Genomic DNA, 115,343 nt, shown 5'->3' with positions numbered 1-115,343 from the left:
ATTCAGCGCCCATTCAGTTGTGCCGGGTTAAAAAGCAGGTGTGAATCCAAGGAATACGCACCATGCGCCAGCTCCCATACCGATTACTCGCCGCTCTCACCATCACTTTGACGCTTGGTGGCTGTGTCACCTACCCAGCGACGCCGGTGTACGTCGAGAAAACCTATGTCCGGAAGCCTGCCCCGGTTTACTCCTATTCTGTGATGACCGATCCCGGTTATCGCTACTACGACGATACCCTCGGCGTCTACGTATTCTACGACCGCAGCGACGTTTTCTATCGACAGGGGCGTTACTATCGTTGGCATCAGGACCATTGGATCAGTGCCAATCACTGGCGTGGCCCTTGGTATCCGGCCCCGAATCTGACTATCTCGGGAAACTTCAATGATCGCTGGCATTCGCGCTTGCGCCGCCATGGCCAGCGCTATGCCGGAGGACACCACCAGAGGCCGCCGCGCCGGCACGTTCATGACGACGGATATAGTCGGCGGGACAGATATGACAGCAACGCGCATCGACATGATCGCCGGGAGAAGGGGCAGGATCAACGCGAGAAGGGCCGGGATCGTCGTGAGAAGGGCTGGGATCGCCGTGAGAAGCGCCAGGATCAACACGAGAAGGGCTGGGATCGTCGTGAGAAGGGCTGGGATCGTCGTGAGAAGGGCTGGGATCGTCGGGAGAAGGGCTGGGATCGTCGTGAGAAGGGCCGGGATCATCGTGAGAAGGGCCGGGATCATCATGAGAAGGGCCGGGATCATCGTGAGAAGGGCCGGGATCGTCGTGAGGAGCGCCAGCATCGTGGCCGACGCGGTGAACATGGGTTTGCTGCCACAGCCGAGCCAAAGCGGCGGGCGTCTCAGGCGGATAACCGGAGCTGGGATCGCGGTAATGAACGCCGGAAGCCACGTCGGAATCCAGGTCGGGACGAGCGGGCAGTTAAACTCGCGGACAAGCCCACCGGCATTCGCGGCCCACGAGCTGTTCCTGCGTTAGAGCGTCCGGCAACTGATCGCCGCACGGTGCGCGACAGACCCAAGCCACAAAACCAGCGCGGCCAGCCCCAGCGCCACTACAATGCGCCAAATGATCGGCGCAATACTGCCGCAAAGCCAGCTCCGCGCCAGGAGCGCGAGCAACCCAGGAACGAGCAACCAAAGAAAAAGAAGCGGGAAAAGGAAAAGAAGTCCAAAAAGAAAACGGATAGGCGCGATCAGGTACGCCCGGTGCGTGAGCTGGATACCCGCCGGTCCAATGAAGCACGTCGTCGGATCGATTGAGCCTGTCCCGAAAAATGGGCGCCGAAGCGCCCAGGATAATTTGCCGAACTTGGAGTGTCAGAGGGAGAATTTGTACCCTACTGACAGATTGAACATCCATGGATCATATTGGAAGTCCGCGGAATAGGACTCAAAGAACGGCTCTACATCCGGGAGTGGCGGATCGTCATCCAGGATTTGTATCCGCATATCTGTCATGGAGCGTGCGTAAACCGCAGCGACATTCACCAGCCAGGCGCTATCGCGTCCGAAATTGAAATCCATACCGACTTGCCAGGTATAGCCCCAGGAGTACCCCAGATCGAAGTTGCCGCGCAGGCCAAATTCAGCCAGGTCGTCCTGCACTACACCACTAACGCTGCTCTCACCGAAGTCGGTATAGCTAATTCCACCACCTATATAGGGTTGAACCAGGCAGGTTTCATCCAGGGGGTAGAATTTCAGGCTTGCAGTACTGATATCGGCATCAAACTTCACTACATCACGATATTCGACAGCTTCGAAACCCAGAGAAAAAAAACGGTCAGCGTGACTGCTGGTATGCGGGTCGCCGTCCATATAGCCAAGCTCGATGCCCCAATGCTCTACAGGTTTCCACTCGAAGTTGAAATACCAACCCCACTCGGAACCTGGATCGACGGTAGAGCGAAACGCATCGAAATTCTGGAAGGTATCATCGGCGAAAGTAACCTCATCATCTCCTGCGGAAATATAGTATCCGCCGGCACGAACAATAAAGTCCTGTGGTCCGGTCAGTCCGAGGGGGCTCGCCGAGGCGGTACTGCCAAGGGTCAAAGCCAGTGGGGCCAGGATAGGCGCAAATGTCAACATCTTCTTCATTCAAGGCAACTCCTTGTATGCCCATTGAATAAAAAGTGTAATACAGCCGTTTTTGACGTACGGGAAAAACAGCTGATTTTAAGTGCCAAAATGGTGCGCACGGGCGATAATTCCGCATTCTTTGTGTTTGCACTGCTTCAGAAAAAGCTGGAGTCGAACCGCCAGGGTTTCGCGGAGGCAGGTAGTGCGGGTCAGGCGGCCTGGCCTCGATGTAGCCTTCACTTTTCAGCGACATTTTAGTCACATTTGCACTGCTAACCTCGCAGCGTTTCACCTAATAAACACGGAAGATTGTTGAAGGAATAGCAATATGAGCAGGCAATTGAGACAGGTATCGAGGTTGACTCTATCGGCGCTCCTGACTGGATTGCCACTCTTTACCCAAGCAGCAGAGGCGCCCGGTGCGCTGACTATCATGGTCAAAGACCAGCATACGGACCGGCCACTCTCAACCGTGGAGATCATGATCCGGGAGCGGGAGACCAATTCCACGCGATCTGTGGAAACCGATGCACAGGGTCGTATCGTCCTTGAGTCGCTCGACCCCGGGCTCTACTCGGTGAACTTAGCCAAAGACGGCTTCAGTTCGTTGTATGAGCCAAGCGTACGCGTGGTTACACGCAAAAATATCCAAGTCGAGTTCGAACTTCGAGAGCAGGCAATTGAGGAAGTGGAGGTTCGAGCACCGCAACCTGGTGCATTTGCTTCAGCCAGCAGCACCTACCTGGATAGAGAAGCCTTGCGCAGTGCTGTAGGCGGTGGCTCGGATCCGCTGCTTTCGCTGGACGGGTTGCCTGGCCTGGCATCCGCCAGTGAATTCGCAAGCTTTAGCGTACGCGGCCGTGGCCCAAGAGATAACTTGATATTCGTTGACGACTTTCCCTTTGATAAGGCGGTACACTTTGATGCGACACTGGGGGAAGAGGAAGATGTCGGTGGTGGCGGGCGTTTCTCGATTTTTGCACCGAACGTAATCAGTGGTGCAGAATTCTCACCAGGTGGATGGAGTGCGGCTTATGGCGGCCGTGCTGCATCTTTACTCAAGCTGGAAGTCGCCGATGGCAACCCAAGCCCTTCAGCAAGCCTGCGCTTCGACCTTGCGGGCTATGAAGTGGGTTACGACGGCCCTGCCGGCATCACTGACGGCTCTACATTGCTCGTGTCTGCTCGGCGACTGGATTTTGGTTCATTTTTTGAAACAATCGAAGAGCTCGACATTGGGGATCCTGTCTTAAGAGACGTCATCGTAAAGTCGGTCATGCCAATCAACCAGAACAACACCTTCGAAATCCTGCTGATCGATACACACGAAGACTATGTTCGCGACGTGACTCACGTTTTTGCTTCGACCAATTTCGAAGATGTTGCGCTTCAATATTCTGAGCAGGATAGTGATTTGTACGGCCTGACATTGCGATCATTGATCGGTGAAGAGGCTGTCTTGACCAATAAGCTCTTCTACCGAACAAGCGACAAGGTCAGTTCAGAGGGAGAATCGTTTCCTGATCTCGTACCCGAGGGATCGCCCGCGTCCAGTTTTCCGGTGCGGGAAGACATTATTACCATCGGTGAAGGTGAAACAGAGATCGGCTGGCGAAGTGACTTCGAGACAGTGAATCAATGGGGCGTATTCAGTGCCGGTATTCGGGTAACACAACTTGAACTTGACTATGGCACCAGCCTGGATGGTGATTGGATCCGGTTTGTCTACGACGACGATGATTTCAGGGCAGATCCCGGTCAGCGTTATATTGTGCTGACTCCCGAGAACATCAATTCTTCGCTAAGCCAGAAAGAAACCAGCTACGCAAGTTACGCAGAACAGGTTTTTGAACGCGGAGACTGGGATGTTCGCACAGGTGTGCGGTTGGAACGGGATGGCTTTGCCGACGAAAGCTTCGCGTCGCCCAGGTTCAGCGTCAATTGGCGGCCGGGTAGGACGTTTAGGTATTTTGCGACCGCAGGGCTCTTTCATCAGTCGCCGCGGTTTCTGGACCTTGCCGCTAACGAGTCGAACGACCTCGTGACCGAAGAGATTACGCACAGCAGTATCGGTTTTGAATACTTCCCGAACAACAGCTGGTCCGTGTTGACGGAAGCCTATTATCAAAACCTCGACAAGCTGGTGGTAGACCTTGACCGGGCAAGCGGAACCTTTGCCAATATTGGCGACGGCACATCCTACGGTGTCGATATTGTGGCCAACGGTACGATTCGAGAGGGCATTTACGCGACCGCGACATATTCTTATAACGATGCCGAAGTCGACCGGAAAGACGGTCGTGGTGCCGTAGCCGCCGAATTCAACCGCGAGCATGTCGCTACTCTCGGCCTGACCTGGGAAATCAGTGACCGCTGGAAGGTCGCCGGGCGCTACAAATATCTTTCCGGCAGGCCAGATGACATCTTTATTATTCACCAAGACGTGTTGGGAGCCGGGCAACCCCTGCGCTACTCGAAAGAGATCATTGAGCGCAATGTCGGGCGCAAAAGCGGTTCCGGTATGCTGAACGTTCGCGTTGACTATCGGCGCGCCTTTGGCCCTGTAGATGCAACCGCCTTTCTCGATGTCATCAACCTGACGGCAGCGTCATCGAGCGACGATACTGAGTTTGACTACCGCCGGGGGGGTGAAGTAGAAGACGATAGTGAAGCCGAGCCACTGATTGGCCTGCGTCTGGATTACGCCTGGTAAGCCTGATAAGCCTGACAACTCTGGTAAGGATGGTAAGAATGGTAAGTCTGGTGAGGGAGAGCAGCAGATGTTACACGCGCTTGGTGCGGTGCCGATTAGGGTGTTGATTGTCGAAGACAACCGCGATATTTGCGAGAATATTGCCGCCTACCTTGAAAAGCACAGTTATGTGTTGGATTTTGCCTATGACGGTATCAGCGCCATGCACCTGGCGTTGACGAATCCGTTCGATGTTATTGTCCTGGACCTGATGCTTCCGGGGATGGATGGCCTGAGTTTCTGCCAGAAGCTGCGAGCGGATGCCGAAGTAGAAACGCCCGTGCTGATGCTGACGGCGAGAGACACGCTCGACGACAAGCTTAAGGGATTCCAGGCGGGAGCTGATGATTATTTGGTCAAGCCGTTCGCATTACAGGAGCTACATGCGCGACTGCAGGCGCTGTACAAACGTAGTCACGGCAAAACCGCCAACCTGTTAGCGGTAGGTGATCTGACGATGAACAAGTCCACGCTGCAGGTGCATCGCGCGGGGCGGCGCATCGATCTCACCCCTGCTGGTATGAGACTACTCCAGCGATTGATGGAAGAGGCCCCGTCCGTTGTGGCCCGCGATGATCTCGAAACGTTGTTGTGGGCTGACGAGCGGCCCGACGGTGATGCGCTTCGCTCGCACATGTACAAGCTGCGTCAGGCGATCGACAGGCCGTTTGATAGTCCGCTCATTCATACGGTGCATCGCATCGGCTACCGAATTGCAGAGGATGCCCAGTAATGTACCGGTACAGTTTGCGCAAGCGTGTCGCAATTGCATTTGCGATATGTGTTGCTGTACTCAGTGTGGTCTGGGGGTTCGCTTTCTTCTCTGCAATCAAGTTGAGTGAAGACCGTGTGCTGGTGAATCAGCTACAGCGTGCTGCCGAAAGCTATCCCTTCCTGGCGATGAACCTTCGCGGATACGATGAGGTTGGAAGCTTGCCGGAATCACTCAGGGAATGGGCGCAGACAAACCCAGATGAGGGGTTGTACGAATTCGATGCCGAAGAGTTGCATGTCGCGGTAGTGCCTGCCGAGAATGGACAGCGACACGCATTTGTGGTTTTCGACGTTGCCGGGATTGAGGCTGCGTCGTCAGAGGATTGGTGGTGGCTGCTCGTTATCACCGGAGTTGTGGGTGCGCTCGGTGCTCTTGGTTTCGGGCTCGGGCTTCTTGTGATGCGCAGGGCCGTCGCCCCAGTTATGCAACTCGCCAAAGTGGTCGCAGAGATCGACCCGGAAAAGCTATCGGCGGACGATATTAAACTCATTCAGTCTAGCCGGTTCGGCGATGATGAGGTTGGTGTGCTCGCCAGGACCATCGAAAAGACCCTTGAGCGGATCAGCGCATTTGTTGAGCGGGAACGATACTTTACCGGTTCAGCCAGCCATGAGTTGCGCACGCCGATCACAGTGATCATGGGCGCGCTTGAGCTGCTGGAGCAGAGCGATCTGTCAGCGACCGATGCGAAGGTGGTGGATCGTGTGCGGCGTGCCACCTTCGAAATGAAAGCCACGATTGAAATGTTCTTGTGCCTCGCTCGCGAAGCCGACGATGGCTTGCATGACGAGCAGTTTTCAGTGATGCCGCTGGTAAGCCAGGCAATAGATCAGCATCGCCATCTGTTGAACGGCAAGTTCGTTGATGTCGAAATCGACTTGATCGACGCTGCAGTCGATGATCTTTCAAAACCCATTGCCTGTGGACATTCTCAGGCGTTTTCCATCGCGGTCAATAACCTGGTGCGCAACGCGTTCCAGCACACACATGCCGGCCAGGGACCAATCACTATTCACATCAAAGAGCACGTGCTGTTCGTCACCAACCAGGTGAGTAGTGAAGCCAATGAGCGGCACACGTCGACCGAGGCGTCGTCGCCGCAAGGGTATGGCCTGGGTCTGGGTATCGTCCAGCGGCTGTGTGAACGCAATGGCTGGTCGTTTTCATTGCATGCTGACGAGGCGCGTGTAGCCGCTCGTCTTTCCTGGTGACGGCAGCAGGCCTGTGATGCATTGCCAAACGTTGGCAACCCGTTTCGTAGGCTACACTGTCACGTTTAGATTAGCTCGTTAGATCGGCGCGTTTGCTAGTGAGGTGATACAGACCACCGATATAGTCGGCGATCTGGCCTGCTACAACGGCCAGGTCAGTACCACTTTTCAAATTGTGGTTCAATGGGTCAGCTCTGGCTTTATTGTGGCCGCATAGGTAGTCAACCGGGAGAATAGGGTGACCTTTACACACAAGCCGCAAGCGTCAGTTGCAGAGTCCGCGACTGTCGCGTCCCGAGGTAATAAGAGACAGCCACCAATAACCGTCTCGGCTCCAATGACTCCACTGATGGAAGTTGTCCATCTAAAGAATATGATAAACGCAACCTTGCTGGAGCTTCTGCCAGCTCAAGAAACACCGCCCTCGCATCTGCATCAAGCCATGCATTACGCTTCACTGGGACCAGGCAAGCGCCTGCGCCCGCTTCTTACGCTTCTGGCTGCGAACGTGGCCACTGACAGTCACACCCTTCGTATGGCCTGCGTATCTGAACTGGTGCATACCGCTTCGCTGATTCTCGACGACCTGCCCTGCATGGACGATGCGACTATGCGCCGCGATCGCCCCTGCGCGCACATACGCTTTTCCGAAAGCACAGCCATTCTTGCATCAACAAACCTCCTCAATCTCGCGTACGGGGTTATCGCCAATTGCCCCAACGTGGATGCTTCCACCAAGGTCGCCGTGAGTGCTCATCTCAGTCATGTTATTGGTTCTATGGGATTAGTTGGCGGGCAGATTGCAGATTTACAAAATCAGCCCGTGGGCAACAAGAGTGAAATTGAGCAGCTTTATCACCAGAAAACAGGTTGCCTGTTTGAGTTTTCTGTCGTCACCGGTGCACGGCTCAGGGGGATGGGCGCAGAAGTGATAGAGGCATTGACGCGCTTTGCCCGTGCCTTTGGCCTGCTGTTTCAGCTTTACGATGATATGTTGGACCACAGTGCCTTTGCGCAAGAGACAGGCAAGGATGTGCAGCAGGATACGGCGAAAACCACCTTGCTTTCTCTTTATACACCAGCAGAAGTTCGTGGCGCATTGAACGACGCACAAGCACTGGCAAGAGAGCAATTGCGCAGGGCAGGGCACGACGACTCCTTGCTCGCAGCACTCGTGGAACAACAGTTCGTTACCTTCAACGGTGCAGCGCAAAGGCTCGGGAGTTAGACCTGGCGAATGACGGCGACGGCAGCACTCACCATTGATCAACTACGGATCGTCTATGGCAGTCACAGTGCTCTGGACGACGTTTCCTTACAGGTTCGTCCAGGTGAGATACTCGGTATCCTCGGGCCTAATGGTGCAGGAAAATCGACATTGTTGCGCGCCATTACCGGCAAGTTGCGCCCCACCTCTGGGAAAATATTTATTGCGGGAAAAGCGCTTTTTCCGGGCAAGGCCTATCAGCATTCCATCGGCTTCACCCCCCAGTTCCTGGGTTTATACCGGCACCTGACGGGGCGGGAGAACCTGGAGTTTTTCGCGCGCTGCGCAGGTGTCCGTCGCCACCAGATAACCGCGCGAGTCAGTCAGGCGCTGGAAGAAATCGAGTTAACAGACAAGGCCGATGTGCGGGTAGAGCAAATGTCCGGTGGTATGCAACGGCGCTTACACCTGGCAGCCACCCTGGTCTCGCACCCGTCTCTACTTGTTCTGGACGAACCCACAGCCGGCGTCGACCTGGGTGTGCGTATGTCAATCCATGACCTTATTCGCCGCCGCGCCGAGCAAGGTGCGACCGTGGTGGTTGTTACTCATGAGTTAGATGAGGCTGAAGTGCTATCCCACCGCGTAGCCCTTCTTCATCAAGGGCAGCTGAGAGCCCTGGCCGAACCCCAGACATTAGTCCACGACATCTTCGATAACCGTCAGCTATTCGTTGTGCGTACGGTTCAGATGCCCCCTCCGGCACTCTGTGGGCGGCTGCGGGAGATCGGTTTTCGCCCTCGCAGTGACAAGAGTAGTGATGAGAGCAGAGAATGGTGGCTACAAAGTGACCTGCCGCTGGATAGGTTGATCGATCACCTGTATCGCGGCATTGGCGGAGCACGTGATGCACTTGCCGGGGTCTCGGTGCGCCGGCCCGGATTAAAAGACGTAATGCAGCACTATACCGGTGCCCGAACCGATTCTGTGGCGGAGCCAGAGTGGGAGTCGGAGTCATGAGGGCAATTTTCCGGGTGATGGCCCTGGGCTTGTGGCGTGACCGCGGTGCGTTACTCCTGGCATTTGCTTTGCCGAGCCTGGTATTCGCCATATTTGCCAGCATCTTCTCCGGCGCCGCGGAAGGCGACTTGCACTTGCGGGTAGGGCTGGTGTTGGAAACCGAAGATCCGGTATTGCAAGACTTCGCGCAGTACCTGACACAAACCGAAGGCGTGGAGATTACGGCTCTGCCCGATTCGAGCCGTGCTCAACTACTGGAAGAGGTGCGACAAGGCAATTTCGACACAGCGGTGATCATCCACGGGCAACCAGACGATAACAACGGTCCACTGTTTACCATCGTCAGCGAGCCTACCCGTGAAATTGCTGCCCTGTCTTTGCAAGGCTGGCTGCGACAAAGCCTGGCCTCCCGACAACCACAGGTTCTTGTGCAACGTCTTGCGCAAAGCACAGAAGCTTTAGTTGATGGCTTCACGCCCGGACAACAGGCGCGCCTGGACGCTGCTTTAGGAGCAATGGCCCGAGAACCGGACAGCGCAGCCGCCGAAGACGCGCTTATCGAGTTTCAGCCCGTTTATGGCCAGGCGCCAGCGTCTATATCCGGGCTTAGCGGTATTGCGTACTATGCTGGTGCCACCACTATTCTGTTCTTGTTATTGTCCGCTGTGAATGCAGGCATGGTCAGTTTGGAAGAGCGCCAAAACGGTATCTCCGAACGCCTCCTGCTGAGCAAAGCCGCACACGCTCGGTTACTGTTGGGACGGTTTCTGTTTTTGTTAACCCTGGGATTTTTGCAGGCCAGCGCCATATTCCTGGTCGCAAGGTTCGGGTTTGGGCTGGAGATAGAGGGCGCTTTGGCGCAAGTCATTGTCATGGCATTTGCCAGCGCCGCCGCCAGTGCCGGGCTGGCACTTTTACTCCTGTCGCTGTGTCGAACAACTCAACAGGCGACAACCTTTTCTTCATTTTTTGTGCTCATTATTTCCGCCGTGGGCGGATCTATGGTGCCACGTTTTATGATGCCTGACTGGTTGCAGACGGTGAGCTTGTTCACACCAAATGCCTGGGCTATCGAAGGTTTTTACGGGGCGTTGATTCGCGGCGACAGCTGGGCTCAGCTAGCTCAGCCCGGCGGCATCCTGGCTGCCGTGGGCCTGGTGTGCCTGCTTTTAGCTGCCGTCCCCTTATTCAAGACGCCGGCCTGAGAGGGTTGTAAAGCATGATGGACTGGTTCTGGACGCTCGTGCTTGTGATCGCGGCTTTCCTGGGTATGGAAGTGTTTGCCTGGTACGCCCATAAGTACATTATGCACGGCTGGGGCTGGCGCTGGCACAAATCCCATCACGAACCCACTGACGGCGTGTTCGAGAAAAACGACCTGTACGTTGTTGTGTTCTCGCTGGTGGTGATCGGTATGTTTGCTGTCGGTGACCTTTACTGGAAGCCACTCACGGCAATCGCATCAGGCATTACTCTCTACGGCATCGTGTACTCTCTGTTTCACGACGGCATGGTTCACCGACGCTGGCCGATTCGCTGGCAGCCGAAGAGCGGCTACTTGAAGCGTCTGGTCCAGGCTCATCGAATACATCATGCCGTACGTACTCGAGAGGGTGCTGTGTCCTTCGGCTTCCTTCACGCGCCAGATGTCAGGAAACTCAAGAAACGCCTGAAGCAGCAACAGGCTGCCTCTGTGTGTGAGGATTTTTCAGAATGAGATAACGCTCGGTGGTTTGAGGTCCCGGTGGTTTGAGATCTCAGCGGTTTGAGGTGCGGCATCGTTCGATATTAACCATAAAAGGCAATCCAATATATTCCCAGCGGGAGCGCGACATGACCGATGACGATTTGGTGAAACGCAAGAATGATCATCTTGACATTGTGCTGGACGCTCGTCGGGCAAACACTTCGACCCTTACGGGATTCGCCGACTATCGCTTCGCCCATTGCGCCTTGCCGCAGTTGCACCTGGACGATATCGATCTAAGCGCGCGACTTTTCCATAAACCCGTGAACGCGCCGCTGTTGATCAGTTCCATGACCGGCGGTGCCGAGCGGGCTAAAACGATCAATCATCACCTGGCAGAAGCCGCCCAACACCTGGGTATCGCCCTGGCTATCGGTTCCCAGCGAGTCGCCCTGCAGTCTGGCAGCGATCATGGCCTGACCAAGCAATTGCGACGCATCGCCCCGGATATCCCCCTGCTTGGCAATATCGGTGCAGGTCAATTACGGGAGCCCCGGGGCATCGAATGGGCGCTCCGGGCGGTGGAGATGATCGAGGCGGATGCATTGATCGTTCATCTCAATCCCCTGCAGGAGGCGGTCCAAGAGGGCGGCGACCGGGACTGGCGTGGCGTGCTTCAGGCCATCGGTGCACTGGTCAGGTCGCTCGGGGTGCCGGTGGTGGTTAAGGAAGTCGGTGCGGGCATCTCCCCCGGCGTGGCCCGGGCGCTGGTGGAAGAGGGGGTGGCGATGATCGACGTGGCCGGCGCCGGCGGCACCAGCTGGGCAGCGGTGGAGGCGGAACGCGCGACAGGCGAGACTCAGCGCCGGGTCGCCATGGCCTTCGCCGGCTGGGGGACCCCCACCGCCCAGGCCATTCGGGCGGTGCGCCAGACCCTGCCGGAGACGCCACTGATTGCTTCCGGTGGCATTCGTGATGGGGTGGAAGTCGCCAAGGCAATACGCCTGGGCGCGGACCTGGTGGGGCAGGCCGCGGCAGTGCTCAGGAGTGCCACCGAATCCAGTCAGGCGGTGATCGAGCACTTCGACGTGGTCATCCAGCAGTTGCGAATCGCCTGTTTCTGTACCGGCAGCGCGGATCTGCATGCCTTGCGTGCGGCGGTGCTGCTGGATGATCGCGGCGTCCCTCTGGAAGAGGCCCATGACTAGGTGCATCTCGCTCATCGCTTCTTTTCTGCCGCTGGCTGCGGGGTATTACCCATGAACGCGCCGGGCTATGACCTGATACTGGTGGGGGGCGGCCTGGCCAACGGCCTGATCGCCCTGCGCCTGCTACAGGCGCAGCCAGGGTTGCGTCTGCTGATGTTGGAAAGCGAAAGTCGCCCCGGTGGCCAGCACACCTGGTCGTTTCACGATGGTGATCTCACCGCAGCCCAACATGCCTGGCTGGCGCCCCTGGTGGGCCGCCGCTGGCCGCGGCACCGGGTGATATTCCCGCAACGCGAGCGCCTGTTGAACGGAGGCTATGCCAGCATTTTCTCCCGGGATTTCGCCCGCGTTCTTGAAGAAGCCCTGGGCGACAGGCTGTGGACCGACACGCGCGTGGCCCGCCTTTCCCCGGACCGTGTGGAACTCGAGGATGGCCGGGTGCTGCACGCGAACGCGGTGATCGACGGCCGGGGTCCCGCCGACAGCGTTCATCTGACCCTGGGCTATCAGGCATTTCTCGGGCGGGAGGTGCGCCTGGACAAGCCCCACGGCCTGGAAGAACCGATCCTCATGGACGCCAGCGTGCCTCAGCAGGACGGCTACCGGTTCGTCTACGTGCTGCCGTTCAGTCAAGATACCTTACTGATCGAAGATACCCACTATGTGGACCGCCCGCAGGCGGACGCGTCCCGATTACGTGAGCATATCGACGCCTATGCGCGGGATCGCGACTGGCGGATCGTCGATACCCTGCGGGAGGAGAGCGGCGTGCTGCCGATCACCCTGGCGGGCGATTTCGATGCCTTCTGGCAGGACGCCCAGGGCCAGCCGCGAAGTGGCCTGCGCGCCGGGCTGTTCCATCCCACCACCGGTTACTCTCTGCCCCAGGCCATGGGTTTGGCGGAGTGCATCGCCGAGCTTGGAAATCTCGATGCGGCGTCGCTGTTCCAGGCCATCCAAACTTTCGCCGCTCGTGAATGGCGGCGTCAGGGCTACTTTCGCCTGCTCAATCGCATGCTGTTTCTGGCTGGCCGCCCGGAGCGGCGCTGGCAGGTCATGCAGCGCTTTTACGGCCTGTCGGAACCGCTGATCGAACGTTTCTACGCCGGACACCTGACCCGGGCCGACAAGGCGCGCATATTGATAGGCAAACCGCCGGTGCCCCTTGGCGAAGCGCTCAAGGCGGTGTGGCTGAATTCACCGCAAAAGATCGCATCCACTTCCTTCGGAATACGCACATGACACGACTCCGACCTCAACGTGCCCTGGTGATCGGTGCCGGCTTCGGCGGCCTGGCCCTGGCGATTCGCCTGCAGGCGGGCGGCTACCAGACCACTCTGCTGGAAAAGCGCGACAAGCCCGGTGGCCGCGCCTATGTCTATGAGGACAAGGGGTTTACCTTTGATGCCGGTCCCACGGTGATTACCGATCCCTCCGCGCTGGAAGAGCTTTTTCGATTGGCGGACAAGGACATGGCGGATTATGTCGAACTGCTGCCGGTCACGCCCTTTTACCGTCTCTGCTGGGAAGATGCCCCGGCTTTTGACTACGTCAACGATCAGGCCACCCTGGATCGACAGATCGCCGAGCGCAATCCACGAGACGTGGAGGGTTATCGACGGTTCCTGAACTACTCCAGGGCGGTGTTCGAGGAGGGCTATCGCAAGCTCGGTGCCGTGCCGTTTCTCTCGTTTCGCGACATGCTCGCCGCCGGGCCGCAACTGGCGCGGCTTCAGGCCTGGAGCAGTGTCTACTCCATGGTCTCGAAATTCATTGAAGACCCGCACCTGCGCCAGGCCTTTTCCTTCCATTCCCTGCTGGTTGGGGGCAACCCTTTCGCCACCTCGTCGATCTATACGCTGATCCACGCGCTGGAGCGGGAGTGGGGCGTGTGGTTTCCGCGGGGCGGCACCGGCGCCCTGGTGCGGGGCCTGGCCCAGTTGTTTGAGGACCTCGGCGGCACCCTCGAACTGAACGCGGAAGTGGCTCGCATCGAGACCACGGGGGATCGGGTGAACGGCGTCACCCTGACGGATGGCCGACATGTTCCGACCGACGCACTGGCCTCCAACGCGGACGTGATGCACACCTACAGCAAGCTGTTGAGTGGGCATTCCCGAGGCGCCCGCAAAAGCAAGGTCCTGGGCCGCAAGCGCTACAGCATGTCGCTGTTCGTGATCTATTTCGGCCTGGACAGGCCACCGCAAGGCCTGGAGCACCATACGGTATGTTTCGGCCCGCGCTACAAGGAATTGATCGACGAGATCTTCAACGCGGACACCCTCGCGGAGGATTTCTCCCTCTACCTGCACTCACCCTGCGTCACCGATCCGAGCCTGGCACCGGAAGGCTGTAGCGCGCACTATGTCCTGGCGCCGGTGCCGCACCTGGGCAAGGCGAACATCGACTGGGAAACCCAGGGTCCGATATACCGCGACCGCATCCTCGACTATCTCGAGCGTCACTATATTCCAGGGCTTCGGGAGCACCTGGTCACCTGTCGGCACTTCACTCCCGTGGATTTTCGCGAGGAGCTCAACGCCCACCTGGGTTCCGCCTTCTCCCTAGAACCGACGCTCACCCAGAGCGCCTGGTTCCGGCCCCACAACCGGGATGCCAGGATCGACAACTTCTATCTGGTGGGGGCCGGCACCCATCCCGGCGCCGGGGTGCCCGGAGTGATCGGTTCCGCCAAGGCCACCGCGGGCCTGATGCTGGAGGGACTCGATGAGGGATAAACTCGGACAGCACGCCGCGCAGACGATCGCCGCGGGCTCCAGGAGTTTCGCCACCGCTGCCAGGCTGTTCGATCCGGCCACTCGGCGCAGCGTCATGATGCTTTATGCCTGGTGCCGTCACTGTGACGACGTGATCGACGACCAGCAACTGGGTTTTCGTGCTCAGGAAGCTCAGGAATCTCAGGAAACCAGGGGCGAAAGCAGCGAGAAGCGCCTGGACGAGCTGCGACACTTGACGCGTCGCGCCTATGCGGGAGAGCCCATGCAGAGCCCGGCCTTCGCCGCCTTTCAGGAAGTCGCGCTCGGCCATGGGATTCCCGAGCGTTATCCCCTGGCCCACATGGACGGCTTCGCCATGGACGTGGCACAGCGGCGCTATGTCACCCTCGACGATACCGTGGCCTACTGCTATCACGTGGCCGGCGTGGTGGGCATCATGATCGCCTGGATCATGGGCGCGAAGGATGAGGCGACCCTGGATCGGGCCTGCGACCTGGGGTTGGCCTTTCAGCTGACCAATATCGCCCGGGACATCATCGAGGATGCACAGATCGGTCGCTGCTATCTGCCGGAACAGTGGCTGGAGGAAGCCGGCATTCCACGCCAGGAGATGACCGCGCCACAGCATCGTGAGGCCCTGGCCGGCCTGGCCCGACAGCTGATCGATCTGGCGGAACCCTACTATGACTCCGCACTTTGTGGGTTGACGGCGTTGCCGCCTCGCTGTGCCTGGGCCATCGCGACCGCCCGCGGCGTCTATCGGGAAATCGGGATCAAGGTAAAAGCGCACGGCGCCCGGGCCTGGGACTCGCGCGTCTCGACCACCAAGGTGGACAAGGCGCGCTTGCTGGGTCAGGGGCTCGCTCAGGCGGTGGCATCCCGCTGGTACAGGCCGGCTCCAAGAACTAGCAGTCTCTGGCAGCGTCCAGCGTAGCGGCCTCCTTCACGGGACGTCCGTGCCTTTCGCGACCGTGAACGTGTCCTCTGCGTGAGATTCAATGGTCAGCTTCGACGATTGCTGATATCTGTGTATTTATCCAGTAGAATTGCGGCCGTCACAAACCCAGGCTCCAACCCAAGCCTCAATCAAGAACAGTCTCTTGCCTCAAGGATTCCTCCTCAGCCGCCACAGCTTTGACCAGCGCGGCAGTACCTGCATCCACTACTGGCTGGCCACGCCAGAGGGCCCGGTCAAGCTGGTCATTGAGGGCGAGCGCCCGGTTTTTATGGTGAAAGTCGCTGACCGGGCCCCGGTGACCGAGGCTCTGGCCGGCGTGCCCTGTGAGTGGCAGCAGCTAAGCTTCCAGACCTTTGGCCGCGAGGAAGCGGCCATGCTGTATTTCCCCACCATCGACGCCCACCGCCGGGCCCAGGCCCTGTTGCAGAATCGTGGCATCGAGGTGTTTGAAGCGGATTTCCGTCTCCACGACCGTTACCTGATGGAGCGGTTTGCCCGGGGTGGCCTCTACTTTGAAGGTCTGGCCCAGGCCAGAGACGGCTTTACGGAATACCGCCAGGTGCGCCTCAAGGGCGCCGAGATGCAGCCGGAATTCAAGGTGGTTTCCCTGGATGTGGAGTGCTCCGGCCAGGGTGAGCTGTATTCCATCGGTCTCTACGGTCATGGCGTGGAAGAGGTGCTGATGGTGGGCAAACCGGAGGCTGCCGACACCACCATCCACTGGGTGGACGACGAACGGGCCCTGCTCCAGGCCCTGGAGGCCAGGATCCAATGCCTGGACCCGGACATCATCATCGGCTGGGCCGTGGTGGACTTTGATTTTCGGCTGCTGCTGAAACGGGCCGGGCGCCATGGCCTGCGCCTGAAGCTGGGGCGCGGTGGCACAGAGGCCCGCTGGCGGGATGGCCGGGAAGGCAGCCAGGGCTTCGTGACGCTGCCGGGCCGGGTGGTGCTGGACGGCATCGACGGACTGAAGAACGCCACCTACAATTTTGAAAGCTTCAGCCTGGAGTTCGTGGCCCAGGCCCTGCTGGGCAGGGGCAAGGACACCGAAGACGTGGACAACCGCCTGGCGGCGATTGAACACGACTTTCGCCATAACAAACCCAAGCTGGCTGCGTACAACCTGGAAGACTGCCGCCTGGTCTGGGATATTTTCCAGCACACCCGCCTGCTGGATTACCTGCGCCTGCGGGCCCAGCTCACCGGCCTGGAGCTCGACCGCAGCGGCGGCTCGGTAGCGGCCTTTACCAACCTCTACCTGCCCAGGCTACACCGCAGCCGCTATGTGGCGCCCAACCTGCCGGCCGACGGCGGCCTGGCCAGCCCGGGCGGCTATGTGATGGACTCCCGGCCGGGCCTGTACGACAACGTGCTGGTGCTGGATTTCAAGAGCCTGTATCCCAGCATAATCCGCACCTTCAAGATCGACCCCATGGGCTTGATTGAGGGATTGGCTGAAGCGGCGGGCGAGGGTTTGGAAGAGGGAGCGGAAGAGGAATCGGAAGAGGGCGCGGCGGATGACCGGGTGGATGAAAACAGCATCCCCGGCTTTCGCGGCGCGCGCTTTTCTCGTGACAAGCATTTCCTGCCGGACATCATTACCAATCTCTGGGCCCAGCGGGACATCGCCAAGCAGGAGCAGGATGCCGCCCGCTCTCAGGCCATCAAGATCATCATGAACTCCTTCTACGGGGTACTAGGAAGTGGGGGCTGCCGTTTCTACGACACGCGCCTGGCCAGCTCCATCACCCTGCGCGGTCACGAGATCATGCAGCAGACGGCCCGCTGGATCGAGGAGCTGGGCCACCAGGTCATCTACGGCGACACCGATTCCACGTTTGTCTGGCTGAGCGGCCAGCCCAGCGTTGATGAGGCAGATGCGATCGGCAAGCGCCTGGCCAGCGAGATCAACACGCGCTGGCGGCACAAGCTCAAGGAAGAGCTGGCGCTGGAGTGTGATTTGGAGCTGGAATTTGAAACCCACTACCAGCGCTTTTTGATGCCCACCATTCGCGGCTCGGAGGCCGGCTCCAAGAAGCGCTATGCGGGCCTGGTGGTGAACGGGGGTGAGGAAAAGCTGGTATTCAAGGGCCTGGAAACCGTGCGCAGCGACTGGACGCCCCTGGCCAAGCAGTTCCAGACCCAGCTCTACGGGATGGTGTTTCACGGCGAGGACCCGTCCGACTATATCCGCGAGACGGTGGAGAAAACCCGGGCCGGAAACATGGACGAGCAGCTGGTGTACCGCAAGCGGCTCAGGCGCAAGCTGGAGCAATACGTAAAAAACGTGCCGCCCCATGTACGTGCGGCGCGCATGGCCGATGAACACCGCCGCCAGCAGGGGCTGCCACCCCGCTACCAGAAGAAGGGCTGGATCCGTTACGTGATCACCCTCAATGGCCCGGAGCCGGTGGATTACCGCCAGTCACCGATCGATTACCAGCACTATATCGACCGGCAGCTCAAGCCGGTGGCCGATGCCATATTGCCATTCATAGAACTGGATTTTGACAGCCTGGTGGATGACCAGCTGGGCCTGTTTGGCGTGACCGATTGAGCATCAGAATGTAGGGGTCAGGGAAAAATACTGGTGCTCTACGGCTTTTCTATATTGGCATCAGCTAGCGCTGGCCACACCAGCCCCGCCCGTATACTCACCAGCAGGATGACAAGCGACATTTCCAGGGCCAGAAAGATTCCAATGGGGTGGCCCGGTACGCCCCGTATAATCAGGTAAACCAGATAGGCTGTGGCGAGCAAATTTCCCACCAGTGTCGCGGTAAGCGCATAACCGCGCCCTTGCCAGAGCGGCTTGCTGAGCAGGATGTTCAGTACAGCGGTGCCAGCGAGGGTAGCGCCGGGCAGCATCAGCAGCAGGCGTCGGGGCAGGGCAGTTTCATCACTCATCATCTGCTCCCACACAGCAGCAAAATGGCCGTAGGCGCCCATGGTGAGGAGAATACCCAGGAGCACAGCGCCGACTGCGGCGAGGCTATACAGGGAATTGCGCTGCGTTTCTTGTGATGGACTAGAAACCGACATCGCGCCCTCCGGCGGTAGCCAGGCCGCACTCGTAGGCGAACACCACGGCCTGGGCCCGATCGCGCAAGCCCAGCTTGGAGAGCACGCTGGATACGTGGGTCTTGACGGTGGCCGGGCCAATAAACAGGGTTTCGGCGATCTCGGCATTGCTCTTGCCATGGGCGATCGCGGCCAGCACCTCGCGCTCCCGCGTGGTCAGGCGCTCCAGGCGTTCGGCCAGGTTGCGGCCGCTGCCCATCTTCTGCGCGAACTGGCCGATCAGGCGGCGGGTAATACCGGGCGCGAGCATGGCACCGCCATCGGCCACCGTGCGCACCGCTTCCACCAGCGATTCCGGCGGAATGTCCTTCAGCACAAACCCACTGGCGCCTGCCTGCAGAGCACGGAACACATACTCATCGGGATCGAAGGTGGTCAGGATGATTACCCGGCAGGGGGTGTCACTGGCTTCGGCTGCCTCCCCGGCTTTTAAGATCTGCGCGGTGGCTTCCAGCCCGTCCATCTCGGGCATGCGGATATCCATCAGGATGATATCCGGTTGATGCTCCCGTGCAGCAGCAATCGCCTCGACACCGGTGCCGGCCTCGGCCACTACCTCAATATCGGGCTCGTTATCCAGCACCAGGGCAAAGCCGCGCCGCACCAGCGCCTGGTCGTCCACCACCATCACTCGTATCATTAATTCCCCCTCTCCATGGTGGGCAGTTGTACGGTCACTTCAAAGCCACCGCCTTCGGCGGGGCCGGCATTGAGCCAGCCGCCGAGCAGTTCCGCGCGTTCGCGCATGCCGGCAATGCCGTGCCCACCGCCGGCTTGCTCTCCACTTTGCTCGTGAGAGCGCCGCGCGTCTGTCTCACCTGGGCCCTGGCCGTCATCGCGCACACAGATCGCGAGATGGTCCGCTTCGGCGTTCACGCTGACACGGACGCTGGCCCCGGCACCCACATGCTTGATGACGTTGGTCAGTGATTCCTGCACGATCCGGTAGGCGGCAAGGGCGACCCTGGCAGGCACATCGTCGAGCTCGCCGTGAGAGGCGTAGTCCACCCTGGCCACCACCTCCCGGACCTTGTCGATCAGGGCGGGCAGGTCCGCCAGTCCTGGCTGCGGGGCGAGGGCGGCGGCATCACTGGCCGGGCGCAGTACGCCGAGCAGGTGGCGCATCTCCGTCAGGGCCTGGCGACCAGCAGCTTCCACCGAGGCCATGGCCTCACTGGCCGCCTCCGGGTTGTTGCGGCCGATGGTCCGGGCGGCGCCGGCCTGGACCGTCATCAGGCTCACCTGGTGGGCCACCACGTCGTGCATCTCGCGGGCGATCCGGGTGCGCTCGGCCGCGACAGCCCGCTCGGACTCCGCGTTGCGCTCCCGTTCCAGGTACCGGGCTCGCTCTTCCATCAAGCGCAGGTACTCGCCGCGAAAGCGCAACCGGCGGCCGGTATACCACAGTGCCCACGCCAGCATCACCGCCACGGTGCCCCCGGCCGTGGGCCTCACCAGCACCCTCTCGTCGATCAACACAAAAGCCAGCGTCGCCAGCATCGCGATCCAGCTGGCCCGGGTGTTGGCCTCATAGCGCCCAAGGCTGTAGAGCGAAAACGCCAGGGCAACGATGCCCTCGGCCGGCAAGCCCAGCTCCAGCACCAGCGTGGCCCCGAGAATAACGGCCTGCACCTGCCAGGGGTGGGTGCGGCGCCACAGCAGGGCGAAACAGCCGATGAAGGCGCACTGGAAAGCGACGACATCCCAAATGCTTTGCAGGGCCAGCACCTGGTGTGCGTCATCCCGCGACCACATCAGCAGCGTCAGCAAAAAGGCGAACAGGACGATCAGCAGGTCGGTCAGCTGCGGCCAGCGCTCGAATGGCCCGCGGATGGGCTGCCAGACCGGAAGCTTCGGTAACTCGGGGCTAGCATCAGATGCAATCGATGCCTGGTGGGTGGGGGACGGCGATTTCATTCTTGCATGCTAAACCAGGCCCTTCGGGCTGTCATGGGCCTTGTGGGGGAGGGCACAGCAGGGCGGCCTCCCCCTTTTGGGGGAGGCCAGATTCCTGCCTGTGGCGGATGTGCAGGGGTTATAAAAGGCCGACCATGCCCGTCAGGCACATTCAGCCCAGGCCTGCGAGGACCACACGGGAGAAAAGTATGTCGTGCGTCCCGCTTTATCAATGCATGGAGAACAACGATGAACAACGCTGTACTCAGCCCCACACTGCTGCGCCAATTCGATGCCTGGCGGGCCGTCAATCTATCGGTAAAGACGTGGTTTTGCATAGCGGCGATTGGCCACGGGATATTCCTGGCCTACATCCTCGCCGTGTTCTACCCGCCCATTGCCCAGTCCGGGCTGCACGGCCTGCAGGGGCTGCACCTGCCGGCGGGTTTTCGCGAGGGGGATACATTGGGCAATATCGCTGCGGTGGCCCACGTCCTGCTGGCCGCGATAGTGATCGGCGGCGGTCCCTTGCAGCTGGTGCCTGCCGTGCGCCGGCACGCACCCACATTCCATCGTTGGCTGGGGCGCAGCTACCTGCTGGCGGCCGTCATCAGCAGTGTCGGCGGGCTGTACATGACCTGGACCCGTCACACCATTGGCGACCTGGTGTCCCAGGTCACCATCTCCATCGACGGCATACTGATCCTGGTATTTGCGTTCCTGGCAGTGCGCAACGCCATGGCCGGCCGCTTTGCCGAGCACCGGCGCTGGGCCCTGCGCCTGTTTATGGCTGCCAGCGCGGTATGGTTCTTTCGTGTGGCCCTGATGGGGTGGGCAATGCTGACCGGTGGGTGGGGAGTCGACTGGGACTCCTTCACCGGCCCCTTCCTGTACGCCCTGGGGTTTGGCCAGTACCTCCTCCCCCTGGCCATGCTGGAATGGTATTTCCACTGCCAGGAGCGCGAAGCCGGGCAGGGCGTACAGCTGGCCTTTGTCGGAGCTATGGTCCCGCTAACGGCCTTTATGGCCATTGGTATCTTTGCTGCGACCATGGGTATGTGGTTGCCGCGGATGTAGATAGTGGGCCGCACGCAAAGTTCGGTAACAGTTCGCTTCGCCAAATCGCCCAGCTCCGCGTTGAGAAAGCTTGAAATAGCGCTGCTATTCCAGCGCTTTCTCGCCTTGAGCTGAACGACTTGGCTGTGCTCCTTTGTCACCGAGCTTCACGAGCGGCCCACTGGGCACGCCAAGTTCGGTAATCATTCGTTGCGCGGAGTTGCCCGGCTCCAAGATGTGGCTTTGCAGGTGTAGAATCCCCGCCAGTATCAGCTATCAATGGAGCACAAGCGCATGAACACGACGCCCAAAGCCTATCCCATTGGCACCCCCGGCACGCCCTGGGGCGATGCGGAACGCTCCGAGTGGCTGTCACGCCAGGCCCGCCAGCGCAGCTACGAGTCTGAGGTGTTAAGCAAGATCGAGCAGCTGCGCCCGCGTTTCGAGGTGGAGGAGTACGGCCTTCTGGAATACGGCGCCGACAAGTATCCGCTGCTGGCGATCCGCAGCCGCGACTGGAACGACGACCTGCCGGTTGTCCTGGTGACGGGCGGTGTGCACGGTTACGAAACCAGTGGCGTGCACGGTGCGCTGCAGTTCCTGGACCAGCATGCGGCGGACTACGCGGGCCGCGTCAACCTGCTGGTCGCGCCCTGTGTCAGCCCCTGGGCCTACGAGCGCATTCATCGCTGGAACCTCAATGCGATCGACCCGAACCGCTCGTTCTATGAAGACAGCCCCGCCCAGGAGTCAGCAGCGCTCATGCGGCTGGTGGCGGCCATCCGCGATCGGGTGCTGATGCATATCGACCTGCACGAGACCACCGATACCGACGAAAGCGAGTTCCGCCCCGCGCTGGCCGCCCGCGATGGCAAGCCGTTCACGCCGGGCGGGATTCCCGATGGCTTCTACCTGGTGGATGACAGCGAGAGTCCGCAGCCCGAATTCCAGCAGGCGGTGATTGCGGCGGTAGAGAAGGTCACCCATATCGCCCCGGCCGATGACAATGGCGAGATCATCGGCTCGCCGGTGGTCGCGCGGGGTGTTATCCAGTACCTGCTCAAGCAGCTGGGCCTGTGTGCCAGTATCACCAGCGCCCCCTACAAGACCACCACCGAGGTCTACCCCGACAGCCCCCGCGCGACGCCCGAGCAGTGCAATGCCGCCCAGGCGGCCGCGGTGTGTGCGGCGATCGACTACGCCCTGACGCACCGGTAAGAAGGGGTGGTGCGCGTTGGCGGCGACGCGCTCTAACGGAGGGTGGTACCGGAGGTCACGAAACCGTGACCTCTGCATTCAGCGTTACCGAAGACTTGAGGGAATTTGTCACCAGGCAGCTCGCCTCAGACTTTTCCAGCAGCTTGTGCGCCTTGTTCGTATCCGTGCCTTCTGGCACCTGCAACCTGGCGTTTATCTCGAAAGCGGTGAAGCAGGGTGTGCGTTCGACCTTGTCCAGGATGCCCGTGACGCTGCATTCCAGTGATGTCCATTCAAGCTTGGAAAACTTGGCAATGGCGCGGAACGTCAAAATGAAACAGTCCGCCACGGAAGCTACCAACAGGTCTTCCGGTGACCAGCGGTCGCCGGGCCCGCCGAACTGGGCCGGTGCCGCAGAGGGGAGGGGCTCCAGCCCTTCAGCAGTCAGGGTGATTTCACTTTCACTTGCCGCACTGGCGGCCACTTTGTACTCGTGGGGAAATGCGTCCACGAAACCTCCTACAATCAAGTCATTGATTTATGCCGGGTAGTCCCGTCGTCTTTCCGCGACTATTCACGGCAGCGCATAACGCGAGGGACATTGTCACCGCGAACACCTGATGCCTCATGGCTGTTCGTTAATGAGTGGCTGAAGAGAAACGCCGCATGAACGGTACCGTCAGACAAAACGCCCGTCCTGATTAGGATCAAGTCATCCAGGAATAAACGGGACCAGGCCGCCCGCGCCGGCAAGCCGTTCACGCCGGGTGAGATTGCCGATGGCCTCTACCTGGTGGATGACAGCGAGCACCCGCAGCCCGAATTCCAGCAGGCGGTGATCGCGGCGGTGGAGAAGGTGACCCACGCCGCCCCGGCATCGGCTCGCCGGTGGCCGCGCGGGGTGTCATCCAGTACCCGCTCAAGCAGCTGGGCCTGTGTGCCAGTATCACCAGCGCCCTTACAAGACCACCACGGAGGTCTACCCGCACAGCCCCCGTCCCACGCCTGAGCAGTGCAATACTACCCAGTCCGTTGCGGTGTGTGCGGCGATCGACTACGCGCTGGCGCACCGGTAATATGACTGAGAGTTGGCGGCTGCAGGCCGAGCGCGGCCCGACCCGGCCAGCGGACCGCCTCCGCCAACGATCAGAGCAGAAGCATGAAAGTACCCAAGAGATTACAACCGCTGGTCGACGACGGCATGATCGAGGAGGTCATCGCCCAGTTGATGAGCGGTAAGGAAGCGCAGGTGTATGTGGTGCGCTGCGGCGACGGCTTGCGCTGTGCCAAGGTCTTCAAGGAGGCCAGGCAGCGCAGCTTCAAGCAGGCGGTGCAGTACCAGGAAGGCCGCAAGGGGCGCAACAGCCGCCGCGCCCGGGCGATGTCGAAGAAGACCCGCTACGGCCAGAAGGAGCAGGAACAGGCCTGGCTGAGTGCCGAGGTGGATGCCCTGTATCGGCTGGCATCGGCCGGCGTGCGCGTCCCCCGACCATACGGCTTCGTCGACGGTGTGCTGCTGATGGAGCTGGTGGCCGACGACGAGGGCTATGCCGCCCCGCGGCTGGATGACGTCACGCTGACCCCGGAGCAGGCCCGGGATTACCACGGCCAGGTGATAGCCGACGTGGTGCGCATGCTGTGTGCCGGCCTGGTGCATGGTGACCTTTCCGAGTTCAATGTGCTGCTGGACCGCGACGGCCCGGTCATCATCGATTTGCCCCAGGCGGTGGATGCCGCCGGCAACAACAACGCCGCCATGATGCTGGAGCGCGATGTCAACAATATGCGGGCCTATTTCGGCCGCTTTGCCCCGGAGCTATTGACCACCGATTACGGCAAGGAAATCTGGGCCCTTTATGAGGCGGGTGAACTGCACCCGGACAGTCCCCTTACTGGATATTTCGAGCAAGACACGACCAGCGTCGACGTCGGGGACCTGATGGACGTCATCGATGACGTGCTTGAAGAAGAGGCCGAGCGCCTCGCTCCGGCCTGGGAAGGATCGTAGGCCGCTGATGCTGATGATCTTCCTCGCGCAACATTCACAATAAGGCAAAAACTCTATGGCTACCCTGGGCACTCCGTTCTCTTCTACCGCTACCCGCGTCCTGCTCTGCGGCGCCGGGGAATTGGGCAAGGAAGTTGTGATCGAGCTGCAGCGCCTCGGCTGCGAAGTCATTGCGGTGGACCGCTATGCCAACGCCCCGGCGATGCAGGTGGCCGACCGCAGCCATGTGATCAATATGCTCGATGGTGAGGCCCTGCGCGGTGTGATTGAACAGGAGGGGCCGCACCTGGTGGTGCCGGAAATCGAGGCCATCGCCACCGACACCCTGGCCGAGCTGGAAGGGGAGGGGGTCAATATCATCCCCACCGCGCGGGCCACCCAGTTGACCATGAACCGCGAAGGCATCCGCCGGCTGGCGGCGGAAACCCTGGGGCTGCCCACCTCCCGCTATCGCTTTGCTGCCGGGGAGGCCGAATTCAAGGCCGCGATCGACGAGATCGGCATTCCCTGCCTGGTCAAACCGATCATGAGTTCGTCGGGCAAGGGCCAGAGCCTGGTGCGGGATGCCTCACAGGTTGAGGAAGCCTGGGCCTATGCACAGGAGGGTGGCCGCGCCGGCAAGGGCAAGGTGATAGTCGAGGGCTTTGTCGACTTCGATTACGAAATCACCCTGCTGACCGTTCGCCACGATGACGGCAACGGGAATATTGTCACCAGTTTCTGCGCGCCCATTGGCCACCGCCAGGCGGATGGGGATTACCAGGAGTCGTGGCAGCCGCAGGCGATGTCGGCAGCGGCATTGGGCCGCGCGCAGGAGATTGCCAAAGCGGTGACCGACAATCTCGGTGGCCGCGGCCTGTTTGGCGTGGAGCTGTTTGTCAAAGGCGATGATGTGATTTTCAGTGAAGTGTCGCCACGGCCGCACGACACCGGCCTCGTGACCCTGATCTCGCAGGATCCCTCCGAGTTTGCCCTGCATGCCCGGGCCATTCTCGGGCTGCCCATTCCCAATATCCAGCTGCACCGCGCCTCCGCTTCATCGGTGCTGTTGGTGGAGGGCGATTCCACCCAGGTGCAGTTCGGCAACCTGGGCGCCGCGCTCTCGCGTCCCGATACCCAGCTGCGCCTGTTCGGTAAACCCGAAATTGCCGGCAAGCGCCGCCTGGGTGTCGCCCTGGCGCGGGCCGACGATACCGAAACTGCGCGCAACACCGCCAATGCGGTGATTGCCGATATCGAGGTAAAGCTGTAGCGGCAGTAGCAGCCGCCAGCTTCAGTGCTCTGAACCTGCGTCTGGTCACCCATATCGCCCCGGCCGACGACAAACAACGAGGTCATCGGCTCGCCGGTGGTCGCGCGCGGCGTGATCGAATACCCGCTCAAAAAGCTGGGCCTGTGCGCCAGCATCACCAACGCCCCCTACAAGACCACCACCGAGGTCTACGCCGACAGTCCCCGCGCCACGCCCGGACAATGTAATTCCGCGCAGGCCGTCGCCGTGTGCGCGGCGATCGTGTACGTGCTGGCCCACCGGTAGGGGCGGGCACTGGGCTAAACTCCAGTAGTTTTTGCCATGGCCGCTCCCGCCAGGCCGGCCTCGTGGGGCGTACCCACCTTGCCGTTCACCCCCATGAGCATTGGGACCGGGTCAGGAATGGCGGCATTGTCGACAAAAATACTCCGGAGGAGTGAAGCCATGCCTGGAAGGAAACTGGTGTCGTCTGCTTTCGTTCTGGCAGCTGCGGTCGCCGTGGCGCAGGACAATACGCCGCTCGACGAGTTCGTCGATGGGTTCCCGCTGGATCTCGAAAAACAGACGCGCAAAGCCGATTACAACGAACTGTTCCGGGGTGGCGATCCTTCCGCCTATTTCAACATGCGCGCGTCAGAATTCATGCCGACGGCCATACTCCCCTCGCGGCCGGGTGTGATGCCCCTTGGCAGCAAGTCGATGCCGCAAGTCGGCAAAATCAAAGCCGAAATGACATCCGAAAGCGAGCTGGAAGGACCGCTGACCCTGGACGAGTTCCTGGAGCAGTCCGATACCGCCCAGGCCTTTCTTGTGGTTCATAAGGGCAATATCGTCTACGAGAAATATCCGCGGATGAGACCCGCGGATTATCACCTCTGGATGTCTTCAGCCAAACCGACTGCCAGCCTGGTTATTGACCAACTTATCAGTGAGGGCAAAATCGATGAAGACGCGCCAATCACAAAGTACCTGACCGACTTCAAGGGCACCGACTGGGACGGCGTCACCACCGGCGATGTGCTTGATATGGCCACCGGCATGGACCTTGAGGATACGTCTGAATCCCGCTTCGACCCCGACAACATTGCCCGCCGTGTATATGAAGCTGAGTTCGGTTTTCCGAACAAAACAAGGGGCGTCGAGAAACTGCGCGACGTACTGAGAAGTACACCGAAAAAAGAAAAGCCCGGCCTGGCATTCGAGTATGCCTCGGGGCTGACGCAAATGCTGGTGTTGCTGGCCGAGGAGGTGGAAGGCGAGCGCTGGCCGCAGCTCTTCGATCGTCGTGTCTGGTCGAAGGTTGGCGCCGAGGGCGTGTTGCAAATCCACCTGACGCCGGACGGCATTGCAGCGGCGCACGGGCTGGTGTCGAGCAACCTGAGGGACTTTGCCCGCTTCGGCATGCTCTACACGCCGAGCTGGGACAAGGTTGCCGTCGAGCAGGTCGTTTCGGACGAGATCCTCAATCGTATTCGCAACGAGGTACGCACGCATGAGTTTGTCATGGCGGGGTTTGACGGCGCGGTGTTCGCCGATTACCTCGGCTCGGATGACTTTATCGCTAACAGCCGCCAGTGGGATGTAATCTGGCCCGACGGGGATATGTGGAAAGGCGGCCTGATGACCCAGGGCCTTTACGTATCGCCATCGCGGGATCTGGTGATCGTCTATTTCAATGTCAGCAATGACGACCACTCGGGCCACCGCTTTGCGCGCCCGATTGCGACCTCGGGCCTGTTCGACGATAAGTAAACCCGACAGGCATCACCAGGTGCCGACTGGGTTTCACGGGGCGCAGTGGTTGGAAAAGTTACCGTTGACAAGCCAGTTGCTATCCAGGAAGCCTGGCCCGGATGCGCGTAAAGTGAGGGCTGGTCTAAGGGGCACCAGGCATCCCTTAGAGCCATTTTCTGACAGTTGGCCAACACCATTAAAACCCTGCCACGCTAAACCATCTTCTGCGATGGTGGCGCCTTTTAGCGAATACGCCTGACTATACTTTCCGATCATTCAGGAAGGTAGGGTCTGGAGGAAGCGGGCGATGAGCGAGGAGGACAAACCCCGGAGTGTCGGGCTCCATGCGCTGTATGGTGATGATCCCGAGCGGGCGGACGAAGCGGTGTTTGGCCGTAAACCGAATCCCGACCGGCGTGGCTTTCTCAGGGGCCTGGGGCTCGGGACCATGGCGGCTGCCCTGGGGGTAAGCGCGATTCCGTTTCACCGCAATATGCCCTCGGGCCTGATCCCCGCCGCACTGGCAGATGAAACCAGGCCATTCACGCTGAAAGGCAAGGATGGGCTGATCGTGTTGAACGACAGGCCGGTCAATGCCGAAACCCCAGCGCATCTGCTCGACGACGAGGTGACCCCGAAGAACCGCCACTTCATCAGGAATAACGGCACACCACCCACTGACGTGGACGCCGCCAGCTGGGAGCTGACCATTGACGGCCTTGTCGACAAGCCGCTGAAACTGACCATCGCCGACCTGAAGAAAGAGTTCGAAGTGGTCACGCAAAACCTGGCCATTGAATGTGGCGGCAACGGGCGGGCCTTTTTCAAGCCACCGGCCAAGGGGAACCAGTGGACCTATGGCGCCGTCGCCTGTTCGGCCTGGACCGGCGTGCGCCTGGCGGATGTGCTCAAGGCGGCGGGCATTAAACCCGGTGCAGTCTATACGGCACATTATGGCGCCGACACCCACCTGTCCGGTATCCCCGGCAAGCTGCCGCTCTCTCGTGGTGTGCCTATCAAGAAGGCCATGGGGGAGGAGAACCTGATCGCCTTTGCCATGAACGGCGAGGATATCCACCTGATGAACGGCGCCCCGCTGCGCCTGGTGATCCCGGGCTGGCCCGGCTCCTGTTCGCAAAAATGGCTGACACGTATCCAGATACGCGACCAGGTACACGATGGCCCCAAGATGACCGGCACCGCCTATCGCATACCCAAATATCCCGTGGCACCGGGCCAAAAAGTGGACGAAAAGGATTTCGTGATCATCGAGCGCATGCCGGTGAAGTCCCTGATCACCGCGCCTGAGACCGGCACAAAACTCAACAATCGCGAGCTGGAAGTGCGCGGGCACGCCTGGGCCGGCGATCGCGAGGTGTCCGAGGTACACCTGTCCATCGACTTCGGCGCAACCTGGATGAAGGCAGACCTGTCTCCACCCGCAAACAAGGCTGCCTGGCAGCGCTTTCGCGCGAAGGTGAAATTCCCGGAGCAGGGGTATTATGAGGTCTGGGCCAGGGCCGTCGACAGCGATGGCGTCAGCCAGCCCTTCGGCATTGCCTGGAACCCCAAAGGTTACCTTAACAACTCCTATCACCGCGTGGCGGTTACGGTGGTTTAACGGTGGCCCGGAAAAAGCGAATGGACAGGCGAGGCCGAATGGCGCGCAGCTGCGCTGGACTGCTCCTGGCGCTCGCGGTGGGGCTGCCCGGCACAACCCTGGCCCAGGACACCGCCCCCGCTGCGCAGGAGTTCGGCGGTCTCCCGCCCGGTGAAGGCCGGGAGGAAGTGTACGGGCTCTGTTCCGCCTGCCATTCGCTGATGATCGTCAAACAACAGCGGCTCAGCAAGGCGGCCTGGCAGGACACCCTGAAATGGATGACCGAAACCCAGGGGATGCCGCAACTCCCCCCGGAAACACTCGAACGCATCACGAATTACCTGGCAGAGCACTACGGTACCGATGGTGACTGACCGCGCCAGCATTCTATTCCCGCACCTCTTTCGCTGTCATCTCCGCCGTCATCCGTTATAGGAAATGAGGCATGCGTGGACAGCCCTGACCGACGTGATCGATGACCGTGCTTAAAAACACCCCACAGCGTTACGGCACCGTCGCCATCGCACTCCACTGGCTGATGGCCGTGTTGCTCATTGGCCTGGTCGTCCTCGGCCTGTATATGAGCGGCCTGCCGGATGTCGGGTTCGACAAGAGGAAAATCGGGCTGGTCCTGTTGCACAAGGAATATGGCATGGTGGCGCTCGGACTGGCTGCGGTGCGGCTGGCATGGCGCCTCGGCAATGTGCTGCCGGCGCTGGCCACGCAGTTCCCGGACTGGCAGAAGGTGGCGGCGCGGTTTGTTCACCTCTGCTTCTACGCCTTGATGTTCGCGCTGCCGGTGACCGGCTGGTTGATGTCTTCCGCCGCGGCCATTCCGGTATACGCCTTCGGCGTCCGGCTGCCGGACCTGATTGCCCAGAATGAGTACCGGTTCCAGGTACTGATCGAGGTTCACAAATGGCTGGGCTATGCATTGATCGGCTTTATCGTGATCCATGCGGGCGCGGCGTTGAGGCACCATTTCCTTTCCCGCGACAACACCCTGAAAAAGATGCTGCCCGGAGCGGGCAGCCAGGGCTGACTCAGGGCATCTCGCCGATTACAAACCAGGCGACCTGTCGCAGGCTTTTTGCGGCGGCCTCGTTGGCGGCCACGATGCCGGCGTAGGGGGTCTGCTGCAGCAGGGGTTCGCGCAGGGAGATGGCCCGCTCGGCGATAACCCGGTTTGAGTCGCCATCCACCAGCTGCACCCGCAGGGACAGCTGCAGGGTGGCCGGCTCGGAAGTGAAGTCCTGCGTCAGCTCCAGGATCTCGGTCCGCAGCGCATAGTGGTAGGGGCCGAAGTAGGGCGGGCTGAGTACGGCATGGAAGTAGTGGGTGTTTTCCAGCGTCCGGGCCAGCAGGGGCTGCAGCATCTGCGCCGGTGTCGCGCCCCATTCGTGCCGGCTGAAGTACTCAACCTGGTGTGGCCGGAGGCGGTAGGCCATCCGTACGGTGTCGTAGACGGGGTTGATGGCCGGCGGCAGCACCATCAATGTGGCGGCATGGGGTTCCCGCCGGGGGAGTTCGGTCGGCAGCTGGTCGATCACGCCCACCTGGATATCGTCCTCTACCGGGGAGAATAGCGAACAGCCGGCAAGTACTGCCATGGACAGTGCCGCCAGCAGGATGCCGGCCCGGGCGCAGGCCCAGTGGCGCACGCAGCGGATTGCGTTCATTCGCTTTCGCCCGGGCCAAGCGGTGGCTGGGCGCTGCCGCGCAGCAGGATTGACGGGTCGCGATTGATCTTGACCGTCAGGCGCTCCATCGAATTGGTCAGCCTGCCCAGGGCGGTCATGGTCCGGTACGCCTCGGGCAGCACCTGCTGCTGGAGTGCGTTGACCGAGTCATTGCCCGAGTCCAGCAGCGGTCCCAGCCTGCCGCTGGCGGCCTCGGTGTTGGTGATAATGGTGCTGAGTCTCTCCTGGTGCCCGGCCAGCATACGGCTCACCTGCTGCAGGGCCTGGACCGTGTCGGTGCTGGAATCCAGCAGAGGCCCGAGCCGGCGGCTGGCCCGTTCGGTGTTGGCGATGAGCGAGCCGAGCTTTTCCTGGTTTTCCGCCAGCATATGGCTGACCTGCTGCAGGTCGTGCGCGGCGGAGCGGAGCGAGGCAATGGTTTTCTCGTCCAGCAGGGTATGGAGCAGGTCGGTCAGCTGCTGTACGTTCTGGTTGACCTGGCTGATGGCGGTATCCAGGCTCACAAACCGGGATGGCGCGGTGGGTATCTCCGGGTAGCGGTCGCCGGGGGCGGCGGTAAGTGGCCCCTGGCCTGTTCCGGTATTTTCCAGCAGGACGTACACGTAGCCGGTGAATCCCCGCGTAGCGAGTCCGCGGGCAGTGATAGTGGCGACGGTCGCCCGGGAAATGGGGGCGTCATTCTCCGCCTCAAACAGGATGCGAACAGAGTGGGGGCCGGTCAGCTCGACCTGTGTGACCCTCCCCACATCCACCCCGTGGAATTCCACCGGTGCACCGGTGATCAGCCCGGACACGGAATCCTCGGTGACAATCTGGTAGGTCGTAAACCGGCCCGCTGCCAGGTAGTACCAGACAGCCCAGGCCACAAGGCCCAGCAGCACCACCATCGCGAATGCCAGCCTTGCCCGGTTCGCTATGCTGATTGTCATCGGGCTTCCTCCGCTGCTGGGGGATTGGCCGGGGTCGTGGCCACACCAAGTCTAGATCAAACCGCGACAAGCTAAATGGATATGCCGACAACTGCGCAGATCGGCGAAGCTGCAGGGCGCATGCAAAGACACAAGTAGTCCAACCAATAGACGCTGGAGGGAGCCGGAAATGGCCAGCAATGTGGAGCAGAATATTCGTCCGGAGTATGACCAGGTAATCCAGGATATCGCTGACTATGTGCTGGATTACGAAATCGAGTCGGAAGAAGCCTGGGATACGGCGCGCTATTGCCTGATGGACTCGATTGGCTGTGGGCTCTTGGCGCTGGGCTTTCCCGAGTGCACCAAGCTGCTGGGGCCGGTCGTCGACGGTACCCGGGTGCCGCATGGGGCGCGGGTTCCCGGAACACGACTCAGCCTGGACCCGGTCAAGGCGGCCTGGGATATCGGCTGTATTGTCCGCTGGCTGGATTACAACGATACCTGGCTGGCGGCGGAGTGGGGCCACCCGTCGGATAACCTGGGGGCGATCCTGGCGGTAGCTGACCACCTGTCCCGGCAGACAGTCGCTCAGGGAAAGGAGCCGTTCAGGGTGCGCGATGTGCTGGATGCAATGATCCGCGCCCATGAGATCCAGGGTGTGCTGGCACTGGAAAACAGTTTCAACCGCGTGGGGCTGGACCATGTACTGCTGGTGCGGGTGGCTTCCACGGCAGTGGCCGCGCGCTTGATGGGCGGTGATCGCGAGCAGGTGATGGCGGCGGTGTCGCAGGCCTGGGTGGATGGCAGTGCGCTGCGTACCTATCGCCACGCCCCCAATGCCGGCTCGCGCAAGTCCTGGGCTGCCGGTGATGCCAGCAGTCGCGGCGTGCAGCTGGCCGATATCTGCATGCGCGGCGAGATGGGGATCCCGGGGGCGCTGACCGCGAAGCAGTGGGGCTTCTACGATGTGTCATTCAGCAAGACCAATGCGGACCAGAAGGTAAAGGCGGAGGGGGAGCGGCAATTCAGGTTCCCGCGGGACTATGGCAGCTATGTGATGGAAAACATCCTGTTCAAGATCTCGTTTCCCGCCGAGTTCCACAGCCAGACCGCCTGCGAGGCGGCCGTGACCCTGCACCCCCAGGTCGGGGGGCGACTCGATGAAGTCGACCGGGTTGTTATCACCACCCACGAGTCCGCCATCCGTATTATTTCCAAGGAAGGACCGCTGGCGAACCCGGCGGACCGAGACCATTGCCTGCAATATATGACAGCGGTACCACTGATATTCGGGGAGTTGCGGGCCGAGCACTATGAAGATGGTTTCCATAACGCACACCCGGAGATAGACCGGCTGCGCGGGAAAATGGAGGTTATCGAGGAACCGCGCTACTCAGCCGACTACCTGGATCCGGACAAGCGGTCCATTGCCAATGCGGTGCAGGTTTTTTTCAGGGATGGGAGTTCAACGGATAAAATCGAAGTGGAGTACCCGGTGGGGCATCGCCGCCGCAGGGAAGAGGGGATTCCCCTGCTTGAACAAAAATTCCGGGACAGCCTGGCGACGCGATTTCCCGCCAGGCGCTGCGGCGAAATTTTCGCGCTCTGCAGTGATCGGCAAACCCTGGGGCAGCTGCCGGTACATGAATTTATGGATTTGTTCGTGATCTGATGCCGGCAGGCGTATGCAGGGGTTTCCGTATCCACTTGATGGCCTGTGGGGTGGCCGTAGGGGCGAACCTTGTGTTCGCCCAAAATAAAAGAGGCGGCCCAGCGGCCGCCTCTTTTGTGTCTACCGAAGCCTGATATCAGAACTTCAGTTCAGTACCCACACCGAAGTAGCTGCGCTCGTAGTCGTTGGCTGCGGTCTCGTCGGTGACGAAGGCGAAGACCTTGGCAGCGCTGGACATCTTGTAGTCCAGGCCCAGGCTGTAGGTTTCCGCATCTTCCACAACGATGTCGGACTGGCCGTACTGGGCCTTCATGGTCCAGGCGTTGATCTTGTAGGCGGCGGAGGTCATCCAGCCGTCCTGGGTGCTGCCGTCGGGCTTTTCCTGCTCTTCGAACAGGGCGCCCACCTGCACCGGGCCAATGTTGTACTGGCTCACCAGGCGCTGCACGTTCCAGTCGTTGGCTTCCACGTCCTGGTCGAAGGCGTAGGCCACGTAGATGCCGTTATTGTCGTAGGCGAAAGACACGGAAGTGCCGTTATCGCGGGTGATCACGTTGCCGTTCTCGTCCAGCAGCGGTGCGCCTTCGCCGTCGGTCAGCTCCTCGTCACCGTGGCTGATGTAGGCCGCGGTAGCCTTGAAACCACCGAAGGAAGGGGTGGAGTACTGGAGGTTGTTGGCCTCGCGGTTGTCGCTCTTGGTGATGACACTCTTGATGTCACCTTCCAGGTCACCGAACAGGTCGACTTTCTTCTGCGCCTTCTTCAGCGGGGTATCGAACTTGCCGCCGATCACCTGGCCGAAACCGCCCTCGAGGCCGGCGTAGATGTTGCGCTGCTTGAAAATCTCTTCAGCCTCGCCGTCGACATCGGTCTCGTATTCCATCTTGTAGATGCCGGTCAGACCATTGTCGAAAGGCAGCTCGCCCTTGACACCCAGGCGGGAGGCGTTGCTCTTCAGGCCGGTGGTGGAGCCATCGCCCTCATCCGCGGACTGGAAAGTGACATTGGCCTTGCCGTAGAGTGTCAGGGCTTCTGATTCTGCCTGGGCATTCGCCAGGGCAGGGGCCACAGCGATCATAGCCAGGGAAATAGCGGTCTTTTTCATCGGTGGTCTCGCACAGTTTTCATTGGAATCCGGGTAGGCCGTTTATTTGTCCGAATGCCGGCCATCCCTCGAGTTGCTGCGCATTCTGCGGGCGCAATATTACAAAAAAGTTAAAGAAGTCATTTTTTTTAATGAAATGTGACTGATTGGTGCCGTCAGTGACACTAATGACAGGTGTCCGGGCTGGGTTTGCCTGATTTTTGGCCAGCCCTGGTCCTGCCGGTGCAGCCCGGCCAGGGGAGAGCCGAGCCTCGGTCACAGGAGCGTCGCAAAAGGATTTGCCATGCTGGGGAGATTGGCCGGCGGCGGCCGGCCGTGCGGGGGATTCAAGGCCCCCACGATATTAATGTTGTGGTGCTATGCCTGCGGCATTGCAGGCACCGGGTACCTGCCACAGCTTCCGGGCTGGTGGGTATGGCTGGGGGCGTGGCTTGGAGTATGGGGGCTGGCGACACTGCTGTGCCTGGTCCGCCCTGGTCTGCGACAGCTCCTGCCGCTGCTGCTGGCGGCCTGCCTGGGGTCGGGCTGGGCATTGTGGTCAAACCAGCAGGCCCTGCACGACCGCCTGCCACTGGAGCTCCATGGCTCCGACTTCCTGTTACCTGTTGAAATCAGTTCGCTGCCCGAACGCGCCGCTGGCCGCGATCCGGTGGATGGGCCGCAGGACGTCCGGTTCGTCGCCCGTGTACTGGGAGCCCCGGATATGGCCGGGATTACCCGCAATATGCCAGGGCAGGAGCTGCGCCTCACCTGGTATCGGGCATCGCCGGATTTCGCCGCGAGACTGAGAGCGGGAACGCACTGGCTGCTACCCGTGCGCCTCAAGCGCCCCAGGGGAAGTGTGAATCCCCACAGTTTCGATTACGAGGGCTGGCTGCTGCGCCAGGGGATATACGCCACTGGCTACGTTCGGCCCCGGGACGCAACACCCCGCTTCCTGGGCCGGGCACCGGGGATCCAGGTAATGCGGGAGTCGCTGCGGGACCGGCTTGCGCGCCAGGACCCGCCACGGCTGGAGCTGGTGCAGGCACTGTTGCTGGGGGACCGCAGTGGCCTGCGCCACAGGGATAAGCAGTTGCTGCGTGTTACCGGAACTGCCCACCTGGTAGCGATATCCGGCCTGCACGTGGGCATGGTGGCCGGTTTCTTCGCCCTGGCGGCGGGATTGCTGTGCCGGGTAGCAGGAGGGGCGGGTTGGCAGCTGTCACCATTGGTCATGGGTGGCGCGGCAATCCTGGCTTCCCTGGCCTATACGCTGCTGGCCGGAGCCCCGCTCTCAGCACAGCGGGCCATGGTGATGACGGCAGTGTTTATGTTGGTACTGGCCTGGGGGCGGCGGACCAGTGCCGGCCTCGCCTATGCGGTAGCGCTGGCCCTGGTGCTGACGCTGCAACCGCTGGCGGCGTTCAGTCCCGGTTTCTGGCTTTCATTTGTGGCGGTAGGGGCCCTGTTGCTGGCTTTCTGCGGCAGGAGCGGGAGTCGATCCCGCGCCGGCAACGACCTGGCAGGCGGGACGGTGGTGGAAGTTACACGCCTGTGGGCGCAAAAGCTGTGGCGGGGGACTCTGGGGCTGGCCCGTGGCCAGTGGGTGGTGACACTGTTTCTGCTGGTGCCCTCGCTTCTCCTCTTTTCCGGCGTCAGTATCGCGGGCTTTGCCGTCAACCTGGTTGCGGTTCCATGGATTGGCATTGTGATCCTGCCGCTGTTGATGCTGGGCGCCTTACTGGGTGAGAGCGGGGCGGGCGCGCTGTTGATCGGGCTGGCGGGACAGCAGCTGGACCTGTTGATGGAATTTCTGGGGCTGGTGGGTTCACTGGGCGCCTGGCAACCGCTGGGATTTGCGGGAGGCCCGGCGAGCCTGGCGCTGTGCGCGGTTTGCCTGCTGTTGCTGGCACTGCCAAACGGGATTCCCGGCCGGCATTGCGGTTGGCTGTTCGCAATACTGCTCGCCGCGCCTTTGCTCTTCCCGGAGCAGCGCGAGCCCCGGGGGTTACGGTTGACGGTATTCGATGTGGGGCAGGGCCTTGCGGTGCTGGCGGGGACGGGACAGGCGCACCTGCTTTACGACACCGGGCCCCGTTCCCGCAGCGGCTGGAACGCCGGTGCGGCAATTGTCTCGCCATACCTGCTGGGCGAGGGCATCGGGTCGCTTGATACGGTGGTGGTCAGTCACGGTGACAGCGACCACAGCGGCGGCCTGGCGGACCTGTTGGCGAGTGTGCCGGCGGGACAGGTCCGGGCGCCGGGGACGCTGGCCCCCCGGCTGGGCGAGGCCGCGGGCATGCCCGCGGCGCGCTGCCAGGCCGGTGACACCTTCCATGTAGGGGCGGCCCGGGCGGAAGTGCTCTGGCCCGGGGATCCATCGGTCAGCGGTGAGGATAACGACCACAGTTGCGTGGTCGCCCTGTACTGGCGCGACCTGCGGATCCTGCTGGCAGGGGATATCTCTGCGCGAGTCGAGTCGCGGCTGGTTGACACCTATCCATCCCTCGGGCCGTTTGACCTGCTGGTGGCTCCCCACCACGGTTCGGGCTCTTCTTCCTCCCGGCGCTTTGTCGATTGGGCCAGTCCACGGCATGTCGTATTCAGTGCTGGTTTTCGCCACCACTTCGGCCATCCTCACCCCAAAGTCGTCGCACGCTACCGCGCTTCCGGTGCGCGCGTGTACAACACTGCCTACTCCGGCGCGCTTTTTTTTTCCTGGGATGGAATTTCGCGGGAACCAAATATCACGTTCGGCCGTGTTAATGGTAAGTTCTGGCTGAACGGACCGGTTAAAAAATAGGCGGACAGGGTCGCCTGCAGGCTTCGCAGGATAGGCCTCCCTGCTTGAGTGGGACCATCGTCACACTTTTCCCGTGCAGCCTGGCAGGGAACTTTTATTGTGATGCCTGTCAAATCGGATCCGTTAATAATTGTTAATATTTGATTAAATTCCGAGCAGTGCGGTCGGTCAAAAAATAAGCAGGGCGACCGATCTCGGTGTTGACCAGTCAGGACATGCTTGCGGGCATAAAACATAAAGTAGTGGTGTGTTTGATGAAGCGTTATACGAACAGGAAATTCTTGTGCGGGGCGATTGCCGCGGTGACCGCGATGTCGGCCGGTCAGGCGATGGCCGAGCCCGAGTGGAAGTATTCCCTTGGTACGGATATCAGCAGCGGTGACTACGGTGATTCGGTCGATACCGACATCATGTCCACGCCTTTTACCGTGAGCTACAAGCCCTCCGCCAGCTGGACCTTCAAAGCCTCGCTGCCTTTCGTGCAGATCGAGGGCCCGGGTGGTGTAGTGCCCGGTGGTGACGGTGGCGTGGTTGTCGGCCGCGGCAATGGCAACACTGGAAATGGCGGTGGCTTCGGCCCTGGCAATAGTGGTGGTGCCGATACTACCGATGTTGAAACCGTCAAGGAGTCGGGGTTCGGCGACCTGTGGTTGACGGGTACCTACAGCCTCGACCCGATTGCGGAACGCTGGTTCGTGGATCTGTCAGGCAAGTACAAGGTGCCGACCGCCGATGAGGAAAAGGGGCTGGGTACCGGTGAGCCGGACTACACGCTGCAGGCGGAAGTATTTACCGTGGTCGGTGACTTTACCCCCTTCGCCACTCTTGCACGAAAGATCAAGGGTGACCTGCCGGAAACAGAGATCAACGATGTCTGGTACACCTCCGTGGGTAGCGGCTATCGCCTCGGCAATAACACCAGCGTCGGGGCTTCCCTCGATTACCAGCAGGCAACCACTGAGACCAGTGATCCTTCCACAGAACTTTTCGGTTACCTGAACCAGAAACTGAGCGAACAGTGGAGCGGCATGCTCTACGGTTACAAGGGGCTGTCGGAAGGCAGTCCCGATTTTGGATTTGGCGTCCAAATCAGTTACCGCCCGGGCCAGTAAGTGCCGGCAAAAATATAGTACTCACAGGAGAACGAGCGATGAAGATCCCATATAAGAATGCAGTACTTCCCGCTGTACTGTCGGCAATGCTCGCGGGCGCAGCATGGGCCCAGGATGAGATGCCGGACAACGATGCTACTGACACTGAAGTGGTTGAGTCAGTTTCTGATGTACCTTCCGGCAGCATCGCCGGCATGTTCGGCGATTTCCTCGGCGAGGATTCCCAGAGCTACGTCGATGGCCTGCGCAGTGGCGAGCTCACATACGTTCCGCCGGAAGACGCCGAGGGTGATGTAGAGGGTGACGCCGCGGAAGATGTGGTCGAGACCGATGATGTCGAGGAAGTTGAAGGCGAAGGCGCTACTGTCGGTATGGGTTACGGCAATGTGGTGATCACCCTGGCACTGGCTGAGCAGATGGCCATGGCCTCTGCCGCCGAGGCGCTCGAGGGTGAGACCGGCATGACTGCCGATGATGCCATCAATGAAATCCTGTTCATGCGTGTCGAAGAGGGTATGGGCTGGGGCCAGATTGCAAAGGCGATGGGTTTCAACCTGGGTGAGGTGATGAGCGGCATCCGTTCCAATCGCCCGGAAACCGCAGGTACTGCCAAGGCCGACAAGATGACCGGGCAGGACAAGCGGGCCGAGAAGGCCACCGCAATGGAAAAAGGCATGAAGCCGGAAACTGCGGGCCCGAAGGTGGATAAGGTCGACCGCATGGCCAAGGCGCAACGCCCGGCCAAGCTGGAGCGGCCCACCAAGCCCGAGCGTCCGGAAAAGCCGGAGCGCCCGGAAAAGCCGGCCAAGCCCGAGCGTCCGGGACGCTAACCTGATCCTGGTTGGCCCAGGTCACCAGGCGTCGAACCTGAACCGCCGGCACTGCCGGCGGTTTTTTTATGTCCGGGTAAAACGGGCCCGGTCCTGCGCCACGATGTAACCCATGTCACAGTCGGGGAAAAGACGCCGTTGGCAAGACTTAGCTGGCGCCAACAGCTGTGGTAAAGTGCTGCTCTACCTTTCGCAGTACGGGTAATAAGAAAAGTGTTAGAGATAATAAAGTCCGGCGGCTGGCTGATGCTGCCGATCCTGCTCTGTTCTGTCGCGGTTATTGCTATTTTTATCGAGCGTCTCTGGACACTCAATCCCCGCCGTATCGCGCCGCGAGGCCTGCTCGGGGAAGTCTGGAGCTGGCTCAAAAATAACCAGATTGACGGCGAAAAGCTCAAGGAACTTCGCGACTCCAGCCCGCTGGGCCGGATCTTTGCCGCCGGCCTGTCCAATTCCCGCCATGGGCGCGACGTGATGAAAGACAGCATTGAAGAGGCCGCGAGCCAGGTGATCCACGACCTGGAACGGTTTCTCGGCGCCCTGGGCACCATTGCGGCCGTGGCCCCGTTGATCGGCCTGCTCGGTACCGTGGTCGGTATGATCCAGGTGTTTACCGCGATCATGCTGGAAGGCACCGGTAATGCGGGTGTGCTGGCCGGGGGGATCAGCCAGGCGCTGATTACGACTGCTGCAGGCCTGACCGTGGCTATTCCCGCCCTGATGGCGCACCGCTATTTCCAGCGCCGGGTGGATACAATCGTAGTCACCATGGAGCAGGAAGCCGTCAAGCTGGTTGATGCGCTGCACAGTGATCGCCGCGTTGAAACGGCCTGAGGTATAGCTCATGCAGTTTCGCCGCCAAGCCAAAGAGCAGGACGGGGTCAACCTCACGCCACTGATTGACGTGGTATTCCTGCTGCTGATCTTTTTCATGGTCTCCACCACCTTTACCAAAGAGAGCCACCTCAAGCTGGATCTCCCCGAGGCAGCGGGCCCACAGGCGGAAAACCCGCCGCGCAGTATCGAGGTGCTGATTAACGCGGATGGGTCTTACTCCGTGGACGGGCGTGCCCTGGTCAATAAAAAGCTGACTACCCTGAAATCGGCCCTGTCGGAAGTTTCTGCGGGCGAGTACAATCGCCCCCTGATTATTACTGCCGATGCCACGGCGGAGCACCAGGCTGTGGTGCGCGCCATGGATGCTGCGGGGCAGCTGGGTTTTGTCCACCTGAGCATTACCACGCGGCAACCGGAAGAGAGTTAACCGACAGGGGTCTGGCGGGTCGCAAGATGCGCCTGCCGGATGCCTGAGGCCGGAGACCGCCGCGCCAGTACCCTCCGGGGGCTGATCGCCGCGATCCCCGTCCGCTGTACGATATGGCTATCTATGGATAATGCCCCAGGGCTCCCGCCAAGCGGGACAAAGACCTACCGCCGCCTGCTTTCCTACGCATTGCCACACTGGCCGATTTTCGCCCTGGCAGTCCTTGGTTTCCTGCTGTTCTCCACCATGAACGTGAGCCTGATCGCGGTGACCGAGCTGTTGCTGGATGCCGTGGGCTCCGGTATCCAGGTCGGGCAGGGGTTTCTGGCGAAATGGGTGGCCGGCTACTTCCCCGGCGGTGTCATGCCGCAGGAAGCTGCGCGCTGGATGGTGCCGCTGGCCATGCTGGCGATTATCGTCCTGCGGGCATCCGGTAACTTTATCGGTAGCTACGGCCTGGCCTATGTGGCGCGTGCAGTGATTCACCAGCTGCGCACCGACCTGTTCGTCAAGATCGGCCAGTTGCCCAGTGCCTATTTCGACCGGTACACCGGCGCCTACCTGATCTCCAAGGTTTCCTACAACGTGGAGCAGGTCACCAATTCGATTACCAAGGCGATGAAGGTCCTGATACGCGAGTCCTTCACCGCGCTGGGGCTGCTGACCTACCTGCTGCTGGTCAACTGGAAACTGACCCTGACGTTTTTCCTGTTTGCACCGCTGATCGCTTTTATCGTGCGCATCGTGGGCAAGCGCTTTCGCAAGCTGAGCCACCGCATCCAGAACAGTATGGGTGATGTTACCCATGTCACCCAGGAGGCGATCAACGGCTACCAGGTAGTGCGCATGTATGGCGGGCGGAAGTATGAGAATGCCCGTTTCGAATCGGCCAGTGACAACAACCGCCAACAGTTTATGAAGCTGGTGGTGGCCAATAACGGCAGCGTCTCGATAATCCAGATACTGGTGGGCCTGGCGACGGCTTCCATTGTATGGCTGGCACTGGCACCGGGCATGGTCGAGTCCATGACCGCCGGTGTATTCGCGTCTTACATCGGTGCGGCGGCATCGCTGGCCAAGCCGGTTCGGAGCCTGTCCGAGGTTTACGCCGACATCCAGAAGGGTATCGCCGCCGCCGAGAGCATTTTCGATGTACTTGACTCCCCCCGTGAACCCACTGGTGGCGCGGCATCACTGCCGTCACCGGTGAACGGTGCAGTCACTTTCGAGCACGTGGGCTTCCGCTATGACGAGGCCGCCCCGGCGGTGCTGAGCGATATCGATATCGAGGTGGCGGCCGGCCAGACGGTGGCACTTGTGGGGGCTTCCGGGTCGGGCAAGAGCACCCTGGTCAGCCTGCTGGCGCGCTTCTACGATCCTACCAGTGGACGCATCCTGCTGGATGGCGTCGATATTGCCGATGTCCCCCTCGAGCAGCTGCGGGGCCAGATCAGCATGGTTTCCCAGAACATCGTGCTGTTCAACGATACTGTCTATAACAACATTGCCTATGGTGAGCTGGCAGGCTCCCCGCCGGAGGCGGTGAAGCGAGCGGTTGAATTGGCCCATGCCACTGATTTTGTGGCGGAGCTTCCCGAGGGACTGGACACCCGGCTGGGGGACAACGCCCAGATGCTCTCCGGCGGCCAGCGCCAGCGCCTGGCGATTGCCCGGGCGCTGCTCAAGGATGCGCCGGTGCTGATCCTCGACGAGGCGACCTCGGCACTGGATAACGAGTCCGAGAGGAGCATCCAGGCAGCACTGGCAGAGGTAATGAAGAATCGTACCACTTTCGTGATCGCACACCGCCTGAGTACCATCGAGGGCGCGGACCGGATCCTGGTCATGGAGCAGGGGCGCATCATCGAAAGCGGTAACCACCAGGAACTGATAGAGCACGGCGGCCGCTATGCGGCGCTGTTGCAGCAGCAGACGGCGGGATAAGCGGGCGGATGTCGATGGAAGACTGGTTCAACAAGCACTGGTATCCGGACCGGGAGCGGCTCTCCCCGACGGCACTCCTTACCCCGTTGTCAGCCATCTACCGGGCGGTCACGGGCTTCCGCCGGCGCGCTTTTCGCGAAAGCCCCCCGGAACCGCTGCCGGTACCGGTAATCGTGGTAGGCAATATCACCGTCGGTGGTGCCGGCAAGACGCCGCTGGTGGCGGAGCTGGCGCGCTGGCTGGGGGAGCGCGGCTTCAATCCCGGTATCGTCAGCCGCGGCTATGGCGGCCGGGCGAAAGAGTACCCGTACCAGGTCACCGCGCAGTCCCATCCGCTCGAATCCGGCGATGAGCCGCTGATGCTGCACCTGATTACCGGCCTGCCGGTTATGGTCTCGCCGGATCGCAATGAGGCGGCCCGGGCACTGGTGGATTATCACCAGTGCGATGTCATTCTCTCCGATGACGGCCTCCAGCACTATGGCCTGTGGCGCAGCCTGGAGATCTGTGTGATCGACGGCCAGCGCGGGCTGGGGAACCGCCACCTGTTGCCGCGGGGCCCGTTGCGCGAGCCACCGGAGCGCCTCGAAAGCGTCGATATTGTGGTGGTGAATGGCGAGCCCGAGGAGCGGGTAGAAGAGTACTGCGGGGACCAGATTGATTTTGCCATGAACCTGCGGCCGGCCAGCTGGCACCAGTTCAACCTGGACCAGACATCCACGCTCAAGCTGGCCTCGGGTCCGGAAGTGGGGCCATGCCATGCGGTGGCGGCCATCGGCAACCCGCAGCGTTTCTTCCGCGAGCTGCGCCAGATGGGATACCAGGTAATGGAGCAGGCATTTGCCGACCACCACCAGTTCAGTCCCCAGGAGCTGCATTTCGATGGTGAAACGCCGGTGATCATGACCATGAAAGACGCGGTAAAGTGCCGCGATTTCTGGCAGGGCCACTGGTGGGCACTGGAAGTGCGCGCCATCCTGCCGGACCTTTTCTACCAGAGAATCCACCAACACCTGCAAGACTTTTCCAGCGATGAGTGAGCCCGTTCCTTTCGATGTTGTAATTCCCGCGCGCTACGGTTCCAGCCGGCTGCCGGGCAAGCCACTGGCGGACATCGCCGGCAAGTCGATGGTGCAGCGCGTCTACGAACGGGCGGCGGAAAGTGCCGCCGAACGGGTGTTTGTCGCCACCGATGATATGCGCGTGGCTGAAGCCGTGCGGGCTTTCGGTGGCGAGGTCTGCATGACCTCTGCTGACCATGTGTCGGGTACGGATCGCCTTCACGAGGTGGCCCGCAGCCTGGCGCTGCCCGGGGAGCGCATCCTGGTGAATGTGCAGGGTGATGAACCCCTGATCCCCCCGGCAGTGATTGACCAGGTGGCAGCCAACCTGGCTGGCAACCCCGCAGCCGGCGTGGCCACACTGGCGGAGCCCATCCGGGATGTGGATGACTTCCTGAACCCCAATATCGTCAAGGTTGTGACGGCGGAATCCGGCCTGGCCCGGTATTTCTCCCGTGCGCCGATTCCCTGGCCGCGGGATGCCTTTGCCGTGCAGCAGGGTGCGCTGCCTGAAGGCTTTGTCCCGCGCCGCCATATCGGTATCTATGGCTACCGGGTGGCCCTGCTGGAAAAGTTTGTCAGCTGGGAGGTGGCACCGCTGGAGCGGCTTGAATCCCTGGAGCAGCTCCGTTTCCTCTATCACGATGAGAGCATCCACGTGGCTGATGCCTGTGAAGACGTTCCCGGTGGTGTGGATACGGAGCAGGACCTGCAGCGCATGCGTACCCTGCTGGCGGAGTAACATGATCCAGGCCGATGTAGACCTGCAGCCCTATAACACCCTGGCTATTGCTGCCCGGGCAGCACACTTCGCGCAGGTGGAGAACCTTGACCAGCTGCGTGAGGCTCTGGAGTTCGCGCGCCGGAAAAAACTCCCGATCCTGCCGCTTGGTGGCGGCAGCAATATCGTGTTGACGGGCAATTTCCCCGGGCTGGTGATTCACCTGGACAATCCGGGCCTGGAAGTCCGCGAGCAGGGCGAGCGCACCCTGGTGACGGCAGGGGCCGGGGAAAACTGGCACCAGCTGGTAATGGCAACTGTGGACCGTGGTTTGGGCGGGCTGGAAAACCTGGCCCTTATTCCCGGCCGGATTGGTGCCGCGCCGATCCAGAATATTGGCGCATACGGCGTAGAGTTGCGGGATAGCTTCAGCAGCCTCGAGGCGCTGCATATCGCCACTGGCGAAATACACATTTTTTCCGCCTCAGACTGCGAGTTCGGTTACCGTGACAGTGTCTTCAAGGGCAGGGCACGAGACCAGTACATCATTACCAGCGTGAGCCTGGAGCTCCACGGTGAGTGGCATCCGCGGGTTGATTACCCGGCCCTGCAACAGTATTTCCGTGAGCAACAGATTGATAGCAGCGGCCTGACGCCGCGCGCTGTAGCAGAGGCCGTTATCGCTGTACGTAACAGCAAGCTGCCCGATCCGGCACAGATCCCCAATGCCGGCAGCTTTTTCAAGAATCCCATTATCGACGGCGACCTCTACCGCGAACTTAAAAAGGCGCATCCCGACCTGGTCGCCTACGAGGTGGGTGAACGCTGGAAGTTGGCGGCAGGGTGGCTGATTGATCGTGCCGGCTGGCGGGGTAAGAGGCAGGGTGCAGTGGGCGTGCACGAGCGACAGGCACTGGTGCTGGTGAACCCGGGCCACGGCGCAGGGGCCGAAGTGACCGGATTGGCACAGGAGATCGCCGCCGATATTCACGCAAAGTACGGTGTGGAGCTCGAGCCTGAACCCCGGTTCTATCCCTGACCGGTAGCGACTGCGGAGGCCTGGCAGATGCTGGACGAAGATGCCTTCCGGGCAACGGCCGGTAAGCTGGCCGCCAGCTGGGCGGACGCGGAGTGGGTCCACCTGGAGCCCGGCAGCGGCCTGCTGATCCCGCACTGGCTGGGTCGCGCTGAGGAGTCCGCCCTGATGCATGCCTGCCTCGGCCAGTTGCAGTGGGACCAACCCGAGATACGCATGTTCGGCCGCAGTCACCCGATTCCCCGGCGCCACGCGTTCGTCGCCGACCCGGGTATCACTTACCGCTGGTCGGGCCTGGAGCAGGTGGCGCAGGCCTGGATCGGGCCACTGGTGCGGGTTCGCACCCGGCTGAAGTCCTGCGGTTTCCATTTCAATTCGGTGCTGGCCAACCATTATCGTGGCGGATCCGACAGCATGGGCTGGCACGCTGATGACGAACGCGAGATGGGACCGCACCCGGTAATCGCCACCCTCAGCCTGGGGGCGCCCCGGCGGCTGGCATTCAAGCGGCGTGATGGAGGCGGGCGCACCAGCCTGGAGCTGGGGCAGGGGACGTTGTTGTTGACCTCCGGCGCGGTCCAGGGGCACTGGTTGCACCAGGTGGCCAAGTCCCGCAGGGCCCTGGCGCAGCGCGTCAGCCTGACCTTCCGTACCTTTCCCGGCTAAGCCTGCCGTCGTCTTTCGGGGGCGCCGACACGAAGAACGGCTCTGTGGGACGACCTTTCATGTCATTTGGTTATATTGGGACAGATTGGTTAGCAGCGGACATGACTGTCGCTCCCACTGCGTGATGTAGGTATCTTTGCACCCGGTGATTTGTCTGGTATTTTGACTGCAGGCTCTGTGGATTCGCCCGGCGGTGATGTCGGCCGGGTATAAAAATCTGTAAAAAAGAATGCAAGCCCGGACAAGGGAAGGTTCGGAACCTGCATAATCCGTAGTTGGGGCTAAATTGATCAAAGTCTTAGTGGTTGACGATCACGATCTGGTGCGCATGGGAATCTCGCGCATGCTCGGTGACGTCTCTGATATTGAAGTCGTCGGCCAGGCCAGCAGTGGCGAGGACGCACTCGCTTTTGTTCGCCAGCAGCCGGTGGATGTCATCCTGATGGATGTCAAGATGCCGGGCATGGGAGGGATGGAGGCCACCCGTAAACTGCTGCTGCGCTGCCCGGAATCCCGTGTTGTGGCAGTCAGTGCCCTGGATGACGAAATGTTCCCGGATCGGCTGATGCAGGCCGGTGCGCTGGGTTATGTCACCAAGGGCGCCGACCTGGAAGAGATGGTCAAGGCCATTCGGACAGTCCACTCCGGCAACGTCTACCTCAGCAGCTCGGTTGCCATGAAAATGGCACTGCGGAAGGTGAATGGCAATTCCAGCAAGTCCTCTCCGTTTGACGACCTTTCCGAGCGCGAGCTGCAGACTGCCACCATGATCGTGAATGGCAGCAAGGTGGCTGATATCGCGGCGACACTTGCTGTCAGCCCGAAGACAGTGAACAGCTATCGCTACCGTATTTTCGATAAGCTCGGTATCCACAGTGACGTCGAGTTGACACTGCTGGCGGTCAAGTACCAGGTCCTGGATCCCGAAGCAGTGCTCTGAATTCCCCGGGGGAATTGGCTCACTTTGTATTCCGCTCAGCAGTAATTGGCGAAATCCATGACAGATAGTGACGCTTCGAGCACTGTTCATCCCTTCGACAGCAAGCGTTTCCTGCAATCCGTTACCCGTAAGCCTGGCGTCTACCAGATGTTCGACGCGGAGGGGCGTATCCTGTACGTCGGCAAGGCCAAGAACCTCCGCAGCCGGCTGTCCAGCTATTTCCGTGCTTCGGGCCTGACGGCCAAGACCATGGCCCTGGTCCAGCGCATCAACAGCATAGAAATTACTGTCACCCGCAGCGAGACTGAGGCCCTGGTGCTGGAACAGAGCCTGATCAAGTCGCAGCATCCGCCCTACAATGTGATGCTGAAGGATGACAAGGGTTATCCCTATATCTTTCTCTCCAGTGCCGATACCTTCCCCAGGATTGCTTTCCATCGCGGCGCCAAACGGAAAAAGGGGCAGTATTTCGGTCCCTACCCGAATGCCTCATCGGTACGGGACAGCCTCAACTTCCTGCAGAAGACCTTTCGTATCCGCTCCTGCGAGGACAGTGTTTTCCGCAACCGATCGCGGCCCTGCCTGCAGTACCAGATCGCGCGCTGCACAGCCCCTTGCGTGAACTTTATCAGCGAGGAGGACTATCGAGCTGACGTGCGCCACGCGGAGATGTTCCTGGCGGGCAAGAGCGACACCATCCTGCGCGAGCTGGCCGACCAGATGGATACGGCCTCGCGCGAGCTCGAGTTTGAACGGGCTGCCCGGTTGCGCGACCAGATTGCCGACCTGCGCCGCCTCCAGGCCGACCAGGTGGCCGAGCGCTCCACTGGCAACGCCGATGTCATGGGTGTGGCCACTGAGGGTGGTGCCTGCTGTGTGCATGTGTTGTTTATCCGCCAGGGGCGTATCCTCGGCAGCCGCAGCTTCTTCCCGGCCGAACGGCTCGGTCTCGATAGCAGTGAATTGTTGTCGGCCTTTATTCCCCAGTTTTACCTCGGCAGCCAGCGGGAGGTGCCGCGCGAGATTCTCACCTCCGAGGACATGGAGGACCGGGAAGCGCTGCAGGAGGCTCTGGGCCAGCAGGCTGGTCGCGAGGTTACCATCTCCCATAAATTACGCGGCAACCGCGCTACCTGGGTCACCATGGCGCAACAGGCTGCGGCGCAGAACCTCGGCAGCCGTACCGCGGCCCAGCAGAAGCTGCAAAGCCGGTTTGAGGCGTTGCAGGAGGTGCTGGAACTGGAGCAGCTACCGGAGCGCCTGGAGTGCTTTGATATCAGTCATTCCAGTGGCGAAGCCACTGTGGCCTCGTGTGTTGTATTCGACACCGGCGGGGCGGTGAAGTCTGACTATCGCCGCTTCAATATCGACGACATCCAGGCCGGTGATGATTATGCGGCCATGGCCCAGGCACTCAAGCGGCGCTACACACGACTGTCGAGCGGGGAGGGCAAGTTCCCGAATATCCTCCTGATCGACGGCGGCAAGGGCCAGGTGCGACAGGCCGTGGATACACTGAATGCCCTGGGTGTCGTCGGCGTGCAGATTGTCGGCGTGGCCAAGGGCACCACCCGCAAGGCAGGCTTTGAAACCTTATACGTGGTTGCGGGCGGTCGCGAGCTGGTGCTTGCGGCCGATTCGCCAGCGCTGCACCTGATCCAGCAGGTACGGGATGAGGCGCATCGCTTTGCCATTACCGGGCACCGGCAGAGGCGCGACAAGAAGCGCCGCGAGTCCCCCCTTGAGGGCATTGCCGGCGTCGGCCCGGCCCGGCGGCGTGCCCTGCTGCGTCACTTTGGCGGCCTGCAGGAAATCCGGCGCGCAACCGTACAGGAAATCGCCGCGGTTGAAGGGGTGAGCCGTAAGCTGGCAGAGGATATATACTCGGCGTTGCACAGCCATTGAGGTTCCGTTTGTTGTCGGCACGTGACTGCGGGGCGCTTAAAGTTTCTTTTTCAGTGGCGACTTGGTAACGTACCCGCACCGTAAGTACAGGGAAAAGCATGACACTCGCCAATCAACTGACGCTCTTTCGAGTCGCACTGATACCAGTCCTGGTACTGGTATTCTTTCTGCCGTACAAGTGGAGCTACCTGGCCTCCGCCGTTATTTTTTCCCTCGCCGCCATCACTGACTGGCTGGATGGCTATATCGCCCGCAAGATGAACCAGAGCACGCCATTTGGGGCCTTCCTGGACCCGGTGGCGGACAAGCTCATGGTGGCGACCGCGCTGGTCCTCCTGGTGGGCCTGCACCAGAATGCCTGGTTTACTATTGCGGCAGCCGTGATTATCGGTCGCGAGATCGCGGTGTCGGCACTGCGAGAGTGGATGGCGGGGCTGGGCCTGCGCAGCAGCGTTGCGGTCTCCTTTATTGGCAAGGTAAAAACCACGGCACAGATGGCTGCAATCATCGTATTGCTGGCATTTGACGTGCGGGAATACCCGGTGATGGAGACGATCGGCTACATCCTCCTGTACACCGCCGCTGCGCTTACGCTCTGGTCGATGTTCATCTACCTGCGCGCCGCCTGGCCGGCATTGATGGATAGTGGTGAGAGCAAGGATGAAAGTGCTGGCGAATAGCCGCAGGATGTAATGAAAAAATCCAGCACGAAAAAGGCCCGTACCGTTGGTACGGGCCTTTTTTGTTGCAACTGCCGGTGATGGTTTAGTGCGGTGCCTGCAGCATCCCGCCACCGAAATCGTCATCATTGCCAGGCTTGCCCAGGTCCAGCGCCTGCTGGGCCATGTCTGCCACTACCTGGGCCGGATGCATAGAGCCACCATTCGCTTCGATCATCAGGGCGGCAACGCCGGCGGCATGCGGAGAGGCCATGCTGGTGCCCACGGACCAGTACCAGCCTCCGTTGCCGGTGCTGAATACGAAATCAAACACTCCGCAGGAGCGCACTAAACCGGCAACCGCACAGGCCGGCTCCGGGTTGGTAAAGTAGTACTCGTAGTCGCCACCCGGTGCGGCAAAGTCGATCAGCGACTGGCCGTAGTTTGAGTAGACTGCCAGCTGGTTAAGGTTTTCCTCGCCGGCTGCCCATCCCTTGGGGCCGGTGGCGGAGATAGAGATTGCGTGGGGCGAATCGGCGGGCAGGGTAACCACGTTGGTATCCTTGTCGCCGTCGCGCGCATCGTTGCCGGCCGAAGTGATGATGGTTACCCCGGCGTGATGGGCGTAATTCGTGGCCCTGGACATCATTACCTTCAGCGCCGCAGCACCCTCATCACTGGCTGGGAAGGACGCCCCGAGGCTCATATTGATCACGTCCGCATCGACGTCTGCAGCATGCACGATGGCCGCGGCCACATCGGCAAACGAACCGGTGCCTGCATCGCCCAGGGCTTTCAGCAGGATCAGCGTGGCTTCGGGGGCGACACCGATTGTACCGAAGGCATTGTCGGCCGCGGCGACGGTACCCGCCACATGGGTGCCGTGACTGAAGGCGTCATCAAAGCTGTAGCCGATGCCCTCGCCGGTGAAATCGGCACTAGCGTTGTAGTCGATATTCGGTGCGAGGTCCGGGTGGTCCATATCAAAGCCGCCATCGATCACGGCGACGCGCACACCCCGGCCGGTAAAGCCTGCATTCCAGGCCTCGGGTGCATTGACTGCGTCGTGTCCCCACTGCAGGTCAAAAAAGAAATCATCATCGCCGCTGCTGGGCGGGTTGCCGGCGTAGTCCAGGGTAGGGCCATCGAAAGTTACCGGCTCATAGAACTGGAAGGTGTTGTCGGCACTCAGGTGCTTTACCCCGGAAATTGTGCGGGCAATTTCGCCAAAATTGCTGCCGGCCTCGACCTTGAGCACACCGATTTGCGGCATGTGGCGGGTTACGGTGCCGCCTGCTGCGGCTATCTCGTCGAGTGTCTGCTGTTTTACGTCGTTGCCATGGGCGACCACTACCCACGATTCTGAGAGGGCCGCCGGCGAGGCGGTTATGCCCATCGCCAGCGTCGAGGCGAGCGCGATAAATTGCTTGCGTAACATAGGGTTCCTTCCTTCAATGCTTATTCGAACTTTATTTTGGTGGCGGCTTCCCTACCGCGAACTCCTGAGAAGTCGCTTAAAACAGCGCAGTGGCGCTTGTACCTATCTAAACGGTCGCTCGGGTACGAGTAAATATTATTTGACCAAATAACAATAAAGTTTGATCAGGAAGTGGAGATGGTAGGATGCGCATTCGTTAATGGCGCGCATTGAGTCTGGATTCGAAACCCCAATCTTTGAAGATGGTACCAGGTAAGTTGCCCGCGCAGTGTCATCAGCCTGGTGCTGATTGGGGCGTGGAAGTTAACGGGCTAAACCTGGGCTTTTGTTTCTTGTGGGCTGGCTTGAATGCAGGGCCTGGATCCGGTCGGGGAATAGTGGCGTTGGTCGCGCAGGAGTGGACGCAGGGATTGGTGCCCGGGGCCGGACTTGAACCGGCACGGCCGTAAGGCCGGGAGATTTTAAGTCTCCTGTGTCTACCGATTCCACCACCCGGGCAGGGTTGCGAGAGCAGGTGGTATTGCGGTTATCCGCAGGGGGAGCTCTCGCGAATCACCCGCCGCGATTCGGGCAGGTGAGGGGAATATGGAGGCTAGGGTCGGAATCGAACCGGCGTACACGGAGTTGCAGTCCGCTGCATAACCACTCTGCCACCTAGCCATATTGTGTGCCCTGTCGAAACTTCAGCCGCCGGTTCGAGCGTAACCGGCGCTTGTATCTGGCCGCTGGCGCTGTAGTTGCAGTTCACTGCGTAACCACTCTGCCACCTGGCCATATTGTGTGCTCTGTCGAAACTTCAGCCTCCGGTTCGAGCGTAACCGGCGCTTGTATCTGGCCGCTGGCGCTGTAGTTGCAGTTCACTGCGTAACCACTCTGCCACCTGGCCATATTGTGTGCTCTTGAATCAAGAGCGTCCGCGTCAGCGGGCTTGAAAACGCGCTGGATTCTACCGGATGGAGCCGAAAAATCCCAGCATTTTCTTATACTTACGTCTCCGCACGGGTGCGAAGAAGGCGCTATTCTAGGGATTGGGCGCGATTAGTCAAGCGTTCTTGCGTGAGAGGGGGCCGCTCATCCGCTATCCGCATCCCGGCACCTGGCGTGTGGGCTGCTGGCGTGTTTTAAGCGCATTCTCTATGGACGCGCTCTAAACTATTACCAATTGTTCTAAGATTTTCTACTGGCCGTACTGGCAATCCCGTCGACTTCGCCAATACTTGCTTTAACTGGCTAGCACATTCCCCCCCAAGGTGCTCAGTAATGCCGGTAGGACGCGCCCCATACGGCAGCTGTCCGCTGTGTAGCAAGGATGAAATCCTCCAAGTTTCACTCCTAATGGTCTTGGCCCTGACGCTCTCCCCCCCCCCCGTCGTCAGGGCTTTTTTTTGCCTGTCATTTGCTCACTGTTCCGCGTCGCGGAGGTTGTCCTTGTCCAGGGCCTTGACCGGTCGACCGGCGGCTTCCTCGGCCAGCTTGCGGAACCGGGCCAGGGTTACCTTGCCCCGGTCTTCAGCCAGTGCCCGGGCCACGTCGTCAATGCTTGCTTTCCCATCGGTGGCCGCGCGGATTTCACGGTCCAGCTGGCGCATGATACCGACCGCCCGTGCGGTGACAGGCCCGGACGAGCGCTTGACCAGCAATGTCGGGGCTTCCTTGCCCCATTCCTCCAGTTCATCAACTGCTCCCTGGTAGCGGCGCTCACTGATGCCCCCGGTGCGCCGCAGGATCTCCAGGGAGTAGAACTCGGCCAGGCCCTCCACGATCCAGTCACTCTGGTGGTCGCCGCGGATTCCGGTGGCCACATGCACCAGTTCGTGGATCATGCTGCTGGTGCGGTTCCCGCTGATCAATGGGCGGTCGGAGTGCATAAAGAGTGAGCGGGTGCCCGACAGGCCACCCCGCCACATGGGATCGTCAGCGCTGACGATCAGCAGGTGTTGCGGGAATTCCGGGAATACCTTCTTGAGCTCAGGCAGGTTCCAGTTGAGGAAAGCCAGGGTGTCCTGGCGACGCACATTCTGGCCCAGCGGGGCGGCGACAGTGGTGTCCACGCCATCAATGATGTCCTGCCGGCTGCCAATCCGGCCCACGATCATCCAGCCCTTGGGCCGCTTGAAGCGCCGGCCAGGATCCTTGATACGGTAGTGGTCGTCCGCAATTTCCTTGTAGGGCAGGGCGGACGACCAGTCCTCGGGCAGTACCAGTTTCAGCTCGGCCCGGGACCGCAGGCCACTCTCCATAGTGGCGGAAATCGGCGGGATCAGCTTGTCACTGCGCAGGATTGACCATTTGTCAGTAATGCGGGAATCAAAACTGCCGGATCCCTTCTGTTCGTTGATTGTGAACTGGTAGCGCAGGCTGGCAGATTTACCCTTGGGGTGCCACACCGCCTCGTCACCATTGACCTCCAGGTCACCGTCGCTTTCCAGTTCCTGGTGGCGCTCAGGGTTGAGATGCAGTTCCAGTTTGCGGGGTAACTTTTCACCCTCCAGCCGGATTTCGACCAGGGCGCGGCCCGATTCGGGCTGGATTTCTGCCTGGTACAGCAGCTTGAAGGTTTCGCTGCTTGCGGCTGGCGTAGATATGGCAAATACCGTACAGACGAGAAGCGGGCCCAGCAGGGAGTGCAGTTTTCTAAACATCTTTCCTGTCGCTGTGAGGTTGTCAGTGGGATTGGACAGCGCAAGAGGGTAACGGTGCCATCTGGATTGAGGCAACCGAAGTGATGATTCGAGAGGGGAATGGGTTTCACACGGCATAAAAAAAGCCCGCTATAAAGCGGGCTTTTCGTAATTGGTCGGTGAGAGAGGATTCGAACCTCCGACCCCTTCCTCCCGAAGGAAGTGCGCTACCAGGCTGCGCTACTCACCGATTTGTGTGTCGCCTCATCAACGAAGCGAGCGGCATTATAACAGCCGTTTTCCACTTGTAAACCATTGATTTACTTTTTAATTTGCCGGATCAGCCCCTCCTGGGCGGTGGACGCCACCAGTACACCGTCGCGGGTGAACAGCTGGCCCCGGCAGAAGCCCCGGGCACCGCTGGCGGAAGGGCTGTCAGTGACGTAGAGCAGCCAGTCATCCGCCCTGAAGTCCCGGTGGAACCACATGGCGTGGTCCAGGCTCGCGGGCATCAGGTGCGGGTCGAACAGGGAGATGGGGTGGGGTTGCAGGCTGGTCCCCAGCAGCGCCAGGTCAGAGGCGTAGGAGAGGGCACAGCGGTGCTCCAGCGGGTCATCCGACATCTCTCCCTCGGCCCGCAACCAGAACATGCAGCGGGCCTCGCGCTGCTTGCGGTCGAAATAACTCTCTGGGTCCACCGGGCGGAAATCGATCATATAGCGCCGCTGGTCGTGGGCCTCGCTGACCAGCCCGGCCTCCTCAGCCAGCTGCTGGGTGTTCTTCAGCGACTCCGGGTCGGGGACATCGTCGGTAGGCATGTCCACCTGGTGGTCAAAGCCCGGCTCCTGGATCTGGAAGGACGCCGACATGTTGAAAATGGCACGTCCGTGCTGTTTGGCCACCACTCGCCGGGTGGTAAAGCTGCCGCCATCCCGGATCGGGTCCACGTCGTAGATCACGGGCAGGTCGCTGCTGCCGGGACGCAGGAAGTAGGCGTGCAGGGAGTGGGGCAGGCGGTTCTCAACAGTACGGGTGGCCGCTGTCAGGGCCTGTCCCAGCACCTGGCCGCCGAACAACACCTTGCGGTAATTTTCCACGTGCTGTCGGCTGCGGAACAGATTCCGGTCCAGCTCCTCTACGTCCAGCAGCTTGCTCAGTTTTTCCATTGTGTGCCTTACTTTCTGAGTGATCCATCGCCCCGGTCTGAGTATTGGCCAGTAACCGAGGGCATTCCAGCGGCGCATGATAACAACCCGGGAGGGTACGACCATTACCAATCTGCTCAGTATGGATGTTCCTTTAGCGGGCCATGATGGACCTGTTGGCGCCATATGCGACTGGGTTGGGCCCAGCCCATGCCGACGCAAGGGCTTCCGGGGGCGGCGGGGCGCGTGATCGAGCGGCGCTTTCCACACAAAGTCCCCCGCAACGCTTTTCCAATGTCCACTAATTGCCTATCATTCATGAATGGATAGTCAATTTCAGTCTCAAAACCGTATGGCACCTAAGGTCGGAAGTATGGATAAGGCAAAGGAGAAGGTTCAGCGCTTCCGCGCGAGGGAGCAGCGGATCCTTGATGCAGCGCTCGAACTGTTACTCGAGCATGGCGAGGAGAAGGTTACTGTCGAGCAGATCGCCGAGCGGGTCGATATCGGCAAGGGCACCATCTATAAGCATTTTATCTCCAAGACAGAGATATACATGCGCCTGCTGATGGACTACGAAAAGGCCCTGACCGAGCGCCTCAAGTCCGCCGTAGCGACGGCAGAGCAGGGAGACATTACCGCCCCGGCCCGCGCCTACTTCGAATCGCGGATGGCCGACCCGGCAAAGGACCGCCTGTTCCAGCGCCTCGAAGAGAAAATCATTGCACTGAACCTGGCCCCGGAAATGATCGCCGAACTCCATGCCATCCGTAACTCCAATGCGTCGGCACTGAACCGCGTATTCGAGCGCCGGATGGAGCAGGGCGTGCTCAAGAAGGTGCCAGCCTACTTCTACTATTCCACATACTGGGCCCTGGTACAGGGCGCCGTCGAACTCTACCACTCCCGGTCCTTTGCCGATGTGATCGAGGACCGTGAGGGACTGATGGAGTTCATTATGGATGTGGGTGTCCATATTGGTGACGTGTCCGGCCGCCGGCCTGAAGGTGGCTCCCCGTCAGAAGGTAGCGCGAGTTCCTCTTTTGGCTGAACCCCTGTTCCAGCAACTGCAGCGCTTACAGGAAGAGTTCAGCGGGCATCCACCAGTCTCCGATTGGAACCCGGACCTCTGCGGCGATATGGACATGCTCATTCGTCGCGACGGAAACTGGGTACACGAGGGCACTGTCATCCGCCGCAAGCCGCTGGTGAACCTCTTTGCCAGTATCCTGAAGCGCGAGGGCGATGAGTACTTCCTGGTAACCCCGGTGGAGAAATGGCGTATCCGGGTTGAGGATGTGCCATTCCTCGCTACCCAGGTCGCACGCGGAAAGGAGGGTGACTCGCAGCACGGCGAGGACAAGCTGCTCTTCACCACCAATACCGGCGACGTGGTGCCCCTGGATGCGGAACACCAGTGGGAGCTGCGTCCGTTTGGCCGTCCGCCGCAACCCATTCCCTATATAGAAGTGCGCAACGGGTTATTCGCCCGGATTTCCCGTGACGTCTATTACGAACTCGTCGGCTGGGCCGCGACGCCCGCAGAGGGACCACAGGATACCCTTGTCATCAAGAGTGCTGGAGGCGAATGGCCGCTGGGGCAATACTGAGTAGCAGCGCCCCGGCTGCCGGAAGCCGGTTCCCTTGCGCAATTATATTCCTATTGCCTGCCCGATAGAGATCCCTGTCTTCCTCCGCCCGACCAGTACGGGACATTAAAAGTGGCTTCACTTTTTTTGTCTTACCGGCCAGGTAACGCTGCTAATTCCAACCGCAATTTTTCCCCGTTGCCCTCTGGCTGTATCTCCCCCGAATAGAATTTGTCCTGCATTTGATCGATTACTATTCGATTGAAACATGGGCGCAACATAAGTGTAATCTTTGTTTCTATTCATGCCAGATGTTGCAAGTTTTTTTGGAAAACAACCGAAAAGTAACATTTTCGCAACAATGCATTCCTACACTCCCCCTCGTCCGAATCGCCAAGGCGAACAAAAAATTTAAGGTTTCCGGGTTGCTGAAAAAACGCTTTTGGATTCAGGACGCACAGCTGAAGAAAAAAGTCAGAATTTTGGCTGCCCAAATTTGCAACACTTCCGTTAGGGGGAAACATGAAACACGTGAACAAGAAGCTGCTGCTTTCCGCGGCCATTGCCGCCCTGCTGGCCGGCTGCGACAGCGGTGGTATCAGCATCGAGCCGGAGACTGTCGACAATTCAGTCGACAATTCTGTAAGCGGTGGCACTCCCACCGACGCAAATAACCCTTGCGCTTCTTACGAGGAGAGCGGGCAGGTAATGCAGGGCTCCTTCGACGGTGCAAATTGCACCTACTCGGCGAGCTTTGTTGACTCCGGTAACGCCCTGACCCAGGACTTGTTTATCCCTGCGCTGGACAACGGTGGTGTTCACATCTTTGAAGGCAGCCTGTTTGTCGGCAACAACTACGACGACGATGCGACCATGGCGGCGGCCGGCATTGCTGAAGGGGGCGACGGCGCCAAGCTGACCATCGAGGCCGGCTCCACCATCGCCTTCCCGGACAGCACCAAGTTCATGGTCGTTAACCGTGGTTCCCAGCTGTTCGCGGTGGGTACTGCAGATGCCCCGATCACTTTCACTTCCACCTCTGATGCCGTTGACAACGCCGTTGCCTTCGATGCGGTACAGCAGTGGGGCGGCATGGTGATCAATGGTTTCGGTATCACCAACAAGTGTAGCTACGACGCCAGCCTGAACACTTCCGAGTGTCACGTACTGGCCGAAGGCGCTGCCGGCAAGGACCAGTCCAACTACGGTGGTGACAACAACAGTGACAGCTCCGGCCAGCTGGAATACGTGCGAGTCAAGCACACCGGTGCGGAAGTGGCCAACGGTGACGAGCTGAACGGTATTACCTTCAGTGCCGTGGGCGGCGAGACCATTGTCAAGAACCTGCAGGTTTACTCCACCTACGACGACGGCATCGAGATGTTCGGCGGCGCGGTCAGCTTCGAAAACTACCTGGCCATGTACGTGCGCGATGACTCGATCGATATTGACGAGGGCTGGAACGGCTCCATCACCAACGCGCTGGTAATCCAGGCGGAAACCGATGGCAACCATTGCATCGAGTCTGACGGTATCGGCAGCTACGATGACAAAGACGCCGCTACTATTGATGCGATGATTTCTGCCGGTATCAACAGCCGTCCGGTCATCGACGGGCTTACCTGCATTATCTCCGCCAATGGTGCTGATACCGCTACCCACGATCCGGGTGCCGGCTGGCGCTTCCGTGAAGCCATCTTCCCGAAGATCACCAACTCCATGGTGTTGGCTTCCTTCAATGCGGACACTACCGGTGTTGATGGCAGCAACTACTGCCTGCGTGTTGAAGACCCGGAGACCCTGGTTGAAGCGGAAATGGGTACCGAACTGCAGATCGAGTCCAATATCTTCGCCTGTGAAGATCGCACCAAGGGTGGCCCGGTTGGCGCACAGACCCTGGAAGAGTGGGCCGTTGCCAACAACAACGTCTTCGCCGATATCACCGGCGCCGTTGACCCGACCGCAATGAACGCTACCCAGCTGCAGCTTCTCGAGGGCACCCCCTCTGTGTTCTCCATCGCTACCGGGAACATGATGGTCAACGATGCACCCATCAGCATCAGCCCAATCTCCCGCGCCTATTTCGGTGCGCTGAGCCAGGGTGACCTGGACTGGACCCAGGGCTGGACCTACGGCCTGCACGACGGCGAGCCGCTGTGGTTTGCAAACTAAGCAGGGCACTTGATCGGGGGCCTGGTCCCTGATCACCCGGGGCGCCACTTTCGCAAAGGGAGTCGGCGCCCTGTTTGCTTCTACCGCAGGATCAACAGGAAATATAAGAGGCCTGGAAATGGTTAAGATCGAAAAGTTTCAAAGAGCGCCGCTGGTACTGGCTATCGCCACGGCCTCGACCCTGACGCCCAATGCCTGGGCCCAGGTGGAGATGGATGATGTTCCCGCTCCACAAGCACAGCAAATCGAAGAAGTGATGGTCCAGGGCCGCCTGCGTGATTCGGCGGAGATGCTGGTCAGTGAGCGCCTGGAGGAAGAGGTCGTCACTGACGTGCTGGGCTCGGAGATGATCGGGCGCGTGGGTGATTCCACGGTTGCCGCAGCTCTCCGCCGCGTTTCCGGCCTTTCACTGGTAAGCGACAAGTTTGTCTATGTACGCGGCCTGGGTGAGCGCTATTCCAGCACCACCATGAATGGCGCTACGGTCCCTTCACCGGACCTGACCCGTAATGTAATCCCCCTGGATATTTTCCCCACCTCGGTGGTTGATTCCCTCGCCGTGCAGAAATCCTATTCTGCCGACAAGGCTGCGACCTTTGGGGGCGGTAACGTTGATATCCGCACCAGGGGCATCCCGGAGTCGCTGACGTATTCTCTTGAGCTCGGCACCGGCACGAACTCGGAGACCGACGGGGATGTGCTGAGCTATCGTGGCGGTGACGATGATGATTTCGGCACTGACGATGGAGCGCGGGAACTTGCCGGTGAAATAGACTGGTACCTGGAGCGTTTCCAGGGGCGCCTGGGTGTAGCCGATATCCGGGATACCCTGCAAAAAGAAGGCGTTGAATACGATTCCCCGCAGGATGCCTTCTCTGCGGCGCAGAAGCTGAATCGTGAGATGGCGCTGTACCTCAACCGCGATGTCGCCATTGAGGAGGAATCAAGTGAGCCGGATACTGATATCAAGGGCAGTGTCGGCAATCGCTTCTATATCGGTGATGACCTAGAAGTGGGCTTCCTGGCCGGGGGTTCCTACAAGAACAAGTGGCGTGAAGAGGAGCGTGTCAAGCGCAGCTTCGGCTCGCCCGACCAGCAATTCGATACCCAGAACAAGTCCACATATTCTGTCGACCTGAGCGGTAACCTGAACCTGGGTGTCCGTTATGGGGATGATCACGAAATCTCCAGCACCAGCCTGTACCTGCGCAATACCGATGACGAAACTGCCATCCGCGACTACTTCAACGAGAATCGCCAGCTCGCTGACGGCCGGGGCTTCCGTGAGTACAGCATCAAGTACGAAGAGCGCGACCTGTTTGTTAACCAGGTCAAGGGCAGCCATGTGGTTGGTGCCCAGACCAGGGAAATGATGCCCGGTGGCATGCTCAACTGGGTGCCGGAAGACCTGGCGTTCAACTGGTTCTATTCCGAAGCCACCGCTGCCACTGATATTCCCAATGAGGTGTCAGTGAATGCAGATACCACTACTGACGAATCCGGTGCAGTTGTCAGCTCGGCCGTCAGCATTGGCACCAATACTTCAGGTTTCCGTTTTACGGATCTGGAAGACACGGTCAAGGATTATGGCTGGATTGCAACCCTGCCGCTGCAGTTCTCTTCTTCCACACTGGAGCTGAGCGGTGGCTTTGCCCGCACAGAGAAGGGGCGTACCTACAAGGAGACCGAATTCCGCCTGGGTGCCCTGGATGTCGACAGTGTTGATTCCCTGAACGGTTCATTGGACCAGGTGCTCAGCGACCAGAACATCACCGACTCGAACAACAACTTTGTGTTCGATCGCGCCGGTGCAAACAACCAGAGCTATATCGCCGCAACCCTGACCGATGCCGCGTTCGGGAAGTTCGACTGGACACTGAATGAAACCTGGCGTGTCTCCGCCGGCGCCCGCTGGGAGGACTACAACCAGGTGGCGCTGGACTGGAACCCCTACGGCTACACCATCGATGATCCGCAGGTCACCATGGATCGCCAGGAGCTGGAAGATGCAACGTTCAGCGAAGATGCGGTCTATCCATCTCTGGCACTGACGTATATTGGTAATCTCTGGGCCGAAACCTTCCAGCTGCGCTTTGGTGCCAGCAAGACCGCGGTGCGTCCCGACCTGCGTGAGATCACCGATGCCATCTATATCGACCCGATCACCGATGAGCAGATCAAGGGTAATCCCAGTGCGCGCCCGTCCGAGATCACCAATTATGACCTGCGCGCAGAGTGGTTCTTCGACAACGGCGACAACCTGACTCTCTCTGCCTACTACAAGGACATCCTCGACCCGATCGAATTCTTCGAGCTGGGCTCCAGTGATACCAACGTCGCGCGGGAGATTATCAATGCCGAGTCCGGTGAGATCACCGGTGTCGAGATTGAGGGCCTGAAGACCATGGGCTTCCTGGGCGAAACCATGGACAGTTTCTTTGTCCAGGGCAATATCACCCTGCAGGAGTCAGAGCTGGTTGCCGGCACTGAGGCGGACGCACCGACCAACGCCGTGCGTGAAATGACCGGTGCTTCCGATTACGTGGTCAATATGCTGGTTGGTTTTGATTCGCCCGACGGTTACCACGCGGCTACCCTGGGTTACAACGTATTCGGTGAGCGCCTGTACCTGGCCGGCCGTAACGGCTCGCCGGATGCATTCGAGCAGCCGTTCCACTCGCTGGACCTGACTTATTCCTGGTATCCCACCCAGGAGTTAACCATCAAGGCCAAGATGCAGAACCTGCTGGATGAGTCTGTAGAGATCGAGCGGGAGGGCGTCATCGTTTACGAAGAACAGCCGGGATCCTCATTTGCCCTGAGCGCGCAGTACAAGTTCTGAGAACAAACAGGGACTTGCCAGGCAGACCAGGCAAGCTTAAACCGGGCGCTGGTTCCAGCGCCCGGTTTTTTATTGTCCGGATGTCGTCGAAGTGCTGTATCAGCGTACCGAGCGTATATGCTGGCGCAGGTCTTCTACCAGCGTTTCGGTTTCGATGACATCGCAATAAACCCCTTGTAGTCGGTCCACAGTGTCTTTCTCCACCTGTTCACTGCCCGTGGCCGTGGCGTCTGTGACCAGGACTGGACGGTAATGGAAGTCGGCCAGGGCGCGGACGGTGGATTCAACACCCTGATGGGTAAACACACCGCAGCAATATGGCTGGGAAATATCCAGCTCGGTGAGCAGGGGGTGGATATTGCTGTTACCGAAAGGGCCGGAGCCGGTCTTGTTGATAATCAGCTCGTTCTCCCGGGGCCGCACTGAATCGAGAAATTCCGATTCCCGTGAGCCGGGCAGGCACAAGAGTTCGCGCCGCTTGTGCCAGTAAGTCCGGTCGCGCCCGTCAGTGGTTTTGCAGCGGGTGCGCAGGTGGATCACCTCCAGGCCCTTGTCGCGGAAGATCGCCTGTAACTCCTGGATGTTCGGCAGGGCCAGCTTCTCCAGCCGGTCAAAATAGTATTCCTGGCCCGGCTGGTCGAAGGGTGCCTCGCTGTCGGCGCTGAATATCCCATGACCGCGAGCGGCCACAAGGTACTGGAGGTCAATGCAGAGTAGGGCGGCTTTCATCCGGATAACCTGTCTTCGCGGTGTCGCAGGGCGACGTTCTTCTATGGCGGTATGCTTCAGTGTAGACAGGAGTGAAGGCCTGGCGGGGCCCGCCACCGGGACCAGGGGTGATCCCCGTGGCCGGCTGGCTTGATATTGGGGGCAAAAAAAGGCGCCCGAAGGCGCCTGGAAACTTTACATGTTGGGGTAGTTGGGACCACCGCCGCCCTCAGGGGCGATCCAGACAATATTCTGGGTCGGGTCCTTGATGTCACAGGTCTTGCAGTGCACGCAGTTCTGCGCATTGATCTGGAAGCGCTTGCCATCGGCATCTTCAACCACTTCGTATACGCCCGCCGGGCAGTACCGCTGCGCCGGCTCGTCGTAGATGGGAAGGTTGTGGTTCAGCGGGATCTCGTCATCCTTCAGTGTCAGGTGACAGGGCTGGTCTTCCTCATGGTTGGTGTTGGAGATGAATACCGAGGAGAGCTTGTCAAAGCTCAGCACGCCGTCGGGCTTCGGGTAGTCAATCTTCTTGCAGTCCGCGGCCGGCTTGAGCTGGGCGTGATCCGCCTTGGTGTCACGCAGGGTCCACGGCAGCTTGCCCTGGAAGATGTTGATATCCAGGAAGGCGTAGGCGGACCCGAGAATGTTGCCGAACTTGTGCTGGGCGGGGCCGAAGTTGCGCTGCTTGTGCAGTTCCTTCCAGGCCCAGCTGTTGCGGTACTTGTCGCTGTATCCGGTCAGTTCGTCACTGGCCCGGTCTGCGGCCAGGGCTTCTGCCACGACCTCGGCAGCGATCATGCCGGACTTCATGGCGGTATGGTTGCCCTTGATTTTGGCAAAGTTCAGGGTGCCGGCGTTGTCGCCGATCATCAGGCCGCCCGGGAAGGTCATTTTGGGCTGGGACTGCAGGCCGCCCTTGGTGATGGCGCGGGCGCCATAGGCCACGCGCTGGCCGCCCTCCAGGTACTGCTTGATTACCGGGTGGTGCTTGTAGCGCTGGAACTCGTCAAACGGGCTGACGTGGGGGTTGCTGTAGGCCAGGTCGGTAATCAGGCCCACCACGACCTGGTTGTCTTCCAGGTGATACAGGAAGCCGCCGCCGTGGGAACCGCTCTCGTCGAGGGGCCAGCCAGCGGTGTGGACTACCAGGCCTTCCTGGTGTTTGTCGTCGGTAACCTTCCAGATTTCCTTGATGCCGATACCGTAGTGCTGAGGGTCCTTGCCTTCATCCAGCTTGAACTTGCTGATCAGCTGCTTGCCCAGGTGTCCGCGACAGCCCTCGGCAAAAAGGGTGTACTTGGCATGCAGTTCCATGCCCGGCATGTAGGCGTCTTTGTGTTCGCCCTTGGCGCCGACACCCATATCCCCGGTGGCGATACCCTTGACGGAGCCGTCCTCGTTGTAGAGGACTTCGGCTGCGGCGAAGCCCGGGAAGATCTCCACGCCCAGGTTTTCCGCCTGCTCCGCCAGCCAGCGGCACAGGTTGCCCAGGCTGATGATATAGTTGCCTTCATTGTGCATGGTGCTGGGCACGAAGAGGTTGGGCACCTTGGTGGCCTTTTCTGCACCGCCCATTACATAGATGTCATCACCCTTGACCGGGGTATTCAGCGGCGCGCCGCGTTCTTTCCAGTCGGGGAAGAGCTCGTTCAGGGCGGTGGGCTCGAATACAGCGCCGGAGAGGATATGGGCACCCACCTCGGAGCCTTTCTCGACCACGCACACCGAGATGTCTTCGTTGAGCTGACGAATACGGCAGGCCGCCGCCAATCCCGCCGGACCGGCGCCCACGATAACTACGTCGTATTCCATTGATTCGCGTTCCACGGCGCTCTCCTCCGCTGGTTGCACTCGAGTATTCAGGGACCACAGGGGTCACGGTTCTTATATTGGTCGGCGAGTATAACGGTGTTTGAACAGCCCTACCAATTGCAGGAGTATTCAATTCCCGTGGCAAATGCGCCGAAATTCAACGGCTTGCGCCGGTTTATCGGCGACACGGATGCCCGGTCATCAGTCATATGAATAGTCTGGACAGCTATTATCAGCCTATTGATTTTGCGCATTAGAAGGCTCAACATACACCGCGTTCAAACAACTGTTTGACCGAAGAATCATATTTGTTCGCGATATGACCTGTCAGTCGCGGCTCCAAAATAGATTAGCGAGACGGGATTTCCATGAAAGTTCTTGTAGCTGTGAAACGCGTTGTGGACTACAACGTCAAGGTTCGCCCGAAGGCGGACGGTTCCGACGTCGATACCGCAAACGTGAAAATGTCGATCAACCCCTTCTGTGAAATAGCCGTCGAAGAGGCGGTTCGCCTCAAGGAAAAGGGTGTAGTCAGCGAGATCGTTGTTGTTTCCATGGGCTCAAAGCAGTGCCAGGAACAGATTCGTACCGCCCTGGCCCTGGGTGCCGACCGCGGTATCCTGGTCGAGACCGATGAAGAACTGCAGCCCCTGGGCGTGGCCAAGTGCCTGAAAGCCATCGTTGAGAAGGAAGAGCCGCAAATGGTCATCATGGGCAAGCAGTCCATCGATGGCGACAACAACCAGACCGGCCAGATGCTGGGCGCACTGACCGGCATGGCCCAGGGTACCTTCGCTTCCGAGGTGGTCGTGGAAGACGGTTCTGCCAGGGTGACCCGCGAGATCGACGGTGGCCTGCAGACCATTGAGCTGAAGCTGCCGGCCATTGTCACCACCGACCTGCGCCTGAACGAGCCGCGCTACGCCTCCCTGCCGAACATCATGAAGGCCAAGAAGAAGCCGCTGGATACCACCACCCCGGCTGAGCTGGGTGTCGATATTGCCCCGCGCTTCAAGACCCTGAAGGTCGAGCCGCCGGCTGAGCGCCAGGCGGGCGTGAAGGTCGCTGACGTAGCGGAACTGGTGGAAAAACTGAAGAACGAGGCGAAGGTAATCTGATGAGCATCCTGGTTATTGCGGAACACGACAACGCCGAACTGAAGGGCGCGACACTGAACACCATCGCTGCTGCCAAGGCGATTGGTGATGATATTCACGTACTGGTTGCCGGTGCCGACTGCGGCGCGGCTGCCGAGGCGGCTGCCAAGGTGGAAGGTGTCAGCAAGGTCCTGGTTGCCGATAACGCAGCCTACGGCCACCAGCTGGCAGAAAACGTGGCCAAGCTGGTTGCTGACCTGGGTAAGGACTACGGTCACGTGCTGGCCCCGGCCACTACCACCGGCAAGAACATGCTGCCGCGCGCTGCGGCGCTGCTGGATGTGCAGCCCATTTCCGACATCATCGCAGTCGAGAGCGCCGATACCTTCAAGCGCCCGATCTATGCCGGTAACGTCATTGCCACCGTGCAGAGCTCCGATGCCATCAAGGTGGTTTCTGTGCGCACTACCGCGTTTGACGCCGTGTCCGCTGAGGGCGGCTCTGCGACGGTGGAAGCCGTTGATATTGCCGATGATGCCGGCGTGTCCAGCTTTGTCGGTGAGGAGCTCGCCGAGTCCGATCGCCCGGACCTGACGGCTGCCAAGGTGGTCATCTCCGGTGGCCGCGGCATGCAGAATGGCGACAACTTCGAGATGCTCTACAAGGTTGCCGACAAGCTCGGAGCCGCTGTGGGTGCGTCGCGCGCAGCCGTGGATGCGGGCTTCGTGCCCAACGACATGCAGGTGGGCCAGACCGGCAAGATCGTAGCCCCGGACCTGTATATCGCCGTTGGTATCTCCGGTGCCATCCAGCACCTGGCAGGTATGAAGGATTCCAAGGTGATCGTCGCTATCAACAAGGACGAGGAAGCGCCGATCTTCTCGGTGGCAGATTACGGCCTGGTGGCAGACCTGTTTGACGCCGTGCCGGAGCTCGAAACAAAGTTGTAATCCTGGGTTAATATACTACCCGGCATTCGGAAGGCGGCCCCCGGGCCGCCTTCTTTGCGCCAGCCAGGCAATGCCGGGTGGTATCAGGACTTTTTCTCGTCTGGATACCTGTGGGTGCCCACTAAGTGGTACCCGACGCCAAATACGGAACATTGCCTTTCCGGGTGTGACCAAAGACAATAGGCGTCAATAACAGTTTAGGTAAGTCGATCTCGTTATTGACTCACAGGGTGTTCCATGACCGCAGTATCTCGTGCGTTCAGTGCTTTTCGCGATCGTTTCGCGCGCACTGAAGGCCGCAAGTCACTTCCGCGCAGCACCGTGGCCGCAGCCGCCGTGGCCGGTGGGTGGTTGCTGCTGAATGCGACTGCCTATGGCTCACTGCTCATCCCTTCTTCCCCGGAGGACTCTCTCCTTGCTTCCCGTGAGGCCGGTCCGGTAGCCAATGCGCGCTCCGCACGCCTGCCTGCAACTGCATTTTTCGGCACGGCGGCGGCCGAAGAGCGTGGGGAAGAACCGGAACTGGATCTGGCCAATATACCCATCACCCAGCTGAACCTGGTGCTGTCAGGCGTACTGGACAGCAGCCAGAAGCAGCGCGCCAGTGCACTGGTGGCCGAGCGGGGCAAGCCGGCCGAACGGGTTTACGTCGGTGAAGCTTTGCCCGGTGGCGCAAAGTTGCACTCGGTGGCTGTTGACCATATTGTGCTGGAACGCGGGGGGCAGATGGAAAAGCTGACCTATCCCGATGCGGATGGGCGGCCCAGTGTTCCCCAACGCAACTATTCGGCCAGCAGTGCCAGCGCTGCGGCCAGGGCGGCGCTCCGCTCGAGCAGTAGCAACACCAATAACGAGCGGTCACGGGCCTCGGTACGCGATCGGCTGGAGGAGCTGCGGCGCCTGGCAAAGGAACGCCGGGCAGAGCGCCAGACCCAGTAGTACTGAATAAAACAACAAGATTTTTGCATCGCGACGTCCCAAATTTGCATCGCGACATCTCAAATAAGAGTCAGTTAATCAATGATCAGGATGGTTTACCGGCGGCTGCTAGCCGCATTTGCAGTGGCATTGCTAGCAACGTCAGTCGTGGCGCAATCCCCGGAAAGAGTCACCCTGTCTCTCGATAACGCCGATATTCGCGACCTGATCAACTGGGCAGCTGACTTCACCGGCAAGAACATCATCGTTCACCCGAACGTCAAGGGTAAGGTCACGGTGGTGGCCGGCGACCCGATGACCCATGAGGAGGCTTTTGATGTCTTCATGTCGGTGCTGCAGGTCAACGGCTTCAGCCTGGTGGAGCAGGGCGGTACCTGGAAAGTGGTGCCGGATGCCCTGGCCAAGCAGCAGGCGATACCAGTCACCGACGACAGCTCGCGCGCACCGGCGGAGTCACTGGTAGTACGCACGGTGCGGGTTGAAAATATCTCCGCGACCCAGTTGATCGCCATGCTGCGGCCCCTGATCCCCCAGACCGGCCACCTGGCTGCTTATTCCGACACGAACACCCTTATCATCGCCGATCGCGCCGCCAACATTGACCAGATTGTCCGCCTGGTTCGGCAGCTGGACCGTGCCGGGGCCATCGATATCGAGCTGGTGCCGCTGCAGTTTGCCTCCGCCAAGGAGGTCAAGCAGGTACTGAGCGAGCTGCTGCAGTCCGGCGGCAAGCAGGCCAACGAGGCCCAGCCGCTGCGCATTGCGGTCGATGAACGCTCAAATTCCGTACTGCTGACCGGCGACCCGGTGACCCGCCAGCAGCTCAAGAACGTGATCATGCGGCTCGACCAGCCGCTCGAGGGGGACGGCAATACCGCCGTCATTTACGTGCAGTATGCCAAGGCTGCCGACCTGAAGCCGATTCTCGAGGGCATGAGTGGCAGTATCCAGAAGACGGAAAAGGACCAGCAGGCGGCCGATGTCGAGGTCAGCATCCAGGTCAATGAATCCCTCAACTCCCTGGTCCTGACCGCACCGCCAGCATTGCTGGAAACCATGAAGGGTGTGATTGCCAAGCTGGATGTGCGCCGGGCGCAGGTGCTGATCGAGGCGATTATTGTCGAAGTGACTGAGGGTACCGGCAACGAGCTTGGCATCCGGTGGATCGCCGGCGCCAGCGACGATGTAGTGGCGGGTTTCCGCAACGATGCCGCCCGCAGTAACGTGGTCGACGAGGACGGCAACGTCGTCAGTGAGGATTTCAATCCCTTCTCACTGGATCCCCGCAACCTGCTGGTCCCGGGCGCACTGAACCTGGGTTACCTGAGTGGTACCGATATCCGCGTGGCAGTGAATGCAATCGCGCGGGAGAGCAACGCCAATATCCTCTCGACGCCCACCATCATGGCGCTCGACAACGAGGAAGCCGAAATCCTGGTGGGCCAGAACGTGCCGTTTATCACCGGTGAGCAGCTGCTGTCCGGCAGCAACAATGACCCGTTCACCACCATCCAGCGGCAGGATATCGGTACCACCCTCAAGGTCACCCCGCGGGTGAACAACAATAATTCTGTAACCCTGGATATCGAGCAGAAAGTCGAGAACGTGCTCCCCACCAACGAGGGTGCTTCGGATATCGTCACCAGCAAGCGCGAGATCCGTACCCGGGTACTGATTGACGATGGGGCGATGCTGGTACTGGGTGGCCTGATCGAGGACCAGGTTACCGAGACCAAGGAAAAAGTGCCGCTACTGGGGGATATTCCCGGCATTGGGCGGTTGTTCCGGTCCAGCTTCAAGGATGTCACCAAGACCAACCTGATGGTGTTCCTGCGCCCGCGGATCCTCACCACGCGCCGCGCCGGCTACGAGGAGACTCGCAAGCGCTACCTGGACCTGCAGCGCAAGCAGCTGGACATCAAGGACAACACCAGCTACATCTGGGACTGGCACCGGGGTGACGTGCTCCCGGACCTGCTGCCACCTTCGGGCTCCTACGATGATGCCGAATCTTCCCCCCCGGTCCAGGTGCTGGAAGCGGAAGAGGCAGGGGCAGAAAAATGACGGCCAATGCGGTATCCGCGGCGGCGTCTTCCCGGCGTCTCCCCTATGCCTTCGCCAAGCGCCACCGGGTGCTGCTGGTGGATGTGAACGGGCAGCCCCGTTGCCAGTATGTGGCGCCACTCAACCCGACCGTACTGGGTGAGGTGCAGCGGCTGACCGGCGCCGAACTGGATATCGAGGCGGTCGGTGAAAGCGAGTTCCAGGCGGCCCTGCAGGGACTTTATGAAAACCGCGAGGGTGGCAACCTGTCGGATGTCGAGGGACTTGGCGATGAGCTGGACCTGGCTGCCGTTGTCGATGCGCTGCCCGAGACCGAGGACCTGCTGGAGCAGGAAGACGATGCGCCCATCGTCAAGCTGATTAATGCCATTTTTGCCGAGTCCCTCAAGCAGGGGGCCTCGGATATCCATATTGAGACATTCGAGAAACGCCTTGTGGTGCGCTTCCGCGTGGATGGCGTGTTGCGCGAGGTACTGGAGCCCCGCCGGGCCCTGGCACCACTGCTGGTCTCCCGTATCAAGGTAATGGCGAAGCTGGACATCGCGGAGAAGCGGGTCCCGCAGGATGGCCGGATCTCCCTGCTGATGGCCGGCCGCGAGGTCGATGTGCGTGTTTCCACCATGCCCTCCAGTGCCGGCGAGCGGGTCGTGATGCGACTGCTGGACAAGCAGGCAGGCAAGATGGACCTGCGCCAGCTGGGCATGGCCGGCCACGACCTTGAAGTAATGACCGACCTGCTGACCCGTCCCCACGGTATCCTGCTGGTAACCGGGCCCACCGGTTCGGGTAAGACCACCACCCTCTATGCCGGACTCGGCAGTATCAACAACCGCGAGAAGAACATCCTGACGGTTGAGGACCCGGTCGAGTACAACCTCGAGGGGGTGGGGCAGACCCAGGTCAATACCAAGGCTGATATGACATTTGCCCGCGGCCTGCGTGCGATCCTGCGCCAGGACCCGGATGTGGTGATGGTCGGTGAGATCCGTGACCTCGAAACCATGCAGATTGCCATCCAGGCCAGCCTGACCGGGCACCTGGTACTGTCCACCCTGCACACCAATACCGCCCTGGGCGCGGTAACGCGCCTTGTCGATATGGGTATCGAGCCGTTCCTGCTGTCATCGAGCCTGATCGGCGTGCTGGCGCAGCGGCTGGTGCGGGTGCTGTGCGAGGAGTGCCGCGAGGCACACCCGGCTGATGCCACTGAACGCCGCATGCTGGGGATTGGCGGTGACGAGGATGTCACGATTTATCGACCCCGTGGCTGCGAGGCCTGTAACCACAGCGGCTATACCGGCCGGGTTGGTATTTATGAGCTGGTACCGGTCAACGAAACCATGCGCCAGTTGATTCACGACCGGGCTTCAGAGAGCAAGCTGGTGATCGAGGCCCGCAAGGTGGCCCCCAGCATACGGGAGGATGGCATTGCCAAGGTGCTGTCCGGTGTGACTTCACTGGAAGAAGTCCTGCGGGTAACCCAGGAGTCCTGATTGTGGCCGCATTCCAGTACATCGCCCTGACCGACTCGGGCCGCAAGAACCGCGGCACCCTCGAAGCCGACAGTGCCCGGGCCGCGCGGCAGCAGCTGCGCTCACGCGGGCTGGTGCCACTCGAGGTGGAGCCGGCCGCGGGGCCGGCAGAGAGCCATTCGGGCGGCCTGCTGGCGGGAAGCCCCGGCCTGAGCGTCAAGCACCTGGCATTGCTGACCCGGCAGCTGGCGACCCTGCTGCGTGCAGGTATCCCGCTGGAGGAGTCCCTGGGGGCCATCGCCAACCAGACCCGTAACCACAAGATCCGCCGGATCGTACTGGCCGTGCGTGGCAAGGTACTGGAGGGGCACAGTTTCGCCCAGGCACTGGGCAGTTTTCCCCGGGCCTTCCCGGGACTCTATCGTGCTACTGTCGAGGCAGGTGAGCACTCCGGCCACCTCGATAAAGTGCTTGAGCGACTTGGGGATTACACCGAGAACCAGCAGAAATTCCGCCAGAAGGTCCAGCTGGCCCTGATTTACCCGATTGTGCTGGTATTTATCTGCGTCCTGGTTGTCACCGGCCTGATGGTTTATGTGGTACCGGATGTGATCGAGGTATTTACCGGAACCGGCCAGGCCCTGCCACTGCCGACACGCATCCTGGTGGCCATGAGCGATTTCATCTCTGCCTGGGGCTGGCTGGTGCCGCCCGCACTCGCCGTGCTGGTGGGGCTGGTGGTCGCGCTGTTGCGCCGGCCGGCAATCCGTTATCGCTTCCATCACCGGCTTCTGGAAATGCCAGTGATCGGCTGGTTGGTCCGCGGCGCACAGAGCGCACGCTATGTCGGCACCCTTGCGATCCTTACCGGCAGCAGCGTACCCCTGGTCCAGGCCATGGGAATAGCCAGTGGTGTAATGTCGAACGAATACCTCAAGGAGCGGCTGAAAACCGCACAGAAGTCCGTACGCGAGGGTGGCAGCCTGAGGCGTGCGCTCGAGGATGTTCAGTACTTTCCGCCGATGATGGTGTATATGATCGCCAGTGGTGAGTCGTCGGGCACCTTGGACGAGATGCTGGGAAGGGCCGCGGAATCCCAGGAGCAGGACCTGCAGGGGGCGGTAACCGCCTTTGTGAGCCTGTTCGAACCCGCCATGCTGCTGATCATGGCCGGGATAGTACTGTTTATTGTCATGGCGATCATGATGCCGATCATGAGCATGAACCAGATGGTGGTATAAAGGCTGGACGGTACCCGGGGGTCCCGCATCGGCCTGGAAACAAGAGGGTAGAAAAGATGAAAACAATGAAGAGAAACGGTGGCTTTACGCTGATCGAGATCATGGTCGTGATCGTGATCCTCGGGGTCCTGGGCGCACTGGTGGTACCAAACATCATGGGCCGTACCGGCGAGGCGCGGGTAAAGGCGGCGGTGACCGACCTGCGCGCCATCGAGACCGCGCTGGATATGTACCGCATGGACAACTTTGTCTATCCCAGTTCCGAACAGGGCCTGCAGGCACTGGTCAGCAAGCCATCCGGCTTCCCGGAAGCCAAGAACTGGACCCAGCCATACCTCAAGCGTGAGGCCAAGGACCCCTGGGGTAATGAGTACCAGTACATCAGTCCCGGCACAGAGGGCCCTTACGACCTCTACAGCCTGGGTGCCGACGGCAAGCCCGGTGGTGAGGGAGAGGCCTCGGACATTTTTGTCAGCGAACTGTAACCGCTGACGCCGATTGTGATGGGCGCTTCGCTTCGCCGCAGCCGTGGCTTTACCCTGATCGAATTGCTGGTGGTGATCGTGATTATTGCCACCCTCGCCGGCATGGCGGTTATTTCACTGGGGAGTGCGGGGCACCGGGTGTGGACCGGAGAGACCCAGCGGCTGGCAAATATATTGAGGCTGGTCGCCGATCGCGCGGTGATCGACAAGGCCCATTACGGCGTGCGGCTCGAGCGCGGCGAGTATTCAGTGGTGCGCTTCGAGCCGGCCACCATGCGCTGGGAAAAACCGGGAGGGAAGGGGGCCGGCCGGTCTTCGGCCAGCCGCTTTGCTGCACACCGCCTTCCCGACAATATTCGCCTTGAGGTGCTGGAGCAGGCCGAATTGCCCGGTGCCGAAGAATCCGCATTTGCCCCCGCCGGGTCCGGGGATGATGAAGCCCAGGTCCCACAATTTGTGGCACTCTCCAGCGGCGAAGTGCTGCCGGTGGAGCTGGCGGTCATACTGGTGGAGAACGGCGATTATGCCCGGGCGGCAAAGATTTCATACAGCAGCCTCAATGGCCTCGAGCTGGAATGGCAGGCCGATGACCTCTGAGCGTAGCCGCCGCGAAGGCGGCTTTACCCTGGTCGAAGTCCTGGTGGCGCTGGTCATTTTCGGCGTGATCGCGGCCAGCGTGCTGAAAACCATGCAGGACAGCGTGCGACACCAGGCGCTGATGGAGGAACGCCTGGCGGCCAGCTGGATCGCCCAGCAGGCCCTGGCGGAGATTCGCCTGCAAGAAGACTGGCCGCCCCTGGGGGAGAAAACCGAGCGCGTGCCCCAGGGCGCCCGGGAATGGCAGGTTACCGCGCGGGTCGAGAGCACTAATGAAGAGCGCCTGCGGCATATCATCATCGAGGTGGCCGAACCCGACAGTGAAACCCCGAGCCTGACACTGGATGCCTGGGCCGCGCGAGGCGTCACGACCGCCGGTGCCGGCAATGCACCATCGGGTGGGAGGCGCCAGTAATGGCGGCCTCTCCAGTGTCCCGGCCAATCGGCCGCCAGCACGGTTTTACCCTGATTGAGGTAATGGTGGTGCTGGTGCTGGTAGCCATCATCAGTATCGGGTCTTACGCGCTGCTCGACTCCTTCCAGAGTACCGACCGGGCCCTCGAGGCCCGGGCCGAGCAACTGCGGCGTATTTCCATGGCCATGTACCGGATCGAGGACGATATGCGCCAGGTTACTGCGCGACCGGTAAAGAACGGCTACACGGGCTATGAACCGGCCCTGCGCGGCGATGCCGATGAGCTTGAGTTTACCCGCCTGGGGGCCGCCAACCTGACCGGGGAACCCCGCGGGGAGCTGCAGCGACTGGCCTACAGCCTGGGTTTCCCGGAGGACAGCGCGGACTCCACCAGCGAGACTGGCGGCCTGTTACTGCGGCGGCGCTGGCGGGTGCTGGACCGTGCGCCCGACACCGAGGCAATCACCGAGCCACTCCTTGCCGGCGTGGACAACCTGTCATTCCGCTACTACGACGGCGACAGCGAGGCGTGGCTGGACCAGTGGCCGCCGCTCGGGTCGAATTCCGGGACCGGTGCGCCGGACAGCCGTTTGCCGCGGGCGGTGGAAATGCTGGTAACAACCCGCAATGCCGGTGAAATGCGGCGAGTCTACACATTGCCGCAGGTCGCCTCGTTTATTTCAGGCTCCGGCGGTGGCCGGGGGCCTGGGGGCGAGGAAGACCCCGGTGATGGTGCCGGTGACTCCGGGGGGGCAGGCGACCAGCCCGGAACTGACGAGGGCTCGGGTGAGGACTCAGGTGAACGATCCGGGGAGGCCCGGGATGACGCCTAAATCCATGGCCGGGCAGCGGGGTGTCGCGCTGATCACCGTATTGCTGGTGATGGTAATTGCGATCGCTGCTGTGACCCATACCATCCTGCGCAATCGCATCGCTATTTCCCGGACAGCGGCGTTGCTGGCCAACACGCAGATGGCGGAGTTTGTGCACGGGGCGGAAGCCTGGACAAAGATTGCGCTTGAGCGTGACCACCAGCAGGATCGCGAGAATCCGCAGTCGGCTGACTCGGCACTCGACAGCTGGGCACTCGAAGCCCTGCAATTCAATCCTGATAATGGAAAAATGCGCATTAAAATCAAGGACTTAAATTCTTGTTTTAATGTGAATAATCTCGCCGGATCCGGGCAGGCATCGGCGGACCAGCGGGCGATATTTGAGCGCCTGGTGCGCAGTGTCAGCGGCAAGGGGGACCTGGCCTCGGCAATGCTCGACTGGGTCGACAGCGGTGATACGCCGCTGACCCCGGGCACTGAGGACAATGGCTACCTGGGACGCGAGATCGCGCACCGGACCCCGGATATCCCGATTACCGATATCTCGGAGTTGTCCGCAGTGCAGGGTATGGAGCGCGAGGACTGGGAGGCCCTGCGTCCGTTCCTTTGCGCCTTGCCGGAGTCGGGTACCGTGATCAATGTAAACTTTGCCCCGGCGGAATTGCTGGAAGCCATGGCCCCCGGGGCCAGGGCATCGCAGATCGAGAGCTTCCGTGAAGCGGACGGGGTTTTTACCGAAGCCTCGCAACTCGCCCCTTACGGCCTGGGGGGAGTCGCCGGGTTGGTGTTCCATAGCCAGTACTTCCTCGCCCAGATTGCGGTACAGCTCGGGCCGGGGCCGGAAAACCGGCAGTACTGGGAGACGACCTTCAGGCTCGATCAGGGTCGCGGCGAAGTGTCGATGGTTCAGCGCCAACGACGCATGTTCTCCGGCAATGAAGTTCGGGAATTACTTGAAAGCGAATCAGCTTCAGGCGAAAAAACCAATGAAAACAATGACGTATGACTGAAACCTTAAGTGAGCGCAAAGAATTAGCGGGTAGTCGGCAGCCGTTGGTGCTGCTGCGACTGGCCGAGACGGCTGAGTCGGACCGGGTTACCGTGCAGTCCTGGACGGACCAGGGCTGGCGCCCGGTTCCAGTCGACGCGGAGTTCGCCGGTGCCTTTTCCCCCGACAGCGCTCCCACAGTGGCCCCTGTCTCTGCAGGTATGGTGGAGCCCCGTGAGGGCGATGGTTCAGCTGCTGACGGTGCGACGACGCCGGAGTTCCCTGTGGGTTCACGGGTCGTCCTGTTATTGCCCGGCAGCTGGGTCTGGAGTGGCGTCGAGTCGATTCCCAGGGCGGCACGAAAGCAGAGCAGCGCCGTGGGTTATATGGTCGAGGAGCGCCTAGCGGAAGATGTGGAAGACCTGCATTTTGTTTGCCAGCCGCGCACCGGGGACCTCTGTTCGGTTTACGCGATCCGTCACGAGAAGATGGCGGCCCTCAGTGCCCAGCTGCAACGCCTGCAATGGCCAGTGGCTGCAGCCCTGCCGGAGTACCAGTTGCTGGATCTCCTCGATACTGACGTAAGCCTGTGGCTCGATGGGGATCGGGCCCATATCTGGCGTGCCGCCGGGCATGGCCTCACTGTGCGCCGGCGTTACCTGCAGCCTCTGCTGGCCTCGCTGGCGGAGCCGGGTGACGAGCGGTCCGGTGAATCTCCGGATGGTGGCTCCCCTGTAGGTGAGGTTTCCCGGGCCGATCATTCGCTGAGCCTGCTGGGTGCGGGTGAGCAGGACGAAATGGCCGTGGCTGAACTGGAGTCGCTGTTCGGCCATGGGCTGCAGCGGGTTGAAGGGGATGCCGGGGAGTACCTGCTTTCCCGGCTCAGGATTCCCCTCCTGGCCAACCTGCTGGTGGGGGATTATCGGCCCGTGGGCAGCGCGGATGAGTCCAGTTGGTGGATAAAGCCACTCAAGGTGGCCGCTGCGTGTTTTGTATTGCAGTTGATGCTGTTCCTCGCCGGCGGCGCTTATTACAGCTGGCAGGCCGGGCAACAGGACGCGCAGGCGCGGGCGCTGTTCGCCGAGCTATTTCCCAATGCACGTGCCGGTGCCGATGTCCGCCGCCAGATCCAGGGGTACCTGAACCAGGCCGGTAATGGTGGTGCGGGCTTCGCCCGACAGGTGACCACACTCAGCCAGGCATGGGAGCAGCACCGCGGGGAGCCATTACAGCTTCAGTCCCTGCGCTTCGATGGCAACCGTGGGGAGATGGTGATCCAGCTGCAGGCCGCGAGCCTGGGGGAGCTGGATGGCTTTGTGGGACGCCTGTCCTCCGGGCAGTACCGGGCCGAGCTGCTGGCTGCCAACGAGCTCGAAGACGGAGTTTCGGGCCGGATCCGGCTGCGCTGAGCAAGCACAATAAATAGACATAAGTACCCTGGAAGATGAAAGAAAAGATCGAGCAACTGCAGCAGCGATGGCGGGCCCTGCCGCCCAATGACCAGCGGGCCCTGGGGGCCCTGACCCTTTTTCTCGGCGGGATGTTCCTGGTCTACGGCCTGTTTATGCCCGCCAAGCACTTCTTCGACGATGCCCGTGCCAGGGCAGAGGAGTCACGGGAGCTTGTCGCCTGGATTGAATCCCAGCGCCCGGTACTGGAGCAGCTGGACCCGGTAGCGGGCGCGATGACCGAGCAGGGCGCGGGCACCCTGCTGCAGCGTGTCACGGCCGCAGCAGAGCGCCACCAGATTACCATCAAGCGCTTCGAGCCCGAGGGGCAGGGAAGGATTCGGCTCTGGATTGAGCGCGCGCGCTACGAGGACCTGCGGCCCTGGTTCAATACCCTCATAGAGCAGAAATTTATGCTCCGGACGGTAAACCTGGATGCGCTGCCTGAAGAGGGCATGGTATCGGCGAGACTCACGCTGGAGGGCTGACTCCGGTATCGATGCAGGTAAACCTCGATACTTTCGATGTTTTGTCGGTAGCTGAATTCGTAAAAATCGTATGGTAATCGGCCCTACAGCACGCAGGGCTTCGATTTTTTCGGGCTTGCATGAAGTTTGGGCCGCTTCTGAATTTCTACACCACAGCCGGCCGGTTCCCACAAATTGCCCCTATACTGTCGATAGAGATGATGAATAGGGTGCCAAGATGCTGTTCAGAGATACTTCGACCAACCATCTCGTGGAAGTGGCCGATATCGTAACGCTCGCCAATCCCTATGAGCTGACGGTGGTGGGGCGATACCTGTGGGGCGAGGAGGTGCAGGATCCTGAGGTCTTTGACAAGACCCAGCTGAGCTTCCTCTCCGGTGAGGCACTACCGCGTTGCTGGCATGACAGCCGTTACCGCGACCGCGAAGTGCGGCGCCTGAAATGCGGCACACGTGCCGAAGATGGTGATTATTACCAGGGGGCCTGAATTTCTCCCGGGAGAGTTGGCCATTAGGCGGCAAAATACTCGCGGGTGGACCCGGTAAAATGTAAAATGCGCGCCAAATTTGTATCTGTGGTAACCCATGACGTTTGCGCAATTTGAAGAGTACTCCCTCTGGCTGGGTATCGGTGGCCTGATCCTCTTTATGCTGTTTATCGTCTGGGACCTGGCTAAAAAGTCCAGGGCCGGCAGGTTCGGTACCCTCATTCTTTTCCTGGCACTGGGCCTCGGCCTCCTCGGGTTTATTATCAAGACGGTGCTGGTAGAAGTCATGGGTATCGGCTAGGGATTACCCGATGCATGCATTCGGGCCGCCGGGCCTATTCAGGGAAGGGCATAATGCCAATATTTGACCGCCCAGAACTCAAGGTACAGAAGGATCGGCGAGTCTGCCGGGCCACTGATACCCGGATCGCCAAATACAGCCGCCGGGGTATGCTGCTGACCCTGCTGGCTTTTGCGATCGCCGCCGCCATGGGCGACCTGCGCCTGCAGGCTCCACGCTTGTTGCTGGTACTGGGTGTGGTGCTGGTGCTGCTGACACTGGTGCGGGGCTACTATGTATTCCGCTTCAGCCACCTCTATGCCACCGGCCCGGTGCGCTGGCGCCGACGGTACTTCTTCGTTTCCACCCTCGGGGCGGCCTGGTGGGGGGTAATCCTGCTGTTCCACGAGTGGTTACTGGGCTTCGCCCCGGTGACCCATTTCCTCTGGCTCTACACGGTGGTTTTCTGCTCCAGTGTGGCCTCGGTCTTTGCCCCATACCACCGCTTCCTTATCTGGTTCGTCTCCGCGTGCCTGGTTCCAGCCGCGGTCAAGGCGATCCTGTCCGCCGATATCCTGGGCACCATCTATGGTGCCCTGACCTTTGCCTTTATCTGGTTGACCGCTCACCAGGCGCGGAGGGAATCGCAGAATTACTGGGACCGCCTGTCGGCAATGCAGGAACTGCAGCAGCGGGCGAGCAACCTGGCGGCCGCGCGCAAGCACTCTGAGGCAGCGGTTGAGCTTACCAACGAGTTTGTCGCCAATATCGGCCAGGAATTCCGCAGCCAGCTGTCCGATTCGCTCGGCGCACTGGCGCTTCTCGAGGCAGACGACCTCAGCGAGCGCCAGCGGGAATGGGTAAGGCTGGCCAAGAACGCCGGCAGCCAGCAGCTGAAGCTGGTGGATAACGTCGGCCTTTTCACGCGTGTCGCGCGCAAGGATATACGGCTGCGCCAGGGTCCTTTCAACCTGGTCAAGACAATTGAAAAGTCCTTCAAATTTGCCGCCCGGGCCGCTCATCGCCAGAACCTGGAGTTCAACTTCCAGATTGACGACAACCTCCCGGTGATGGTGACCGGCGACAACCGCAAAACCGCACAACTGATCCGAAACCTGGTTGACTCCGCCACTGCGGTGGCCCAGGCCGGCGAGCTCTGGGGGCAGGTGAATTTTGCCCCGATTACCAGTTTCGAGGGCCAGCTTACCATCCACCTCAATGACGATGGCCGGGGAGAGATCCTGCCTGACGAAAGCGAGCTGTTCGGCGCTTTTGCCCGCCTCGACACCAACCAGGTGACCAGCGGGCTGGGGCTCTCAATCGCCAAGGGACTGGCCGAGGCAATGGGAGGCTACCTGCAGGTGAACTCCACGCCCGAGGGCAACCGCTATGAAGTGGTGGTCAAACTTGCGATGGAGCCGAACCAGAGGGTCTACCTGACTCCCGATCGTCGCCTGCAGGACAGCGAAGTGCTGGTGCTGCACGAGGGCGGCCTGTTTGTTTCCGGCCTGGTGCAACAGCTGCGGTCTTTTGGCATGGAAGTGGATTGCGGCAAGTGGTCCAGGTCCAACAGCGAGACCGTGCTGCAATTACAGCGGGCAGTGGAGCGGCAGCAACTCCTGATCATGGTGCCAGCCATGGGTGCCCGGCAGATGCTGGTGGAGGTCTCGGAGTTTTTCAACAGCCTGAATGGCGATGGGACTCAATCTAAAGTCGTGTGCCTGGGGGCACCGGGACACAAGGTCGATTTCGCTCCGCTGATGCAGGCGTTGCCCGAAGCCAAGTACATCCGGCGGCCGGTCACCCGAAAGGAACTGCATGATGCCCTGATCGAACGGCTGTTTGGTGGGGTGAAGAAGGCCAGCCGGCGTATCGTTTCCACCATCAGTGCCCACCCCCGCCAGCGGTCGCTGTTGCTGATCGAAGAGTCCCGCCAGCACCAGGGGGTGACTGAGGAAATGCTGAGCGCGCTCGGGTACCAGGTGGATGTGGCTGCGGCAGTGGAAGAGGCGCTGGAACGGCTGGGGGATAAGAGTTACGACCTGCTGCTGGTGGACTGCCAGCAGAATACCGACCACAGTGCGGAGATCATCGATCGGCTGCGCCACTGGGAGTCGGAGCACTCGCCGGATGACCGGATGCCCATTGTTGCCCTGACCAGTACCACCGAAGAGCAGTTCGAGGGTCGCTGCCTGGCCGCAGGCATGGACGACTACCTGACCAAGCCGCTGAACAAGGAATCCCTGCAGGAAACCCTGGAACGCTGGCTGGGCGACGCCTGAGTAAGCTGAGCCAGGTACCCGGGGCCTTGCTGGCCCCGGGTTGAGGGCTACGTCGTTACATCAGAACTGGTAGCGAATGCCCAGCCGCGCGCGCCAGAGGGAGGCATCTGCCACCCGGGTCTGGCCCGCCGGATCCAGGAACTCCTCGAAGACATAGCGTCCCTGTTCGTCCACGCCGGCACTGACCGCCGCCTGGTAACGGGGGAAGCCGCCCTCGTACATTACCCCCCACTCATCGTTCAGCAGGTTGCCCAGGTTCTCCACCACAAAGTAGGCGTTGGCGCGATCATCGGCCCGGAAGCCCGGCAGTTCCTGGTTGATCTTCAGGTCGAACTTGGTCCACCAGTCGCTGCTGAGTTCATTGCGCTCCGCTATCCCACCCCGGTCCAGCTCCTCACTGTCCAGGAAAGCAAAAAAAGCATCCGTGTCGAAACCTTCCGCAAAGACGACATTCTGGTCGTCCGGACCACTGGGGACATAGAGCAGGTGCCGGGAGATAAAGCCGGTAGAGTCACCGAACTTGAAGCCGTCATCGAAGGTGTAGGTGTAGGGGCGCCCCTCGTTGGCGGAGCCGAACAGGGTGATGCGGGTCTCCAGGCCGGCGAAAAACTCCTGTGCGTAGTCCAGCTTCAGGGTGAACCGATGGGGTACGACATAGTTGGATGTCGCGGTACGCGGGTTCTCAGGGTCGGCGGTGGCAATATTCACGTAGTTTGAAAATGCGACCGAGCTGGTCATGGGATTGACATCCTCTGCCTCGGTGTAGGCGTAGCCCACAGCAGCGCTCAAGCCGGACTCGAAGGACTTGCTCAGCCCCAGGGAGACTACGGTTGAGTAGCCACTATCGCCCCGGGCGTTGGTCAGCATGAAGTCCTGCGAACGCCCCATGTCGCTTCCATAAATGGGGCGGCCGTCGATGGCTGTGCCCACCTGGACGCGGGAGATATCGCGTACGATTGCCGCATCCTGGTAGTCACTGTAAAGCAGGTCGGCTGATGCCAGGTAGCCGTCGCCAAATTCGTAGCTGCCACCGATTGCATATTTCCAGACCGAGGGCACTTCGAAATCCGGGTCCAGCAGGTTGACTCCGCCATTGTCACCTTCGCCGCTGGCGACCGCGTCATAGAGTTCCGCCGGCACGTCGTAGATCGGCTGGCCGGAGCCGGTCCAGGCCAGGTCGAACAGGCTCTGCTGGCTGAAATCGGCGAGTGAAGTCTCTATCTGGGTAACGCCGTCGTTGGAATAGTTGTTGGAAATCCAGACATTGGGATTGCCGCCGGAATAGAGGCCGATACCACCGTGAATCTCAGCGCTGTCGGCCAGGCTCCAGTTGAAGCCGATACGTGGCTGCAGCAGGTCCTTGCCATCGAGGTTGGCCCGGTTGGAGAAGCCGTAGGCTGAAACGATATCGCCATTGTCTACCGGCCGCTCATCACTGCTATAGCGGTCGTAGCGGAAGCCACCCACCAGGGTCAGGTCGACACTGGCAAAGGTGAACTCGTCCTGCAGGTAGAAGGTGTCGATGGCATAGCTGAATTCGGCCGCAGCGTCCTGGGGATTATTGCTCCCGCTGGCATTCTCGTAAATCAGGACGGAAGGGGTACCTGCGGCAAATTCCGCGATACTGCCAAAGCGGTACTCGCCTTCGGCTTCCTGGACAAACATATTGAAGACATCGAACGTCTCGCGCTCATAGCCACCGTAGAGGCGGTGCTCACCCAGCTGCAGGTTGCCGGCGAGCTTCAGGCTGAGGCTTTCATAGCTCAACTTGTTCGCATGGCGGGAATCGTCAGCGCCGAGATAAACGGTCGCCCGGGACGCATTGCCATCACCGTCGTCATCGTTTTCGGTGCGAATCTGTACCTCCCCAAACTCGGTGCCTCCCAGCGAGAGCTGGCGGTTGTCCAGTTCCGAGTAGCCGATCTTGACCTCGGTTGAAAAGATGTCACTCCAGTCGGAATACAGCTGTCCCACGTAAGCATTGAGCTCTGCGCCGCGCTCGTAGTAGTGGTTGGAAAGCTCCAGTTCATCCGGGTCGCCGTCGGACTGGGCAATGCTGAAGCCATCATTGTAATTGTAGGTAAAGGCTGCCCGCTGGGTATCGGTGATATTCCAGTCAAACTTGACCAGCAGTTTCTCATCCTCTTCCGGGAGGCTGGATGGGAGCCCACCCGGGTCATAGCCGTAAATATCACGGGAGATACGCAGGATTTCCTCCAGCTGTGCCTGCGAGACACCCTGGACCGGGGTGGCAGTGTTACTGCCGGCCGGGCCCCGATCGAAAGTCGCCACGCCGTCAAGCTTTTCATAGGCGGCGAAGAAGAAGAGCTTGTCCTGGATAATCGGGCCGCCCAGGGTGGTGCTGTAGCGCTGCTCATCGAACGGGGCAATATTGATATCGTCGCCCTCCAGTTGGTCTCCGCGCATGCCGTCATCGGTGTAATCGTAAAACACCGACCCGTGCCACTGGTTGTCCCCGGATTTGGTAACTGCATTGATGTTGCAGGCGCTGAAACCGCCGTACTGGACATCGAACGGGGCGAGCTCCACGGCCACTTGCTGGATGGCATCGTAGGAGAAAGGCATCCGCTCGGTAGGGTAGCCATTGCTGTTCAGGCCGAAATTATCATTCATCCGCACGCCGTCGACAGTAAGGCTGTTGAAGCGCGGGTTGGCGCCGGCACATTGTACTGAATCGTTAAAGGCCTCATCGACGTACAATCGCGGGTCCAGCCGTACCAGGTCTTTCAGGTCCCTGTTAATCGCCGGGGCACTTTCCAGATCGTCAAGACTGAAGTGCGAGGAGGGCCCTACTGCAGTGGCAGTAGGGTCCTGGACATTGGCCACAACACTGATTTCTTCCATCGCCTCCGGCGCCAGGCTCAGGTTCAGCGGCAGGGTGTCACCCAGCGAGAGATAAACCCCGTCGACTACCCGCCGCCCCTCGGGGGCATCGATGATCACCCGGTAAGGGCCGCCTACCCGGAGCCCGTCCAGGTTAAAGCGCCCAGATTCGCCGCTGGTGATCTCCCGGCGACTGTTTGACGGGGTATGCACTACGGTCACAGTAGCGTTATCCAGCGGCTGGCCGTCGAGTCCGGTCAGCTGTCCCCGAATGCCGGCACTCGTTTCCTGGGCCATGACGCCCGGTGCGCAGCTGATGGAAGCCGACACTGCTGCTGACAGCAGTGCGCGGGTAAAATTAATTCGTTTCATTGATTACTCCTGCTCCCTGGAAGGGTGGTTGAGATTCCTGCCCCTGGGAATTGCCGCGTTGCAGCATGCCCGCCAGAGACTGTTTTTTGTTGTTTACGCGAGCCCGGTCGCGCGGACACTTTGTAACAGCCTTGCTTTAACCTGCTGTGACGGTGAGGTTTCCGGTTTATCTCCGTGCGGTTATATTTTTGTTACTGATTACAAACTGTCATGACAGGTGGTTATCCTCGGGCACTCAAATAATCAAAGGACTTTGAACATGGTGAATAGCAGTACCGCAGTGACTGCATTGCTGGTTGCATTGATATTGAATTGCTTTTCCGCCACGGCCTGGGGCTGGGGGGAGGACGGTCATCGGGTAACCGGGGAGATCGCCTGGAGGCTACTTGATTCTTCAGTGCAGGAACCGGTTCAGGAACTTCTGGACGTAAAGGGAGAGGGGAGCCTGGCCGAGGCTGCGACCTGGGCGGATCGGATCCGTGGTGATGGGCAGTACGACTGGGCTGCCCCCCTGCATTACATCAGTCTCCCGCGTCACTGGCCTGGATACCAGCCGGGCCGGGATTGCCCGGAGCAGGGATGCATCCTGGAGGCCATTGCAAAGTTCCGGCAAATCCTGGCTGATCCTGATGCACCACAGCGAGAGCGGGCGGAGGCCCTGCTGTTTATTGTCCATTTCGTCGGTGACCTGCACCAGCCCCTCCACACCGGACTGGCCACAGACCGCGGGGGCAATGATGTGGAGGTGGAATTTTTCGGGTTTGGCACCAACCTCCATGCGCTGTGGGATGTTTTCCTGCCGGGGGGCTTCCTGACGGACTGGCAGGCATACGCGGAAAAGCAGGCCGCCGGGCTGGGGAAAAGGCGGTTAGATGCATGGCGCCGGGGCACGCCGGAGGACTGGGCCGCAGAGTCCCACCAGTTGGTGCATGAGTATGCGTATACAGAGAGCCGGGTACTTGGTGAAGACTACTACCTGCGCAACCGGCCGATTATCGAAAGGCGCTTGCAACAGGCCGGGGTAAGGCTGGCGGCATTGTTGAATAACGCGCTGGCGTCGGCGCGCCAGTAGCGGCGGGGGCCGGCACTGGGCGCTACAGGCTCCCGGCGGAATGGCTGGCCCTGGCCGTTTCCGCCGGCAGTGGCCATACAAACGCCGCGGCCAGCAGGATAAAGCCGACCGAGATCCACAGGCAGGCGTTCAGGCCTGCCACCTGGAATACCCAGCCGGAAAGCACCGTCCCCAATAAGCGGCCCATGGCATTCGCCATATAGTAAAAACCCACATCCAGTGATACGCCGTCCTCGCGGGCATAGCGCACAATCAGGTAACTGTGCAGTGACGAGTTGACGGCAAACAGCGCCCCGAACAACAGGAGTCCCCCCAGCAGGCTGGCCTGGGGCGGCAGCCCTGCCTGCAGCGCTATGGGGATGGCGGCGGTTACAAGCGCCAGTGACAGTGCCCAGCCGGTCGCGGCCCGGTTGACGGAACCACTGGTTGCGACGGAACCGGTGAACCTGGGGGCGAGTGACTGGATGACGCCGTAGCCTATGATCCAGATGGCCAGGAAGCTACCGATACGCCAGTGGTCCCAGCCGAATTCCATTCCCAGGTAGAGGGGCAGGGCGATAACAAACCAGACATCCCTGGCCCCAAAGAGGAACAACCGCGCAGCTGCCAACAGGTTGATTGCCCGGCTTTTGGAAAAGATATCCCGGAATTTTGCCTTCTGTTTTGCCCGGCCCAGGTCTTTCTTCAGCAGGCAGATACTCAGGAGCCAGACCAGGAACAGTGCCAGAGCCATTGCGCCAATGGCAGCGGTAAAGCCGATTGCACTCAGCAGCAGGGCCCCGAGGAAAAAGCCCAGACCCTTGAGGGCGTTCTTCGAGCCTGTGAGTATTGCCACCCATTTATACAGGGTCCCCTGGGCTTCACCCGGGACCAGTAACTTGATGGCGCTCTTGGCACTCATCTTGTTGAGGTCCTTGGCAATACCTGACAGGGCCTGCGCCGCCATTACCCACGGGACGGTCAGCATCGGCGATGGCAGCAGTAGCATGGAAAGCGCTACGACCTGTAGCCCAAGCCCGATATTCATGGTGCGGTTCAGTCCTACGCGGGCGCCCAGCCAACCTCCCAGCAGGTTGGTGACCACACCAAAGAATTCATAGAACAAAAACAACAGCGCGATCTGCAGCGGCGAATAGCCCAGCTCGTGAAAGTGCAGTACCACGAGCATGCGCAGGGCACCATCAGTAAGGGTAAACGCCCAGTAATTCCCGGTTACTACCAGGTATTGCCTGATTCCCGGTGAAAGGTGCTGAAACATCGACAAGTTGACCTATCTCAATACGTGCCCGTGAGAGGGGTTGCCTTACTGCCTGGCCCCGACCATGCGTGCCAGTTCCACGGTGCGGTTGGCGTAGCCCCATTCGTTGTCGTACCAGGCATAGAGCTTTACATGGGTACCGTTGACCACCATGGTCGAGAGCGCATCGACGATACTGGAGCGCGGATCGGTCCGGTAATCGATGGACACCAGTGGTCTTTCCTCGTAGCCGAGGATGCCCTGCAGGGGCCCTTCGGCAGCTTGCCGGAACAGTTCATTGACCTCTTCAGCGCTAGTGGCGGACTCAACTTCGAACACGCAATCGGTCAGGGAGGCATTAGCCAGTGGTACGCGTACCGCATGGCCGTTCAGCTTGCCCTCCAGCTCGGGGAAAATTGCGGTAATCGCAGTGGCTGAGCCAGTGGTGGTGGGAATCAGGCTCATTCCGCAGGCGCGGGCCCGGCGCAGGTCCTTGTGGGGCGCATCGAGGATGGTTTGCGTATTGGTGATATCGTGGATGGTAGTCATGGACCCATGGCGGATACCGAGGTTTTCGTGCAGTACTTTGACTACCGGTGCCAGGCAGTTGGTGGTGCACGACGCGGCAGTGACGATTTTGTGCTGATCCGGGTCAAACAGGTTGTGGTTCACACCCATCACCACATTCAGTACGGCGGCATCCTTTACCGGGGCGCTGACTACAACCCGGGCCACGCCCTGGTCGAGATAGGCCTGCAGCAGGTCTGTGCTGCGCATCTTTCCGCTGGCCTCGATTACAAGGTCACAGCCGGACCAGTCAGTGTCGCCAATCTCCCGGTTATTTGTGCACCGCAGGTTTTTATTGCCGATTACGATGGTATTTTCACCGGCCTGGGCCTCATGTTCCCACTGGCCATGTACGGAATCGAAGTTCAGCAGGTGCGCGAACGTGGCAGCATCGCCGCCCGGATCGTTGACCTGCACAAACTCGAACTCCGGCCAGTCCCATGCGGCGCGCAGGCACAGGCGGCCGATCCGCCCGAGACCATTGATACCTATCCTGATTGCCATTACAGAAATCTCCCTGAAAAGTGGTTTGTCGAGTTCGGGCGGGAGCTCGCTCAGCAGTTGCTAGAACAGCGTTCGGGGCGGTTCGCCATTCCCCCAAGTCGCTGCAGCGGCTCACTCAGCAACGCCTCATCGCCCTCAAGAGTATGTTGCAGGACAGCCGTGGCCCATTCCGGCATTTGCGGGGCAAGCCGGTAGAATACCCATTGCCCCTGGCGCCGGTCGCTCAGCAGGCCGCACTCACGGAGCTGGGCGAGGTGCCGCGATATTTTTGGCTGGCTATCGCCCAGGGCTTCCACCAGTTCGCATACACAGAGTTCGCCCTCCCGGGCAATCAGTAGCAAGCTACGCAGGCGGGTGCCATCTGCAAGGCACTTATAGAATTGCAACGGGCTCAAGGCCGGGTCCCCGGGGTAATGTTGAATAACTCCGGGCAGTATATATGGAAATCCATATATGTGGCAGTGGGAATGTTTATGCCATACCGGCACACGCCGGGGCATGAAAGTCCCGATGGTGCCGTGCTTGTAGGCCATGGGTGTATCGTGCAGTATAAGAGTAATTATGTGGAGATGGCCGCCTCGTGAAGGGGCAGACAGCAGCTTGCCAGGTGCGGGGAGGGAATTTGCGCGGGCGCCGGATACTCCTTTCATTAATACTCACCGCCATTGTGCTGCCTGCCCGGGCCGAAGAGGTAATTGCGGCCGTGGCTTCCAATTTTGCCGCACCCATGAAGGTGATCGCGGCAGCATTCGAGGAGTCCACCGGACATCGGGTGCGCCTGGCTTTCGGTTCCTCCGGAAAATTCTTCGCCCAGGTCAGCAATGGCGCCCCTTTCGATATTTTCCTCTCGGCCGACCAGGCCAAGCCTCACGCCCTCCTGAATGCCGGCCTGGCCGAGCCCGGTAGTGCATTCACCTATGCCATTGGCCGGCTGGTGCTCTGGTCTCCTGTAACCGGCAGGGTATCCGACGGCCCAGGGGCGCTGCGGGAAGGCGGATATCGCAAACTTGCGCTCGCCAATCCACGCCTGGCCCCTTACGGCGCCGCAGCCGTACAGGTGCTCGGCTCGCTGGAGCTGGTTGAGACGACTCGCAGCCGCTGGGTGCAGGGTGAAAATATTTCCCAGGCGTTCCAGTTTGTCGCCACTGGCAATGCGGAGCTGGGATTTGTTGCTTTATCCCAGGTAATGAAAGAGGGGCGAATCGCGCGGGGCTCCGGTTGGGTGGTGCCCTCCAGTATGCACCGGCCGATCCGCCAGGATGCAGTACTCCTGGAGCAAGGTGCAGAAAACCCGGCCGCCCGCGCCTTGCTCGCTTTCCTGCGCTCGCCCAGGTCTGCGGCCCTGATCGAGTCCCACGGCTACCAGCTACCCGTGAGCGAGGAGTAGCCATGGGTTTTTCCGAGGCGGACTGGATTGCCATTGGCCTGACCCTGCGGCTGGCGGTGACGGTGACCATACTGCTGCTATTGCTGGGTACACCCATTGCCTGGTGGCTGGCCCGCACCAGTTCCCGCTGGAAAGGGCCGGTGAGCGCGCTGGTGGCATTGCCCCTGGTGCTGCCCCCGTCAGTACTGGGCTTTTACCTGTTGCTCTCCATGGGGCCCGGCGGGCCGATCGGCCAGCTCACCACCTCACTGGGCTGGGGCACCCTGCCGTTTACGTTCTGGGGGCTGGTCGTGGCGTCGCTGTTCTATTCGCTGCCGTTCGTGGTCCAGCCAATCCAGAATGCGATTGAGGCGATTGGGGAGCGGCCACTTGAAGTAGCCGCGACCCTGCGGGCGGGGCCCTGGGACCGCTTCTTTACGGTGGTGCTGCCCCAGGCCCGGCCCGGGTTTATCAGTGCCGCGATCCTGGGCTTCGCTCATACGGTAGGGGAGTTTGGCGTCATCCTGATGATCGGGGGCAATATTCCCGGAGAGACTCGCGTGGTTTCGGTGCAGGTCTACGATTACGTTGAGATGATGCAGTATGACAAGGCTCACTGGTTGTCTGGTGGCATGCTGCTGTTCTCATTTGTGGTACTGCTTGCGCTTTACGGTTTCCGTCACCAGCGCTCGCATGCCGCGCTGCGCATGGGGGCCGTACAATGAAGCCGGGAGCGAATCAGGAAGCCGTGCCAGCGGACGAGATTATCGCGCGCTTCCAGTTCAGTTACCCTGCCGGCGCAGGTGACCCGGGGTTTTCCCTGTCTGTGGATGCCAGGCTGCCCGGTAGCGGAATTACTGGTATTTTTGGCCAGTCAGGATCGGGCAAGACTACATTGCTGAGGTGCATCGCGGGCCTCCAGAAAAGTGATGACGGCCAACTGACAGTGGGCGGGGAAACCTGGCAAGGCCCGGCTGTGTTCATGCCGCCGCACAGGCGACCGGTTGGGTACGTATTCCAGGAATCCTCCCTCCTCAATCACCTGACCGCAGATGGAAACCTGCAGTATGCATTTCGCCGGGCGCGCCCGGCGCCGCCACCAGGGCTTTACAAACATGTCGTGGCCTTGATGGCTATAGGGCCGCTGTTGGGGCGCTACCCGCACCAGCTGTCCGGCGGGGAGCGGCAGAGGGTGGCCATCGCGCGCGCGCTGTTGAGCTGTCCAAGGCTGCTGCTGATGGATGAACCGCTGGCGTCACTGGATACAGGTCGCAAGCTGGAAATCCTGCCTTACCTGGAGCGGCTGCGGGAGGAGTTTGCGCTGCCAATTCTCTATGTCAGCCACTCCCTCGACGAGATCGCCCGCCTGGCGGATCACGTCATTGTCATGGAACGCGGGCGCCAGGTGGGGGCGGGCAGCCAGGCTGAAATACTGGCAGACCCTTATATGCCTGTGGCACCGGATGATGAGCGCTGTGTTGTACTGGAAGGGTCTGTCACGGAGTGTGACTCGCAATGGGACCTGGCACGGATCAGTATACCCGGGGGGCACCTGTGGTTGGCGAACCATGGCCTCACAGTTGGAAGGTCGCTGCGGGTCCGGATTTTCGCCCGGGATGTCAGTATTGCGCTGCATAGCCACGACGACACCAGCATCCTGAACCGGCTGCAGGCAACCGTGTCCGCCATAGCAAAAGAGGAGGGCAGTGCCCTGGCCCTGGTGCAGCTCCGTATGGGGAGTAGCGTGATACTGGCCCGGGTTACCCGACGTTCCCTGGCGGACCTGGGACTCGCCGCCGGAAGCCGGGTCTGGGCCCAGGTCAAGTCAGCCGCAATCGTCAACTGAGTCCGGCGGCCATTTTATCCCCGCCCGGATAGCCGGGCGGGGAGAGGTTTAAAGCTCGAAGTCGGCCCAAACCGGGGCGTGATCCGAGGGGCGCTCCATGCCGCGAATATCGTAGTCCACACCCACGTCCACGCATTTGTCTGCCAGCATCTGGGTGGCGAGGATCAGGTCGATACGCAGCCCGCGCTTGGGATCGCGGTCGAAGCCGCGGCTGCGGTAGTCGAACCAGCTGAAGATGTCATCAGTATCGGGGTGCTTGCTGCGGAAGGTGTCTACCAGGCCCCAGCCCTGGATTTTTTCCAGCCATTCACGCTCTTCCGGCAGGAAGCTGCACTTGCCATCCCGCAGCCAGCGCTTGCGGTTGGATTCTCCAATACCGATATCCAGGTCGGTGGGGGAGATATTCATATCACCGATCACCAGCACCGGCGCCTCGGGTTTGCAGGTGGTCTGCAGGTAGTCGTCCAGGTCCGCGTAGTATTTGCGCTTGGCGGGGAACTTGACCGGATGCTCGCGGTTTTCACCCTGGGGGAAGTAGCCGTTGATGACGGTGAGCGGAGAGTCGCCACCGATATCGAACTTGCCCGCGACCATGCGCCGCTGGGCGTTGTCCTCGTCTTTGGGGAAACCGTATTCACGATCGATAAACGGGTAGCGGGAGAGCAGGGCGACACCGTAATGGGTTTTCTGGCCGAAATAGATCACCTCATAACCCAGGTCACGCACTGCATCCACCGGGAAGTCCTCGTCGGTGACCTTGGTTTCCTGCAGGCCGATAATATCCGGGGCATGGCTGTCCACCAGGGCTTCCAGCTGGTGCAGTCGCGCACGGATACTGTTTACATTGAATGAAACGACTTTCATTTTTCCCCCACACAAAATAAAAAGGTCGGGCATAGCCCAACCTGCATAATATCAAATGGATACCAGTGTTACGGCGGGCCCGGCCGGGCCCGCCGTCCGGAACAGTCAGAAATTGGCGACCTGCGGCGGAGCCTTGGCGGTTTTCTCGGTCATGCCAATAAAGTCGGACATGATATATCCGGCCTCGTTGAGGATCGGGTCATCCTCCAGCTTGATTTCTACCGGCCCGCCAATGGCTGCAGTGTTCTCAGACTCGCTTTCCTCGTAAGCCTCGAAGGACTCATAGGGTTCCAGCCCCTTGGCGGAGCGGCGGCGGTTCTCCATTGTCAGGAGACGCTGATTGATATCCTCACGCTCCTGCTTGCGGGCCAGTTCGTTGAGGGAGACAAACTTGCGGTCGGCGCGCTCACTCTCAAAGCTGAACTGCTCTCGCAGGTAGATGAAGTCCGGGTCAGCTGCCGTGCGCTCGTTATGCTTGCTGACCAGGTCCGGCAGCATCTCCTTCAGGTTGAAGTACTTGGCGTGCGGCACGGCGTGGATACGGTCCCAGGGCAGGGCGGTATCGTAGGCACTCTCACCAACGCTCTCCGCATCGATCAGCTGCGGCATGGAAATGTCCGGTGTCACACCAGCATGCTGGGTACTATCGCCGGAGACCCGGTAGAACTTGGATTGGGTGATCTTCAGCTGCCCCTCTTTCAGCGGCGCCATGGTCTGCACAGTGCCCTTACCGAAAGACTGGTTACCCACCACGATACCGCGGTTGTAGTCCTGGATGGCGCCGGCAAAAATTTCTGACGCCGAGGCGGAAAGGCGATTGATCAGGACCATCAGCGGCCCGCGATACATGGCCCGTGAACGGGAGCGGTTGTGGCGGGAGATCTGCTCGTTGGCATGGCGGATCTGCACCACTGGACCCTGGTCGATAAACAGGTCGGTCAGCATAGTGGCTTCCTGCAGGGAGCCGCCGCCGTTGTTCCGCAGGTCCAGGATGATACCGTCGACATTTTCCGCCTTCAGCTCGTCGAGCAGGCGTGCCACGTCACGGGTGGTGCTCTTGTAGTTCGGGTCGCGACGGCGATAGGCCTCGAAGTCGATGTAGAAAGTCGGGAGGTTGATCACGCCAACCTTGTAGTTCTTCTCGCCATCGGAGAATTCGAAGATCGCTTTCTTTGCCGCCTGGTCTTCCAGCTTCACCTTGCTGCGCTTGATCAGGATGGTGCGATGGGAGCCGTCGCCGCCGGTGGGGATGGTCTCCAGGCGCACAAAGGTGCCTGCAGAGCCCCTGATAAGGTCGACGACATCGTCCAGGCGCCAGCCAATCACATCCACCAGTTCGCCTTCCTTGCCCTGGCCCACAGCGACGATCTTGTCGTTGGGCTTGACCTTGCCCGTGCGATCCGCCGGCCCCCCGGCAACCAGGCGCGCTACCTTGGTGTACTCCTCCTCCATCTGCAGGACCGCGCCGATACCTTCGAGCGACAGGGACATGCTCATGTTGAAGTTTTCCAGCGAGCGCGGTGACAGGTAATTACTGTGCGGGTCGTAAAGGCGCGTCAGCGAGTTCATGTAGAGCTCGAACACATCGTCGCTGGTCTGCTGCTTGATACGCTTGAGCTGGCCCTGGTAGCGGCGCACCAGCATTTCCTGGATTTCCTTGTCTTCCTTTTCGGTCAACCGCAGGTTCAGGATGCTGGACTTGAGTCGTTTGCGCCAAAGCTCATCGGCGGCACTGATGGAACCCGGCCACTCGGCCTCCTCGCGGTCCATTACCAGTGACTCATCGCGGGTAAAGTCGAAACTGGGCAGGCCCTTGTCCAGCTGCGACAGAATATTATTCAACCGGTCGGTAACCCTCAGGCGGTAGCGGTTGTAGATCTCAAACCCGGCATTGACCTCACCTGTGCGCAGCTGGTCATCCAGGTCGTCGCGCCATTCACGAAACTCGGCGATATCTGACGCCAGGAAATAACTGCGGGTAGGATCGAGGGCATCGATGTACTCATCCCACAGTTCGGCGGACATCTCATCGCCCACCTTCTGCTTGTTGTAGTGCAGCATTTCCAGCTTGCCCACGATCTCGCGCGCGGTGCCACCCTGGCCGTCCTCGGGCTGCAGGGTGTCCACCTCTGCCGCGTGAAGCGGGGTAGCGGCAGTAAAGGCAAGAATCAGGAGACCGGAGAACAGGGATGTGATCCGATTGGTAAGCATAGGGAGTCTCTTTATACGTCCTACTTCAAGGCGCCGCGCAACCCGGCGGGAACGAACCCGGGGCGTTGGCGACTTATAGCTTAGGACAAGTATAAAGGCTGAAAGCTCCAAAAGGCATGAGTTGCCTCTCATCCGAGGCAGACGGTGTCGTGAAGGGCTTATTTTAGACATTTTGTTGCGTATTTGACCGGTTTGACGCGTGTATATACTCAACTGGCACGATAGTAGATTGCGCTGATCCGAGATTTTGCTCTTTTTTTGCACAGCAGCTGGCCCTGTGACTACCGCCCGGCAACTCGCAATAGCCGGCCCCAGCTCCCAATTTGCCACCCAGTCACCTTCGACGCACTGGTCACCGCCTGGATGTGACCGCTTTTCGGTAACTGGTCCCGAGGTTGCCAGGTGGGGCACTCCTGGAGGACTACTGCGGACCTGGCGGCCACCTCCAAACCCGCACCATTACTTGGCTGTGAGAAGAAGCTACGGTTCCCTTAGCGAATAGGCGGGACCGGGGGTGACCAGCGCAGAGGGACCGGAAAGTCGGGCGATGGGCGTGACGGGACTATGTGAATCTCTTGTATCTCTTGACACACTGATACGGTTGGTGAGATTTTTCTTACGAACCCGACAACGTTTGCGGCAGAAAGTGCTGCAGTGGTCGGGAACGTTGCAAGCAAAAGAACGATGAATACACAGGGCCTGGTCCCCTATAAGTGGGCCGACCTGGTTGACAATAAATTGCGCACAAAACAGGCAGGTATGGCCACAACAAAAAGACCCTTGCTGCTTTCCTTGTGCGGAGGACTCATGTCCCCGCTTGAGTCACGTGTCCCACGTTGTTCTGCCAGCGGCGACCTGCACGGTTTCCCGAATTTGTGGGCCGGTGCCTATGCCATCTGCAGAGCGCGCTAATCCCGCCATGCGCACCGTTATCTCCCCCCTGGCCACGAGAGTCCATTGATGCGTTACACACTGGCACTGTTCGCGATTCTTGCATTCGTCTGGTTGGCCAACTCCGGCCATTACACCGGGCTCCTGCTTTCCTTTGGCCTGGTCTCGGTATTACTGGTTATGGTGATTGCACGGCGCATGGGGTTGATAGACCAGGAGTCGCAGCCCGTGCATCTTTTGTCCCGCCTGCCGCGATACTACTGGTGGCTTTTCACAAAGATTGTGCGCAGCAATATCGACGTGGTGATTAATGTATGGCGCGGGCCTGCATCCATCAGTCCGGTGAGCGCGCGGATCCCCGCACGCTTCCATTCCGATCTGGGGAAGGTGCTTTATGCCAACTCCATTACCCTGACACCGGGTACCGTGGCTGTGGATATCGAGGGCGATGAGATCCTGGTGCATGCACTGACTGCCGGCGGGTTAGAAGACCTGCGCGGTGGGGAAATGGAACGCGAAGTGAGGGCTCTGGAAAAATAATGCTCGCTGCAACAATTTTAGCTCTGCTGGTGGTTATGGTCCTGGCACTTGTCCGGGCCCTGTTGGGTCCCACCATCTATGACCGTATCCTGGCGGTGAACGTGTTTGGCACCAAAACGGTGGTGTTGATCGCGGTGATCTGCTTCACGTTGGGTAAGCCCGAGTTCCTGGATATTGCCCTGGTTTACGCACTGATCAATTTTGTCAGCGTGGTGGGCGTGCTGCGCTACTTCGAGTTTCGTTCCGGTAGCCGGGACCAAAGGGCTGGCCGGCATGAATATACTCCTGGTGAAGGGGGGGCTGGCTCATGAGCGATTTGCTGGTGGACGGCCTGAGCGGGCTACTGCTGGCGCTGGGCTGCCTGTTTATGGTTTCAGGGGCAGTCGGCCTGTTGCGCTTTCCTGATTTTTATACACGCATGCATGCGGCGGGGGTGACCGATACCCTGGCCACCTTCCTGATTGTCTGTGCGCTGATGCTGCAGGCCGGCTGGAGCCTTGCACTGTTCAAACTGGGCCTGATTCTCCTGTTTATCTTTTTTACCAGTCCCGCTGCCAGCCATGCGCTCGCCAAGGCCGCCCAGCACAGCCCACTACGGCTGGAGCCGGTAGCAGAGCAGGGTGCCGATGAGGCATTCCCTGAACCGGGGCAAGGGACAGAAATCGCGGAACCGGCCCTCGAGGCGGACGCAGCCAATGCCGACCGCGCCTGAACTGGGGTGACCACATGGATTTAGTACTCGATATTGTCCTGCTTAGCCTCTTGCTGACCACAGCGGTGGCTATCGCCTGGACGCGGGATCTCTTCAGTGCCGCAATGCTGGCCGGCATTTACGGATTGTTGTCCGCAAGCTTCTTCATGACGATGGGTGCGGTGGATGTGGCCTTTACCGAGGCTGCGGTGGGTGCGGGTATTTCACCGCTGCTGATCCTGGCCACGCTGGCCCTGTGCGGCCGCAAGCAGCGTTCCGATCGCAAACGCGCCCTGCTGGCGTTGGGCCTGGTGGCCACCGTTGGTGCCCTGCTGGTGGCGGCAACACTGGATATGCCCGCGTTTGGCGACCCCACCGCGCCAGCCCAGACCCACGTGGCACCCCGCTATATCCAGGATTCCATGGCTGAAATCGGCATCCCCAATATCGTGACTTCGGTACTGGCCAGTTATCGCGCCTACGACACCCTCGGTGAAGTGGTGGTGATCTTTACTGCCGGCCTGGGTGTGTTGAGCCTGTTGCTGGGAATGCGGGGGGCGCGCGAGACGGGGACGGCCCTCCAGGCTATACCGCGGCAGCACCTGGTGTTGCGTATGGCAGCAAAGGTACTGATTCCGCCGATACTGGTATATGCGCTCTACGTGCAGTTTCACGGTGAGTACGGCCCCGGCGGCGGCTTCCAGGCCGGGGTGATCTTCGCTGTTGGTTTTATCCTCTACGCCCTGGTGTTTGGCCTCGACGCAGTTCGCCGTGTGGCCGGGAATGGCCTGGTGCAATTCCTCGCCGCCCTGGGAGTACTGATTTACGGTTCAGTAGGCCTGCTGGGCATGGCAACCGGTAAAAACTTCCTCGATTACAGTGCGCTTGCCGGAGACCCGGTAAGCGGGCAGCACATAGGTATTATCGTCATCGAGTTGGGGGTCGGCATTACTGTGGCCGCTGTGATGATGCTGGTGTTCTATCTGTTCTCGGAGCAGCTACAGGATCGCAACGATGCGCCGGAGCAGTTAAGCCCGGGGAGGGCCGGATAAGGTGTTAATAACATCGCTGTACAACTACTGGATTGTTATCGCGCTGATGATGATTGGCCTGTACATGGTTGTGGCACAGGGCAACCTGATCAAGAAAATCATTGGCCTGAATATCTTCCAGACTTCTGTTTTCATCTTTTATATCAGTGTGGGCAAAGTGGATGGCGGTGCGGCGCCGATCCTGATAGAGGGGGAAAATGTCTACTCCAACCCACTGCCCCACGTATTGATCCTCACTGCAATTGTGGTCGGCATCGCCACCACTTCGCTGGCCCTGGCCCTGGTGATCCGGATCATGCGGGCCTATGGCTCGGTAGAGGAGCGTGAGATCCAGGCAGAGGAAGAAAAGCGTGAGATCCAGGCAGAACAGGAGAAGCGTGAGATGCAGGCGGAGGAAGTGCAGTGCTGAGCCACTTACCGATTTTACAGGTTATCCTGCCGCTGGTAGCCGCACCCTCGTGCATGCTGATCCGGCGCTCCAGCCTGGTCTGGTTCTTTTCCCTGCTGGTCAGTGCTGGCGCACTGGTTGTCAGTGTCCTGCTGCTACAGCAGGTGATCGACTCCGGGCCCATCAGCTACCGTCTGGGGGGCTGGGAGGCGCCCTGGGGGATTGAATACCGGATCGACCTGCTCAACGCCTGGGTGCTGCTGGTGGTCACCGGCCTGGGCACTGCAGTGATTGCCGCGGCGCGGCAGAGTGTGCAGCGCGAAATGGACGACCTGCGGCAGACACTGTTTTATACCCTCTACCTGCTGTGTTTTGCCGGGCTGCTGGGTATCGTCGCTACCGGTGACGTATTCAATGTATTTGTATTCCTGGAAATCTCTTCCCTCGCCACCTATGCACTGATTGCACTGGGGCGGGACCGGCGTTCATTGTGGGCCGCATTCCAGTACCTGATCATGGGGACCATCGGGGCGACGTTTATCCTCATTGGTATCGGCTTCCTGTACATGATGACCGGTACCCTCAATATGGCCGACCTGGCGTTGCGCCTCCCCGAGCTCGGCAGCTCCAGTACAGTACTCGCTGCCTTCGCCTTTATTGTTGTCGGCGTGTGCCTGAAGCTGGCACTGTTCCCGCTCCATATGTGGTTGCCCAACGCCTACGCGTTTGCACCGTCCATCGTTACTGCCTTTCTCGCAGCGACAGCCACCAAGGTGGCCCTGTACTTGCTGGTGCGTTTTATCGTCACCGTATTCGGTATCGACTTCTCACTCACCAGCCTGCCATTACAGTCCCTGTTTATCGGCCTGGGCCTGGTGGGTGTGTTTGTGGCCTCGGTTGTCGCCATTTACCAGGTAGACATCAAGCGGATGCTGGCCTATTCCAGTGTTGCCCAGATCGGCTACATGGTGGTGGGTATCGGTATCAGCAGTGTCGTCGCCATGCAGGCAACACTGTTGCACCTGTTCAACCATGCATTGATGAAGGGTGGCCTGTTCCTGGCACTGGCAGGCCTGGTCTATCGCCTGGGCAGCAGCCGGATCGATGCCTTCAACGGTCTCGGGCGCACCATGCCCTGGACCATGGCGGCCATCGTGATCGGCGGGATCAGCCTGATCGGCATGCCGCTCACCGTGGGGTTTGTCAGCAAGTGGTACCTGATTACTGCCGCTATCGAGAGCGATATGTGGTTGGTGGCACTGCTGGTGGTGCTCGGCTCGCTGATCGCTGCAATCTATGTCTGGCGCCTGGTAGAGGCGGGATACTTCCGTCAGGCACCTGCGGGCGGGGACGTGACTGTTGGCGAAGCCCCGCTGTCCCTGTTGGTGCCTACGTGGATCCTTATCGGCGCGAACATCTACTTTGGTATCGATACGCGCCTGCCGGTTGAAGTCACCGGTGCCGCGGCGCAGTACCTGCTGGGAGGTATCCAATAATGTCTGCTGTAGGCCTCCTGCAACTCAGCCTCCTGATTCCCCTGCTGGCAGCGGCCGGTATCGCGCTCACCGGCAAGCACCAGAACCTGCGTGAGAGCGTATCGCTGGTCGCCGGCACCCTGCTGTTTGCCTCGGTCTGCAACCTTTACCCGGTGATCATGGCGGGGCAGGCGGTAGAGCTGTTGTGGCTTGAGGTGCTCCCGGGACTGGCGCTGGCATTCCGGGTTGAGCCCCTGGGGCTGCTGTTTGCCATGGTCGCCAGTGGCCTGTGGATCGTCACCACGCTCTACGCCATTGGCTATATGCGGGGGCACGGCGAGCAGAACCAGACCCGCTTCTTTGCATTTTTTGCGATTTCCATCGCTGCGGTGATGGGCATCGCCTTTGCCGAGAACCTGTTCACCCTATTCGTTTTCTACGAGATCCTGACGCTGTGTACCTATCCGCTGGTCACCCATGCCGGTACCGACAAGGCGCGGGAAGGTGGTCGCGTTTACCTGGGCATCTTGCTGGGCACCTCGGTGGCTTTCTTCCTGGTGGCAATCATCGCCACCTGGTTGCTGGCCGGGACACTGTCTTTCCAGCGCGGGGGCGTATTCAGCGGGGATACCCCGGCAGGCCTGTTGTCGTTATTGCTTGTCCTTTATGTATTCGGTGTGGGCAAGGCGGCGATCATGCCGTTTCATCGCTGGCTGCCGGCTGCCATGGTGGCGCCAACTCCGGTAAGTGCTCTCCTGCACGCGGTTGCGGTGGTAAAGGCGGGTGTCTTTGTGCTGCTCAAGGTGTGCCTGCTGATTTTTGGCCTTGAGACCCTGCGTGAGATTCCCGCCACCCAGTGGCTGCTCTACCTGGCGGGCGCATCAATCCTGCTGGCCGCCATTGTGGCAATGCGGCAGGAAAACCTGAAGAAGCGTCTCGCGTACTCCACCGTGAGCCAGCTTGGCTATATCACCCTGGGCGCACTACTGGCGACCAGCGCCGGGATGACCGGCAGTGCGATGCACATCGTGATGCACGCCTTTGGCAAGATCACCCTGTTTTTCTGTGCGGGTGCCATCCTGGTGGCTGCCCACAAAACCGAGGTGGGGCAGTTGCGCGGCCTGGGCCGGCAGATGCCAATTACCATGGGCGCCTTCCTGGTCGCCAGCCTCTGTATTATCGGTATTCCGCCAACCGGCGGCACCTGGAGCAAGTGGTACCTGTTACTGGGTACCCTGGAGGCAGGCGAGCTGTGGCTGATGGGGCTGCTGATGGTGAGTTCGCTGCTCAGTATCGCCTACCTGTTACCGATCCCGTTGCGGGCATTTTTCTCCGATGCGTTACCGGCCGATACCGGCGACGCCAGTGTCGCCGTACGCGAGGCCCCGTGGCCGTCGTTGCTGGCGCTGGGGATTACAGCCACGGGCTGTGTCCTGCTATTGATTTACCCCGACATTATCTATCAGCTGATCAAGGCCGGAATCTGACCCGATGAGCACTGGTGACAAGCAAGACTTTTTCGACAAGCCGGAGAATATCCAGCGGATCCTGCGCACCTTCTACGCGATCTGCGCGCTGCTGGTGCTCGCGGATTTCGTGGTCCACCGGCATACAGAACACGGCTGGGAAGGGCTACCCGGGTTCTACCCGCTGTATGGATTCGTTGGTTGTGTGATCCTGGTGATCATTGCCAAGTGGATGCGCAGGTTCCTGATGCGCCCGGAAGACTATTACGACCGGCTGGAGCTCGGCGGTGATACGGCTACCGGGGCCAATGGTGCGACCGGTACGGAATCACGGTCGCAGGAGGAAGGGATGAGTGGAGGTCAGGAACATGTTTGAGGTGGCACCTTTCATTCCGTTTTTCGTCGCCGCATTGCTGGCACTGGTCCTGCGTGGCTGGCCGCGCGCACTGGTAATGATCGCTGTACCCTTGCTGGGACTGGCCAACCTGTGGATGCTGGGCGCTGGCAGTTTCGGGGCCTATTCGGTGCTCGAATTTGACCTGTTGCTTTTCCGTGCAGACAAGCTGAGCCTGTTATTCGGCTACCTGTTCCATGTAGCGGCATTGATTGCGATCATTTACGCACTGCATGTGCGCGACACCCTGCAGCAGGTGGTCAGCCTGCTCTATGCCGGTAGTGCCCTGGGCGCAGTATTTGCGGGGGACCTGCTGACCCTGTTTATTTTCTGGGAGCTGCTCGCGGTCACTTCCGTATTCCTGGTCTGGGCGCGCCGCAATGGCCGCGCGTATATGGCCGGCCTGCGGTACTTCACGCTGCATATTCTCTCGGGCCTGCTGTTGCTAGGCGGGATTATCTTCTACGGCCAGGCCCACAGCTCTCTCGCTTTCGGGCAGATCGGGCTGGGCGACAACGCCTACAGCTGGATGATCTTCCTGGCCTTCGGTATCAAGTGTGCCTTCCCTTTCTTCCACAACTGGCTCACCGATGCTTACCCGGAATCCACCCCGACCGGCACTGTGTTCCTGAGTGCATTCACCACCAAGGCGGCGGTATATGCACTGGCGCGGGCCTATCCGGGCACAGAGTTGCTGGTCTACATCGGTGCGACCATGGCCTGTTTCCCGATCTTTTATGCCGTGATCGAGAATGACCTGCGCCGGGTGCTGGCCTACAGCCTGATCAACCAGCTGGGCTTTATGGTGGTGGGTATTGGTATCGGTACTTCACTGGCCATCAATGGCGCTGTGGCCCATGCGTTTAACGATGTGATCTTCAAGGGGCTGCTGTTCATGTCCATGGGGGCAGTCCTGCACGTCACCGGCCGCATCAATGGTTCGGAGTTGGGCGGCCTGTACAAGACCATGCCCAAGACCACCATCCTGTGTATCGTCGGTGCGGCCTCGATTTCCGCCTTCCCGCTGTTCAGCGGCTTTGTCAGCAAGTCGATGGTGATGAGTGCGGCGATCAAGAATGGTTATGACTGGGTGTGGCTGATCCTGCTGTTTGCGTCCGCGGGTGTCTTCCACCATGCCGGCATCAAGATCCCGTACTTCGCCTTCTTTGCCCACGACTCGGGTATCAGGGCGAAGGAGCCGCCTGCCAATATGCTGGTGGCAATGACAATTGCGGCGTCCCTGTGCCTGGCCATCGGTATTTACCCGCAAGCGCTCTACAGCCTGTTGCCCCATGAGATGGCGTATACACCTTACGACGTCACCCATGTGCTGACCCAGCTGCAGCTGCTGTTCTTCTCTGCGCTGGCGTTTGTATGGCTGAACCTGCGCCGCCTGTACCCGCCGGAATTGCCGTCGGTCAACCTGGACGTTGAATGGCTGTACCGCCGGTTGTTCCCGCAGGCAATACGCGGCTTTGTGACCGCCGCCTTCCGCCTCGACAATCGCGTCCGCCGCGCGGCCATTGGTGGCGTGGGGGCCCTGATGGATTCGGTCGCCAGCCACCACAGGCCGGCGGGCGTGCTGGCACGGAGCTGGCTGACCGGGAGTATGGTCGCGGGGGTGGTGTTGCTGTTGGGCGTCTACCTGTTACTGGGCTTCGCCCTGTAAGTCGGTTGCAGACGGGGAGGGGCATCGCGCTTGTGTGCCATGCGCCCCCCAATACTCAGGCGGGTATACTGCGGCGCAGGGTAGGGGAGTGCTGCAGCATTTCGATCATGGCATCCAGGTAGCGCTCGCCAATACAGGCCAGGTCCCGGTCGCGGGGCTGGAGCAGCCAGTCGCCCAGGGTGCCAACCAGCGAACTGTGCAGCAGTGGAGCTGCCAGGTCGATATCCAGGTCGCCGGGCAGCTGGCCCCGGTCAACCGCCCAGCTGATCAGCTGGCGGACCCGTTCCTGTCCCTCCTCGGTGCAGTCGAGCATGCGCTGGCGGATCTCGCCGCTCTCTGTGACCAGCTCACAACGATGGAAGATGATATCCAGGATCAGCTGCCAGTCCCGGTTGCACGCGACTTCCTGGAACAGCCACAGCCAGCGGGTCCGCAGGACTCCCAGCGGGTTCTCCGGTGGCTCGCAGCCGCCTTCCTCGCACAGCTTTTCACCCGGTAACTGGACCCGCTCGGCCAGGGCATTGAAGACATCGGCCTTGTTGCGGAAGTGCCCGTATACCGCACCGCGTGTGACGCCCGCGAGCTCTGCCACCTCGGTCAGTGACGGACGCGCCAGGCCCTGCTGGTGAAATACTGTGATGGCCGCATCCAGGATGCGTTCCCTTGTCTCCAGCGCGTCTTCTTTCCGCTTATTGGCCAACTTTCTGTCCTCTGGTGGCAACCGTTTATCTATTCGCCCGCGGGATTGGTCCACATACGGGGTAGGATGGCCGGCGCTACCGGTCCATCCGGGCGCGAAGTTTAATTCATATTCATGCATGAATGAATACTTGCTGCACATCTCGGCGAAACGATAGAATGCGCGGCATTGTTAACCATTCATAACTGTCAAAGCGAACTGACCATCCGGTCCGCTGGCAGCATTTGGACCATCGGGTCACTGGAGAGGTGTAGATGCGGAAACGGAATCTGTTAGCCGGCCTGATGGCCGCGTTGTCACTGCTGACGGCATGTAGCCAGGAAAAGGGCGGACGGCCGCAAATGGCGCCGGAGGTGGCGGTGGTGACCCTGAAGCCCGAGTCAGTAACCCTGACCCGTGAGTTACCGGGCCGTACCAATCCGTATAAAGTCGCCGAGGTTCGCCCACGGGTGAACGGCCTGGTGGAACAGCAGCTGTTCCGCGAGGGCGGGATTGTCGAGGCCGACCAGCCGCTTTACCAGCTTGACGATGCCACTTACCGTGCCGACTACGACAGCGCCCGGGCCAACCTGCAGAGCGCCCGGGCCGAGCTTGAGGTGGCGCGGCTGCGCGCCGACCGTGTCGCCAACCTGGTGAAAACCGGCGCGGTGAGCAAGCAGGATAACGACAGTGCCCGCGCGGACCTCAAGAAGGCAGAGGCCGCGGTTGCCAATGCCCTGGCGTCGGTCAAGCGCAGTCGTATCCCGGTGGACTATGCCCGCATCAGTGCCCCGATCGGTGGCCGGATCGGCAAATCATCAGTGACCCAGGGTGCCCTGGTGACAGCGAACCAGGCACAGGCACTGGCGACTATCCAGCAACTCGACCCGATATACGTCGACCTTAACCAGTCCACCAGCGAGCTGCTGCAACTGCGCCGTGCCCTGGAGGCCGGTAAAGTGGAAGACACCACAGATCTCCCGGTGACGATCCTGCTTGATGACGGATCTACCTACGAGCACAAGGGCAAGCTGGAATTTGCCGAGGCCACCGTGGACCCCACCACCGGCAGTGTCCTGCTGCGGGTCGTGGTTCCCAATCCCGAGCACATGCTGCTGCCCGGCATGTACGTCCGTGCCGTGGTTGGCCGCGGCGTGCGCGATAATGCGATTCTGGTACCGCAGCAGGGCGTCACTCGCGACCCCAGGGGCAACACCAATGCCATGGTCGTGAACACAGATAACAAGGTTGAAATGCGCCCGTTGACTGTCAGCCAGACCGTTGGCAGCCACTGGCTGGTTGAGGACGGCCTGCAGGCGGGTGACCGGGTTATCGTCGAGGGACTGCAGAAAGTCCGCCCGGGCGTTGAGGTCACCACCGTGTCCGCTGAACCTGAACAGCCTGCCCCTGCGGCGGAAAGCGCTGCTGCAGCTGATTCCTGAGGGGGCGTACCATGGCATCTTTCTTTATTGACCGTCCCATCTTTGCCTGGGTGATCGCGATCGTCGTGATGCTCGGTGGCGGGCTCGCGGTCAGCAAGCTCGCTGTAGAGCGTTACCCGGATATCGCGCCCCCCACGGTATCCATCAGTGCCAGCTACCCCGGTGCATCTGCCAGGGTGGTGGAGGAATCGGTGACACAGGTTATCGAGCAGGGCATGACCGGGCTCGATGGGCTGCTGTATATGTCCGCCACCAGCGAATCCAATGGCCGGGTGAATATCTCGCTGACTTTCGCCAATGGCACAGACCCCGATATTGCCCAGGTACAGGTGCAGAATAAACTGCAACTGGCCCTGCCGCTGTTACCGGAAGCGGTGCAGCGACAGGGGGTGAATGTTGGCAAGGGCCGCAGCGGCTTCCTGATGGTCGTGGGTTTCGTATCCGAGGACGGCCGCATGGACCGTGCGGATATCGCCGACTATATCAATGCCAATATTGTCGACGCTATCAGCCGGGTGCCCGGCGTGGGCGGTGTGCAGGTATTCGGTTCCCAGTACGCCATGCGTATCTGGCTGGATCCGAACAAGCTGGAAACCTACAAGCTGGTCCCCAGTGATGTGATCGCGGCGGTACAGGCGCAGAACCAGCAGGTGGCGGTGGGCAGCCTGGGTGGAACCCCGGCCATCGATGGCCAGCAGCTCAATGCCAATGTGGTATCCCAGGGCCGGCTGGAGACTCCTGAACAGTTCCGCGACATTGTGATCCACTCCAATCCCGATGGCTCGGTGCTCAAGCTGGGAGACATCGCGCGGGTCGAGATCGGTGCGGAGAATTACGATTTCATCAGCCGTTTCAACCGCCAGCCGGCCACCGGCCTGGCAGTGAACCTGGCCACTGGCGCCAATGCACTGGAGACGGCCGACGGTGTGCGGGCGAAGCTCAAGGAGCTGGAGCCCTATTTCCCCACCGGGATCCGGACCGTGGTGCCATTCGACTCGACACCGTTTGTCGAGGTATCCATCAAGGGCGTGATCAAGACGCTGATCGAGGCGGTGATCCTGGTATTCCTGGTGATGTACCTGTTCCTGCAGAACATCCGCGCCACGATTATTCCCACTATTGCCGTGCCGGTCGTACTACTGGGCACTTTCGGTGTGCTGGCGGCGATGGGCTTCTCCATCAATATGCTCACCATGTTTGCCATGGTACTGGCCATCGGCCTGCTGGTGGACGACGCCATTGTGGTGGTGGAAAACGTAGAGCGGGTGATGAGCGAAGAGGGCCTTTCGCCCCGAGAGGCCACTCGCAAGTCGATGAAGCAGATCACCGGGGCGCTGGTGGGTATCGGCGTGGTGCTCTCGGCGGTATTCGTGCCCATGGCATTTATGGAAGGCGCCACCGGGGTAATTTACCGGCAATTCTCGGCCACCATCGTCGCGGCCATGGCACTGTCGGTGCTGGTGGCCATCGTGCTGACACCGGCCCTCTGCGCCACCATGCTCAAGCCAATTGCGAAAGACGAGGGGCATGCGAAGAAGGGCTTCTTCGGCTGGTTCAACCGCAATTTTGAACGCGGAACAGCCGGCTACCAGCGTGGTGTACGCGGGATCGTGGCGCGGGGCGGCCGTTTTATGCTGCTGTTTGCCGGCCTCGCCGCTGTGATGCTGGTGCTCTTCCTGCGCCTGCCCAGTTCCTTCCTTCCCGAAGAGGACCAGGGTGTGCTGTTTTCCATGATCAATGCTCCGGTGGGCGCCACCCAGCAGCGCACCATGGAGTCGATCAAGAAAGTAGAGGACTATTACCTCGAGAACGAGCAGGACACCGTTAAATCTGTATTCAGCGTGCAGGGCTTCAGCTTTGCGGGTAGCGGCCAGAACAACGGTATTGCCTTCATCAATATGCACGACTGGGAAGAGCGCGAGGAGCCTGGCCAGGACGCGGGTTCGGTAGCCATGCGGGCCATGGGCGCGCTGATGCAGATCAAGGACGCCATGGCCTTCGCGTTCTCCCCCCCGGCACTGCCGGGCCTGGGTACCTCCGGCGGCTTTGACTTCTACCTGAAGGACAATGCCAACCTGGGGCACGAGGCGCTCACGCAAGCGCGCGACCAGCTCCTGGGTGCGGCGGCACAGAGCCCGCTGCTGGCAAATGTGCGTCCCAATGGCCAGAACGATACACCCCAGTTCCGCCTGAACATTGATACCGAGAAGGCAGCTGCACTCGGTCTCTCGATCAACGAGATCAATACCACCATCGGCACCGCCTGGGGCGGCCGTTATATCGATGACTTTATTGACCGTGGCCGGGTCAAGAAGGTCTACGTGCAGTCTGATGCGCCGTATCGAATGGTGCCGGAGGATTTCCAGAAGTGGTCCGTGCGTAACCGGGACGGCGAAATGGTGCCGCTGTCGACTTTTGCCAGCTTCGAGTGGGAGTACGGCTCCCCGCGCCTTGAGCGCTACAACGGCGTTCCGGCGATGCAGATCAACGGCTCTGCCGCACCGGGTGTCAGCTCCGGTGAGGCCATGGCGGAGATGGAGCGACTGGTCAGCGAGTTGCCGGGCGGCGTCGGCCTGGAATGGACCGGCCTGTCTTACCAGGAGCGCCAGGCGGGGGCACAGACACCGCTGCTGTATACGCTGTCGTTGCTGATCGTATTCCTGTGCCTGGCGGCTCTCTACGAGAGCTGGACGGTGCCCACTGCGGTACTGCTGGTCGCACCGCTGGGCATCCTCGGGGCCGTGCTCGCGAACACGCTGCGCGGCATGGAGCGGGATATCTACTTCCAGGTGGCCATGCTCACCACCGTGGGCCTGACCAGCAAGAACGCCATCCTGATCGTGGAATTCGCCAAGCAGAACCTGGAAGAGGGCATGGAGCTGGTGCAGGCCACCATGCGCGCAGTGCGCGATCGTCTGCGCCCGATCCTGATGACTTCGCTGGCCTTTGGCCTGGGTGTACTGCCGCTGGCCATTGCCTCCGGTGCCGGTTCCGGTGCCCAGCAGGCTATCGGTACCGGGGTGCTGGGCGGCATGCTGGTTGGGACATTGCTGGGGATTTTCTTTATCCCGCTGTTCTTCGTTATCGTACAGCGGCTGTTTGGTCGCTCACGCAATACGGAAGAGTCCGCAAGTGAACCAGTGGCGCCCGCCAGGGGAGACCTGCGTGAAAGTGCGACGGCAGATGTGACCTGACCGGGCGAATATGACCTGACAACAGGCGCATCCCGCCTGATTGGAAACGCCGGCATTCGCCGGCGTTTTTTTTTGTGCGTTAGAATGCGCAGCAAATAATCGCAACAGGAGACCGGGATGCGCAGGGCGGCACTCGTGACGGCGTTACTTTTGAGCGGGGACGCTTTTGCCAGCGACCAGGCCGTGGAGCAAGTTCGTGGCCAGCTGGAAACCGTGGTGGTCACCGGCAGCCCGCTGCACAGCAGTCGGGCTGACTACGCCGGCAGCATGGCGGTGCTGGGTGCCGATGCGCTGGCACTGGTGAACCACAGCCATATCCAGCAGAGCCTGGCACGGGTTCCCGGGGCAAACCTGAGCCGCGGTAACGGGCAGGAATACCTGCCGGCACTCCGTTCACCGGTACTGACTGGCGCCGGTGCCTGCGGCAGCGTGCTGGCCATGCAGGACGGCATCCCACTGTTTCCCGCCGGCTTCTGTAATGTGAATGAACTGTTTGCGGCACACAGTGAGCAGGCAGAGCGTATCGAAGTAGTGCGTGGACCGGCGGGCACCTTACATGGGGCGGGCGCCATGCACGGGGTGATTAATGTACTGGGCCCGTCGTACCAATCCGGGGACACCGGAGCCATGAGTCTGGAAGCCGGGCCCAACGACCGCTGGAAATTCTCCAGCCGTGTCCCCACTGCTACCGGCACTGAGTCGGGCCTGCTTACCGCCATCTCCCTGGCCAGTGACGGCGGTTACCGGGCCAGTTCCGGTTATGACCAGCAGAAGCTGACCGTGGTGCACCGCAGGGGGCAGTCCAGTTCCGAGACCCGCTTCAATGCCACCAACCTGGAGCAGGAGACCGCCGGTTATGTGGTGGGGGAGGAAGCCTACCGGGACGTCACGCTGCGGCGCTCAAACCCAAACCCCGAGGCCTTTCGCAATGTGCGCACCGCACGCCTGTCGCACAGCATGGCAACCGAGTGGGGCGACGGCTATTCCCTGCAGGTCACGCCGTACGCCCGCTACGGGGACATGCAGTTCCTGCAGCACTTCCTGCCCGGACAGCCCCTCGAAGAAACAGCCCATCGCAGCGCCGGTGTACGGACCAGCCTTATACTGCCAGTCAGTGATTCGCTCCGCGTCGCAACGGGCCTCGATGGGGAATATACCCGGGCCTCCCTGCGCCAGTCTCAGTCCGGCATTGCCACAAGATCCGAATTCCTGGCGGAAACCGTGCCACCGGGTCGGCATTACGATTATCGAGTCAATGCGTTATTACTGTCGCCCTATGCACTGGCATCCCTGCGGCTGACGGAACAACTGGTCCTGGAGGCGGGGCTGCGGCTGGAAAGCCTGTCCTATGACTATGACAACCACATGCTGGCCGGCCGATCCCGCGAGGATGGCAGCAGCTGTGGTTTTGGCGGCTGCCGCTATAGCCGTCCCGCCGATCGTCGCGATGACTTTGAAAACTGGTCACCGCAGCTGGGGTTGGTATACGACTGGACGCCTGCCCATCAAGTGTTCGCAAACCTGGCCCACGGTTTTCGTGCCCCCCAGGCGACGGAGCTCTACCGCCTGCAGCGGGAGCAGGAAGTGGCTGACCTGGACTCCGTGGAGATTCGCAGCGTCGAACTTGGGCTGCGGGGTGGGGGAGGTCGCATCGACTACGAGTTGGTCGGCTATGCCATGGAGAAGCACAATGTGATCTTTCGCGATGCCGACTTCTTTAACCGGTCCGGCGGGACCACTAGCCATCAGGGCCTGGAGCTGGCACTGGGTTACCAGCTGGCACCGAACTGGTTGGTGGATGTGTCAGCGAGCTATGCGGAGCACCGCTTCGACGATGAGCGACTACTAGAGGGAATCGCCCTGGATGGCAGGCTGCTGGACTCCGCGCCGCGCAGTTTTGGTTCGGCCCGGCTCCAATGGCAGCCGGATGCCGCCACGCAGGTGGAACTCGAATGGTTGCACCAGGGGCGCTACTACACAGATCCACTCAACCAGCACAGCTACCCGGGCCATGACCTGCTGCACGCGCGCGCCACCCGGCAGCTGGGCGAGGGCTGGTCAGTAGGCCTGCGGGTACTCAACCTGCTGGATGAGGAATACGCGGAGCGTGCGGATTTCAGTAACTTCAGTGGCGACCGGTACTTCCCCGGGGAATCACGGTCTCTCTATGCCGAGTTAGCATTGCAGCTGTGACAGCCGGATACTATCGAGGACCCGGATAATGGCAGTGGCGATTGACTGTAATAAATCAGCGCCCGGCACGACTCTTGTTCCAGCATAGGCGGAAACCGTCACCAGCGATCGATAAGAGTCACCCGATGCCGCGTATTCTCGTTATCATCCTGCTCTTGAGCCAGTTTACCCTGGCCCGGGCCACTGTTCCGGATCACCACATCTGGTCGAACCTGTTGCAGGATCATGTAATCCTGGCTGATGGCGGTCACTCCTCTACCGTGGATTACAGGGGAATGCAGGCAGACCGGCAACAGTTGGTCCGTTACCTGGCACAACTGGCCGAGGTGGAGCGGAATACCTTTGATGGCTGGGAAGAGGCTGACCAACTGGCTTTCCTCATCAACGCTTATAATGCCGCGACCATCCAGCTGGTGCTGGCAGAATACCCGGGCCTTGATTCCATCCGTGATATCGGCTGGCTTCCGGGTGCACCCTGGCGCCGGGAGTTCGTCGCCCTGTTCGGCCGCAGGTATTCTCTGGACGAGATTGAGCACGGCATGATCCGCCGGGATTTCAATGAGCCCCGCATCCATTTCGCCGTCAATTGTGCGAGTGTCGGTTGCCCGATGCTGCGCGAGGAGGCCTATACCGGGGAGCGGCTGGAACAGCAACTGGAGCAGCAGGCTCGCCGGTTCCTGTCGGATCGCTCGCGCAACCGCGCCACTCCAGGGGGGCTGAGGCTGTCACCGATATTCGAGTGGTATCGCGACGACTTCAGTCGAGGCTGGCGCGGCCACAGTAGTCTTGGCGAGTTCCTGCTGGATTACCGCGGGGCACTGGGCCTGAGTGCCGCACAGGCTGCGGCCCTGCGGGCCAATGAAATGGATATCACCTATCTCGAATACGAGTGGCGCCTGAACGATAACAACCGCCGGTGACACACAAGACAACCAGACAGAATTCTGGATAACCAACAGAGGCCAGGAATGACCGACATTACCTTCCGCAAAAAACCCATCGCGCTCTCCGTGTTGCTGCTTGCCGCCGCCCCGGCCATCGCCCAGGAGGGAGAGCCGGAACTGGTGGAGGTAGTAGGCAGCCAGGATGACCCGGCCCGTGCGGGAATTGCGGACAATACCGTCAGCGATGCCTTCGGTTCCGGCCTTACCAGCGAGGATATCGCGCGCTCGGTCACCCCTATCGACGCGTGGCTGCTGGAGGCGGTGGCGGTGGAAGACCTGCGCGATCTCCAGCGCGTCACGCCGAATACCTACGGCGCAACCGGTTTTGGTGCGCCCAGCCTGCCAACACTGCGGGGCCAGCTGGGTGAGGTCTTTGAAGCCGGCATGCGTCGGCAGGTGGGTAACAACGGCCTGGGAATTCCCCTCTCATTCAATGCCGTAGGCCAGGTGGACGTGGTGCGCGGCACACCCTCTGTGATCCTCGGAAGCACCCAGCGCACCGGTGGTTTCGTCAACCTGCAGCCCAAGCGTCCGGACCTAAATGATTCCGGCGGCACTGTACAGGTTCGCGGCGGCGAATGGGATCGCTACCGCAGCCAGCTGGATTACTCCCAGGTACTGGAGCAGGACCGCTCGGCGGTACGGGCCAGTTATGAGCACCGCGACGAGGGCAGCTTCTACGATTACGCCGGGATGGACAGTGACAACCTGTTCCTCGCTTATCGCCTCAGTCCCGACAGCAGCAGTGAGTGGAATGTATCGCTGGAATACTACGACGTCGAGTGGACCGACAACGCCGGTATCAACCGCCCCACGCAGCAGCTGATCGATGACGGCCTCTACGTCCAGGGACAGGGCGTGCGGCCCGATGGCTCCACTGTTCCCGGCGCCGGCGCAATCGTAAGTCCCGCCGGCCTGGTGGAGATAGACCGCAGCACCGTGCTCACCGATCCGCTGGATATCAATGGCGCCGAGACCCTGTTACTGCATTCCGTCTATCAACGTGAACTGGGAGACGGGCTGGCCTTGATTAACCGTACCTATTACGAGCACCTGGAACGGGAGGAGATAGCGCAGAACAGTTTTGTCGAGATTATCGACGGGGCAGATACCCTGGAGAACCGGACAGAACTCCACTTCGGTGATACGGTCGCCGGTATCGGCCTGCGCTACAACGATGTGCTGGGCTACAGCCAGTTCACCACCGAGGCGGACCTGCCCATCGACCTCACCGGGCCACTGGAAAACCGCCGCATCCCGCTGACCGATGCGCAGAAGGCCCGGCTGGTGGAGCTGCGGCCCGGTGTGTTCGTGTCACCCGGCGGCCAGTACGACCTCGACGGAGACGGGGCGGGCGACTTCAACCTGTCCGACACCACCGATTCCAGCAGCCTGCAGACCGGCCTGTTTGTGCAGCATCGCCAGGATCTTACCGAACGGCTCTGGATCACAGCCGGGCTGCGCGGCGACTACTACGATGTGGAGGCGCGGGACCCGCTGGCCCCGGCAGGAGTGCAGCGTGCCAGTGACGATTACAGCGACTGGCTGAAGTCCGGCAGCGCCAGCCTTCACTACCGCCCCCTGGAAGCCTTCACCGGCTATGCCACGCTTGCCTACCAGGAGTCCACGTCCAACAGCCTGGGGGGCGGCAATGTACTGTCCGGTAACAACACCATCAGTCCACTGAACTTTGCCACTGAAAACACGCTGTATGAGGTGGGCCTGAAGTACCAGCCCGATGGGAGCTCCTGGTATGCCGATGCGGCATTGTTCGACCAGACCCGCAGCCTGCGCAACCGCGACGGCAGTAACTCGGGGATTCGCACGCAGGGACTCGAGATGCAGCTCTTCTACCGGGGCGAGAAACTCTGGGCCAGTGCCGGCGCCAGCTACCTGGAGGCAAATTTTGACAATTCCGCTGCATTCCAGGACTCGCAGCAGGTGCTGGATGCCTTCGACGATTCACGCCCGGATATTGTGGCGGGAACCGGGCTGGGGGCGCCCAACTTTGCCGGCTTCGCCCCAGCGGATGCCCGCCTGCAGGGCCTGCCGGAATGGACAGCATCCGCAGCTGCGGGCTACCGGTTAAACGAGGCATGGTCTCTCGGCGGCTCCGCGGTATTTTCCGGTAGCTACCCGCTGGATTACCTGCAGACCGTGGAGATACCTGCGCAGTTCACCCTCAACGCCAATATCGAGTACCGCTTTAACCAGCAGAACACTGCCGTGCGGCTGGATATTTTCAACCTGACTGACGAGGAGAACTGGGCGCCGGTATTCGAGGGGGGCTATTTCGGTTCCACGCTGGTATTCCCGGAATTACCCCGGCATATCGATCTGGCGTTAACGCACCGCTTCTGAGGCGTCAGGACTTTTCCTGCAGCGCACTCCAGCTGGTGTAGGGATCCGGGCCGTGGTCGAGCGGGATATGGATCATCCTGAGGGTACGCTGCCCGGCGGGCCGCGCCAGCTCGGCATAAATATCTGCGGTCGAGAGACCGTGGGCCTCGCCGTCTTCCTGGGACAGGGCGTAATAGGCGCGCTTCACCCCGCACAGGTACATGGCCGCCAGGCACATGGGGCAGGGATGTCCACTTGCGTACATCACCGTGCCGTCCAGCCGTGGATCACCCGCAGCGGTGGTGGCCGCACGGATCGCCTCTAATTCCGCGTGTGCGGTGGGGTCGCTGTTTTCGTGGATGGTATTCACGCCCTCGGCAATCACCCGCCCGTCGTGGACGAGCACAGCGCCAAATGGCCGCCCGCCCGACTCCCTTACATTGGCGTCTGCCAGGGCCACGGCCCGCTCGAGGTATTGCCGGTGGTGCTTTTCTGCTGAGTTGTTGTCGGGATCTGATCGCATGCCGGCTGCCTCCTGCCATTCCCAAAGCCTAGTGGAACTGGCGGTGAGTAGTGGGGGCCGGGAATATAGAGCGCGAATCAGTGAGGGGGAGTCGCGGCGGTTGCGAGGTGGGGCCGGCGGTGCCCGATCAGGCCCCGCCGGTCGTCGTTAATGGTATCAGGCCGCGAGTTCAGTAATACGCTCGCGCGCCGCATTCAGAGCCTCATCCCTTGAGTCATCCCCCATGGCCAGGCCCTCGGCGTGGACGAACTCCACGTCCTCAATACCGATAAAGCCCAGGAACTGACGAAGATAGGCTGTCTGCGCGTGATCCTGACCGTAAACGCCACCGCGGGTAATAAACACCACCGCTTTCTTGCCTTTCAGCAGGCCCTCCGGTCCGTTGGCGGTATAGCGGAAGGTGATACCGGCCCGGGCGATATGGTCGAAATAGGCGCTCAGGGTCGAGGGCACGCTGAAGTTGTACATAGGTACGCCCAGCACCAGTATATCGGCCTCCTGCACTTCACCGATCAGCTGGTCCGAATAAGCAGCTACGTCGCTCTGGGCGTCATTGCGCTCTTCGGGTGCGGTGGTGAAAGCGCCGAAGCGCGCCTGGTCCAGGTGGGGCACCGGCTCATCGGCCAGGTTGCGCTCTGTAACGGTAGCGCCGGAGTGCTCCTGCAGCCACTTGTCGGCATAGGCGTCCACCAGCTGGGAAGACTGGCCATCATTGTTGAACAGGCTGGCTTTGATTTTCAGTAAACGGGTCATTGCTTGTACCTCCATCGGAGTGCTGCGTTTGATGGAGGCATTTAAACACTCAGGAATTCGACAGAAAATCGCAAAATTCAGGTAGAAGACACCTACTTTTTAGAACGAACCCCGAGCCTGCCGGTGGCCGCTGGCTTGCAGGGATCAGGCCTCGCCAGACTCCCCGGTCGCCAGCTGGTTCTGGGGCCCGCTGTACCAGAAGTTATAAAGGTCCTCGGTCACATTCTGCTCGATATCGTGCGCCTCTTCCCGGGGGCAGAACAGGGTGATGGTGACAACATCATGGCCGAACTCGTTGGTGGTAAAACTGATCTTGGGGTCCGTCCCCACCAGCTCGACGCCAGTGCGATGCTCAATCATCTGGCAGTAGCGGGCCGCCACCTCGTGGAAGGCCTCGCTGTGCTCGCGGATGCGCTCCAGCAGGAATTCCTTGGCGGCAAAAGGGTTGCCTCCCTTGTTCTCGCGCACGATCGAGAACGAGTGCTCGATATACCGGCGCATAAAATTGAGGTTCTTCACTGGCTTGGTGAAAAACACATTGTTGGGGATATACAGGGTGATACCCGTATAGCCACTGCCCAGCCCGTGGGGATCGATCTCCAGCAAGGTCGTGCTCAGCCAGTCGCTGTCGATGACCTCACCAAACTGGTCACCAACCTTGACCCAGTCGCCCACCTGGAACGATCGCATGCTGGCCTGGTAAATCTTGCCCACCAGGCTCTGCACCACCTCCCGCAGGGCGATGACGATCGCCACGGAGAAGGCGGCGATGGACAGGGCAAATTCCCGCAACTCCGATACCCAGACCGCAACCAGCCCGAGGACGATCAGGAGATTACTGAGATTATGGACAGTGTTGATGCGGCGACGGCGATCCTGTTTTGCCCAGCGTTTCTGGCGGGCAAATACAAAACCCAGCAGGAACCGCAGCATCAGGATTGCGACAATAACGAGTATTGACAGCAATAATTTGTTTTCTAGCAGTTGCTGTAGCATTGATACCCCATCTTCACTACAGGTTGGTCATCTCTGGTGAGCGGGCATATTAATGCTTTGCATGCCACAAGGACAGACGATGACTCTAAAAAGGATAGACTCTGGCTTTCAGGGACTATCGATCCTTTCGAACCTTGAGTTCGATAGATTGCGAAGCAGATGCGGCTCCGTCCCCGCATAATGCATATGTCCCGGGCAGCCGGGGAACGGAATCAAATAACCAGGATTCATCGACAGCAGCAGAGCAGGGGAACAACCGTGAGCAATCTGACCAGGACCGCGGAGCAGGAGTGCGATTTCGTTGTGGGTTGCGGCGCCATCGCCGAAATTATCGAGCCAAAATCGCGGGAGCTCGGTGGTTTTTCCGTACGGCGCGCACTGCCCAGCCGCGAACAGCAAATGGTGGGGCCGTGGATTTTCTTTGACCATATGGGCCCGGCTGACTTTGCTGCGGGGCAGGGAATCAATGTCAGGCCGCACCCGCATATCGGTATCTGTACCGTCACCTACCTGTTCGAGGGGGAGATCCTGCACCGGGATTCCCTGGGCAGCCTGCAACCGATCAGGCCCGGGGACATCAACCTGATGGTCGCCGGCAGTGGCATTGTCCACTCGGAGCGGGAGCGCGACGAAGT

99 protein-coding genes and 3 tRNA genes (1 of these 102 running past the window's edge) are annotated in these 115,343 nt (G+C 60.5%); 75 read left to right on the top strand and 27 right to left on the bottom strand.

All coding sequences use genetic code 11. The annotated features are described in order from the left end of the window. Window positions 1-387 precede the first annotated feature (387 nt). Window positions 388-996, top strand: a complete 609-nt coding sequence (locus ACH6CX_RS02010) for a hypothetical protein (RefSeq protein ID WP_396674530.1) — start codon at window positions 388-390, stop codon at window positions 994-996. A gap of 341 nt (window positions 997-1,337) precedes the next feature. Here ACH6CX_RS02010 and ACH6CX_RS02005 read toward each other — a convergent pair whose 3' ends face one another. Next, a complete protein-coding gene (locus ACH6CX_RS02005) occupies window positions 1,338-2,120 on the bottom strand; it encodes an OmpW family protein (RefSeq protein ID WP_396674527.1) in 783 nt (260 codons plus the stop codon). Window positions 2,121-2,430: 310 nt separating this feature from the next. On the opposite strand from ACH6CX_RS02005, the gene ACH6CX_RS02000 reads away from it, so the two are divergent. The 12 genes from ACH6CX_RS02000 (at window position 2,431) to ACH6CX_RS01945 (ending at window position 18,218) form a co-directional block, all read left to right on the top strand. Then, a complete protein-coding gene (locus tag ACH6CX_RS02000; RefSeq protein ID WP_396674525.1) occupies window positions 2,431-4,815 on the top strand; it encodes a TonB-dependent receptor in 2,385 nt (794 codons plus the stop codon). Between the two features lie 94 nt (window positions 4,816-4,909). After that, window positions 4,910-5,587: a response regulator transcription factor gene (locus ACH6CX_RS01995; RefSeq protein WP_396674868.1), complete on the top strand. Its 678-nt coding sequence runs from the start codon at window positions 4,910-4,912 to the stop codon at window positions 5,585-5,587. Further along, window positions 5,587-6,840, top strand: coding sequence for a sensor histidine kinase (locus tag ACH6CX_RS01990; protein WP_396674523.1), 1,254 nt, complete (start codon window positions 5,587-5,589; stop codon window positions 6,838-6,840). The genes ACH6CX_RS01995 and ACH6CX_RS01990 overlap by 1 nt, the downstream gene beginning before the upstream one ends. A gap of 349 nt (window positions 6,841-7,189) precedes the next feature. Next, entirely contained in the window at window positions 7,190-8,068 is an 879-nt protein-coding gene (locus tag ACH6CX_RS01985) for a polyprenyl synthetase family protein (RefSeq protein ID WP_396674521.1), read from the top strand. Window positions 8,069-8,077: 9 nt separating this feature from the next. Then, entirely contained in the window at window positions 8,078-9,067 is a 990-nt protein-coding gene (locus ACH6CX_RS01980; protein WP_396674519.1) for an ABC transporter ATP-binding protein, read from the top strand. Further along, on the top strand, window positions 9,064-10,272 hold the full coding sequence (locus ACH6CX_RS01975; RefSeq protein WP_396674517.1) for an ABC transporter permease: 1,209 nt from the start codon (window positions 9,064-9,066) through the stop codon (window positions 10,270-10,272). The genes ACH6CX_RS01980 and ACH6CX_RS01975 overlap by 4 nt, the downstream gene beginning before the upstream one ends. A gap of 14 nt (window positions 10,273-10,286) precedes the next feature. After that, window positions 10,287-10,784, top strand: a complete 498-nt coding sequence (locus ACH6CX_RS01970; protein ID WP_396674515.1) for a sterol desaturase family protein — start codon at window positions 10,287-10,289, stop codon at window positions 10,782-10,784. 116 nt (window positions 10,785-10,900) lie between these two features. Then, the gene (gene fni, locus ACH6CX_RS01965) at window positions 10,901-11,962 is read left to right on the top strand and encodes a type 2 isopentenyl-diphosphate Delta-isomerase (RefSeq protein ID WP_396674513.1); all 1,062 of its coding nucleotides are present in this window, start codon (window positions 10,901-10,903) and stop codon (window positions 11,960-11,962) included. A 51-nt stretch (window positions 11,963-12,013) separates the two neighbouring features. Next, entirely contained in the window at window positions 12,014-13,204 is a 1,191-nt protein-coding gene (crtY, locus tag ACH6CX_RS01960; protein WP_396674511.1) for a lycopene beta-cyclase CrtY, read from the top strand. Further along, entirely contained in the window at window positions 13,201-14,700 is a 1,500-nt protein-coding gene (locus tag ACH6CX_RS01955; protein WP_396674509.1) for a phytoene desaturase, read from the top strand. The genes crtY and ACH6CX_RS01955 overlap by 4 nt, the downstream gene beginning before the upstream one ends. Further along, complete coding sequence (gene crtB / locus ACH6CX_RS01950; protein ID WP_396674507.1) at window positions 14,690-15,634, top strand: 15-cis-phytoene synthase CrtB; 945 nt, start codon at window positions 14,690-14,692, stop codon at window positions 15,632-15,634. Before ACH6CX_RS01955 ends, crtB begins: the two co-directional genes overlap by 11 nt. A 166-nt stretch (window positions 15,635-15,800) precedes the next feature. Beyond that, complete coding sequence (locus ACH6CX_RS01945; RefSeq protein WP_396674505.1) at window positions 15,801-18,218, top strand: DNA polymerase II; 2,418 nt, start codon at window positions 15,801-15,803, stop codon at window positions 18,216-18,218. 38 nt (window positions 18,219-18,256) lie between these two features. On the opposite strand, the gene ACH6CX_RS01940 is transcribed toward ACH6CX_RS01945, so the two are convergent. The 3 genes from ACH6CX_RS01940 to ACH6CX_RS01930 are packed head-to-tail and all read right to left on the bottom strand — an operon-like array spanning window position 18,257 to window position 20,659. Continuing rightward, window positions 18,257-18,703, bottom strand: coding sequence for a hypothetical protein (locus tag ACH6CX_RS01940; RefSeq protein ID WP_396674503.1), 447 nt, complete (start codon window positions 18,701-18,703; stop codon window positions 18,257-18,259). Beyond that, on the bottom strand, window positions 18,690-19,382 hold the full coding sequence (locus ACH6CX_RS01935) for a response regulator (protein WP_396674501.1): 693 nt from the start codon (window positions 19,380-19,382) through the stop codon (window positions 18,690-18,692). Before ACH6CX_RS01935 ends, ACH6CX_RS01940 begins: the two co-directional genes overlap by 14 nt. Further along, window positions 19,382-20,659 (bottom strand): sensor histidine kinase, encoded by a 1,278-nt coding sequence (locus tag ACH6CX_RS01930; RefSeq protein ID WP_396674499.1) that lies wholly within the window; start codon window positions 20,657-20,659, stop codon window positions 19,382-19,384. Before ACH6CX_RS01930 ends, ACH6CX_RS01935 begins: the two co-directional genes overlap by 1 nt. Window positions 20,660-20,887: 228 nt before the next feature. On the opposite strand from ACH6CX_RS01930, the gene ACH6CX_RS01925 reads away from it, so the two are divergent. After that, on the top strand, window positions 20,888-21,715 hold the full coding sequence (locus tag ACH6CX_RS01925) for a DUF2306 domain-containing protein (protein WP_396674497.1): 828 nt from the start codon (window positions 20,888-20,890) through the stop codon (window positions 21,713-21,715). Window positions 21,716-21,988: 273 nt separating this feature from the next. Continuing rightward, window positions 21,989-22,912, top strand: coding sequence for a M14 family metallocarboxypeptidase (locus ACH6CX_RS01920; RefSeq protein WP_396674495.1), 924 nt, complete (start codon window positions 21,989-21,991; stop codon window positions 22,910-22,912). Window positions 22,913-22,967: 55 nt separating this feature from the next. Here ACH6CX_RS01920 and ACH6CX_RS01915 read toward each other — a convergent pair whose 3' ends face one another. Beyond that, a complete protein-coding gene (locus ACH6CX_RS01915; protein WP_396674493.1) occupies window positions 22,968-23,402 on the bottom strand; it encodes an OsmC family protein in 435 nt (144 codons plus the stop codon). Window positions 23,403-23,603: 201 nt separating this feature from the next. Continuing rightward, on the bottom strand, window positions 23,604-23,756 hold the full coding sequence (locus ACH6CX_RS01910; protein ID WP_396674491.1) for a hypothetical protein: 153 nt from the start codon (window positions 23,754-23,756) through the stop codon (window positions 23,604-23,606). A gap of 294 nt (window positions 23,757-24,050) precedes the next feature. Between ACH6CX_RS01910 and ACH6CX_RS01905 the strand changes: the two genes are divergently transcribed. The 7 genes from ACH6CX_RS01905 (at window position 24,051) to ACH6CX_RS01875 (ending at window position 30,527) form a co-directional block, all read left to right on the top strand. Next, entirely contained in the window at window positions 24,051-24,899 is an 849-nt protein-coding gene (locus ACH6CX_RS01905; RefSeq protein ID WP_396674489.1) for a PA4780 family RIO1-like protein kinase, read from the top strand. 55 nt (window positions 24,900-24,954) lie between these two features. Further along, on the top strand, window positions 24,955-26,151 hold the full coding sequence (purT, locus tag ACH6CX_RS01900; protein WP_396674487.1) for a formate-dependent phosphoribosylglycinamide formyltransferase: 1,197 nt from the start codon (window positions 24,955-24,957) through the stop codon (window positions 26,149-26,151). Window positions 26,152-26,262: 111 nt separating this feature from the next. Further along, entirely contained in the window at window positions 26,263-26,436 is a 174-nt protein-coding gene (locus tag ACH6CX_RS01895; protein ID WP_232942689.1) for a hypothetical protein, read from the top strand. Window positions 26,437-26,595: 159 nt separating this feature from the next. Then, complete coding sequence (locus ACH6CX_RS01890; protein ID WP_396674485.1) at window positions 26,596-27,903, top strand: serine hydrolase domain-containing protein; 1,308 nt, start codon at window positions 26,596-26,598, stop codon at window positions 27,901-27,903. Window positions 27,904-28,192: 289 nt separating this feature from the next. After that, entirely contained in the window at window positions 28,193-29,506 is a 1,314-nt protein-coding gene (locus tag ACH6CX_RS01885; protein WP_396674483.1) for a sulfite oxidase, read from the top strand. A 38-nt stretch (window positions 29,507-29,544) separates the two neighbouring features. Beyond that, window positions 29,545-29,859 (top strand): hypothetical protein, encoded by a 315-nt coding sequence (locus ACH6CX_RS01880; protein WP_232942683.1) that lies wholly within the window; start codon window positions 29,545-29,547, stop codon window positions 29,857-29,859. 101 nt (window positions 29,860-29,960) lie between these two features. Further along, window positions 29,961-30,527: a cytochrome b gene (locus tag ACH6CX_RS01875; RefSeq protein WP_396674481.1), complete on the top strand. Its 567-nt coding sequence runs from the start codon at window positions 29,961-29,963 to the stop codon at window positions 30,525-30,527. Window position 30,528: 1 nt separating this feature from the next. Here the strand turns inward: ACH6CX_RS01875 and ACH6CX_RS01870 are convergent, their stop codons facing one another. Both ACH6CX_RS01870 and ACH6CX_RS01865 read right to left on the bottom strand, forming a co-directional pair. Further along, window positions 30,529-31,164, bottom strand: a complete 636-nt coding sequence (locus tag ACH6CX_RS01870; RefSeq protein WP_396674479.1) for an ABC-type transport auxiliary lipoprotein family protein — start codon at window positions 31,162-31,164, stop codon at window positions 30,529-30,531. Further along, window positions 31,161-32,114: an MlaD family protein gene (locus ACH6CX_RS01865; RefSeq protein ID WP_232942677.1), complete on the bottom strand. Its 954-nt coding sequence runs from the start codon at window positions 32,112-32,114 to the stop codon at window positions 31,161-31,163. Before ACH6CX_RS01865 ends, ACH6CX_RS01870 begins: the two co-directional genes overlap by 4 nt. 169 nt (window positions 32,115-32,283) lie before the next feature. Between ACH6CX_RS01865 and ACH6CX_RS01860 the strand changes: the two genes are divergently transcribed. Then, window positions 32,284-33,768, top strand: coding sequence for a bifunctional 2-methylcitrate dehydratase/aconitate hydratase (locus tag ACH6CX_RS01860; RefSeq protein WP_396674477.1), 1,485 nt, complete (start codon window positions 32,284-32,286; stop codon window positions 33,766-33,768). 136 nt (window positions 33,769-33,904) lie between these two features. Here ACH6CX_RS01860 and ACH6CX_RS01855 read toward each other — a convergent pair whose 3' ends face one another. Further along, window positions 33,905-34,873: a porin gene (locus ACH6CX_RS01855; protein WP_237061570.1), complete on the bottom strand. Its 969-nt coding sequence runs from the start codon at window positions 34,871-34,873 to the stop codon at window positions 33,905-33,907. A 283-nt stretch (window positions 34,874-35,156) separates the two neighbouring features. Between ACH6CX_RS01855 and ACH6CX_RS01850 the strand changes: the two genes are divergently transcribed. The 13 genes from ACH6CX_RS01850 (at window position 35,157) to pgsA (ending at window position 49,817) form a co-directional block, all read left to right on the top strand. Next, window positions 35,157-37,658, top strand: a complete 2,502-nt coding sequence (locus ACH6CX_RS01850) for a DNA internalization-related competence protein ComEC/Rec2 (RefSeq protein WP_396674474.1) — start codon at window positions 35,157-35,159, stop codon at window positions 37,656-37,658. Between the two features lie 254 nt (window positions 37,659-37,912). Then, entirely contained in the window at window positions 37,913-38,770 is an 858-nt protein-coding gene (locus ACH6CX_RS01845) for a hypothetical protein (RefSeq protein WP_237061566.1), read from the top strand. Window positions 38,771-38,808: 38 nt separating this feature from the next. Then, complete coding sequence (locus tag ACH6CX_RS01840) at window positions 38,809-39,600, top strand: hypothetical protein (RefSeq protein WP_396674472.1); 792 nt, start codon at window positions 38,809-38,811, stop codon at window positions 39,598-39,600. 213 nt (window positions 39,601-39,813) lie between these two features. Further along, a complete protein-coding gene (locus ACH6CX_RS01835; protein ID WP_232942665.1) occupies window positions 39,814-40,434 on the top strand; it encodes a MotA/TolQ/ExbB proton channel family protein in 621 nt (206 codons plus the stop codon). A 10-nt stretch (window positions 40,435-40,444) separates the two neighbouring features. After that, entirely contained in the window at window positions 40,445-40,864 is a 420-nt protein-coding gene (locus ACH6CX_RS01830) for a biopolymer transporter ExbD (RefSeq protein ID WP_232942663.1), read from the top strand. A 123-nt stretch (window positions 40,865-40,987) separates the two neighbouring features. After that, the gene (gene msbA, locus ACH6CX_RS01825) at window positions 40,988-42,808 is read left to right on the top strand and encodes a lipid A export permease/ATP-binding protein MsbA (protein WP_232942661.1); all 1,821 of its coding nucleotides are present in this window, start codon (window positions 40,988-40,990) and stop codon (window positions 42,806-42,808) included. Between the two features lie 8 nt (window positions 42,809-42,816). Further along, the gene (gene lpxK / locus ACH6CX_RS01820; RefSeq protein ID WP_232942659.1) at window positions 42,817-43,848 is read left to right on the top strand and encodes a tetraacyldisaccharide 4'-kinase; all 1,032 of its coding nucleotides are present in this window, start codon (window positions 42,817-42,819) and stop codon (window positions 43,846-43,848) included. After that, window positions 43,841-44,611 carry a 3-deoxy-manno-octulosonate cytidylyltransferase gene (kdsB, locus tag ACH6CX_RS01815; RefSeq protein ID WP_237061565.1) on the top strand — a complete coding sequence of 257 codons (771 nt, stop codon included), beginning with the start codon at window positions 43,841-43,843 and terminating at the stop codon, window positions 44,609-44,611. Before lpxK ends, kdsB begins: the two co-directional genes overlap by 8 nt. Window position 44,612: 1 nt before the next feature. Then, window positions 44,613-45,629 (top strand): UDP-N-acetylmuramate dehydrogenase, encoded by a 1,017-nt coding sequence (gene murB / locus ACH6CX_RS01810; RefSeq protein ID WP_396674468.1) that lies wholly within the window; start codon window positions 44,613-44,615, stop codon window positions 45,627-45,629. A 27-nt stretch (window positions 45,630-45,656) separates the two neighbouring features. Next, complete coding sequence (locus ACH6CX_RS01805) at window positions 45,657-46,292, top strand: alpha-ketoglutarate-dependent dioxygenase AlkB family protein (protein WP_396674466.1); 636 nt, start codon at window positions 45,657-45,659, stop codon at window positions 46,290-46,292. A 286-nt stretch (window positions 46,293-46,578) separates the two neighbouring features. Next, window positions 46,579-47,232, top strand: a complete 654-nt coding sequence (locus ACH6CX_RS01800; RefSeq protein ID WP_232942651.1) for a response regulator — start codon at window positions 46,579-46,581, stop codon at window positions 47,230-47,232. 57 nt (window positions 47,233-47,289) lie between these two features. Further along, window positions 47,290-49,137, top strand: a complete 1,848-nt coding sequence (gene uvrC / locus ACH6CX_RS01795; RefSeq protein WP_232942649.1) for an excinuclease ABC subunit UvrC — start codon at window positions 47,290-47,292, stop codon at window positions 49,135-49,137. A 98-nt stretch (window positions 49,138-49,235) separates the two neighbouring features. Further along, window positions 49,236-49,817: a CDP-diacylglycerol--glycerol-3-phosphate 3-phosphatidyltransferase gene (gene pgsA, locus ACH6CX_RS01790; protein WP_232942647.1), complete on the top strand. Its 582-nt coding sequence runs from the start codon at window positions 49,236-49,238 to the stop codon at window positions 49,815-49,817. An 85-nt stretch (window positions 49,818-49,902) separates the two neighbouring features. Here pgsA and ACH6CX_RS01785 read toward each other — a convergent pair whose 3' ends face one another. From ACH6CX_RS01785 to tesB, 6 genes are all read right to left on the bottom strand, one after another. Then, complete coding sequence (locus tag ACH6CX_RS01785) at window positions 49,903-51,234, bottom strand: S8 family serine peptidase (RefSeq protein ID WP_237061559.1); 1,332 nt, start codon at window positions 51,232-51,234, stop codon at window positions 49,903-49,905. A gap of 411 nt (window positions 51,235-51,645) precedes the next feature. Continuing rightward, a tRNA-Leu gene (locus tag ACH6CX_RS01780) sits at window positions 51,646-51,732 on the bottom strand. A gap of 88 nt (window positions 51,733-51,820) precedes the next feature. Continuing rightward, window positions 51,821-51,894: transfer RNA gene (locus tag ACH6CX_RS01775), tRNA-Cys, on the bottom strand. A 740-nt stretch (window positions 51,895-52,634) separates the two neighbouring features. After that, the gene (locus ACH6CX_RS01770) at window positions 52,635-53,876 is read right to left on the bottom strand and encodes a hypothetical protein (protein WP_232942643.1); all 1,242 of its coding nucleotides are present in this window, start codon (window positions 53,874-53,876) and stop codon (window positions 52,635-52,637) included. 152 nt (window positions 53,877-54,028) lie between these two features. Beyond that, window positions 54,029-54,105 (bottom strand) — tRNA-Pro (locus ACH6CX_RS01765). Between the two features lie 70 nt (window positions 54,106-54,175). After that, window positions 54,176-55,021, bottom strand: coding sequence for an acyl-CoA thioesterase II (gene tesB / locus ACH6CX_RS01760; protein ID WP_237061550.1), 846 nt, complete (start codon window positions 55,019-55,021; stop codon window positions 54,176-54,178). 352 nt (window positions 55,022-55,373) lie between these two features. On the opposite strand from tesB, the gene ACH6CX_RS01755 reads away from it, so the two are divergent. The 4 genes from ACH6CX_RS01755 to ACH6CX_RS01740 all read left to right on the top strand — a co-directional run bounded on the left by ACH6CX_RS01755 (window position 55,374) and on the right by ACH6CX_RS01740 (window position 61,603). Further along, complete coding sequence (locus tag ACH6CX_RS01755; protein ID WP_232942639.1) at window positions 55,374-56,051, top strand: TetR/AcrR family transcriptional regulator; 678 nt, start codon at window positions 55,374-55,376, stop codon at window positions 56,049-56,051. Further along, entirely contained in the window at window positions 56,044-56,610 is a 567-nt protein-coding gene (locus ACH6CX_RS01750) for a DUF1285 domain-containing protein (RefSeq protein WP_232942637.1), read from the top strand. The genes ACH6CX_RS01755 and ACH6CX_RS01750 overlap by 8 nt, the downstream gene beginning before the upstream one ends. 501 nt (window positions 56,611-57,111) lie before the next feature. Continuing rightward, a complete protein-coding gene (locus ACH6CX_RS01745) occupies window positions 57,112-58,761 on the top strand; it encodes a serine/threonine protein kinase (protein ID WP_334078859.1) in 1,650 nt (549 codons plus the stop codon). Window positions 58,762-58,879: 118 nt separating this feature from the next. Continuing rightward, the gene (locus ACH6CX_RS01740; RefSeq protein WP_237061542.1) at window positions 58,880-61,603 is read left to right on the top strand and encodes a TonB-dependent receptor domain-containing protein; all 2,724 of its coding nucleotides are present in this window, start codon (window positions 58,880-58,882) and stop codon (window positions 61,601-61,603) included. A 99-nt stretch (window positions 61,604-61,702) separates the two neighbouring features. Here ACH6CX_RS01740 and ACH6CX_RS01735 read toward each other — a convergent pair whose 3' ends face one another. Together ACH6CX_RS01735 and ACH6CX_RS01730 are read right to left on the bottom strand one after the other, a co-directional pair. Next, window positions 61,703-62,332, bottom strand: coding sequence for a cysteine hydrolase family protein (locus ACH6CX_RS01735; protein WP_232942631.1), 630 nt, complete (start codon window positions 62,330-62,332; stop codon window positions 61,703-61,705). A gap of 174 nt (window positions 62,333-62,506) precedes the next feature. Then, complete coding sequence (locus ACH6CX_RS01730) at window positions 62,507-64,129, bottom strand: electron transfer flavoprotein-ubiquinone oxidoreductase (protein WP_237061873.1); 1,623 nt, start codon at window positions 64,127-64,129, stop codon at window positions 62,507-62,509. 368 nt (window positions 64,130-64,497) lie between these two features. Between ACH6CX_RS01730 and ACH6CX_RS01725 the strand changes: the two genes are divergently transcribed. The 16 genes from ACH6CX_RS01725 (at window position 64,498) to ACH6CX_RS01650 (ending at window position 80,195) form a co-directional block, all read left to right on the top strand. Further along, window positions 64,498-65,247: an electron transfer flavoprotein subunit beta/FixA family protein gene (locus ACH6CX_RS01725; RefSeq protein ID WP_237061540.1), complete on the top strand. Its 750-nt coding sequence runs from the start codon at window positions 64,498-64,500 to the stop codon at window positions 65,245-65,247. Next, complete coding sequence (locus tag ACH6CX_RS01720; RefSeq protein ID WP_232942628.1) at window positions 65,247-66,176, top strand: electron transfer flavoprotein subunit alpha/FixB family protein; 930 nt, start codon at window positions 65,247-65,249, stop codon at window positions 66,174-66,176. The genes ACH6CX_RS01725 and ACH6CX_RS01720 overlap by 1 nt, the downstream gene beginning before the upstream one ends. Window positions 66,177-66,413: 237 nt before the next feature. After that, the gene (locus tag ACH6CX_RS01715) at window positions 66,414-67,115 is read left to right on the top strand and encodes a type II secretion system protein N (protein WP_237061538.1); all 702 of its coding nucleotides are present in this window, start codon (window positions 66,414-66,416) and stop codon (window positions 67,113-67,115) included. 81 nt (window positions 67,116-67,196) lie between these two features. Beyond that, a complete protein-coding gene (gene gspD / locus ACH6CX_RS01710; RefSeq protein ID WP_237061536.1) occupies window positions 67,197-69,179 on the top strand; it encodes a type II secretion system secretin GspD in 1,983 nt (660 codons plus the stop codon). Beyond that, window positions 69,176-70,672, top strand: a complete 1,497-nt coding sequence (gene gspE / locus ACH6CX_RS01705) for a type II secretion system ATPase GspE (protein ID WP_396674460.1) — start codon at window positions 69,176-69,178, stop codon at window positions 70,670-70,672. Before gspD ends, gspE begins: the two co-directional genes overlap by 4 nt. A gap of 2 nt (window positions 70,673-70,674) precedes the next feature. Continuing rightward, window positions 70,675-71,892 carry a type II secretion system inner membrane protein GspF gene (gene gspF, locus ACH6CX_RS01700; protein WP_232942620.1) on the top strand — a complete coding sequence of 406 codons (1,218 nt, stop codon included), beginning with the start codon at window positions 70,675-70,677 and terminating at the stop codon, window positions 71,890-71,892. A 56-nt stretch (window positions 71,893-71,948) separates the two neighbouring features. Continuing rightward, window positions 71,949-72,377 (top strand): type II secretion system major pseudopilin GspG, encoded by a 429-nt coding sequence (gene gspG, locus ACH6CX_RS01695; protein WP_305080394.1) that lies wholly within the window; start codon window positions 71,949-71,951, stop codon window positions 72,375-72,377. Between the two features lie 18 nt (window positions 72,378-72,395). Next, window positions 72,396-72,974: a type II secretion system protein gene (locus tag ACH6CX_RS01690; RefSeq protein WP_232942618.1), complete on the top strand. Its 579-nt coding sequence runs from the start codon at window positions 72,396-72,398 to the stop codon at window positions 72,972-72,974. Continuing rightward, window positions 72,964-73,389 (top strand): type II secretion system minor pseudopilin GspI, encoded by a 426-nt coding sequence (gspI, locus tag ACH6CX_RS01685; protein ID WP_232942616.1) that lies wholly within the window; start codon window positions 72,964-72,966, stop codon window positions 73,387-73,389. Before ACH6CX_RS01690 ends, gspI begins: the two co-directional genes overlap by 11 nt. Continuing rightward, window positions 73,389-74,222: a type II secretion system minor pseudopilin GspJ gene (gspJ, locus tag ACH6CX_RS01680; RefSeq protein WP_237061524.1), complete on the top strand. Its 834-nt coding sequence runs from the start codon at window positions 73,389-73,391 to the stop codon at window positions 74,220-74,222. The genes gspI and gspJ overlap by 1 nt, the downstream gene beginning before the upstream one ends. Further along, the gene (gene gspK, locus ACH6CX_RS01675) at window positions 74,212-75,228 is read left to right on the top strand and encodes a type II secretion system minor pseudopilin GspK (protein ID WP_396674456.1); all 1,017 of its coding nucleotides are present in this window, start codon (window positions 74,212-74,214) and stop codon (window positions 75,226-75,228) included. Before gspJ ends, gspK begins: the two co-directional genes overlap by 11 nt. Continuing rightward, a complete protein-coding gene (gspL, locus tag ACH6CX_RS01670; RefSeq protein ID WP_396674454.1) occupies window positions 75,225-76,619 on the top strand; it encodes a type II secretion system protein GspL in 1,395 nt (464 codons plus the stop codon). Before gspK ends, gspL begins: the two co-directional genes overlap by 4 nt. Before the next feature lie 35 nt (window positions 76,620-76,654). Next, a complete protein-coding gene (gene gspM / locus ACH6CX_RS01665; RefSeq protein ID WP_232942608.1) occupies window positions 76,655-77,146 on the top strand; it encodes a type II secretion system protein GspM in 492 nt (163 codons plus the stop codon). A gap of 217 nt (window positions 77,147-77,363) precedes the next feature. Then, window positions 77,364-77,633: an acetyltransferase gene (locus ACH6CX_RS01660; RefSeq protein ID WP_232942606.1), complete on the top strand. Its 270-nt coding sequence runs from the start codon at window positions 77,364-77,366 to the stop codon at window positions 77,631-77,633. Between the two features lie 97 nt (window positions 77,634-77,730). After that, on the top strand, window positions 77,731-77,934 hold the full coding sequence (locus tag ACH6CX_RS01655) for a DUF2788 domain-containing protein (RefSeq protein WP_232942604.1): 204 nt from the start codon (window positions 77,731-77,733) through the stop codon (window positions 77,932-77,934). A gap of 53 nt (window positions 77,935-77,987) precedes the next feature. Next, complete coding sequence (locus ACH6CX_RS01650) at window positions 77,988-80,195, top strand: hybrid sensor histidine kinase/response regulator (RefSeq protein ID WP_232942602.1); 2,208 nt, start codon at window positions 77,988-77,990, stop codon at window positions 80,193-80,195. A gap of 60 nt (window positions 80,196-80,255) precedes the next feature. Here ACH6CX_RS01650 and ACH6CX_RS01645 read toward each other — a convergent pair whose 3' ends face one another. Then, the gene (locus tag ACH6CX_RS01645) at window positions 80,256-83,411 is read right to left on the bottom strand and encodes a TonB-dependent receptor (RefSeq protein WP_237061514.1); all 3,156 of its coding nucleotides are present in this window, start codon (window positions 83,409-83,411) and stop codon (window positions 80,256-80,258) included. 259 nt (window positions 83,412-83,670) lie between these two features. Between ACH6CX_RS01645 and ACH6CX_RS01640 the strand changes: the two genes are divergently transcribed. Next, window positions 83,671-84,483, top strand: coding sequence for a S1/P1 nuclease (locus ACH6CX_RS01640; protein ID WP_237061513.1), 813 nt, complete (start codon window positions 83,671-83,673; stop codon window positions 84,481-84,483). A gap of 22 nt (window positions 84,484-84,505) precedes the next feature. On the opposite strand, the gene arsJ is transcribed toward ACH6CX_RS01640, so the two are convergent. The 3 genes from arsJ to ACH6CX_RS01625 are packed head-to-tail and all read right to left on the bottom strand — an operon-like array spanning window position 84,506 to window position 87,186. After that, a complete protein-coding gene (gene arsJ, locus ACH6CX_RS01635) occupies window positions 84,506-85,741 on the bottom strand; it encodes an organoarsenical effux MFS transporter ArsJ (protein ID WP_237061512.1) in 1,236 nt (411 codons plus the stop codon). A 45-nt stretch (window positions 85,742-85,786) separates the two neighbouring features. After that, entirely contained in the window at window positions 85,787-86,791 is a 1,005-nt protein-coding gene (locus tag ACH6CX_RS01630) for an ArsJ-associated glyceraldehyde-3-phosphate dehydrogenase (protein ID WP_237061511.1), read from the bottom strand. A 50-nt stretch (window positions 86,792-86,841) separates the two neighbouring features. Then, on the bottom strand, window positions 86,842-87,186 hold the full coding sequence (locus ACH6CX_RS01625; RefSeq protein ID WP_232942592.1) for a metalloregulator ArsR/SmtB family transcription factor: 345 nt from the start codon (window positions 87,184-87,186) through the stop codon (window positions 86,842-86,844). Window positions 87,187-87,494: 308 nt separating this feature from the next. On the opposite strand from ACH6CX_RS01625, the gene modA reads away from it, so the two are divergent. Genes modA through modC form a run of 3 tightly spaced genes read left to right on the top strand, consistent with a single transcriptional unit; the run spans window position 87,495 to window position 90,003 of the window. Beyond that, window positions 87,495-88,178, top strand: a complete 684-nt coding sequence (modA, locus tag ACH6CX_RS01620) for a molybdate ABC transporter substrate-binding protein (RefSeq protein ID WP_237061510.1) — start codon at window positions 87,495-87,497, stop codon at window positions 88,176-88,178. A 2-nt stretch (window positions 88,179-88,180) separates the two neighbouring features. Next, complete coding sequence (gene modB / locus ACH6CX_RS01615) at window positions 88,181-88,882, top strand: molybdate ABC transporter permease subunit (RefSeq protein ID WP_232942588.1); 702 nt, start codon at window positions 88,181-88,183, stop codon at window positions 88,880-88,882. Next, on the top strand, window positions 88,879-90,003 hold the full coding sequence (gene modC / locus ACH6CX_RS01610; protein ID WP_396674448.1) for a molybdenum ABC transporter ATP-binding protein: 1,125 nt from the start codon (window positions 88,879-88,881) through the stop codon (window positions 90,001-90,003). Before modB ends, modC begins: the two co-directional genes overlap by 4 nt. A gap of 48 nt (window positions 90,004-90,051) precedes the next feature. On the opposite strand, the gene xthA is transcribed toward modC, so the two are convergent. Both xthA and ACH6CX_RS01600 read right to left on the bottom strand, forming a co-directional pair. Further along, window positions 90,052-90,867 carry an exodeoxyribonuclease III gene (gene xthA, locus ACH6CX_RS01605; RefSeq protein ID WP_232942584.1) on the bottom strand — a complete coding sequence of 272 codons (816 nt, stop codon included), beginning with the start codon at window positions 90,865-90,867 and terminating at the stop codon, window positions 90,052-90,054. Window positions 90,868-90,972: 105 nt separating this feature from the next. Beyond that, a complete protein-coding gene (locus ACH6CX_RS01600; RefSeq protein WP_232942582.1) occupies window positions 90,973-93,078 on the bottom strand; it encodes a carboxy terminal-processing peptidase in 2,106 nt (701 codons plus the stop codon). Window positions 93,079-94,038: 960 nt separating this feature from the next. On the opposite strand from ACH6CX_RS01600, the gene ACH6CX_RS01595 reads away from it, so the two are divergent. From ACH6CX_RS01595 to ACH6CX_RS01555, 9 genes are read left to right on the top strand one after another with little or no spacing between them, the layout of a single operon-like run. Next, window positions 94,039-94,509 (top strand): Na+/H+ antiporter subunit E, encoded by a 471-nt coding sequence (locus ACH6CX_RS01595; protein ID WP_237061508.1) that lies wholly within the window; start codon window positions 94,039-94,041, stop codon window positions 94,507-94,509. Beyond that, window positions 94,509-94,820: a monovalent cation/H+ antiporter complex subunit F gene (locus tag ACH6CX_RS01590; RefSeq protein WP_396674445.1), complete on the top strand. Its 312-nt coding sequence runs from the start codon at window positions 94,509-94,511 to the stop codon at window positions 94,818-94,820. The genes ACH6CX_RS01595 and ACH6CX_RS01590 overlap by 1 nt, the downstream gene beginning before the upstream one ends. Then, window positions 94,817-95,221, top strand: a complete 405-nt coding sequence (gene mnhG / locus ACH6CX_RS01585; protein WP_232942578.1) for a monovalent cation/H(+) antiporter subunit G — start codon at window positions 94,817-94,819, stop codon at window positions 95,219-95,221. Before ACH6CX_RS01590 ends, mnhG begins: the two co-directional genes overlap by 4 nt. 14 nt (window positions 95,222-95,235) lie before the next feature. Continuing rightward, window positions 95,236-96,252 carry a DUF4040 domain-containing protein gene (locus ACH6CX_RS01580; RefSeq protein ID WP_232942576.1) on the top strand — a complete coding sequence of 339 codons (1,017 nt, stop codon included), beginning with the start codon at window positions 95,236-95,238 and terminating at the stop codon, window positions 96,250-96,252. A 1-nt stretch (window position 96,253) separates the two neighbouring features. Continuing rightward, entirely contained in the window at window positions 96,254-96,661 is a 408-nt protein-coding gene (locus ACH6CX_RS01575; protein ID WP_232942574.1) for a cation:proton antiporter subunit C, read from the top strand. Next, window positions 96,655-98,136 carry a monovalent cation/H+ antiporter subunit D family protein gene (locus ACH6CX_RS01570; RefSeq protein WP_237061504.1) on the top strand — a complete coding sequence of 494 codons (1,482 nt, stop codon included), beginning with the start codon at window positions 96,655-96,657 and terminating at the stop codon, window positions 98,134-98,136. The genes ACH6CX_RS01575 and ACH6CX_RS01570 overlap by 7 nt, the downstream gene beginning before the upstream one ends. Next, window positions 98,136-99,602, top strand: a complete 1,467-nt coding sequence (locus ACH6CX_RS01565; RefSeq protein WP_232942570.1) for a proton-conducting transporter membrane subunit — start codon at window positions 98,136-98,138, stop codon at window positions 99,600-99,602. Before ACH6CX_RS01570 ends, ACH6CX_RS01565 begins: the two co-directional genes overlap by 1 nt. A gap of 4 nt (window positions 99,603-99,606) precedes the next feature. After that, window positions 99,607-99,957: a hypothetical protein gene (locus ACH6CX_RS01560; protein ID WP_396674441.1), complete on the top strand. Its 351-nt coding sequence runs from the start codon at window positions 99,607-99,609 to the stop codon at window positions 99,955-99,957. Next, window positions 99,950-101,644 carry a Na(+)/H(+) antiporter subunit D gene (locus tag ACH6CX_RS01555; RefSeq protein ID WP_396674439.1) on the top strand — a complete coding sequence of 565 codons (1,695 nt, stop codon included), beginning with the start codon at window positions 99,950-99,952 and terminating at the stop codon, window positions 101,642-101,644. The genes ACH6CX_RS01560 and ACH6CX_RS01555 overlap by 8 nt, the downstream gene beginning before the upstream one ends. 55 nt (window positions 101,645-101,699) lie before the next feature. Here the strand turns inward: ACH6CX_RS01555 and ACH6CX_RS01550 are convergent, their stop codons facing one another. Further along, a complete protein-coding gene (locus ACH6CX_RS01550; protein WP_232942564.1) occupies window positions 101,700-102,344 on the bottom strand; it encodes a TetR family transcriptional regulator in 645 nt (214 codons plus the stop codon). A gap of 254 nt (window positions 102,345-102,598) precedes the next feature. Between ACH6CX_RS01550 and ACH6CX_RS01545 the strand changes: the two genes are divergently transcribed. The 5 genes from ACH6CX_RS01545 (at window position 102,599) to ACH6CX_RS01525 (ending at window position 112,457) form a co-directional block, all read left to right on the top strand. Further along, a complete protein-coding gene (locus ACH6CX_RS01545; protein ID WP_396674437.1) occupies window positions 102,599-103,765 on the top strand; it encodes an efflux RND transporter periplasmic adaptor subunit in 1,167 nt (388 codons plus the stop codon). 11 nt (window positions 103,766-103,776) lie between these two features. Continuing rightward, complete coding sequence (locus ACH6CX_RS01540) at window positions 103,777-106,959, top strand: efflux RND transporter permease subunit (RefSeq protein ID WP_396674435.1); 3,183 nt, start codon at window positions 103,777-103,779, stop codon at window positions 106,957-106,959. A gap of 117 nt (window positions 106,960-107,076) precedes the next feature. Then, window positions 107,077-109,152, top strand: a complete 2,076-nt coding sequence (locus ACH6CX_RS01535; protein ID WP_396674433.1) for a TonB-dependent receptor — start codon at window positions 107,077-107,079, stop codon at window positions 109,150-109,152. A 125-nt stretch (window positions 109,153-109,277) separates the two neighbouring features. Then, window positions 109,278-110,072, top strand: coding sequence for a DUF547 domain-containing protein (locus ACH6CX_RS01530; protein ID WP_237061499.1), 795 nt, complete (start codon window positions 109,278-109,280; stop codon window positions 110,070-110,072). A gap of 48 nt (window positions 110,073-110,120) precedes the next feature. Continuing rightward, the gene (locus ACH6CX_RS01525) at window positions 110,121-112,457 is read left to right on the top strand and encodes a TonB-dependent receptor (protein ID WP_396674431.1); all 2,337 of its coding nucleotides are present in this window, start codon (window positions 110,121-110,123) and stop codon (window positions 112,455-112,457) included. Between the two features lie 4 nt (window positions 112,458-112,461). Here the strand turns inward: ACH6CX_RS01525 and ACH6CX_RS01520 are convergent, their stop codons facing one another. From ACH6CX_RS01520 to ACH6CX_RS01510, 3 genes are all read right to left on the bottom strand, one after another. Beyond that, complete coding sequence (locus tag ACH6CX_RS01520) at window positions 112,462-112,959, bottom strand: nucleoside deaminase (protein ID WP_396674429.1); 498 nt, start codon at window positions 112,957-112,959, stop codon at window positions 112,462-112,464. 156 nt (window positions 112,960-113,115) lie between these two features. Next, window positions 113,116-113,712: an FMN-dependent NADH-azoreductase gene (locus ACH6CX_RS01515; protein ID WP_232942551.1), complete on the bottom strand. Its 597-nt coding sequence runs from the start codon at window positions 113,710-113,712 to the stop codon at window positions 113,116-113,118. 144 nt (window positions 113,713-113,856) lie between these two features. Further along, the gene (locus ACH6CX_RS01510; protein ID WP_232942549.1) at window positions 113,857-114,708 is read right to left on the bottom strand and encodes a mechanosensitive ion channel family protein; all 852 of its coding nucleotides are present in this window, start codon (window positions 114,706-114,708) and stop codon (window positions 113,857-113,859) included. Window positions 114,709-114,966: 258 nt separating this feature from the next. On the opposite strand from ACH6CX_RS01510, the gene ACH6CX_RS01505 reads away from it, so the two are divergent. Continuing rightward, window positions 114,967-115,343, top strand: the 5' end (the start) of a protein-coding gene (locus ACH6CX_RS01505; RefSeq protein WP_237061495.1) for a pirin family protein. It continues 541 nt past the right edge of the window; only the first 377 of its 918 coding nucleotides appear in the window; the start codon lies at window positions 114,967-114,969; its stop codon lies off the right edge, out of view.

Origin of the sequence: Microbulbifer sp. JSM ZJ756, from assembly GCF_044383805.1 — a bacterium.
GTDB lineage: Bacteria > Pseudomonadota > Gammaproteobacteria > Pseudomonadales > Cellvibrionaceae > Microbulbifer > Microbulbifer zhoushanensis.
Note: the sequence above shows the minus strand (reverse complement) of the source record. Positions and strands in the feature narration are given on the sequence as shown.

What these genes read in the sequence shown, in the direction of transcription:
- ACH6CX_RS02010 (WP_396674530.1), top strand. Translation starts at nt 388, where the DNA reads ATGATCGCTGGCATTCGCGCTTGCGCCGCCATGGCCAGCGCTATGCCG.
- ACH6CX_RS02005 (WP_396674527.1), bottom strand. Translation starts at nt 2,120, where the DNA reads ATGAAGAAGATGTTGACATTTGCGCCTATCCTGGCCCCACTGGCTTTG.
- ACH6CX_RS02000 (WP_396674525.1), top strand. Translation starts at nt 2,431, where the DNA reads ATGAGCAGGCAATTGAGACAGGTATCGAGGTTGACTCTATCGGCGCTC.
- ACH6CX_RS01990 (WP_396674523.1), top strand. Translation starts at nt 5,587, where the DNA reads ATGTACCGGTACAGTTTGCGCAAGCGTGTCGCAATTGCATTTGCGATA.
- ACH6CX_RS01985 (WP_396674521.1), top strand. Translation starts at nt 7,190, where the DNA reads ATGGAAGTTGTCCATCTAAAGAATATGATAAACGCAACCTTGCTGGAG.
- ACH6CX_RS01980 (WP_396674519.1), top strand. Translation starts at nt 8,078, where the DNA reads ATGACGGCGACGGCAGCACTCACCATTGATCAACTACGGATCGTCTAT.
- ACH6CX_RS01975 (WP_396674517.1), top strand. Translation starts at nt 9,064, where the DNA reads ATGAGGGCAATTTTCCGGGTGATGGCCCTGGGCTTGTGGCGTGACCGC.
- ACH6CX_RS01970 (WP_396674515.1), top strand. Translation starts at nt 10,287, where the DNA reads ATGATGGACTGGTTCTGGACGCTCGTGCTTGTGATCGCGGCTTTCCTG.
- fni (WP_396674513.1), top strand. Translation starts at nt 10,901, where the DNA reads ATGACCGATGACGATTTGGTGAAACGCAAGAATGATCATCTTGACATT.
- crtY (WP_396674511.1), top strand. Translation starts at nt 12,014, where the DNA reads ATGAACGCGCCGGGCTATGACCTGATACTGGTGGGGGGCGGCCTGGCC.
- ACH6CX_RS01955 (WP_396674509.1), top strand. Translation starts at nt 13,201, where the DNA reads ATGACACGACTCCGACCTCAACGTGCCCTGGTGATCGGTGCCGGCTTC.
- crtB (WP_396674507.1), top strand. Translation starts at nt 14,690, where the DNA reads ATGAGGGATAAACTCGGACAGCACGCCGCGCAGACGATCGCCGCGGGC.
- ACH6CX_RS01940 (WP_396674503.1), bottom strand. Translation starts at nt 18,703, where the DNA reads ATGTCGGTTTCTAGTCCATCACAAGAAACGCAGCGCAATTCCCTGTAT.
- ACH6CX_RS01935 (WP_396674501.1), bottom strand. Translation starts at nt 19,382, where the DNA reads ATGATACGAGTGATGGTGGTGGACGACCAGGCGCTGGTGCGGCGCGGC.
- ACH6CX_RS01930 (WP_396674499.1), bottom strand. Translation starts at nt 20,659, where the DNA reads ATGAAATCGCCGTCCCCCACCCACCAGGCATCGATTGCATCTGATGCT.
- ACH6CX_RS01925 (WP_396674497.1), top strand. Translation starts at nt 20,888, where the DNA reads ATGAACAACGCTGTACTCAGCCCCACACTGCTGCGCCAATTCGATGCC.
- ACH6CX_RS01920 (WP_396674495.1), top strand. Translation starts at nt 21,989, where the DNA reads ATGAACACGACGCCCAAAGCCTATCCCATTGGCACCCCCGGCACGCCC.
- ACH6CX_RS01905 (WP_396674489.1), top strand. Translation starts at nt 24,051, where the DNA reads ATGAAAGTACCCAAGAGATTACAACCGCTGGTCGACGACGGCATGATC.
- purT (WP_396674487.1), top strand. Translation starts at nt 24,955, where the DNA reads ATGGCTACCCTGGGCACTCCGTTCTCTTCTACCGCTACCCGCGTCCTG.
- ACH6CX_RS01890 (WP_396674485.1), top strand. Translation starts at nt 26,596, where the DNA reads ATGCCTGGAAGGAAACTGGTGTCGTCTGCTTTCGTTCTGGCAGCTGCG.
- ACH6CX_RS01885 (WP_396674483.1), top strand. Translation starts at nt 28,193, where the DNA reads ATGAGCGAGGAGGACAAACCCCGGAGTGTCGGGCTCCATGCGCTGTAT.
- ACH6CX_RS01880 (WP_232942683.1), top strand. Translation starts at nt 29,545, where the DNA reads ATGGCGCGCAGCTGCGCTGGACTGCTCCTGGCGCTCGCGGTGGGGCTG.
- ACH6CX_RS01875 (WP_396674481.1), top strand. Translation starts at nt 29,961, where the DNA reads ATGACCGTGCTTAAAAACACCCCACAGCGTTACGGCACCGTCGCCATC.
- ACH6CX_RS01870 (WP_396674479.1), bottom strand. Translation starts at nt 31,164, where the DNA reads ATGAACGCAATCCGCTGCGTGCGCCACTGGGCCTGCGCCCGGGCCGGC.
- ACH6CX_RS01865 (WP_232942677.1), bottom strand. Translation starts at nt 32,114, where the DNA reads ATGACAATCAGCATAGCGAACCGGGCAAGGCTGGCATTCGCGATGGTG.
- ACH6CX_RS01860 (WP_396674477.1), top strand. Translation starts at nt 32,284, where the DNA reads ATGGCCAGCAATGTGGAGCAGAATATTCGTCCGGAGTATGACCAGGTA.
- ACH6CX_RS01855 (WP_237061570.1), bottom strand. Translation starts at nt 34,873, where the DNA reads ATGAAAAAGACCGCTATTTCCCTGGCTATGATCGCTGTGGCCCCTGCC.
- ACH6CX_RS01850 (WP_396674474.1), top strand. Translation starts at nt 35,157, where the DNA reads ATGCTGGGGAGATTGGCCGGCGGCGGCCGGCCGTGCGGGGGATTCAAG.
- ACH6CX_RS01845 (WP_237061566.1), top strand. Translation starts at nt 37,913, where the DNA reads ATGAAGCGTTATACGAACAGGAAATTCTTGTGCGGGGCGATTGCCGCG.
- ACH6CX_RS01840 (WP_396674472.1), top strand. Translation starts at nt 38,809, where the DNA reads ATGAAGATCCCATATAAGAATGCAGTACTTCCCGCTGTACTGTCGGCA.
- ACH6CX_RS01830 (WP_232942663.1), top strand. Translation starts at nt 40,445, where the DNA reads ATGCAGTTTCGCCGCCAAGCCAAAGAGCAGGACGGGGTCAACCTCACG.
- msbA (WP_232942661.1), top strand. Translation starts at nt 40,988, where the DNA reads ATGGATAATGCCCCAGGGCTCCCGCCAAGCGGGACAAAGACCTACCGC.
- lpxK (WP_232942659.1), top strand. Translation starts at nt 42,817, where the DNA reads ATGTCGATGGAAGACTGGTTCAACAAGCACTGGTATCCGGACCGGGAG.
- kdsB (WP_237061565.1), top strand. Translation starts at nt 43,841, where the DNA reads ATGAGTGAGCCCGTTCCTTTCGATGTTGTAATTCCCGCGCGCTACGGT.
- murB (WP_396674468.1), top strand. Translation starts at nt 44,613, where the DNA reads ATGATCCAGGCCGATGTAGACCTGCAGCCCTATAACACCCTGGCTATT.
- ACH6CX_RS01805 (WP_396674466.1), top strand. Translation starts at nt 45,657, where the DNA reads ATGCTGGACGAAGATGCCTTCCGGGCAACGGCCGGTAAGCTGGCCGCC.
- uvrC (WP_232942649.1), top strand. Translation starts at nt 47,290, where the DNA reads ATGACAGATAGTGACGCTTCGAGCACTGTTCATCCCTTCGACAGCAAG.
- pgsA (WP_232942647.1), top strand. Translation starts at nt 49,236, where the DNA reads ATGACACTCGCCAATCAACTGACGCTCTTTCGAGTCGCACTGATACCA.
- ACH6CX_RS01785 (WP_237061559.1), bottom strand. Translation starts at nt 51,234, where the DNA reads ATGTTACGCAAGCAATTTATCGCGCTCGCCTCGACGCTGGCGATGGGC.
- ACH6CX_RS01770 (WP_232942643.1), bottom strand. Translation starts at nt 53,876, where the DNA reads ATGTTTAGAAAACTGCACTCCCTGCTGGGCCCGCTTCTCGTCTGTACG.
- tesB (WP_237061550.1), bottom strand. Translation starts at nt 55,021, where the DNA reads ATGGAAAAACTGAGCAAGCTGCTGGACGTAGAGGAGCTGGACCGGAAT.
- ACH6CX_RS01755 (WP_232942639.1), top strand. Translation starts at nt 55,374, where the DNA reads ATGGATAAGGCAAAGGAGAAGGTTCAGCGCTTCCGCGCGAGGGAGCAG.
- ACH6CX_RS01745 (WP_334078859.1), top strand. Translation starts at nt 57,112, where the DNA reads ATGAAACACGTGAACAAGAAGCTGCTGCTTTCCGCGGCCATTGCCGCC.
- ACH6CX_RS01740 (WP_237061542.1), top strand. Translation starts at nt 58,880, where the DNA reads ATGGTTAAGATCGAAAAGTTTCAAAGAGCGCCGCTGGTACTGGCTATC.
- ACH6CX_RS01735 (WP_232942631.1), bottom strand. Translation starts at nt 62,332, where the DNA reads ATGAAAGCCGCCCTACTCTGCATTGACCTCCAGTACCTTGTGGCCGCT.
- ACH6CX_RS01730 (WP_237061873.1), bottom strand. Translation starts at nt 64,129, where the DNA reads ATGGAATACGACGTAGTTATCGTGGGCGCCGGTCCGGCGGGATTGGCG.
- ACH6CX_RS01725 (WP_237061540.1), top strand. Translation starts at nt 64,498, where the DNA reads ATGAAAGTTCTTGTAGCTGTGAAACGCGTTGTGGACTACAACGTCAAG.
- ACH6CX_RS01720 (WP_232942628.1), top strand. Translation starts at nt 65,247, where the DNA reads ATGAGCATCCTGGTTATTGCGGAACACGACAACGCCGAACTGAAGGGC.
- ACH6CX_RS01715 (WP_237061538.1), top strand. Translation starts at nt 66,414, where the DNA reads ATGACCGCAGTATCTCGTGCGTTCAGTGCTTTTCGCGATCGTTTCGCG.
- gspD (WP_237061536.1), top strand. Translation starts at nt 67,197, where the DNA reads ATGATCAGGATGGTTTACCGGCGGCTGCTAGCCGCATTTGCAGTGGCA.
- gspE (WP_396674460.1), top strand. Translation starts at nt 69,176, where the DNA reads ATGACGGCCAATGCGGTATCCGCGGCGGCGTCTTCCCGGCGTCTCCCC.
- gspG (WP_305080394.1), top strand. Translation starts at nt 71,949, where the DNA reads ATGAAAACAATGAAGAGAAACGGTGGCTTTACGCTGATCGAGATCATG.
- ACH6CX_RS01690 (WP_232942618.1), top strand. Translation starts at nt 72,396, where the DNA reads ATGGGCGCTTCGCTTCGCCGCAGCCGTGGCTTTACCCTGATCGAATTG.
- gspI (WP_232942616.1), top strand. Translation starts at nt 72,964, where the DNA reads ATGACCTCTGAGCGTAGCCGCCGCGAAGGCGGCTTTACCCTGGTCGAA.
- gspJ (WP_237061524.1), top strand. Translation starts at nt 73,389, where the DNA reads ATGGCGGCCTCTCCAGTGTCCCGGCCAATCGGCCGCCAGCACGGTTTT.
- gspK (WP_396674456.1), top strand. Translation starts at nt 74,212, where the DNA reads ATGACGCCTAAATCCATGGCCGGGCAGCGGGGTGTCGCGCTGATCACC.
- gspL (WP_396674454.1), top strand. Translation starts at nt 75,225, where the DNA reads ATGACTGAAACCTTAAGTGAGCGCAAAGAATTAGCGGGTAGTCGGCAG.
- gspM (WP_232942608.1), top strand. Translation starts at nt 76,655, where the DNA reads ATGAAAGAAAAGATCGAGCAACTGCAGCAGCGATGGCGGGCCCTGCCG.
- ACH6CX_RS01660 (WP_232942606.1), top strand. Translation starts at nt 77,364, where the DNA reads ATGCTGTTCAGAGATACTTCGACCAACCATCTCGTGGAAGTGGCCGAT.
- ACH6CX_RS01655 (WP_232942604.1), top strand. Translation starts at nt 77,731, where the DNA reads ATGACGTTTGCGCAATTTGAAGAGTACTCCCTCTGGCTGGGTATCGGT.
- ACH6CX_RS01650 (WP_232942602.1), top strand. Translation starts at nt 77,988, where the DNA reads ATGCCAATATTTGACCGCCCAGAACTCAAGGTACAGAAGGATCGGCGA.
- ACH6CX_RS01645 (WP_237061514.1), bottom strand. Translation starts at nt 83,411, where the DNA reads ATGAAACGAATTAATTTTACCCGCGCACTGCTGTCAGCAGCAGTGTCG.
- ACH6CX_RS01640 (WP_237061513.1), top strand. Translation starts at nt 83,671, where the DNA reads ATGGTGAATAGCAGTACCGCAGTGACTGCATTGCTGGTTGCATTGATA.
- arsJ (WP_237061512.1), bottom strand. Translation starts at nt 85,741, where the DNA reads ATGTTTCAGCACCTTTCACCGGGAATCAGGCAATACCTGGTAGTAACC.
- ACH6CX_RS01630 (WP_237061511.1), bottom strand. Translation starts at nt 86,791, where the DNA reads ATGGCAATCAGGATAGGTATCAATGGTCTCGGGCGGATCGGCCGCCTG.
- modB (WP_232942588.1), top strand. Translation starts at nt 88,181, where the DNA reads ATGGGTTTTTCCGAGGCGGACTGGATTGCCATTGGCCTGACCCTGCGG.
- modC (WP_396674448.1), top strand. Translation starts at nt 88,879, where the DNA reads ATGAAGCCGGGAGCGAATCAGGAAGCCGTGCCAGCGGACGAGATTATC.
- xthA (WP_232942584.1), bottom strand. Translation starts at nt 90,867, where the DNA reads ATGAAAGTCGTTTCATTCAATGTAAACAGTATCCGTGCGCGACTGCAC.
- ACH6CX_RS01600 (WP_232942582.1), bottom strand. Translation starts at nt 93,078, where the DNA reads ATGCTTACCAATCGGATCACATCCCTGTTCTCCGGTCTCCTGATTCTT.
- ACH6CX_RS01595 (WP_237061508.1), top strand. Translation starts at nt 94,039, where the DNA reads ATGCGTTACACACTGGCACTGTTCGCGATTCTTGCATTCGTCTGGTTG.
- ACH6CX_RS01590 (WP_396674445.1), top strand. Translation starts at nt 94,509, where the DNA reads ATGCTCGCTGCAACAATTTTAGCTCTGCTGGTGGTTATGGTCCTGGCA.
- mnhG (WP_232942578.1), top strand. Translation starts at nt 94,817, where the DNA reads ATGAGCGATTTGCTGGTGGACGGCCTGAGCGGGCTACTGCTGGCGCTG.
- ACH6CX_RS01580 (WP_232942576.1), top strand. Translation starts at nt 95,236, where the DNA reads ATGGATTTAGTACTCGATATTGTCCTGCTTAGCCTCTTGCTGACCACA.
- ACH6CX_RS01565 (WP_232942570.1), top strand. Translation starts at nt 98,136, where the DNA reads ATGTCTGCTGTAGGCCTCCTGCAACTCAGCCTCCTGATTCCCCTGCTG.
- ACH6CX_RS01560 (WP_396674441.1), top strand. Translation starts at nt 99,607, where the DNA reads ATGAGCACTGGTGACAAGCAAGACTTTTTCGACAAGCCGGAGAATATC.
- ACH6CX_RS01555 (WP_396674439.1), top strand. Translation starts at nt 99,950, where the DNA reads ATGTTTGAGGTGGCACCTTTCATTCCGTTTTTCGTCGCCGCATTGCTG.
- ACH6CX_RS01545 (WP_396674437.1), top strand. Translation starts at nt 102,599, where the DNA reads ATGCGGAAACGGAATCTGTTAGCCGGCCTGATGGCCGCGTTGTCACTG.
- ACH6CX_RS01540 (WP_396674435.1), top strand. Translation starts at nt 103,777, where the DNA reads ATGGCATCTTTCTTTATTGACCGTCCCATCTTTGCCTGGGTGATCGCG.
- ACH6CX_RS01535 (WP_396674433.1), top strand. Translation starts at nt 107,077, where the DNA reads ATGCGCAGGGCGGCACTCGTGACGGCGTTACTTTTGAGCGGGGACGCT.
- ACH6CX_RS01530 (WP_237061499.1), top strand. Translation starts at nt 109,278, where the DNA reads ATGCCGCGTATTCTCGTTATCATCCTGCTCTTGAGCCAGTTTACCCTG.
- ACH6CX_RS01525 (WP_396674431.1), top strand. Translation starts at nt 110,121, where the DNA reads ATGACCGACATTACCTTCCGCAAAAAACCCATCGCGCTCTCCGTGTTG.
- ACH6CX_RS01520 (WP_396674429.1), bottom strand. Translation starts at nt 112,959, where the DNA reads ATGCGATCAGATCCCGACAACAACTCAGCAGAAAAGCACCACCGGCAA.
- ACH6CX_RS01515 (WP_232942551.1), bottom strand. Translation starts at nt 113,712, where the DNA reads ATGACCCGTTTACTGAAAATCAAAGCCAGCCTGTTCAACAATGATGGC.
- ACH6CX_RS01510 (WP_232942549.1), bottom strand. Translation starts at nt 114,708, where the DNA reads ATGCTACAGCAACTGCTAGAAAACAAATTATTGCTGTCAATACTCGTT.